Genomic DNA, 113,158 nt, shown 5'->3' on the forward strand with positions numbered 1-113,158 from the left:
CTGGCGATGTCGAGTGCCGCCGTGGGCCTGTGCAGCTACTTCCTGCTCGAACATCCGCTGGCGGCGCTGGCAGCCCCCGCCCCGATCCTGCTGATTGCGTTCCTGATCGCCATCTTCGCGACCGTCATCCCATCCTACATGATCAATTTCGCCCTGGGACGCATCGGCGCCGACGGTACCGCCGTCGTCGGCAATGCCGGCCCCCTCTTCACCATCGCAATGAGCGCACTGATACTCGGCGAGCCCTTCGGCCCACTGGAAGCAGCCGGCGCCACCCTCGTCATCGCCGGAATGGTCATGTTCTCCCGCCGCTGATTGTAATTAAGGATTAAATACCTTATCATATTCCCGGAGGTTTTCCAAGCGCCCTGACGTGCCGGCAGGGGCGATCCGGTGCGTGAAGGGCTTATTCGCTCACGGGTTCGGCGACGGCGTCGGCCCAGGGGTGGATGACTTCGGCCGTGCCGTAATGGTGGTTGTCGACCTTGTCATGCAGGACAGCGACCGGACAGGCGTAGGAATTGGGATAGACGCGGGCCTGAACGATACGGGTAGGGTGATGCGCGGCAAGCGTCTGCGGAATGGGATTCCACAGGTCCTGGCTGATCGTGACCATATCCTCGCCGCTCACATCGATGCGCGGCTGGGCGAACGCATCCTCCAGCGGCATGTGATAGTCGAAGACGAAGCTCATGATCTGGGTGACGGCCGGCAGGATCCGGCGCCCCCCTGATGCGCCGATGGCCAGCCGCACGTGGTCGTTCTCGGCAATCACCGGACACATGTTGGACAATGGCCGCTTGCCGGGCGCGATGGAGTTGGGGCGGCCGGGTTCGGGATCGAACCACATGACCCCGTTGTTCATCAGGATGCCGGTTTCCGGCAACACCACCCGGCTGCCGAAAAGCGACAGCAGCGTCTGGGTAAGGCAGACCATGTCGCCCTTGGCGTCGATCACGCACAGGTGGCTGGTGCAGGAAAGCCCCGGACCGTCACCGGTATCGCCCATCGTCGACAGGCGCTCGGCATAGGCCCGCTTCAGGGCGGTGACATAGGCGAGGAATGCGTTCTCGTCGGGCCAGTCGCCGGTGAAGACATGCTCGCCCATCAGCGACAGCGTGCGCTGCAGTGTCAATCCCGCGTAGAGCCCCGGCATGGCACAGACATTGGCCGTGCCATAGGGGAAGAGCATGGGTTCGACCGCCCGTGCACGATAGCGCCGCAGATCCCCGGCATCGATCGGCGAACCCACCCCCGCCAGGTCGCGCGCCAGCATCTCGGCGAGCGTGCCCTCATAGAGACTGCGCGGCCCCTCGGCGGCGATGACCTGCAGGGTATCCGGCAGACGGTCGAGGCCGATGAACGCCGTCTCCCCCGAGGGTGCCGGCACCGGCGGCAGGCCGTCGGGCAAAAAACGGGCAGCACTGGAGGGAAAGCGGCGCAGATCGCGGGCAGCACTGGTCGTCAGCAGCGAGGAGAACCAGTCGATCTCCAGCCCCTGCACGGCAAGGGCGATGGCCGGACGCACGAGGCTCGCGAAGGGCATGCTGCCCAGCCGGTCGGAGGCCAGCGCCAGACCGTCGAGATAGCCGGGAACGGCCATCGACAGCGGCCCCACGATGTTCCGGTCATCCTTGACCGCCGCCCATGGGAAAAGGTCGTTCGCCCGGCCTCCCACCACCGGATAGGCCGCGGGATCGAGCCCGCGGGCAGCGACCATGCCGAAATCGAACGCACTGGCGCGGCCACTCTCGTTGTCGAGATGCAGCATGACCCCGCCACCGCCCAGGCCACTCATCCACGGTTCGCACACGCCCAGCGCCAGCGAGGTGGCGATGGCCGCGTCGACGGCATTGCCGCCATCGGCCAGCACATCGGCCCCGATGGTCGCGGCCTTGTGGTTCTGTGCCGAGACCACGCCCCGCTTGGTGCAGATGGCATGCTTGGTCAGGCGCTGATTGACGGCGAATGCGCCGGACATGGGTGGTCCTCCCGTCTCATTGGTTTTCGACGATTCGATAATTTTTCCCGTGTCAGGCCATCGTGCCGCGATCGCGCGCGCATGCGCGGACCGCAGGCCCGGATCATGATGCGGCGACCTTCCGCGCAGCCGAGCCCATCTGCGTCCATGCGAGAACCAGACAGGCGAGCAACAGCGGAATGGCCAGCATGTTCATCACGCTCCAGCCGACGGTATCATGCAGTGCACCCGAGGCGCTGGCCGACATCGCCACCATCGAGAACAGCAGGAGGTCGTTCATCCCCTGCGCCTTGGCCTTCTCCGATGGCTCATAGCAGCGGGTCAGCAGCGTGGTGCCGCCGATGAACATGAAGTTCCAGCCGATGCCGAGCAGCCCCAGGGCGAGGGTGAAATGGATCAGGTGGACGCCGCTCAGGTTGACCGCCACCGCGACCAGCAGCAGCAGGGCGCCGGCCGCGATCATGCGATATTCGCCGAAGCGCCCGATCAGCGAGCCGGTGAAGAAGCTCGGCACGAACATGCCCAGCACATGCCACTGGATGACGAACGCGGTATTGTCGAACAGGTGCCCCTCGGCCTGCATCGCCAGCGGGGTGGCCGTCATGATGAGGTTCATGGTCACATAGGAGACGATCGCCGAGACCACCGCGGTGATGGCCATCGGCTGGCGGAAGATCTCCAGGGCCGAACGTGCCGGACGCTCGCTGCGCGCTTCGCTCATGCGCGGCAGGTCGAGGGCCAGCAGGCCGACGGCCGAGAGCAGCGCCAGTCCGGCGATGGTGAAATAGCACCCGGCGAACAGGCTGCCGGCCACCAGTTCCTTGGTCAGCTTGGCGGTCTCGGGGCCGAGCACGGCAGCGACCACACCTCCGGCCAGCACCAGACTGATGGCCCGTGGCCGGGCCTTGCCACTCGGGTCCGAGCGATCGGCAGCATCGGAGGCGGTGAAGCGGTAGAACTGGCAGAAGGCCGAGAACATGCCGTAAAGGGCACTCGCTCCGATGAAGAGCAGGAAGCTTTCGAGCATCACGGCCGATGCCGCGCAGATCCCCGCGGCGAAGCCGAAAAGGCAGCCGAAGGCCAGGCCGTGGCGACGGCCGACCGCGCGCATGAGATAGGATGCGGGCAATGCGGTCACCATCGCACCGAGGAACTGGAAGCCCAGCGGCAGCGTGGCCATGGCGTGCATCGGCGCCAGACTGAGCCCGACCAGCGGCGAGGTGCTGATGAGCATGGTGTTGGCCATGAAGAACATGGCCTGACAGACCGCCAGGATCGAGACATTACGGATGAGCGGGGGTGACCACATGGGCTGACCTTAGCAGCGTGTTGACGAAATGGCGACCGGCGTCAGGCGATCAGGCCGCCTTCCACTTGATCGAGCAGCCCATGGACGGGATCTGCTCGCGCGGTCCCTGCCCCGTCCGCGCCACCTCCTTCATGGCGAGGAAGAGGTCGCGCCGGGCATCGGGCACGAGGCTGGTCTTCGATTCATCCAGACGCCCCCGATACTGCAGTTCGAGTGCTGCATTGTAGCCGAAGAAATCCGGCGTGCAGACGGCACCGAACCGGCGGGCCACCTCCTGGCTCCCGTCATGCAGGTAGGGAAAGGGAAAGGACTTTTCCCGCGCCCACGCTTGCATCGCCTCGAAGCCGTCCTGGGGGTAATTGTCGGAATCGTTTGCGCAGATCGCTGCGACGCCCACGCCCAGTTCCTGCAATTCGCGGGCATCGCGGACGAGCCGGTCGATGATCGAGCGGACATAGGGGCAGTGATTGCACATGAAGACCAGCAGGAGTCCGTTCTGCCCGGCAACATCGGCGAGCCGCCATATGCGCCCGTCGGTCCCCGGCAGAGCGAAATCGTGCGCCTTCTCGCCAAAATTGCACACCGGCGGCTGCGCTGCCATGACATCTCTCCCCGTTTACGATCATGTCCGGCCGGATGGCCGATACACTCCCGTCACCATAGCAGCCTCCCGCGGGATTGCCGACATGGTTGCAGCATGCGGCCCCGCACCGTCCCGGCCGCCTCCCTCACCCCATGTCCGGCAGGGCGGCGAGGCTGGCCTGCAGGTCTTCCTCGGCGTAGGTCCGGTCGGTCAGCTTGCCGGCGAAGTAGTCGTCATAGGCCTGCATGTCGAAATGACCGTGGCCGCAGAGGTTGAAGAGGATGACCTTGGCCTCGCCGCTGCGTTTGCATTCGAGCGCCGCATCAATGGCACCCTTCACGACATGGGTAGCTTCCGGAGCTGGCAATATTCCTTCCGTGCGGCCAAAAGTGACGCCCGCCTCGAAACAGGCGAGCTGGTCGAAGGCATAGGCGTCGATCAGGCCCAGTTCCCTGATATGGCTCACCAGCGGCGCCATGCCGTGATAACGCAGCCCGCCGGCGTGAAATCCGGGCGGCATGAAGTTGGCACCAAGAGTGTGCATTTTGACAAGCGGTGTCATTCCCGCCGTGTCACCAAAATCGTAAGCGAAACGACCGCGGGTCAGCGACGGGCAGGCCGCCGGCTCGCAGGCCCGGATCTCGACCTTGCGACCACCGCGCAACTGCTCACCGAGGAACGGAAACGCGATCCCGGCAAAATTGGACCCTCCGCCGGTGCAACCCAGCACGATGTCGGGATAATCCCCGGCCATTTCCAGTTGCCTGAGCGCCTCAAGACCGATCACGGTCTGGTGCAGCAGGACATGGTTGAGCACCGAGCCCAGCGCATATTTGGTATCGTCGCGCTCGACCGCCTTTTCCACGGCTTCCGAAATGGCAATGCCGAGCGACCCGCGACTGTCCGGGTCCCTGGCGAGAATGGCCCTGCCCGCTGCGGTCTCCTCGGACGGGCTGGCGACGCAACGCGCGCCATACGCCTCCATCAGCGCCTTGCGATAGGGCTTCTGCTGGAAGCTGACCTTGACCATGTAGACGTCGATCTCGAGGTCGAACAGTGCCCCGGAGAAGGCGAGCGAACTGCCCCATTGTCCCGCACCGGTCTCGGTGACCAGCCGTTTCACACCTTCGACCTTGTTGTAATAGGCCTGCGCCACGGCGGTATTCGGCTTGTGCGACCCTGCCGGGCTCACGCCTTCGTACTTGTAGTAGATCCGTGCCGGTGTATCGAGATGACGCTCCAGCCGCCTTGCCCGGTGCAGCGGCGTGACCCGCCACTGGCGGTAGATGTCCCGCACCGCTTCGGGAATCTCGATCCAGCGTTCGGCCGATACCTCCTGCTCGATCAGCGCCTGCGGGAACAGGGGTGCGAGCATCTCAGGGCCGATCGGCTCGTGCGTACCGGGATGCAATGGTGGCGCCGGCGGAATATCGAGATCGGCGACGATGTTGTACCAGCGGTCGGGAATTTCGCTCTCGTCGAGCATATAGCGAATGGTGTTGTCCGGCATGACTGGCGCTCCCTCATCCTGACCGGTCCCCGCAGGCCGTCACGTTAGCAACGCGCGAGATCGCCGGCAATCCAGCCGCTCGACGGCCTCTGGCGCAACCGCGCTTCAAGGCGGCTTCTCGCCGCCGACAACCGGCCGCTGCGCAACTGTGCCTCGATCAGGGTCAGGGGCAGCAGGTCGCGCTGGGCATGGCTTCCGGTCATGCCGGCCTCATGCGTCATGGCCGCACCGAGCAGGTCGGCTGCAGCCCCGGCCCGCCCCTCCTCCAGCGCGGCCGCCGCCTGGATGGCCGGAATGCCGAGGTCCCGGAGCATGTCGCCATGACCCGTGCCACTTCCGGCCAGTGCGCCCAGCCGGGCCACATAGTCGCCCAGTCGGTCCCGCTCGCCGGCCGCGGCAAGGCAGAAGCCGGCATGGACGTCGATGAAGACATGGGACGGCCGTTCGACATGGGGCTCGAACAGTCCGGCCAGCACCTCCCAGCGGTTGCCGGTGTCGATGCCATGCAGGCGCAGGCGCCACAACAATGCCGCCGCATCGCACAGGTTGAGCGAAATGCTGCGCTCGTCCGGCGCAATTCCCCCGTCATAGACGGCAAGGGCAGCCGCGTGCTCGCCGAGATCGAGATGGTAGAGCGCCTTGTGCCACCAGTTGTGAACCGAGAAAAAGCAATCCTCGGACCATTGCGGCCCGGTCGAGTCGTACCATGCGATCCCCTCCTCGACCCGCCCCAGCATCTCCAGCACATGGCCGCGCGCGTGGATGGCCCAGGCGTCGAGCGGATTGCCGTCAAGCGCCTCGAACGCCAGTTCTTCGGCCGGGCCATAGAGCCCCGCCTCCTCGCACGCGAAGGCGCGCATCCCGCAGAGGTAGCCGAAGCCCGACAGGTCGGGGCTCCAGGAGGCGACGGCGGCATCGAGTCGTGGCAACATGGAGGATGTTTGCGCAGCGAAGAAATCAGCCTGATGGCTGAAGAACAGGGCCATGAGGTCGCGCGGCCAGTGCTGGAGGATCCGCGCGAGCCGGTCGGCCGCCTGTTGCGGTTCCCCACGGAGCCACGCCTCGATCGCGTCCCGGTGCAGGGCCTCGTGCTCGCTCAGCGGAACCGGTGGATCCGCCAGCGGGGCGAGAGCCTTCAGGGCCGCCGCACGGAAGGGGGCATGGAGCGACAGGGCGAAGACATGCCCCTGTAGCAGGCGGGCGGCATGCAGGGTGGGGTCGAGCTCCAGCGCACGGCGGGTCAGTCCCAGCGGATCGCCATGGAAGCTCGCGGTCGCATCGATGGCCCGGTCGAACAATGCCATCGCCTCGGCACTGCAACCGGACCATGACACTTCGCGGATATCTCGTTGCACGGCATTTCTCCCATAAAGCGACAATCGCCTGTAAAATGAACAACCCCGACAGCCTGTCAGGATAGGCCCCGAACGCCCCCAAATCAGCCTCAAACACCGTATCCGGAGATATTGGAGGTCTTTTTTTTCCGGTCCGGCACTCTCGCGGAGGAGCAGAACGATACCGCCGGCCCGTTGCGCGGATCCTCGACAAGTTTACAGGTTTTTCACTTTTCCCACGCGATTCCAATGGGTTGAACATCACTCAAGGAATCAACCCTTGCGCTATCGGACTATATTCACCTTATGGTTTTGCCGTCACAGTGGTCGTTTCTTCGTTTTCAACCACAAAAGCTCGATTTTTCAGCTGTTTGCAACCGCAAACATTCATGATATGGGCGATCTGTCTTAATAGTGGAACAGGAGTTCTTTGATGACACTCGACGAGCTGAACGCGGCTGTTGCTGCGGCAACAGAGACCTCCAAGGCGACAGCGGCGAAATCCGTGCAAGCCGTGCTCACGAGCATCCAGGATGCACTGGGCAAGGGTGAAAAGGTCTCGATCGCCGGTTTCGGCATCTTTGAGGTCTCGCATCGCCCGGCCCGTACCGGCCGCAACCCGCAGACCGGCAAGAGCATCGAGATTGCAGCATCCAACGCCGTGAAGTTCAAGCCCGGCAAGGCCCTGCGCGACTCGGTCAACGAGTAGTTCGAACCTGGCAGCTCCGCAGGGGCAAGATTTTCATCCTGTCCACTGCAGTCCATGTGTTCACGGAGCGAGCGGTACCGGCAGGGGTGCGGTGCCGTTCGCTCGAACATTTTCCCTACTTCATGCCACTGACGGCCTGATTGCAGCGATGTGACTTGAGAACGATGAGCAAGCCATTTGCGACACTCAGGGAGGGGGATGCCCCCGTCGTCACGGCTCCGGACGGCTCCGAGGTCACCATCCTGCCGTCGCTTGCGGGTGGCAGCATGGCCCGGTTCCGGCTCCGTCCGGCGGCCGTCGCCCGTGCCATCGTCCATCGCACGGTCGAGGAAATCTGGGTCATCACCGCCGGATCCGGGCAAATGTGGCGCAAGCTCGGTGACATCGAGGAATTGACCGGGCTCGCTCCCGGGATCAGCCTCACCATTCCCGCCGGGTGCCGCTTCCAGTTCCGCTGCGATGGCGATGTTCCGCTCGAAGCCGTGGCGGTCACCATGCCGCCTTGGCCGGGCGAAGACGAGGCCGTGTTCGTCGAGGGGCCATGGACCGCGACCGTGGAAACGGGCCGTCCCGCCTGATTTCGCAACCCGGCGACCGGGAAGCTCTCCACGGACGATCCTTGACTCGGCGCCGGTACGCCCGACATTCCCTGTTGTCGGGACGGCAGAGCGGAAGATTGGCGCAGGACACCCCGAGCGCCGCCGATGGTCCCCGGGAGAGACGATCTTGAGACGATCATCACTGAAGGCCGCAGCCGTCATGCTGCTGGCCGTCACGGCGGCCAGGCCGTCTTTCGCCGAAGAGATCGGCGAGGTTTCCACCAAGTTCAATCTGCTCACGCCCAACCACAAGATCGTCATCGAAGCCTTCGACGATCCCAAGATCGAGGGCATAAGCTGCTATCTGAGCCGGGCCAAGACCGGTGGATTCAAGGGAATGATCGGCATCGCCGAGGACACGTCGGACGCCTCGATCACCTGTCGCCAGACGGGCCCGATCAGGGTCACCGATGAACTCGACGAGGGCGAGGAAGTCTTCAAGCAACGAACTTCCCTGATTTTCAAAACCATGCAGGTGGTTCGCTTCCTCGATCCGAAGAGAAAGACATTTGCCTATCTCGTCTATTCCGACAAGATCGTCGAAGGCAGCCCGAAAAACTCGATCTCGGCGGTCCCGGCGATGCCATGGAACGGACAGCAACCCGACCTGGACAAGGCCGGCGACTGACATTCACCTCCAGCAGGCAGGAGAACCGGTCATGGGTTTTCGCCTCGGCATCAATACCAATTTCGCCATCAACCGCATCGTCGAACCCGAGGAACTGGTGGCGACGGTCGCCGAGGAGGTCGGGCTGCGCTACATCCAGCTCACGCCGGAGATCCTCAGCCCGGATTGGCCCGCCAGCACCATCGGCCGCCACGTGAAGGCCTACAACCGCGCCTGCGAGCGGCATCGCGTCAGGATCAGCCACACCTTCACCGGTGCCTACACGCGGCTCAACCACCTCGCCCACCCCGACGCGGAGGTGCGTGCGCACTGGGTCGAATGGTTCATGCGCTGGGTCGACATGGCGGTGGACCTTGGCGCACACGGCACCGGCAGCCAGATCGGCATCCTCACCTACAGGGACGACCGCGACCCGCAGCGGCGTCGCGACCGCCTGGAGCAGGCCCGCGATTGCTGGCGGAAGATTGCCGAACATGCAAAGTCCCGAGGTCTTGAATATCTCATGTGGGAGCCGATGTCGGTACGTCGCGAACTCGGCCACACCATCGAGGTCTGCCGCCGGCAGCATCGCTGGCTCAACGAGGACATGCCGCTGCCGATCCACCTCAACTCCGACATCGACCATGGCGATGTCTCCTCGCCCGATCCTGACGATACCGATCCCTATGCCTGGGCCGAAGCCTTCGCCGCCGACAGCCCGGTGATCCACATCAAGCAGAGCTCCATGAACAAGGGCGGGCACTGGCCGTTTACCGCAAAGCACAACGAAAACGGCCGCATCCAGCCGCAACGCCTGCTCGATGCCATCCGCAGGGGCGGAGGCGGCGACAACGAACTCGTGTTCGAGTTCAGCTTTCGCGAACGCGAGCCCGATGACAGCATCGCCGTCGATGCCCTGCGCGAATCGGTCGAGTTCTGGCGGCCCTACATCGAGGATTGACACATGGCGTTCTGGGTCGGCACCGGCTGGAAGATGAACAAGACCCGCGGCGAGGCGGCAGCCTATGTCCATACCCTGCGCATGGCGGCGGACATCGGTTCGCTCGGCGCACGACTGTTCGTCCTGCCGCCCTTCACCGCCCTTGCCGAAACCGCCGCCGGCCTCGGCGGCAGCGGCGTGCTCGCGGGCGCGCAGAACATGCACTGGGCACGGGACGGGGCCTGGACCGGCGAGATTTCGGCAGCAATGATCTCTGATTGCAGAGCATCCATCGTCGAGCTCGGGCACAGCGAGCGGCGCACGCATTTCAACGAGACCGACGCCGCGATCAACGCCAAGACGAGGGCAGCACTCGCCGCCGGGCTCATGCCGCTCGTCTGCGTCGGCGAAACCGCCGAAGAACGCAGTCTGGATGCGGCGGCAACGACCGTGCAGCGGCAGACACGCATGGCCCTGAGCGGCGTTGCCCCGGACGACGCCGACCGCCTGCTGCTGGCCTACGAGCCGGTATGGGCCATCGGCGAGGGCGGTACGCCGGCCACGCCGGAACAGGCCAGGGAGATCCACGAGGCAATAGCCGAGGCGGCCTCCGACCTGCTGGGCCAGCGCCCGGCGATCCTCTATGGCGGCAGCGTCAACCGTGGCAATTGCGAGGCCCTCGCGCGGGTCGGGGCCATCGACGGGCTGTTCATCGGCCGCTCGGCATGGCAGGCCGAGGGCCTGCTCGACATCGCCCGCGCGGCCGTGGCGGCCCGGCGCAAGGCTGGCCTCATGCCATAGTCACATGCCGACACGGCAAGACGATCCCTCACGCTGGATCATCGTCGCGTCGGGCATAGATATCGCCTGAGAAATCCTCCCCGCGGCGACTTTCCAGCCAGCTGCGGACATCTGCGGATGTGCGCCACTCGGGCCATAGCATGGCCAGGCTCTCGCCCTGCGATAGGTTGAAACGTGCCCGGCCCAGACGGTCGATGCGCTCAAGGCATTCCAGCGCCCCATCAATGCGCCCGGCAAGGAACTCGAAGGACAGGAGTGGCGGCAGGCGACTTAGCCCCAGCAATGCGTCAATCTCCATGCCCTCGATGTCGATCTTGACGAAATCGGGCATGCCGTAACGCTCGATCAGGCCGTCCACCGTCGTCTGCGGTACGATGATACTGCGATTCCAGCGGACGATGTCGAACGAACGGATTGCGCCGGTATCGGCAATGAAGCGTTGCGAACCACTGGTCACCGTCGGCGTCGCCTCGCTTAGATGCAGTTCCAGTTCGCCAGGCTCGCGCCCCACCGCCTCGGCCAGCAGCGTGACCCGCTCCCGGTCGCCGGCCGGGCGCCATGTCAGCAGGAAACGCAGCAGCCGCTGGAAGTCCGGTTGCGGTTCAAGGGCGACGACCCGCGCGCCAAGGCGCAGGAAGCACAGGGTGCGATTGCCGGCATGCGCGCCGATGTCGAAACACAGGTCATCCCTGCCGATCAATCCACCATAGAAGCCGTCCATCCGCCGGTTCGACCCGGGCGGCCAGTAATACATGTGCAGCGAGCGCAGCAGTCCGCGCCCCCGCAGGATGATGGAACGCAGTCGGGCAATCACGGCTGGCGTATGGCCTCGATCTCGAAGCGCAACTGCACGTCGTCGCCGACCAGATTGCCTTCTACACCATAGGTGCTGCCAAAATCGCTGCGCTTCAGATGGGCGCCCGCCGATATGCCGATGACATAATTCTCACCCCAGGGATAAGGGCCGATCCTGTTCAGTGTCACGTCGACATCCACCGGCAGCGTGACGCCGCGCAGGGTCAGGTCACCATGGATCGTGCCATGACGATCGTCGATCGCATCGGCCGACGTCATGACGAACCGTATGCCGGGATGCGCTTTTGCATCGAGGAAATCCTTGCTGCGGACATGATTGTCGCGCGCGTCATGGTCGGTGAACACCGATGCGGCGTCGATGTCGACGACAAGATCGGCGAGTTCGCCGCTGTCCTCGTCATAGGTGAAGTGCCCTCCACCATCGAGGAAAAGCCCCGTCTGATGCTGATATCCGATATGTTCCACGGAAAAGACGATGGAGAAATGCTCGGGATCGATGGTGTAGCGGCGCGGTTCGGCAAGGGCCGACATGCCCGCCATGGCCACTGGCAGCGCCAGAAGTAACGCCTTGCGGCCGGTTCGAAACGTCATGATTTCCTCCCATGCCATCGGCTGGCCGGAACACAGCATGCACCGCCGGTCACAGGTATCACGTCACGAAACCGTGAGGTCGTCGAGCGACGCATTGCCGCCACAGACCACCACGGCCACCGGATGGGACGGATCGAGATCCACCCCACCGCCCATGAGCCCGGCCAGGGCGGTTGCACCGCCCGGCTCGACGACGATCCGCAACTGCTCGAACAGCCAGCGCTGGGCGCGACGGATGGCGTCATCGGCCACCAGCACCACCGGCGTGCGGTGACGGCTGGCGAGCCCGAAGCCAATCCTGCCGATGCGCCGCGCACCGAGCGAATCGGCAGCGATACCCGAAACCTCGACATCCACAGGTTCGCCCGCATCGAGGGCGGCCGCAAGGGCCTTCGAGGTAGTCGGCTCGACCGCGACGATCGTCTGCCGCCCGCCCATCCAGGCCAGCGCTCCGCCGATGAGCCCGCCGCCGCCCACGGCGAAGAACGCAGCCTGCATGTCCGGGCACTGGCGCTCCAGCTCGCGGGCCAGCGTCCCCTGCCCCGCCACCGTGCCGGGCTGGTCGTAGGCGTGGACGTCCAGCGCTCCGGTCTGCGCCTGGCGGTCGCGCATGGCGGCGAAGGCCTCGGCGTAATTGTCCCCGGCCCGGTGGACCACCGCCCCCAGCCGGCGCAGGCGGGCGACCTTGACCGGCGAGGAGATGACGGGAACGAAGATCTCTGCCGCGAGCCCCAGTTCGCGGGCAACGTGGGCGACGGCGATGCCATGGTTTCCACCCGAGGCAGCGATCACGCCTGCGGGAAGGTCGCCAGCCTGCAACACCGTGTTGAAGGCCCCGCGTGGCTTGAACGAGCCCGCATGCTGCAGGCTTTCGAGCTTCAGGATGACGGGCGAGGCGCAAAGCTCGCCCGGCTCGATGCGGATGACCGGCGTCTCGCGTACCCGGTCGCGGATGCGGTCCGCTGCCGCCTCGATATCCCCGGCGGTCACGCTCATGCCCGGGCCTCCGCACGCAGGGCGGCGATGGCCGCGGCGTAGTCGGGCCGGCCGAAGACCGCGGAACCCGCCACCAGCACGTCCGCTCCGGCCTCCACGGCACGGATGGCGGTATCTCCGTCGATGCCGCCGTCGACTTCCAGCAGGATCCCGCGCTCGCGGGTCATGGATGCGATCCGCCGCAGCTTGTCCAGCGCGGAGGGGATGAGTTTCTGCCCGCCGAATCCCGGATTGACGGTCATCACAAGGACCAGGTCGAGACGGTCGAGCACGGGTTCGACGACGCAGGCGGGCGTCGCCGGATTGAGGGCGAGGCCGACCCTGGCCCCGAGATCGGCCACCTGCTGGAGCGTACGGTCGAGGTGACGGCAGGCTTCAGCATGCACCGTGATGCCCTGCGCACCGGCGGCCACGAAGGCGTCGAGACAGGAACCGGGCTCCTCCACCATCAGATGGCAGTCGAAGAAACGGTCGGTGACGCCCCGCACCGAACGGATGACGTCAGCACCGAAACTGATGTTGGGCACGAACCGGCCGTCCATCACGTCGAGATGGATCCAGTCGGCACCGGCGTCGGCAACGGCACGGATCTCCTCGCCGAGACGGGAGAAATCGCTGGCGAGGATGGATGGGGCGATCAGCGGCATCTGTGGACAATTTTCCATGGGCATCGTTGGCGGGGAGGCAACGCCCTTCTAGCAGCCGGACATGGAAATGCCGAGAGCATAGCGGTATCGGCCGGCGCATCCGCTCGCCAGCGGGTCGAAAGGGCTGTCCCGGGCCGGCATGACCGCGGCAGCACGGGCCGCCAGCGCCCCGATACGGCAGCGAAAAACCGTACAGGACAGGCAACTTGTCAAATAACCAATTGATTATATTGAGTAATATCAATCAACACGGAATCGGCCGTAAAAGCCGGCCGCGGCTGCTTCATTGCAACGCAACACGTCAAGCAAAAGGAGATCTTGTCAAACAAGCAATCAATTCTTGCGTGACTTGTGCAACGGTGGAGGCTGCGGAAACGAACCGTTCTCAACCCGTTTCCCCCTTGACGCCGGTCGCGGTCCGGCGGGTCCGCCGCAACGGTTTTCCACAGGTCGGGGGATGGTCTTGTGAAACCGGCTGTGGATGAAATGTCACGTCCGCGTCATTTTTCCATCACAACAATCTCCTACGCTCCGGTACCGATTTTAACACCGAAATTTTGTTTATTGCCCTTCACCGGCTATTCCATGCCGAAATTCTTCAAACGATATCAACCAATGGTCAATATCACATCGAAAAAGAGACATTACCGGATATTACGGGAATTCGGTGCCGCATGACGCCGGCATGTCATGACGGACACAGGAAAAGGTCGGCCGAAGTCACGGCATGAAGAACTGCCGTGCCCCGAAGTCTCGGGTCACGTTCCGCAACAATGCCAGCCCCGGTCATCGCCCCTTCGTCATTGTTCTCCTTCCCTCTTCTTCATCATACGGTTCCACCACCTCCTCCCCTTTCCGGACGACGATGATAACCGGTGGGAATTAACCCCAGGTTAACGAATCGGTGGCAACCGTGGCACGCGTCGGTTTCACTGCCGCAAGGAGTTCCCCGAAACGGACCGCCTGCGGCAAGGTGCGGGGTTTTCATCCCGGTTTGTTGACGCGAGCATGACGTGTTGACTATGACGCAGGCGGCGCCCGGGTCCGACCCGGCAGCGCGCCGCGTTCGCCAGAGGCGTGAGTGGATGAACTACGAGAGCTACTTCGAGCAGGCCGTCGGCAAGGTTCGAAGTGAGGGACGGTACCGCGTCTTCGCGGACCTCGCCCGCAAGGTCGGGGATTTCCCCCGTGCCGACCACCGATGCGACCGGGGCCGCCGGGAAGTCGCGGTCTGGTGCTCCAACGACTACCTGGGCATGGGCCAGCATCCCGATGTCCTCGCGGCGGCCGAGCAGGCAGTGCGCGACTATGGCGCGGGTGCGGGCGGAACGCGCAACATTTCCGGCACCACCCACCTGCATGTCAGGCTCGAACACGAACTCGCCGACCTGCACCAAAAGCCCGCGGCACTGGTGATGACGTCGGGATATGTCGCCAACGAGGCGGCCATCTCGACCATCGCCCAGCTTCTGCCCGACTGCATCATCCTGTCGGACGAGCTCAACCATGCCTCGATGATCGCCGGCGTGCGCTCCAGCCGCTGCGAGAAGGCGGTATTCCGCCACAGCGACCTGGATCACCTCGAAAGCCTGCTGGCGGCCCAGCCGCGCGAGCGCGCGAAGCTGGTGATCTTCGAGAGCGTCTACTCGATGGACGGCGATTTCGGCCCGATCCATGCCGTGTGCGACCTCGCCGACAAGTACAACGCGATGACCTATCTCGACGAGGTCCACGCCGTCGGCATGTACGGGCCGCGAGGTGCCGGGGTGGCCGAGCGCGACGGTGCCATGGACCGGGTCGATGTCATCCAGGGAACGCTGGCCAAGGCATTCGGCTGCATGGGCGGCTACATCGCCGGATCGGGGGCGCTGGTCGATGCCGTGCGCTCGTTTGCCGCCGGCTTCATCTTCACAACGTCGCTGGCACCGGCCGTGGTCGGCGGCGCCATCGCCTCGGTACGCCACCTCAAGACCAGCGGTGTCGAACGGGACTCCCAGCAGGAACGGGCGGCGGCGCTCAAGGCGCGGCTGGCGGCAGCCGGCCTGCCGGTGATGGCCTCGCCCTCGCATGTCGTCCCGATCCTCGTCGGCGATCCGGTGCGCTGCAAGGCCGCCACCGACATGCTGATGGACGAGTTCGACATCTACATCCAGCCGATCAACTACCCGACCGTGCCGAAGGGAACGGAAAGGCTGCGCCTGACCCCCGGCCCGCTGCATGACGACGCCCTGATGGACGAACTGGTGGCTGCCCTCGTCGAGGTCTGGAACCGGCTCGCCATCAAGAAAGCTGCATGACGACGGCCCGGGCCTACTGGTCGACGGCACCGTTTGAAGGCGAGATACGCGAACAGGAACTGCCGCCGCCGGGCGAGGGCGAGGTGCGGGTGGAAGCCCTGTTCAGCGCCCTGAGCCAGGGGACCGAGAAACTCGTCGCCGCGGGCCTGGTGCCGGACAGCGAGCACCGGCGCATGCGCTGCCCGTTCCAGGAAGGCGATTTCCCCTTCCCGGTGAAATATGGCTATTGCAATGTCGGTCGCGTGACCGAAGGTCCGTCCGAACTCGTGGGCCGCACGGTCTTCTCGCTGTACCCGCACCAGGATCGCTTCAACATCCCGGCCGCGATGGTGACCGTGCTGCCGGACGACCTGCCGCCGCGCCGCGCCGTGCTCACCGCCAACATGGAAACCGCGCTCAACGCCATCTGGGATTCGCGCATCACCGCCGGCGACCGGGTGCAGGTGGTGGGAGCGGGAGTCATCGGCCTGCTCACCGCCAGCCTCGCCGCGCGCTTCCCCGGCACGGAAGCGCGGATCCACGACATCGATGCCGGACGGATGGCGGCAGCGGCAGCACTGGGGCTCGAATGCGGCATCGTCGAGGATGCCGACATCGTGTTCCACTGCAGCGGCAGCGAGGCCGGGCTCGTCCGTTCGCTCGAACTGGCCGGGTTCGAGGGCACCATCGTCGAGATGAGCTGGCACGGCGCACGCACGATCGGCCTTCCGCTCGGTGCGGCCTTCCACAGCCGCAGGCTGAAGCTGGTGAGCTCGCAAGTCGGCCACATACCGCTTCATCAAACCGCGAAGTGGACTCACGCAAGGAGAATCGCGAATGCGGCAAAACTCTTGCGCGATACTCCCATTGATGTGACACATTTCAGCGACTGTCTTCTGGACGATCTTCCGCAGATGGTGAAAATCTTATCCGGCAAAGACTTGAGCTTTATTGGTAGTATCGTACGTTATGCATGACGCCGCCGGTGCGAACCGGCGCATGCCAAGATAAAGGGTCCACGCAAAAAAGGACCTGACGACCGTGAGGATATGGAGGAGCGCTGATGTTCACCGTACGGGTACGCGATCACGTGATGATCGCCCACAGCTTCAGGGGCGACCTGTTCGGCCCGGCACAGAAGCTTCATGGCGCGACCTATGTGGTCGACGTGGAATTCCGTCGCGAGGCGATGAACGAGGACCACGTGGTCGTCGACATCGGCCGGGCCATTGACGAGCTCAAGGCCATCCTGGGCGAACTCAACTACCGCAATCTCGACGAACTCGACATCTTCGAGGGTCAGAACACGACCACCGAGTTCCTCTCCCGCCACATCTTCGACCGCATGGTCGCGGCGATACGGGCGGGCAGGCTCGGCCCGGGCAGCGAGGCCCTGCACTCCCTCAAGGTGGAGCTCGGCGAAAGCCATGTAGCCTGGGCGGGCTTCGAAGGACGCCTTTGAGCCCCCGGCACCCGGTCAGCGACCCGGAGCCGGACGACCGTCCATGAGGCGCAGCCAGCCACGGATTGTCCGCCAGGCGATGTAGGCCCATGCCAGGGCGAGAAGGACATAGCCGATCAGGATGATGGACAGGATGGAACCCGCAATGACCATCAACAGGCTCCACCAGAACGTGGAAGTACCGTAATGCAGATGTCCCCTGTAGGGCTCCACGGCCCCACCCCGACAGACATAGGCAATCACCGCAGCCGCGAGGATCGGCACGGCAGTGAACAGCGACAGGGCATAACAACCGTACATCAGATGGGCCGCGCCGCGGCCGCCGAGATCATCCGCCATGCCCTGTTCCCCTCTCCTGCCCCTGACCATCCCGCGACGGGAGGCTAGCACACATGAACAGGAAGGAAACGGGTCCGGCCGTTCTGGCCTTTCCGGGAGACCTGTCGATCCGCACCGGCGGCTACATCTACGACCGGCGGGTACTGGACGAACTGCGCAACCAGGACGTGGCCATCGAGACGCTGCCGCTTGGCGACGGTTTCCCGCTGCCGACCGCGCAGGCCATGCACGTGGCCGAAGCCCGCCTGATGTCGCTGCCGTCCGACACCTCGGTCATCATCGACGGGCTGGCCTATGGTGCCATGGGTGCTATCGCTCAAAAGCTGGCCGCCCACCTGGACATCATCGCCCTCGTCCATCATCCGCTGGCGCTCGAAACCGGCATTCCCACCGTCGATGCGGAAAATCTCCGGCTGAGCGAGACCATGGCGCTCGCCCATGCGAGACGGGTCGTGACCACCTCGCCCACCACCGCGCGAATGCTGGCCGAGCATTTCGCGGTCGATGCCGACAGGATCACGGTGGCACCGCCGGGAACCGACGAGAAGCCCCTGGCCCATGGTTCGAACGACCGCCAGGTGCGGCTGCTCAGCGTCGGCAGCGTCGTTCCGCGCAAGGACTTCGTCACGCTCGCCCGCGCCCTGTCGGGCCTGTACGACCTGCCATGGCACCTCGACATCGCGGGTTCGCTGGACCGGTCGTCCGCCGCGGTGCGGCAGTTGCGCGATGTCATCATCACCGGCGGCATCGAGGAGCGGATCTCGCTGCTGGGTGAACTCGACGACAAGAAGCTCGACAGGCTCTATGCCCGGGCCGACCTGTACGTGTCCAGTTCGCTCTATGAGGGCTACGGCATGGCGCTGATGGATGCGATCGCCTGGGGCCTGCCGGTCGTGGCCGCGCGCGGCGGGGCCGTTTCCGACATCCTGCCCAGCGATGCCGCCTTCCTTGTCACACCGGGCAACGCCACCTCGATGGCATCCGCCCTGCGGCGGCTGATCGAGAACGACGCCCTGCGCCACCGCCTGCATGGCGGGGCGCTGGAAGCCCGCGAAAGGCTTCCACGCTGGCCCGCCACGGCCGGGATCATCCGCGATGTCCTGTTTCGATGAGCGGTTTTTCGTCCGACTGGCTCGGCCTGCGCGAACCCTTCGACCACGCGGCGCGCTCGGACCGGCTGACCGGCATGCTGACCCGGTGGGCGGATGGCCGCGAGGGGCTGGTCATCGCCGACATGGGCAGCGGCACCGGGTCGAACTTCCGGGCCATCGAACCGGTGCTGCCGCCGGGACAGCACTGGTACCTGCTCGAAAACGACCCGGCGCTCATCGAGGCGGGGCGCTCCACCCTGCCGGCGACGGGCCGTTCCAGCTGCCTCTATGTGGCGGCCGATCTCTCGTCGAGTCTTGAGGATATCGTTCCCGCATCCGTCGATATCGTCACCTGCTCCGCGCTGCTCGATCTCGTCAGCATGACCTGGCTCGAAAGACTGGTCAGGTTGGTGATCGGGCGCAAGGCGGCCCTGCTCGCCGTCCTGACCTATGACGACCGCATCCGCTGGCGGCCCGGCGATCTCCACGACACGGCGATGCGGGACCTGTTCAACCGCCATCAGCGCACTGACAAGGGATTCGGTCCTGCACTCGGCGGCAGTGCCGCCGGCGAACTCGAAACCATGCTGAAGGGCAAGGGGCAGTTGTCGACCGAGCCGAGCCCATGGGTGTTCCGGCCCGGCGACCGGTCCATCCAGCAGGCCCTGCTCGACGGCTTCGTCGCGGCGGCGCGGGAGCTGGACGATTGCGACAAGGAAGAGGCCCTCGCATGGCGGAACCAGCGCCGCACGCAGATCGACCGGGGACGTTCACACCTGACAGTCGGTCACATTGATCTTCTTTTCCTACCGGATTCACGATAGGAATAATCATCGCTTAAGGCATCGGGATAATATGAATTCCGAATTCTAGTGACAAAATCCCTCTGTCCGGTCAGATCAAGCCGTATTTCGGCGGATGGACGAGAGGGCAACGATATGGGAGGCAGAAATGGTCGGGCATACGATGCTGAAAGAATCGGCGCTCGCCAGCAGGTTCCTCAAATCGATTGCGAACGAGCATAGGCTTCAGATCCTTTGCACCCTGAGCCAGGGGGAACGGTCGGTCGGCGAGATCAGGGAAACCGTCGAACTGCGGCAGTCGAACCTCTCGCAGCAGCTTGGCCGGCTGCGGCAGGACAAGCTGGTCAAGACCCGGCGCGAAGGCAAGATGATCTATTACAGCCTCTCGAACGACAAGGTCATCCGGGTCCTCGACCTGCTCTACGAGCTTTTCTGCAAGGACGAACCGGACCCGCAGCAGGGCCGCGCCTGACAGGCGCTCCCTTTCTCCGGTGATTTTCGTAAAATTTGACGAATTGGTCCCGAAAGGGCCTTTCAGGTCCGGACGTCCCGGAGATTGTCCCCTCCTGTCACCGTGGAACCGGCGGCCGGTGCCGGCGATGCGCTCCTCGACGCGGCCGTCCGGGAGGGACCTTGCAGTGCCGACGCGTCCGGCGGCGGTTCGTCCGCCCGTGCCGGCAGCGCCCTTCCCGCATCGATCAGCTTCGCCCTTCCCGCATCGATCAGCTTTCCGGCGATGAGATCTGCGAGGCGACGCACGAGACGGCGCCGGCCGCGGCTGCGCGACAGCGCCTGCTGGTGGTACGGATCCTGCTGCAAGTCCCGCTTGCATCGGTCCCGTTCCGCAGCGCCTGGGGGGGTCGCCGCCGGAGCCGGTTCGCGAGAGCCTGGCGTCGTGCTCCCTGTGCGCTCCGGACGGTCCATATGCCGCAGCACGCTGCGCAGCAGGGCATCCAGCGGCCGATAGAAGCTCCGCGAAATTGCCCAGCGGAGCCATTCGGTCTCGTCGGGATTCTCCTGTTCGGGCCAGTGGAAATGCCGCGAACACAGGTCACGGAACCACCCCTGCACCCATGGCCGGATTGTCCTATCCAGGCAACGGCGATCCGTGCCCCCCAGGCCGGACAGGGCTGCGACCAGCGCTTTCGCGCGTTCCGGCAGTTCCGGACGACCCGCATCCGCCAGCACCTGACGTCCTGTCGCCCGCAGCCAGCAGAAGCGCAACAGCCTTGCGCACCCCCACCGCGCCATCCGCCCGGCCAGCGTGTTCCGGCGTGGGTGTGGCGCAGTTGAAGTGGCGGAAGTGACAGGAGGGCAACAGGTAACCATGCCACGCATATGCCACAACCGCGGTCACAGTTCAAGGAATTTATTCTTTTATTCGTTCAGGCTGCCCGTCCAAGGACTTCAAGGCTCAGATTGCGGTTTTCGGTGATTTGCCGGCGGACATTGTCGGGCAGGCCATCGAGTTGCAGGAGGCGGTTGTTGAGGGCGACGGCACGGGCATGATCGCCCGTCCAGTAGGCTGCAACCGCCAGCATCATGCGGCAGCGCCAGTCATAGAGCGACTGGTCGACGAAGAGGAGGTCGCTGGCCGGGAATGGAATTTCGGCAGCGCGGGAAAGATAGAGCAACGCCTCCGCATAGGCCTCCCGGTCGAGACAGAACTGCCCGAGCCAGTAGAGCGGTTCGGCGCGATGGGGAGCGAAGGCATGGGCATCGATGAGCGCTTCGGCGACATCGGCCGGGCGGTCGCCGCGGGATTGCAGGAGCAACCCGATCTGCAGCTTCGACTGGAAGACCTCCTCATACCATCCGCCCATGGCCACACGCCGGCGATAGGCGTCAATGGCCCGATCGGTATCATCGCAATCTCGATAACTCTGCCCAAGGTAGAACATATAGCGGGCGTTGTCCGGCTCGTCGATCAGCGCCTGCTCGAACACGAGGGCATCGCGACGGTACTTGTGGGGATCGCTGGAGCGGGCTCCCTCGCTGACCGCATGGATCCAGACGCCGTCGATGCGGTCCTGACGCAGCGGCATGCCGGCTTCGAGATATTCGTGCAGCACGCCCTTCCACTTCCAGCCGCATGCCGCGCGGACGAGACGCGGGTAGCGAAAGGAGAAGGTCTCCATCCTGATTTCGATTTCATAGGCATCGGCCGTGAGTTCCGGCAATCGGGCACCATCGGCGGATTTCATGGTTTCATCGGCGTCGATGAACAGGATGTAGTCGCTCCTGCCCTCGATGAGCGCCAGCGCCTCGCCGCGATTGTGGCCGAAATCGACCCATGGGCGCTCATGCAGCTCGCCGGGAATGTCCGCAAGGATCTCGCGAATGCGGTCCTGCGTGCCATCGGTGGAGCCGGTATCGACGATGACCCAGTAATCGATGCTGTCCATCACCGAGCGCAGGCAGCGTTCGATGACATGGGCCTCGTTCCTGACGATCATGTTGAGGCCGACGGTGGCCCGCCCCTTTTCCGCTACCGGCCGGGACGCGCGGGACGGTGATGGCGGCATGTGCCGTCCGGTCACGGCGTCGGTTTCGCCGGCACGCCGGGCAAAGGCCGCGAGTTCCGGATGGAGGCCCTCGACCATCGCATCGGGCAGGATCGATTGCGGGAAGGTCGCCGCTCCACCCGACGGATCGCCGGACATGCGCAGGTGGAGTCCGTCCCGGTCGTCGAACAGCAGCAACTCTCTGCGGGCAGCGAGGCCGCGCAGGAAGGCGGCGAGCGACCGGTCGCCACCTGAGGACCGGCGATGTTCCCGCCATGCGGCGCGGTCGATGACGAGACCGCCGGTCTCGCCCGAAATACCCGTCGCGACACGGCGGCGAAAGGCGTCATCGGCCTCCACCCAGCGCATCGTGGCACCGGCCCAGTCGACATGCGGACCAGCGGTGATGCGCTGGTCCCAGTGGCCGAAGCGGCGATGGCGCCTGCTATAGGCGAGGAAGGCGACAAGCCTTGCGGCGGGCTGCCCGGACCGGTCGAGCGCATCGACCATCCGGCGCAGATATCCACGGCCGTAGAAATCCCCCTCATCGAAAATGGCGATGCGCTCGCCACCGGCGGCATCGAGCAGCGCTTCCATGCCGGCCTCATCCGAAGCCGGATCGTCGACGCGGCGGTAGTCGACAGGCAGGGACAGCGACGACAGCCTGTCCCGCACATCCTGCGGACCGGCATCGAGGATGCGCCACTCGACCGGGGCCATGTCCTGCGCCGCCACGCCGGCCGCAAGCAGGTCCAGCCGATGGCCGCAGGAACGAAGCCGGGTGACGACGGAGACCGACGACATCATGCGACCTTCATCACCTCGTCCTGCAGGTTCTGCACGCCGGAGTTGCGCTCGATGACGTCGGCGAGCGTGGTACGCTCCAGTTCGCGGAGAGCCGCACCGGAATACTGGTTCTGGTACCAGTAGCGGTCGCCGTCGCGGGTCCGGGTGAACTGGTCGACGAGAATGGCGCGGAAGGTCTCGCCGACCAATCCACCTCCGGCAGCTTTCTCGGACAGGCCACCGACCCACAGATCGACATCGTCGACGGATGAGTAGACCTCGGCGAGTTTCGCCCCTGCACCGTCCCGCAGCGACGGATCGTCGAAACTCTCGATGCGGGGAAGGCCCAGCGCCTCGCGCGCATCGTTCCACGACGGAATGCCGTGATCGCGGCCGCGCTGGATGTTGAGGGCGGCAAGGTCCAGGCCGCCGGCACCGGGTGCGCCGAACAGCATGTTGCGCAGCGGGTCGATGATCTGCTCGTCGAGTTCCTGCGCCTCGTGCGACGCGAGCCCCCGCAGGTAGGGGTCGATACCGTCCTGCGAAATCGGCGTGGAATTGAAGAAGGCGTCCTTGATCTCCAGCGGGCCGCCGGCAAGCGACTGGCCGTTCGCATCGAGGCGCCGGATTTCCGGCGACACCATGCTGTGGCCGAACCGGAAGGCTGCGGAAGCGAAGCTCGACGAGATTCGCGGATCGACACTGGCATCGTAGCCGGAATATTGCGGCAGCGCGTCCGATCCGAGCAGGATGGGGAGAAACTCCTGATAGGTGATGACCTCGATCTCGGCGATGACCTTCTCGCGGGCCGCCTGGTAGAGCTGCTCGTCGCCCCATTGCGGGTTCTTCGCAGCCAGCTCGTCGGCGATGCGGTTGTGCTCGCGCATGAACACGGTGTGCATGGCGGTGAGGCCGGGCTGTTCCGCGGCGCGTTCGTCGCCACCGACGAACAGGCCGGTATCGGCGGATACGGGCAGCAGGTCGCCGGTGCTGGTGCGCAGGTGCCCGCCCTCGAACGAACGCAGCGCATTTGCCGCCTCGGTCGTCGAGCCATAGACCTGCGAGCCGTCGAGGAACGCGGTGATCGAGTTGACCTGCTGTTGCTGTCCCGTGCTGTCGGCCTCGCTGGTGGAGCGGGTGAACGGCATCCATTGGTCGGCGGGACCGGACGGGTTGTACATCAGGTCGCCCACCGGGATGGAGATGTCCATGTTTTCCGGGGACGTCGTGTGGTTGAGGGTCAGGTCATGGTCGATGAACTGCCCCCATTGCCAGAACATGTCGCTGGCATCGGCGACATTGCCGGTGAGCTCGCCCTGGGCGACCACCGCGTTGCTGATCTCGCGGGCACCGGGGCGATCGGCGCCGGCCGGAGACCCCGTGCCATCGGCATATTCGGCCGGCATCATCCGCATCGACGCGGTGTCGACAGCTCCCAGACCGGGTTGCGCCACATTGTTGCCCGTACCGTCGATGCTGCGCGGGTTGCTGCCGTCATAGGGCTCGCCCTGCAATTCGAGGATGATCTTGTCGATCACCTCGATCAACGACTGGATCAGCTGGACCAGTTGATCCCGGTTCGCGCCGTTGCCATTGCCATTGCCGCACTGCTGGCGGCCGAGAAGGCCCGAGAGAGCGTTGATGCCGCCCTGAATGACGTTCGGCGAAGACGATCCGGCGGATCCCGACGAACCACCGCCCGCCGTTCGCTGGCCGGAACCTCGCCCCGGGAACAGGGCTGGCGATCGCTGAAATGATCCCTCGTACTGGGCAATCGTGGCCATGGAGGCTTCTCCGTGTCGTCTCTGTCTCGTTAAGGGGAAAGCCGGCAATTCGACATCGCTGACGGCCTTCCTGTTTTCCAGGGAAGATTACTCCATACCCCCTGAACAGTCCTTCAGAGTTTTCAAGGTTCGATTTTTCAGCGTATTATAATATATATTCTTTTACACTCATTATTCGTTCTTAGAATCCATGCCATACGAATCTATTTTCATTTATTTTACTATGCATTTTGAAGGGGAATATTTTTCAATAATGATACATCTTCAAAGCGAAATCTTCCATCACTCTCCTCCACCAAGTCCCGACAACGCGGTGACGGCGGCGATCGCCTGCGCGACTTCGCTGAACAGCTCCGGAGGCACGGCCTGGCCGATCGTGCCCTGTTCGGCCAGTTTCTGGGTGAGTGCGGCCCTCTCGACCCGGGGGATCGTCCGCTCGGCCGTCTGTTCGAGAAAGCGCTCCGCCCCCGCACCGACTGCGATATTGATGATCATGGGTGCGGCACCCTCGCTGGGCACGTAGCGCAGCCCCACCGCCAGCGAAAACCCGTCATTGAGGACAACGGTGGTCTCGCTGATGCTGTCGTCGGGCAGCACGGAAACGAGATCGCGGGCCAGCGAGCGGCGGTGGCTCTTGATCAGCGGATCGCCTTCCTGATCCTTGTGCTGCCGCTTCACCTCGGTCTTCGACATCCTCATCTCGCGGCGGAACAGCCATATCTGCAGGAAGTGGTCGAAGAAGGCGAAGAGCAGGAACAGCAGGGCAATGGACACCAGCAGCATGAACGACGTCCAGTGCGTGACTTCGAACATGCATTCGGGACCGCAGGTCGGAGCGAGAAGCAGGTCGTGCAGGTAACCGCGCAGCACCAGCCACGTGATGAGGCCGATGAAGAAGATCTTGATCGCCGACTTGAGCGCCTCGATCAGCTGCTTCAATCCGAAGAGCCGTTCCAGCCCCTTGGCCGGATTGATCTTGTCGAACTTCGGCGCCAGGGGCTCGACGGCAAACAGGATGCCCTGATTGACGATGATGCTGGTGACGATGACCACCAGCACGATCAGGATCACCGCCGGCGCGACAATGGCGATACCGACCAGCATCACTTCGCGCAGGGCCTCGCCGATGACCGCGCGCAGCGGCTCCTCGGAAAGACGCCCCATCGTGACGAACAATCCGCTCAGGCGATCCGATATCAACCCGCTGGAAAACCAGAGATAAGCGGAAATGGTCACCGTCAGCGTGACCGTGACGATATCCCTGCTCTGGGCGATCTGCCCCTTCTTGCGTGCATCGTCGAGCTTGCGCTTTGTCGGCGGCTCGGTCTTTTCCTCGCTGTCGTCGCTCATGGGCCACCTGCCGCCATGCCTGCCAGGAATGTTCGCATTTGCGGGATGATCCCCGCAATGACACTGACCAGATTGCCGGCCTGCGAGCCGAGCGTGCTCATGTAGAGCGGGATGATGAGGAAGAGGACGAGGCTCTTCACGCCCAGTCCGAGGACGAAGACATTCAGGCTCGGGGCGAAGCGGGTGGTGATCGCGAGCGAGATCTCGGTGAGCACCATGGCGATCATCATGGGCGCGGCGATGAGAACAGCCGCCAGCATCAGCCGATCGAGGAGGAGGAAGACCTGCCCCCCCGAGGCCGAGGAGAATTCGGGCAGCGCGGAAAGCGGCGGCCAGATCACCAGGCTTTCGACATAACCGTCGAGTATGGCGAGGAAGGCACCCGAGACCAGCATGTAGGCCATGATAAGCATCGACAGAAAGGCACCCATGAGCGAGGCCTCGTTGCCGGATTCGCTGGCATCGATGGCCATGGTCGCACCGCGTTCGGCATCGAGGACGTCGCCGGCCATCTGCATGGCAAAGATCGGGAAGGAGACGACAAGGCCGATGAGCAGGCCGATGAACCCCTCCTTGAGCAGTAGCCCCATGAGGGCAAGGCCGCCGGGGAGGCCATGAATCCCGATGTCGGCATAGACCATCGGCACGACCGGCAGGCTCATCGCGACCACGACGCCGTTGCGCACGAACCCCTGCAGGCCGCTGCGCCCCATCAGCGGGAGGATCGACATCATCGCCGTCATGCGCGCCGCGGCAAGCGCCACCGCCCACAGCAGGGCGGCGAGGTCGAAGCCGGCGAATGCGTCGGTGAGCAGCCGCGACATTGCCCGCCTACCTCGTGAGGATGGGGAAGTCGGTGAAGATCTGCAGGCCGAAAGCGTAAAGCTGGCTGCCGAGCCACGAGGCGGAAATGACAAGCGTGACGATGACGCCGACCAGCTTGAGCGCAAAGGAGAGGGTCTGGTCCTGGATCTGGGTGAGCGCCTGCAGCACCCCCACCAGCAGGCCGATAATCGTGGCAGCTCCGAGCGGCGGCAGGGAAAGTACCATGACGAGATAGAGTGTCACGGTGGCATGGTAGAGGATGGAGCTCTCGTTCACCTGGATCCCTTCCTCAACTGTAGGTAAGTACCAGCCCGTGCATCAGCTTCGACCACCCATCCAGTGCGACGAACAGGAGAAGCTTGATGGGCAGGGAAATCATCATGGGCGAGACCATCATCATTCCGAGTGCGAGCAGCACATTGGAGACGACAAGGTCGATGGCGACGAATGGCAGGTAGAGAAGGAAGCCGATCTCGAATGCCCGTGTGAGTTCGCTGACGACAAAGGACGGAACGAGAATGAGCAGATCATTGTCGCTTGCCGCCGCATGCATGTCGGGCGGCCACAGCCGCTCCGTGGCATCCACGAAGAACGCGGTCTCCTCCGGCTGGGTGAACCGGGACAAAAACGCCTTGACCGGCACGACCGCGCGGGCGGCGGCGGTCTGCAGGCCGACAGCCGTATCGATCGAGATATCCGGCGAAGTGAGAATGTCTGAAATCTGATAAAAGATCGGCGCGACCACATAGCCGGTGAAGACGACGGCAATGCCATAAAGCACCAGATTGGGCGGCGTCTGCTGGACCCCGAGGGCATTGCGCAACAGGAAGAGGACGACGACCACCTTCACGAACGCCGTCATCATGACCACGGCAAAGGGCACGAGCCCCATCAGCAGAAGGACGACGATCAGCGTGAAGGGATCGGGCAGGTTGAGCATGGCTCAGCTTTCCGGGTCGTGGCGCTCGCCACTCAGCGAGACGATCCGAACACCCAGACGGTCGTGGATCATGACAAGTTCGCCACGTCCGATCCGCCGCCCCTTGACCCGGATATCGACGGCCTCGTTCAATGCCCGATCGAGTTCCAGCACATGGCCGGCCTCCATCGATTGCAGTTCGCCCAGCGGCAATCGCAGCCGCTGCAACTCAAACACCAAGTCGACGGGGACATCGCCCCAGGCCTGGTCCTGATCGGTTTCATCGGTCATCAGATCCTCGATCATGCTTTGCCAGGGGAGAGGAAGGTTACGGAGGGCTACAGGTCGCGATGCCGCCACCAGTCGTTTGCCGTCGACGCGCAACGGCACGGCCAGCGCCGGCTCGACCACGCCGAGGAGGAATCCCCGCTCGGGTGGCGCGGCATCGCCGAAAACGACGTCGCCGGTATCGAGATCGCCAATCTGACGGCCATCGAGTCGGGTGCGCATGATTCTCGCGCCGAGATCGAGCGGCACGTGATCCACCGGTCGACGGACGACCGGCTGCCTTTGCCAGACCAGGTCAAATCGCTTCAACAGGCTGTGAGGCGCCAGCAACGACAGTGCCCAGCTCCGTTCGCCCGGAATCTCAAGGCTGAAGTCGCGACGGCCGGCAAAGGCGTTGCCCACGTGCCGAACCCCCAGCGCCACCGCACCGAAACGCCGCTCGACGGCGGGCAGGACATCCTCGAAGAGACGCTCGAACACCAGCCCCTCGACCTCAGGACCGAGGCTCAGCATCGGCAGGTCATCGCGGGCCAGCGTGAGCAGCCTGTGCCGCAGGGCACGGTCGAGGACCAGCCGCGCAGGCACACCGCCGACCAGCAGGTCGAGCACATGGCCATCGCTCAGCCGCAGCTCCATTTCCGGTCGCAGACGCAACACGGTCGAACCGAGCCGCATTTCATAGGCCTTGCGGCGGCGGCACACCAGACGTCGCCGATGCGCCTCCTCTCCCGTGACCAGGCGCGGAATGAAGCGTTCGAAGCCACTTCCCGTCTCGGGATCGATCACCCGTGCCGACATCATTGGCGGCCTCCGGCGGCGAAGGATGGCAGCGATGGCGAAAGGTCGTCGAGCACGGATTCCTCGCGGCGCCGATGCGCACGGCCTTGCTCACGTCGGGCAAGGCCGACGAGGTGATCCAGCCGCTCGGTGTCGCGGCGGCGGGACTGCCAGGCGTTCCGCGCCTCCGCCAGCGCGGCACTGGCGGAGGCCACCCGGTTTTTCAGGTCTTCGACACGGCTGGCCAGCAACTCGCCCTTCACCTGCATCGAATCAAGCTGGAGCTGGAACAACTCGATGGTGAGCGTTTTCACCTTCCTGCCCTCCACCTCCTTGCGGAAGCGTGTCTCGTAGTCGAGGCGGTCGAGGCGATGTTGTTCGCATTCGGCCAGGGCCGCTCCGAGATCGTTGCGGCAATCGTTCAGGTTTCGATGACAGGCGGCGAGGTCCTGCTGCGCCCGCCGTTCGCGGTGATGACGCAATTGCAGAAGGGGATCGAGCGACGATTGCATCACGCCTCCATCTCTTGCCGTGAATGGTTCTCCCCGTCACCCGCATCCTCGTCGCCCGGATCGTCGTCACCCGGATCGTCCGGCCGGACATCGCCAACCGACGGTGCTGCCAGCGCGAACAGACGATCGAGCATGGTTCCGAAATCGCCACTGTCGCGCAGGAAGGCCTGGATATCGTCGAACTTGTCGACGGCCTCATCGAGGAGAGCATCAGCACCCGGCTGATATTCTCCCAGCCGGATGAGAATCTCGTTGTCGTTGTAGGCCGACAGCAGCTGGCGGATGAAACGTGCCGCTCCGTCGTGATCCTCGCTGACAATGCGGCGCATCACGCGACTCGTGCTCTGCAGCACGTCTATGGCGGGATATTGCCCCTGGGAGGCGAGCTTGCGCGACAGGATGAGATGTCCATCGAGCAGGGAACGTACCTCTTCGGCAATCGGATCGGCGGTCTCGTCATCCTCTACCAGAACGGTGTAGAATGCCGTGATCGAGCCGCGCTCGCTGCAACCCGCCCGTTCGAACAATGCCGGCAGGCTGGCAAAGACCGATGGAGGATAGCCCTGCCGGGCCGGCGGCTCGCCGCGCGCCAGGCCGATCTCGCGCAATGCCCGGGCATAGCGGGTGACGCTGTCGAACAGCAGCAGCACCTTCTGTCCACGGTCGCGAAAGTGCTCTGCTATGGTTGTGGCCGTATGGCCGGCCTTCACCCGTTCCAGTGGCGAGCGCTCCGACGTCGCGCAGACCAGCACCGACCGTTCGATGCCGGCCGCACCCAGTTGCAGTTCGACGAATTCGCGTACCTCGCGGCCACGTTCGCCGATCAGCGCCACGACCACGACATCAGCCTCGCTTTGCTTGACGATCGCGGCGAGAAGGGACGACTTGCCCGTTCCGGCACTGCCGAATATTCCCACTCGCTGACCTTCTCCACATGTGAGAAAGGCATCGATGGCGTGCAGGCCGATGGCGAGTGGCTGATCGATCATCCGCCTCGACATCAGGTCCGGCGCGGCGTGGCGCAACGGAGCACTCTCGCCCGGCTCCAGCGGCCGCCCGTCGACCGGCCTCCCCAGCGCATCGAGCACGCGCCCGATTACCCGCTCGCCTACCGGAACGGGGATCCCGCCGGCACGGCGCGCCACTTCGGTCGCGGTCGACAGCCCATCGACGTCGCCGATGGCCGACAGCAGGGCGTGCGGCCCGTCGATGCCGATGATCTCGGCCATGACCGGATCGGTATCGTCGGGTCCGCTGCGCAGCGCGCACAGCTCGCCGATGCGGGCATCCGGGAGGCTCGCGCGGATGAGTGGCCCCGAAATTCTCGCGATGCGCCCGGTGTGGTCGTGAATGCGGCCGTGGATGATGGCCTGCTCCATCGTCCCGAGAAGGGTCGAAAATCGTTGGCCGATCGACGCCGGATCCAGTGTCACCTGCAGGCGCTGCCCCTCCCCGGTCATGACAGGGCCTGCCTGTCGCTGGCGATACGCTCGCGGATCTCCCGTTCGAGCCCATCAATCAGGGCCTCGACCGAGAGCTGCAGGAAGCCGCCTTCGGTGACGATCCGGCAATCCGGAACGGCGAGGTTTTCGTCGCCGCGGACCACCACCTCCGCCTCCGGCAGGCGTTTCTGTACGAGGCGCCGCAGGGGCTGGTTCAGCCTTTGAGCGAAACCTGCGGGAACGAGAATCGTCAGTTCGCGATACCCGCGCAGATCCGCGAGCCCCAGGGCCACCATGCGGGCCATGACTTCGGCGTGATCGAGCGTGCCGACAACCCGGCGCGTGGCCTCGATCACCAGCCCGACGGCCCGTTCCTCAAGTTCGGCCAGCATCCGCCCGGTTGCGTCCTGCTGGGCGAGCAGCAGTTGCAGCATGACCTGCCGTCCCTCGGCCAGGCCGGCCTCATATCCCTCCCGCTGCCGTTCCTCGCGCAGGCCTTCCGCCTGGGCGATAATCTCCCGAGCACGACCATCGACAACTTCAGCATAGCGGTCGATGGAACTCAGGTGCTCGATCGCCGGCGCCTTGAGGACCTTCTCCTGACTCCTGATCCGCGGCCACTGGCCATCGCCGGGAACCTGCTCAGTCATCGGCCTGGACCTCGCGTTCGACGAGAGCCGCAGCGCGCCGCGCCACATCATCCTCGATCCCGTCAAGATCCGGGTTTTCCGGCGGCAGGCGCAACAACAGCTGACGGATTCCATCCTGGTCGTTACGAGCCGCCCATAACCGCAGGCAGAAAATTCCGTCCTCGCACATGCGTTCCAGCGCGACAGCACCGTCTTCGTGGTCGGGCGCCGGCCTGCCCCAGACGGCATACCCGCCGACCGACCGCCGATAGGCCGCCTCCCCCACCGACTCGACCGCGTGCCGTACCACCGTGCGATCGATCTCGCGCGCCATCAGCGCACCGTTCCAGCCCAGGCCGATCCGCTTGAGGATTCGCTCGAAATCCCCGCCGTCCATGGCCAGCAGCCGACCGAGCGTGGATCGGGCATCGACCGGCGCCAGCCTTATCGACAGCCGTTCGAGCAACTGCCCGAACAGTCGCGCCCGACAACGCGACCCGGCACGCAGCCAATCCAGCATGGATACGCCACCCACCACCTCCGACAGGCCGTCACGCCACCAGTCCTCGTGGACGCCATCGGCGTCGATCATCACGAAAGGAGCGCGTCGGGCGTGGTCGACACCCGATGATGCCGTCGACATCTCCGTCATCGCAATTGCCTGATTTCTTCAATGAGATCGAGTTCACCTGGACGACGACGCCAGATGAGGAACATCACCGATGCGGCTGCGGCGAATACCAGGGTCAGGGCGAGGAGGCCGAGGATCAGCACCGCGGCGAGGTTGTAGCTCGACGGATCCAGGCGAATGCCGGCGAAATTTGCCAGATGCCGCTGTTCCCCCTTTGGAGCTTCGATCTTCGCCGGGAACAAGGCCACCGAGACATTGTCATAGACGACCCCCTCGATACCGTTCGCCACCAGCGTCTTGATCTCGGGCACCAGCATGCCGAGATCGACGCTGTCCAGATGGCGGATGAACACCGAGGCCGACGACGGCATCGCCGCCTGCCGGAACGGATTGTTGTCCGGCAGGACGATATGGACCCGCGCCGACAGCACACCATCGATCCGCGACAGGGTATCGGACAGTTCCTGGCTCAAGGCGAAGATGAACCGCGCGCGTTCCTCGACGGGAGAGGAAATCAGACCATCGCGACCAAAGATCGTGCCCATGTCCATGAACGACTCGCGCGGATAGCCCGCATCGGTCAGCAATCGCACCGATGAGGCGAAATCCGATTTTTCGACGAACAGGGTGATGGTGCCGTCCTTGGCGATCTCACGGTCGACATCGATCCCGTTGTCCAGCAGGATCGCTGCCATTTCGTTCGCATCGCGCTCGCTCAGATTGCCGTAGAGATCCGTCTTGCAGCCGGCCAGCACCAGCAGCGTCAACAGGGAGAGCGCGAGTCTGAGCGCGCGTGCGCCAGGGATGGCCGTGTGCATGACCTACTGACCGCGCAACAGGGTGTCGAGGCTGCGATTGCCGCGCCCGGCCGTGCTCGACATCAGCTGTTCATGGACCATCAGGCGCCCCATATCGAGCTGCATGGCCAGCATCCCGCGAATCTCGTCGATTGCCGTCGCATGAGGATCGATCGCCTGCGATGTGGCCACCTCATGCGAGATCACATTCTCCGACGAGGCCGTCAGCGCCCCTTCGGCCGGCCCCGGTTTCAGCATGTTCTGGGCATCGCCGACCATCCGCTGATAGTCCTCGCGCATGCCCTGCACCGAAGCGAGGATGCGGTCACCCAGCGTCGCCGGATCGAATGAAACGCCCCGGTTCCCCGCAGGCCCGGCCATGGCGGAATGTCGTTCCACAAGCTCATTCCAGCTTATGACCGTCCCACGGCCGATGTCGCCTGCGGAGCCGATGGAACCGGCCGTGCCGGTGGCCGCCGGCATCGTCACGGTCAGTGCCGCCACGGGTGCAATGGACTGGGTCATCGCTTCCTTCCCTTCATCGGTGTCGAATTCAACAAGGGTTGAGATCCTTCATGTTCATTCGTCAGACCGCGATGGTCGCCACGGGTTGAACGGTGATCTCCGGCGTCAGTTCCTGGTATGACAACACTGCCATCTCCAGACCGCTCGTCTCGAACAGCGAATGCACGAAACGGCGGACGTCGAAGGCCGTCACCACCACCGGACGCTTCGCCAACCCGCTCATGTCCCCCACTTCCTCGCGAATACGATCGACGAGGCGCTGCGACGTATCCTGGTCGAGAGTCAGATAACTTCCCACGGAGGTGTGACGGACGGCCTTGCGGACGGTCTCCTCGACCTGGGAGTCGAGCATCAGCACCGGCATCAGCCGCTGCGCGTCGACATGACGGAAACAGATCTGCCGCTTGAGGGCGCCACGGACATATTCGGACAACAGGGCCACGTCCTGCTCGCGCTGCCCCCAGTCGACAAGTGCTTCGAGAACCGGCCGCATGTTGCGGATCGAGACGCCCTCGGCGACGAGGCGGCGCAGGATCTCCGCGATCTTCCGCAACGGCACGACGCGTTGCGCCTCCTTGACCAGTTCACCGTGAAACGGTTCGAGCGAAGCGAGGATGTTGCGGGTCTCGTGAATGCCGATGAACTCGCTGGCATAGCGCATCATCGCCCTTGCGAGCAGCCAGACGATGGTCGATGTCGGCGCCATGTAGGCGATGCCGAGTTCATCCAGCTGCCCCTGCCACTGCCGTTCCACCAGCAGGACCGCCTGCCCGGGAACGATCCCGCGTTCCCGGTCAAAGGGGATGTCGGCTATGGCCAGGTGATCCTCCTCGTCGCGGATCCACAATTTGTCCGGATCCAGATCGCCCTCGCCGATGGGCACGCTCTCCATCACCACCGACCATCCACGCTCCGGCAGGCGGCGATCGAATTCGAGCGTCGCCGATGGCAGGACGATGCCGAGGTCCTCGAACACCGCATGGCGGATCTGTTCGAGATCCGCATCGAAGCGTGCCGGATCGACAATATCGCGAAGATCGCCGCCGACATGCATCGACACGGCGATCGACGGCGGCCGCAGGACGGTCTCGGCGGGCCGTGGCGCGTCTTGCGGAGCGCTGATGAGATGCGCGGTGAGGTTTGCCTCGGCCCTGGTCTTTCGCAGATCCCGCCAGTAGAATAGCAATCCGGTTCCGCCCAGCAGCGCACCGAGGAACAGGAAGATGGCGGCCGGAAAGCCCGGCACGAAGGCGAACAGCGCCATGACCAGGCCGGCGAGCCGCAGTGTCTTCGGCTCGGCGATCATCTGCGAGGAGATGTCGATACCGAGATTGCGGCTGTCCTCGCTGACCACGCGGGTGACAATGGTCCCCGAAGTGATCGAGACGAACAGGGCCGGGATCTGGGCGATCAGGCCGTCACCAACGGTCAGCAGGGCATAGACATGCAGGGCGTCCGACACCGCCATGCCGTTCTGCAGGGTGCCCACAGCGACACCGCCTATGAGATTGACGGCAATGATGATCAGTCCCGCGATGGCATCGCCCTTGACGAATTTCATCGCCCCGTCCATCGCGCCGTAGAGCTGGCTTTCCTTCTGCAGGTGGTTGCGCCGCCGACGGGCCTCGGCAACATCCACCATGCCGCTGCGCAGGTCGCTGTCGATGCTCATCTGCTTGCCGGGCAGGGCATCGAGGGAAAACCGCGCGCTCACCTCGGCGATGCGTTCCGCGCCCTTGGTGATCACGACGAACTGGACGATGGTGATGATGAGGAAGACGACGAGCCCCACCACCAGGTTCCCCGCAACGACGAAATTGCCGAAGGTCTCGACGATCCTGCCCGCATCGGCCTGGACGAGGATGAGCCGGGTGGTGGTGATCGACAGGGAGAGCCGGAAGACGGTCAGCAGCAGGATCACCGAGGGCAGCGTCGAGAAGCTCAGCGGATCGCGCAGATAGACCGAGACCATCAGCATCATGATGGTCATGCCCAGATTGACCGCGATCAGGACGTCGACGAGGACCGTCGGCAGGGGCAGGATCATCATGAAGATGGCAAGCACGAGGAGTGCCACCAGCAACAGGTCCTGACGTTCCGCCACCAGTCCCAGAATGCGCATCACGGCCTTGCGGTCGACATTCATGACGCAATGCCCAAAAGCGGCTTCTGGTTGCGTCGCGCCCGTGTGAAGCGCTGGAATACCGCCCGTGACCGTTCCTTGCGGCCCAGCGCCCACAAGATGCGCGCGTGCAGCAGGTGAACCGGGTCGGAGGCGGAGATCGTCGCATCGACCGCGAGGAAGCGCTGAAGGACAGCCAGCGCTTCGTTCGGCTTCTCGTTGAGGAACAGGACGTGCGCGAGACTGAGCTGCACGCCGGCATCGTCCGGATCGAGTTCGCGCGCAACCAGAAGCAGGATGAGAGCCCGCCCGGCATAGCCGTTGACGCGATACATGTGCGCGAGGCTGTTGATCACCTCGACCTGCTCGCTCCGGTTGCGTTCAGCCTTCAACGAGCTCTCCGATCCTGGCCTGGAGCCTGGCGCTTCGCTCGACCTCGCGGCGGATGACATTCCTTGCGACGTCGGAAAGACGACTCGACTCACCGCCCACCACAGCCTGCTCCAGTCCCTCGCCGATGCTCCGCAGGATGGTCGTGAAGCGGGCGCGCTCCAGCACCGACGGATCGCGCAGGCGCGGCAGCAGCCGGTCATCGAGCGCCCTGGCGAGCCCGGCCACGGGCATGACCGTCTCCGTCCATGACGGATCCTCGTCACCCCGCAGCGAAGGCTGGAACCGCTGCAGGTGAGCGCGGTCCGCAGGACTCGTCCGGGCTCCGGTCAACAACTGGTCGATCGCGTGATCGAGCCGTTGACCGACAATGGTGCGATTATCGATCTTGCCGGTGGTCATTCCGTCTCTTTTTCTTGCCGGGGATGTCAGTCAGCGGCGGGGTGGTCGAACGGTCGGTTCAAAACGTGATCGTGCGGACTTCTCCGTTTCGGGTGATGACGATCAGATCCTTGTCGATCCTCTCGAGAGTCCAGCCATGGTCAATCATGCGGCCCGGCCTGACGCGGCGGTTGCCGCTCAGGATCAGTTGCGGATCGGATCCGAGGACGACGGCCTGCAGGCTGTCGAGCGGATCGTTGGCACCGGTGCTGTTCACGGAAATCGAGAGGTCGTAGAATGCTCCGTATCGCCGATCGAACCAGCGCCGCAGGTCGTCGATGCGGCCTTGCCGTTCCTCGTCGATGCGGCCCGCGACTGCGAGGCTCGCGCCCCGGTGTTCGACATGCACGCTGTCATCGACCTCAAGCTCGATCAGCTTGAGCGAGATAGCGTCGGCGATTTCGTCAAGTGTCGTCAGCCGGTTCTCGACACCGGTCACGCCGGGTACAACCTGCGAAAGCCTGTGAGCGAAGCGGTCACGGGCATGATTGTCGACAACGACGCCCTCGATCCGGACATTGCCGCGGTCGAGCAATGTGCCGTAAGTTCGCCCGACCTGTTGAAGCGACAGCTCATTCAACGCGGTCTGGATTTCCCCTGCCGAGGAAATCTTCAGCTCCGCATCGACATTGGCAAAGGCCCTGGTAACGGTCCGCATCTGCGGCTCGTTGGCAAGAACGCCGCGAACCCGGACGTGTCCGTCCGGCGCCGTGTCGACGATCAGCCGGTTGCCGAGCTGCAGTCCGTCGACACTCTCGCGCGCACGCTCCAGTGGCGAGGGGTCCGAGCCGAAACTGGTCGATCCTATGGCGGCGATCGCGAAGACCGCGACCATCGCCGCAAGGCCGCCACCGAGCAGGCTCGGCCGCAGCCACGGACGCTTCACGGGCGCGCGCGTACTGTCCAGTTCCTCAAGGCTGGCCGTGAAAACGAGGCAGGACGCGCCCACATGGGCGACGGCCGGCGTAAGGAAACTCTGTGCCTGCCCGGCCTTGATCACGGCAGGACGCACGGTATGACGCGTCTGCAGCCGCACCTCGTCGGCCGCGACCACGATACGCGTCCTGTCCGGCTGGATCTCGATCGTGAAGGCATGGCCGGCAATGCCGGGATCCGCGAGCACGACATCGCATTCGAGATCCGTACCGACCCGGTAGGACCCTTCGTCGAGTTCGCACCGCGCACCGGAATTCCGACCTGTTGCGACAATGACGCTCAACACGTCCGCACCGCGCTTTCTGGCCTGCTGGCGTTTCATTCTGGCCCGCGCCAGGGATTTCTCGATGCGCGGTGCCACCCCTAGGATCCGGAGAGGCGGGTGCCCGCGCCTTGCGCCGCCGGCACCCGCATTCCGGCAATTTAATCAGGCTTGACGATCAGCCGGCGCGGACGTTTCGCGCAACGCCGTTCAAAGCCTGAACGAGATTGCTGATCATGCCGCTTTGCGCCTGGACCTGGGCGAGCTGCAAGCCTTGCTGCCACTGCAGGTCCAAAAGCGAATTGATGTCGTTGACGCCGGTAGCGGTCGCCTGGGCCGCTCCGACGCTGCCACCTACGGCCTGGGTTGGAATATCGAACATGGTCCTAACATCTCCTGACAGGATGGAAAAACGATCCCCTCTCGCACAACCACAACACTACCGTTGCTGAGCTTCGCGCAGACGCGGCAACAGTCGGATGCCGGCCTCGAATGCTTCCAGAACCGTCGAGAAGCGCTGGTGATCAACCGCTGCCACCCCCGCATCCATACGATCCCTCAGTCGAAGCCGCCCTTCCGCGAGCACCCCCAGAAGCCGACGCAGTTCCTCACCATTGTGATCTTCAGCGAATTGATGATCGAGCTGCATCATCTTGAGGGATGCCTGTGACATCGAAAAGGCTCCAAGCTGTTCCTGTAACCCTTCGCGACATCTCGATAAACTGGATCCGTTTGCTTCGCGGCAATGCTTTCATACCGCAGATTGTCAAAAGGTCCGGATCACCGAGAGGACACGAACAGGTCGCGATCTCCGCGATGGACTGTGGTTTCGCGCTTCGCCGGTCGATCGGCAAGACCCATCTCCTACGCTACACAATATGGTACTTCTTATCAGGAGTATAACGCATGGATCTCTTTTCGAGATGAAAGAAAGAATTTTGCTGTGTCGGTTTTTTTTACACTATTCCATCCATTCATATCGTATATCGAGGTTAATCCCCTTGATGAATATTTCCTTATCAGATGAATTACGATCTCATTATTGCACCATGGTACTTCGAATCGTTCTGAATAGTGGATATTGGCGTATTCGATCTTTCGATGATGGGTTTCTCAGGGTCATTCTACCCACGTCGAAACGCTCTCGATGATGCGATGACGAAGTCGCTACCGCTGAGAAGATGTTCGACACTGTGAGCGGAGTTGCATGTTGTCTGGCAGCGTTCCGACGCTGTCGAGAGTCCCGACGAGCAGGAAGTAGTGGAGCGATGGCAATCATCAGAAGTGCAAGGACAGGGAGGCCGCCGGAGAGCGGGCGCAACGGCGCCGCGACGGCCGGAGCCGCCGCGAACGTCGCGCGTCCGATCCCTCTGCGCGTTGCCCTGGTCGCGATGCTCGCATCGGTCGTCATCGCGACGCTGTCGACAGACGGCAACGCCTCGGCCGCGGAACGTTCCTTCGCCGATTGGCCGCAGTCGCCCCTTCCGCTGCGCATCCTCCGCCGTCCGGTTCGCGACGTGTTTGCCGACATCGCCGAACAGCTCGACCTGACCCTCGACCTGTCGCCCGGAGTGGATGGCATCGTCGTCTCTCCACCGAAGGATCTGTCCGCCGGAAGGCTTGTCGTCTGGCTGCAGAACGAGTTCGACCTCGTCTGCTTCTATGACGGGGTGGCGCTGCATGTGTCGACGAAGGCCGAAAGTGCGGCGGCCCTGATCGACCTCAAGGGCGTGGGCCGGCAAAGGCTGATCGAGACGCTCGATGAAATGGAGCTGAACGACGGTCGCTTCATCGCGGCCGACGGGCCCGATGCCGGCATGTTGATGATCGGCGGGCCGCCAGCCTACCGGCTCGCGGTGGAACGTATCGTTGAAATGCTCGCTTCCCGTCAGGCACGCACGCCCGTCGTCTACCGGGGATCTTCGCAGGAATGAGAAGAATGGCACCTGGCGTCGCCAGCAGGCGCCGTTCGAAGACAAGGAGAAATGATGTCCGCCCGCTTCAGACCGCGCATCCTCAAACGCCGCCCCTCCACGCCACGGAATGCCGCCGGCTCGACAAGGTCGGGCACGGCCGGATCCCCGGCTACCGACGAGGAACTGCAGCTGCTGACACAGATCGGCTATTCGGCCGTGATCAGGGGATTGATCGAGGAGTCCAGGCCCATTTTCGAAGCCCTGAAGATCTGCGCTCCGAACAATGCCGCCGCGGCCATCGGCCTCGCGCTGGGAGCGTTGATCCAGGGCGATCTCGACCAGGCGATCGCCATCCTCAAGCGGGACGGCATCAGCAAGCCGAAAAGCGGCAACGAAGCCAAGGCGGTGCTGATGATCGCGTTGCAGCTCGCCGGTCGACAGAACGAAGCCGACATCCTCAAGCGCGACATGGCCCAGGTCGGCGGACCTGCGAGCCAGCTCGCCAACATGCTGCGTGGCTGACCATGTCACAGGCCGACAAGGCTGCCTGCAACACGTCCGCATGGCCTGCATGCAGCAGAGCGGACACTCCGTTTCACGCGCCGGCTGGTGCCGGAAGCGTGTCACCCCACATCCCGGCCAGCGATTTCGGGGACCTGGTCCCTTCCGTCGTTGCCGTGATGTCAGTCGGGCGATGGACATCATCGCCCATTCATCAACCTCAGACTGGAGAATAGGATGGTTTCGTCCATTACAAATGGCCTGAGCCACATCAATTCCCTGGCTACGACCGCCTCGACGACCTCGGCGGCCAAGACGGGTTCGACCGGGCAGGGGAGCAGCAATGCCAACCTCACCCAACTGATGGAGCAGCTCGTGCAGTTGCTGCAGCAGAAGCTCGGCGGCGGTACCAACACGGGTGGCAGCACCAGTGGTGGCAGCGGCAGCGGATCCGTCAACGGCGGTTCCGGGTCCGGATATGGCGGCGGTTCCGGTTCGACCGGCGGAACGGGTTCGACCGGCGGCACCGGCTCGACCGGTGGCACCGGCTCGACCGGAGGTACCGGTTCGACCGGTTCGACCGGTTCGACCGGGAACAATGTTCAGGATCTTCTGAACGATTTCGCCAACCTTCTGTCGAACCTGCTGAACCTGATCAGCAATCAGGTCGGCAATGGTCAGGGTACCGGGGGTACGGGCGGCGCTGCCAACGGAAATGGTAGCGGCACCGGCATCGGTGGCCATGGTCAGAACGGATCAGGTACCGGCGGACTCAACGGTGGTTCCAATTCAGGCAACGGCCCGAATGGCAACTTCGGTTACGGAAACCATGGCGGCGGCGGTGGCAGTGGCTGTTGCTCTGGTGCTACCGGGGCAACGGGTGCTCAGGGTGCTACCGGCGCTCAGGGTGCCACGGGCGCTACCGGGGCAACGGGTGCTCAGGGTGCTACCGGTGCTCAGGGTGCCACTGGCGCTACCGGGGCAACGGGTGCTCAGGGCGCTACCGGCGCTCAGGGTGCAACTGGCGCTACCGGGGCAACGGGTGCCCAGGGCGCTACCGGCGCTCAGGGTGCAACTGGCGCTACCGGGGCAACGGGTGCTCAGGGTGCCACCGGGGCTCAGGGCGCTACCGGTCCCAAGGGCGACAAGGGTGACACGGGTGCTACCGGCGCTCAGGGTGCTACCGGCCCCAAGGGCGACAAGGGTGACACGGGTGCCACCGGCGCTCAGGGTGCCACCGGCGCTCAGGGTGCCACCGGTCCTCAGGGCGCTACCGGTCCTCAGGGCGCTACCGGTCCTCAGGGCGCTACCGGTCCTCAGGGCGCTACCGGGGCTTCCGGCAACAACGGCCAGAGCTTCTTCGACTGGTTCTCGCAGAATGTCGGCGATGTGAATGGTGATTCCACCATCAACTCCTCCGACGTTCAGGACTGGTTGCGTGGTCCCCAGGGTGCCACGGGCGCTACCGGGGCAACGGGTGCTCAAGGTGCCACCGGGGCTCAGGGCGCTACCGGTGCAACGGGTGCTCAGGGCGCTACCGGCGCTACCGGGGCAACGGGTGCTCAGGGCGCTACCGGCGCTCAGGGTGCCACCGGCGCTACCGGGGCAACGGGTGCCCAGGGTGCTACCGGCGCTCAGGGTGCTACCGGGGCAACGGGCGCTACCGGGGCCACCGGCGCTACGGGTGCCACCGGTTCCAAGGGCGACAAGGGTGCCACGGGCGCTACCGGAGCCACTGGTCCGAAGGGCGACAAGGGTGCCACGGGCGCTACCGGAGCCACTGGTCCGAAGGGCATGACGGGTGCTACGGGTCCGACCGGCCCGGGAATGCCCGGCATGGTTCAGCCGAATGTCAACTACAGGGTCATGGACCCCATGTACGGCAACGGCACCTTCATCTGGAACGGCAAGGATGCCTGGCTGAAGTTCGACAAGGGTGGTCAGATCGACTTCCCCAACGTCGTCAAGAATGCCGATGGCACATTGACGGCCAAGACCAGCTATACGCCGGCGTCCAACCGTATCAACGGCTGGTATGGCGCGACCACGGACGTCAATGGCGATGGCAAGGCCCTCGTCATCAGCACCCAGAATGGCAACGGTTCGTTCTCCATTCAGGCTGATATCGCCAAGGGCAAGCAGGTTCAGGGCAAACTCACCGCCTGATCCGGGGCTTGGCTGCGAGCCCGGAATGCCGGTCATGACCGGCCGAAGGGCTCGCATTCCCGAATGAACACTATCGCTTGCATGCCCGGCTGGGATCAACCGCCCCGGCCGGGCATTTTTTCGTCCTGCGCTCCCCCGTCGCGGACATCGCTACCCCGGCTTCAGTAGCCGGATCCGCGTCAATAAGGCTCATCTGCAATTTGAATTACATCTTGCTCCGGCATCCGGTGTATTATAAGTGTCTTCCTGACATTCCAGAATATGAATGTTTGAAGCTTTCAAGACAATGTCACCAGGACAACGCCACGAGGAGATGTTTCATGATCAAGACTGCCAATGTGGGTCCCGTCGACCGCATGTTCCGGCTCATTGCCGGCATCATCCTCCTGCTCCTGCCCTTCATCGTCGATCTCGGTGGATCCTGGCTCGGCTGGGCCGCGCCAATCGTCGGCATCATCCTGATGCTGACAGGTTTCCTGCGCTTCTGCCCCGCCTATACCCTGCTGGGCATCAAGACCTGCCAGACCTGAACAACGAACGGGATCAAACGATGGATTCGATCGCTACCGACATTTCGGTCAGACCGGACGTCAAGGCGTTCTTCGACCCGGCAACCAACACGATCAGCTACGTCGTGAAGGATCCGGGCAGCAATGCGTGTGCGGTCATCGATTCGGTGATGGACATCGACTACTCGGCCGGCCGGCTCAGCTACGTTCATGCCGACGAGATCATTGCCGACATCGGGGCGCGCGGACTGAAGCTCGAATGGCTGATCGAGACCCATGTCCACGCCGATCACCTCTCCGCCGCTCCCTACATCCAAAAGAGGCTCGGCGGGAGGATCGGCATCGGTTCGAACATCACCGTCGTCCAGGACGTGTTCGGCAAGGTCTTCAACGAAGGCACGGAATTCCAGCGCGATGGCAGCCAGTTCGACCGGCTGTTCGACGATGGCGACACCTACATGATCGGCGGACTGGCTGCCGCGGCCTATCATACGCCGGGACATACGCCGGCCTGCATGACCCACGTGATGGGGGATGCCGCATTCGTCGGCGATACCCTGTTCATGCCCGACGGCGGAACCGCCCGCGCGGATTTCCCCGGCGGCGACGCCCGGGCCCTGTTCCGGTCGATCAAACGCGTGTTGAGCCTGCCCGCCGAGACGCGGCTGTTCATGTGCCACGACTACGGCCCCAACGGCCGGCAGATCCAGTGGGAAACGACGGTCGGCGATGAGCGGACGCACAACATCCATGTTCGCGACGGCGTGGACGAGAACGAGTTCGTGCGCATGCGTACCGAGCGCGATGCCACGCTCGACATGCCCAGGCTCATCATTCCCAGCATTCAGGTCAACATGCGCGCCGGACGGATGCCGCCGGAGGACAGCGATGGCCAGACCTATCTCAAGGTCCCCGTGAACAGGCTCTGAACATCGTCCTGCCCGCGAGGGCACCATCCCGGTCAGAATGCAGGCTTAGTCTTGCAAAGGGATGTAATTCCTAATATACTCTCAAGAGATGCGCGGAATCAATGATGCAGCTCAAACAGATCGACGACAGGATTTCCGTCTCGGCCCAGATCATGGAACGCGACCTGGCCGAATTGGCCGATCGGGGCTTCCGCTCGGTCATCTGCAACCGCCCGGATGGCGAGACCGGTGACCAGCCGAATTTCGACGAGATCGCACGGGCCGCGAAGGAGGCCGGTGTCGAGGCCCGGTATCTGCCGGTCGTGTCGGGCAAGGTCAGCGACGAGGATGCCCGCTCGTTCGGCAGGCTGATGTCGGAACTTCCGGGGCCGATCCTTGCCTACTGCCGTACGGGCACCCGCTCGGCGACCTTGTGGTCGTTGTCGCAGGCGGGAAAGTTGCCCATGTCGGACATTCTCTCGAAAACGGCTGCTGCCGGCTACGACATGAAGGGCGTTGTCCGCCGGATCGCCAACAATGGCCGCACCCCGACCGATACGGCCGATGTCCGCCACCAGGTGGTGATCGTCGGCGGCGGAGCCGGCGGCATCGCCGTCGCCTCCAGCCTGCTTGCCCGCGATCCGGGGCTCGATATCGCCATCGTCGATCCCGTCGACATCCATTACTACCAGCCCGGCTGGACACTCGTGGGAGCCGGGGTGTTCGAGCCGCAGTCCACCGTGCGGACGATGGCTTCGCTGATCCCGCGGGGCGTGCGCTGGATCAAGACGGCCGTGGCAGCTTTCGAGCCGGAAAACGACACCGTCATCCTCGAAGGGTGCCGGGTCTTGCGCTACGATCGTCTTGTCGTGTGTGCCGGCATCAAGCTCGACTGGAATGCCGTCGAGGGGCTGACCGATACGCTGGGCAAGAACGGGGTCACGTCCAACTACCGGTTCGACCTTGCCTCCTACACCTGGGAGCTGGTCAAGGACCTCAGATCGGGGCGGGCCTTGTTCACGCAACCGCCCATGCCCATCAAATGCGCCGGGGCGCCACAGAAGGCCATGTACCTGTCGGCCGACCACTGGTTCCGTCAGGGCACATTGAAGAATATCGACGTCCAGTTCTACAATGCAGGTGGCGTTCTCTTCGGTGTGAAGGAATATGTCCCGGCGTTGATGAACTATGTCGAGCGCTACCATGCGGGCCTGAATTTCATGCACAATCTGGTGGCCATCGACGGCCCGTCCAGGACGGCATGGTTCAAGCAGCCGGACAGGGACGAGCGCATCGAGGTCCGGTTCGACATGATCCATGTCTGTCCGCCCCAGGCCGCACCGGACTTCATCCGTGTCAGCCCGATTGCCGACGCCGCCGGCTGGGTCGATGTCGACCAGGCGACCCTGCGCCACAAGACCTACGAGAATATCTGGGCGCTCGGCGATTGCATGAACGCGCCCAATGCCAAGACCGCGGCGGCGGCCCGCAAGCAGGCTCCCGTGGTGGCCGAGAACCTCGTCGCCAGCCTCCGGAACCGTTCGGCGATCGCGCATTATGACGGCTATGGTTCGTGCCCGCTGACGGTCGAGCGGGGCAAGATCGTGCTGGCCGAGTTCGGCTATGGCGGCAAGATGCTGCCAAGCTTTCCGCCATGGCTGATCGACGGCACGAAACCCTCCAGGCTCGCCTGGATGCTCAAGGAGCAGATCCTTCCGCCGATCTACTGGAAGGCCATGCTGCGCGGCCGCGAGTGGCTGGCCAGGCCCGAAATGACCGGCTGACGGCCTCACGGCTTCCGGACGGCCCTTTCCGGCAAGAAGAACCCGTCGGCCGCCTGCAACCTCCCCGCGCAGGTGGCCGCCGGGCCCATGACGACGGACTTGCAAGCCCATGCTGAGCCGCTACCTGCCCATTCTCGACTGGGGTCGCACCTATGGCCGGGACAGTCTGACCAGCGACCTGATCGCCGCGGTGATCGTCACCATCATGCTCATCCCGCAGAGCCTCGCCTACGCCCTGCTCGCCGGCCTGCCTGCGGAGATGGGTCTCTATGCGAGCATTCTGCCACTGGTCGCCTATGCCATCTTCGGTACGAGCCGCGCGCTGGCCGTCGGCCCCGTCGCCGTCGTCTCGCTGATGACGGCCGCCGCGGTCGGCGAGATCGCGCAGTCGGGGACCATGGGATATGCCACCGCGGCAATCACGCTCGCCTTCCTCTCGGGCCTGATCCTGCTGGCGCTGGGCTTCTTCCGCCTGGGTTTCCTCGCCAATTTCCTCAGCCATCCGGTGATCGCGGGGTTCATCAGCGCGTCCGGCATCCTCATCGCCACCAGCCAGCTCAAGCACCTGTTCGGCATCAGGGCGGACGGACACAATCTGCCCGAACTCGTCCGGTCGCTCGCAACCCATCTGCCGGATACCAATTTTATCACACTGTTGATCGGTGCCAGTTGCACAGCTTTCCTGTTCTGGGTCCGCAAGCGGCTCAAGCCCCTGCTCGCCTCTCGCGGCTGGAAGCCCGCGCTGGCCGATATCGCCGCCAAGGCGGGGCCGGTTGCAGCCGTCGCCGTGACCATCCTCGCCACCTGGCTGTTCGGCCTGAATGACCGCGGCGTGGCGATCGTCGGGGAGGTGCCGCAGGGCCTTCCGCCCCTCACCCTGCCCGCCTTCGATCTCGACCTATGGAGCACGCTTGCAGGACCCGCGCTGCTCATCAGCGTCATCGGCTTTGTCGAATCGGTTTCCGTCGCGCAGACGCTCGCTGCAAAGCGCCGGCAGCGGATCGTGCCCGATCAGGAGCTGATCGGCCTGGGTGCTGCCAACATCGCTTCGGCGGTGTCGGGGGGCTATCCGGTTACCGGCGGCTTCGCCCGCTCCGTCGTCAATTTCGATGCCGGTGCGGAAACTCCGGCGGCAGGGGCGTTCACCGCACTGGGCATCGGCGTCGCCACGCTCGCCCTGACACCCCTGCTGTTCTTCCTGCCCAAGGCCACACTCGCGGCGACCATCATCGTTGCCGTGCTGTCACTGGTCGACTTTTCCGTGCTGAGGAAGACCTGGACCTACAGCAAGGCCGATTTCGCCGCTGTTGCCGCCACCATCGCGACCACGCTGGCCGTCGGCGTCGAAATCGGCGTCTCCGCCGGTGTGGGCATCTCCATCCTGCTCTTTCTCTTCAAGACCAGCCGCCCGCACATGGCGGTGGTGGGCCTCGTCGAGGGGACAGAGCACTTCCGCAACGTCCTTCGTCACGACGTGCGTACGAGCCCGCATGTGCTGGCCATCCGCGTCGACGAAAGCCTCTACTTTGCCAATGGCCGCTTTCTCGAAGACCGGATCTACAGCGAAGTGACGGCAAATCCGCAGATCCGCCACGTCGTGCTGTTGTGTTCGGCAGTCAACGAGATCGATGCGTCGGCGCTCGAATCGCTGGAGGCGATCTGCCAGCGCCTCGATGCTGCCGACGTCAGGCTGCATTTTTCGGAGATCAAGGGGCCGGTCATGGACCGCCTCCGGCGCACCGACTTCCTCGACCATCTGACGGGGCGCGTCTTCCTCACCCACTACCAGGCCGCGACCACCCTCGATCCGGCACTGGGGCGATCTTCGCCGCCAGTCGGCGGTAAAACGGCTGAGCCTGAGGCCTGATAGCCTGTGGCCTGATGTCCGGTCTTCGGATCGTCACCAGTACAGCGGTGCGACGAGCGGAGCGAGCAGGTTGTATGACGGAAGCCCGGGACCGGATGGCGTGGCCTCGACGATCCGCGCGATGGTCCAGAACTGGCCGATGGCGACGAGCGAGACGAGATAGACCAGCATCAAGAGCACCATCATGGGCCGGCTGCAGGGCGAGCGCAGCAGGGCGACGATAGGTCCGGCATAGGCGACGAGGCACCAGACCGTGCCGCCCAGAACCTGCATGGCCAGCCCGATGCGGCCGAGCAGCACGCTGCTGGCGGCGTCCGGCAGGACCTCCCCGCTGATCGCATCCAGATAGGGACCGAAATAGCCGATCACGGTCTGGCTCAGGGCCAGATACATGAGCAGGTCGCCGGCGAGGAGGCAGTAGGGCTCGCAAAGTCCATTCTCGTCGATAATTGCCGAAGCGAGAAATACAGCCATAGCCGCCAGCGACAGCGCTGCCGCGCAGACGAGAACCGTGCCGGTACCCAGGTGGATGACATCGCGGAACCCGGACAGCTTGATGCCGCCCTGGAACAGCTTCGCCTGACTGTTCTGGAAGGTGATGATGGCGAGGTTGAAGCCGAGCATGGTCAGCCTCGCCCGCATCACGTTGACCGCAACACGCACCTTGCGCCCCGATCCGGCCATTCTCATCCCGTCCCGACCCGTTGCCGATGCGAACGACGGCCCCGCCGGCCGGCAAGCCGGAAGGAGCCGTCGCGGAATCGTCTCCGGATGTCTATGAAATCACCATGGCGATATACCCGCCCAGCAGGGCAAGGACGGTCGTGATCGCATAGGTGATCGGATAGGGCACCGCCGCGACGTTGCTTCCCGATTCCTCGCAGATCGCGTTCAGGCCCGGCGTGCTGTTGCGTGCGCCGGTTGCCGCACCATCGGCGATCACCGAGTTCAGCTTGAACATCCGGTGCCCCACATAGAAGCCGGCGAACGGCGGCAGCAGGGCCCCGATCGTGCCGATGAGCGCTATCCAGATGACCGTCGGCCCCTGGAACGACTGGATGATCTTCGGACCGACATTGGCCGCCAGCACCGCCACGAACATGTTCAGCCCGATATCCTGCAGGAAGGCGCGGGCCCCCTCGTCCACCGGCCCCCCCAGCTCGGGATTGCGGCTGCGGAAGTAGGAGACGAAGATGCCGGCGAGCAGGCAGCCTGCCGAGGTGCCGAGTGCGATCGGTATGCCGCCGAGCGTGATGCTGGCGATGCCGACCAGATAGCCCACCGCCATCGCACCGGCCATGTAGGACACCTCGGTCAGCGTGGTACTGAGCAGCGGCTTGCCATGGACGTAATGCCCCGCGCGCTCGATGCACCACTTCGGCCCGACGATCCGGGCGACGTCGCCGAAATGCAGCACCGTGTCCGGCCCGGCGGGGATCTCGTTGCCCTGGCGGAACAGCGCCTTCAGACGCAGGCCGTAGCCTGCCTTCTGTCCCAGTTCGGCCACCGTCCTGCCGGTGAGATCCTTGCGCCCGATACGCAGGTCCGCCACCTCGATGTCGATGTCCCGCGCCGCCGGATCGTCGACCTCGGGTCCGATGGTGGACTCCCCGCCGAAGATCAGCTTGTCGACATCGCTGCGCACGGTGACGACGTCCCCGTGCTCGATACGCAGGTTCTCGGCGAGTTCGAGCACCTTGCCATCACGGATCACCCTCAGGATCGGCGCCTGCGGATATTGGGCGAACAGCTCCGCCAGCGTCTTGCCGACGATGGTTTCATGCTCGACCCGGTAGGCACGCATGTCCGCGGGCGAGAACCCCAGCTTGAGGCTGCCCGACGATCCCGGAACGGGATCGCCGCCACCGCTCATCGACGTTTCCGCTTCCTTCGCATCGGCCTTCGGGTCGCGGCCGAACATCGACGGCAGGTAGCGGATCAGCAGGATGATGCCGATGCTGGAAAGGACATAGCTCACCGCATAGCCGGCCGCGATGTTCGCGCCGACCTGTTCGGTGGACATCCCCTGCGGCGGGACGTAGGCGCCGCTCTGCATCGCCGAGGTGGCGACGCCGATGATCGCGGTGATCGTGTAGCTCCCCGACATGATGCCGGCGGCGAAACCGGGTTCCATGCCGACCAGCTTCGTGCCGCCGACGCAGATGATCCAGTTGAGCGACCAGACGACGAGCCCGATGCAGATGAAGGCGAAACCGCCCCGCAGGCCGGCAAAGAACTGCGGCCCGACCTTCAGTCCCAGCGCGTACATGAACATCAGCAGGAAGATGGTCGAGACGAGGCCGGGCATCGAATAGGTGATATCGAACGCGACCTGGGCCGTCAGGGCCAGGGCGACGCCAACCACCAGTGTTCCCGCCGTCGATCCGAGCGAGATGCCGTGGACCTTCACCCGGCCGAGCGGATAGCCGATGGCGAGCGCCAGCAGCAGAAACACGAAAGGCTGCTTGTCCAGCAGCTCGAAGAAGCCGTGCAGGCCGGACGCCACCACGGGCGCGAAGATTTCGAGCGCCGCACCGCCGGCCTTCTCGGCCTTGTCCGCCGCATCGGCGGCCTGCTGCTGGGCAAAGGCACCTGCCGAGGCCAGCCACACGGGCAATCCGGCCAGGATCGCGGCTCCTGCGCGTTGACAACGCATGTTATTGCCTCCTGTTGGTTCCTGAAACACCGGTGCCACCCGCCCTGATGGCGGGTGGCAGGCGATGGTGACGGGCCGGAACCCGGGGGGAACCGGCACCGGAGGTTCTGCTTTCAGCCGTCGGTCAGCACTTGGGCGATGCCTTGGCGTGCGAATGCAGCTTGGGCGGCGCGACATTGCCGCCATGCTGTTCGAGGAACTTGCAGGCCGAGATGATGTCGCTGGCGAGATTGTTGATCACGTCGCCGTTCAGGTGCGGGCGCACCACCACCCGCAGCGACGTCACGGTCTCGGCATTGGGCGGCATGGTGTAGGCGGAGAGCACCCAGCCCCGCTCGCGCACCTTCGCCGAAACGTCGAACTCGTTGAAGTTCGTGAACTTCTTGTTCAACGTCAGGGCAACGACCGGAATCCTCTGCGTCTCGTTCATGATCTCGAAATAGCCGCTCTCCAGCAGCAGCTCGCGCAGCCGCTTGGCGTTTTCGAGGGTCAGTTGCATGATGCGGGTGTAGCCGTCATGCCCCAGACGCAGGAACTGGTAGGCCTGACCGATGATCTGCATCGCATTGCGGCTGAAATTCAGCGTCGCCGTCGGCGACTCGCCACCCAGATAGTTGACGTAGAACACCAGATCCTCGTTGAACACCTCGCGGTCGCGGAAGACCACCCAGCCGAGACCCGGATAGACGAGCCCGTACTTGTGGCCCGACGCGTTGATCGACTGCACGCGGGGCAGGCGGAAATCCCACTTGTAGTCCGGGTAGAGGAACGGATTGACGAAACCGCCCGATGCGCCGTCGATATGCATCGGGATGGAGACACCGGTCCGCTTCTCGTAGGCGTCGAGCCAGTCGTGGATTCCCTGGAAGTCGTCATCCTCGCCGGTGAAGGTCTGGCCGGCAATCGCCACCACGCAAATCGTGTTCTCGTCGACATACTTGTCGAGATGCTCGGCGGTCAGGCGATACTGGCCCGGCTCCAGCGGCACGATGCGCGGCTCGACATCGAAATAGCGCAGGAACTTCTTCCACACGATCTGGACATTGCCGCCCGTGACCATGTTCGGCTTCGTGGCGTCCTTGCCCGCCTTTTCGCGCGCCTGCCGCCAGTTCCACTTGTGCGCCAGTCCGGCCAGCATGCAGGCTTCCGAACTGCCGACGGTGGCCGTGCCATAGGGCGTCGCATCCTTGGGACCGTTCCACAGATGATGGAGCATCTGCACCATGCGGTGCTCCATGTCGAAGGTCTTGGGATACATGTCATGGTCGATATAGTTCACATGCGCATGCCGCCCCATAAGCTGCTGGCATTCCGGCTCCATGTAGGTCGTCACGAAGCTGGAAAGATTGAGCATGGGATTGGCATCGGTCCACATGTGCGCATCGACGCAGGCCGTGGCGGCGCGCGCCGAAATGCCATGTGCCGGAAACTCGTCCAGCGGGATCTGGCGCTGGAACTGCTCGTAGATTGTCGCCTCCTCGCGATCCGTTTCCGTACTCATTGCTGAAATCCCCCGATTATGGATCTGTCTTTTAACCAGAGCATGATGGGAAATTTGAACATTGATCTGGATCAATCGCGTTCTGATGCAAAGATCCGGCAGATTGAATATATCTGAATGTATAATGTCGATTTCAAATTATGATTCCCATCTTGTCGTTATGACTCAAGGGATAATCATTGTATAAAAATCCTATAAATAGGATGATATATATAAATTAAGATTATACTCTTTTCAAGACAACTCACCGATGAATTGATTTCTGCATTTTTATTGCAACTTTTGTGTTTTTCAATTGTCTTTTGTCAATTCCGGTCCCCTGTTAATTGTAATTTGGTCCGGAATTTCTCCAGGTTTCCGGCAGAATTTTTTTTTCGCCTGAAATGTCGACGATCCTGAAGCATGGCAGGACGCAGGCAGGAACAGTTATCCTGTATAAGAATTTTTTCCTTGATTTTATATCCCGCCTGTCGCATGATGGAAGCATGAAGGAATTCTTCGAACATGGCGCGGGCCTGCGGGTGCGAGGCTTGTTGCAGCAGTCATGGAAACTGCTGCGGCGGTGCCGCATCCTCGCGGGCGATACCGGCAGATCACAGCGGCGCGGACGCCGTACGGCGACGGACGGCCTGTCCGCGACGGCGATTGGCGTGTTCCGGCTGATGGCCGCCCGCGTGCGGGCCGTGGCCGGCGCCGGCTCCCGTGGCCGGGCCTCGCTGCGGCGGTTCGCGCCGGTGCTCGACGCGTTCATCGCGGCACATTCGGCACAACTGGCGCTGACCGGCGAGGAGGCATGGCTGTTGCGCCGCGCCTGGCTCGAACATCTCGAAGGCGGCGACGCGACGGAATCCGCGCGGCTGCTGCTGGCATCGTTCCGGCAGCGGCGGAGCAGCGGGAATGCGACGGGGCCGGCCGATCCGGCCGATGATGATCCGCGGGCCGATTCGATCTGGCATGCACGGCTGGAGGCCCTCGTGCTCGACGAGATGGCGCTAGCACCGGGTGTTGTTCCGGTACGGCCGGAGCGCGTCCGGCACCCGTCCACGGCCCTTCCGGCGGCTCCGGTCACTGCCGGCGCACGCCCGCTCGCGCAAGGCCGCGACCCGCCCCGGCTTTCCCATGCCCGACCTGCAAGCCAGCCTGGTGACGGATGTCACCGGGCCATCGGCGCTGGCATGGCGGCGTGATGGCCTATTCGAACGCGGCGGGGATCTCCTCTTCGCGTCTGGCGATATAGGCGGTGATGGCTTCGTCGATGCCGGAGTCGAGCGGGGGCAGCTCATACGCGGCAAGGGCCCTTTCCGCCGCCTCGAAGCCGCGCCGGGCCATATCCTTGCTGCCGTCGATCTCCCACTGCTCGCAACTGTTGTTGTCGGCCAGTTCGGACATGAAGAAGGCGTCCTGGAAGTGGTTCTGGGTGTGGGACGTCCCGAAGAAGTGGCCGGCGGGGCCGACTTCGCGGATGGCGTCCATCGCCTCGTCGAAATCGTCGAAGGACGGCCCCTGGCCCATCTTGTGCAGCATCTCCATCTGCTCGGCATCGAGCATGAACTTGGAGAGGTTGGCGGTGAGCCCGGCTTCGGTCCAGCCCGCCGTGTGCATGACGTAATTGGCCCCGGCGAGGAGAATCGGCATCATGTTGAAGGCGCTCTCGTAGGCCGCCTGCGCGTCCATGATCTTCGATCCGGTGATCATGCCCGAGGACCGCCACGGGACATTGTACTTGCGGGCGAGTTGGCCGATCATGAAGTTCATGAGCGCGCATTCGGAATTGCCGGTCATCGGCGCGCCGGTCTTCATCGAGACGGTGGAGAGGAAGTTGCCGTAGAGGACGCGCGCGCCGGGCTTCACCGCCTGGGCGAAGGCGATGGCCGCCAGCGCCTCGGCGTTGAGCGAGGCCACCGTGGCGACCGTCGAGGCGGGGGTGTTCGCTCCGGCCAGCGTGAAGGGGGCGAGGATCGAGGCCTGTCCGCCGCGGGCGTAGACCTTGAGCGCGCCCAGCATGGTCTCGTCCCACACCAGCGGGCTGTTGCAGTTGAGGATGGACACCATGACGGCATTGTCGCGCACGAAGTCCTCGCCCATGACGATGCCCGCCATGTTGATGGCGTCCTGCGCCCGCTCCGGTGCCGTGACGGGGCCCATGAACGGCTTGTCGCTGTGGCGGATGGCCGAGGCGGTGATGTGCAGGTGGCGGCGGGAGACCGGCGAATCGGTGGGCTCGCAGGTGACGGCACCGGTGTTGTGCAGGGCCGGCGCCATGTGCGCCAGCTTGTGGAAGACCGCGAGGTCGTCGAGGGTACCGTAGCGCCGCTGGTTGTCGGACATCCGCACGAACGGCGAGCCGTAGGTCGGGCCGAAGGTCATGCTGTCGCCGCCGACGAGCGTGCTGCGCTCGGGATTGCGGGCATTCATGGTGAAGCTGGAGGGGGCCTTCGCGGCGAGGTCCATGAGCAGCTCGCGGGGGATGTGCACCCGCTCGCCCTGCACGTCCGCCCCGGCCTCGCGCCAGATGGCCAGGCTTTCCTCGTCGCGGAAATCGATGCCGATCTCCTCAAGGATGCGCAGCGATGCATCATGGATCATCTCCAGGCCCTCGCTGTTGAGGACCTCATAGACCGGAATCCGGCGCACCAGCGCCGGCAGCGACCGGATTGCACTGCTGGTGCGAACCGCACGCCGGGCGCTGCGCCCGCCTCGACGACCTTCAGCCGACATCGCTCTACTCCCTCGCCGCCTGACATGACCGATATGCCGATCACCTGACTTAGGCAGAAGCGCGCGTCCGCTCGCGAGCGTGGACGACGCCTTTTGTCGCTTTTCGACAAAGCATCGGCTTGCAAGGCTCCGGCAATGCGTCGATGCTGCAGGCCGCACGCGCGCGAGACCGCGGTTCCGTGGCCGCGCGGCGCCATTCATTTTGGGGAGGAACATGGAGCCATGGCAGGCCTGGCCGATATCTACGAGATCCATCATCCGTCATTCCGCCACCTGATCAACGGCAACGCCCGCCTGCACCAGTTGTGGACGGGCGCCGCATGGGCCGAGGGGCCGGTCTACTTCCGTGATGGCGACTTCCTGCTCTTCAGCGACATTCCCAACAATCGCATCATGCGCTTCGTTCCTGACGCCTATGCCCTCACCGGCACGACGAGTGTCTTCCGGGCACCGGCCGGCAACACCAACGGCCATACGCGCGACATGCAGGGCCGGCTGATCTCGTGCAGCCACGGTGACCGCTGCGTGACCCGTACCGGGCATGACGGCAGGATCGCCGTCATCGCCGACAGCTACGAGGGCAAGCGGCTGAACTCGCCCAACGACGTCGTCGTGAAATCCGACGGCACGATCTGGTTCACCGATCCGTCCTATGGCATCCTCTCCAACCTCGAGGGCTGGAAGGCCGAGCCCGAATATGGCGGCTGCTACGTCTTCCGCATCGATCCGGACGGAACGCTGACCGCAGTGGCCACCGACTTCGTCAAGCCCAATGGCCTCGCCTTCTCGCCCGACGAGAGCAGGCTCTACATCGCCGACACCGGCGCCAGCCACATGGAGAACGGCCCGAAGCACATCCGCGTGTTCGATGTTGCCGGCGACAACACGCTCTCGGGCGGCGACGTGCTGATGACCTGCGACAACGGCATGTTCGACGGCTTCCGCATCGATACCGACGGCCGGATCTGGTCGAGTGCCGCCGACGGCGTCCATTGCTTCACGCCGCAAGGCGAACTGCTGGGCAGGATCCTCGTTCCCGAGGTCGTCGCCAATGTCTGCTTCGGCGGCGTGAAGAGGAACCGCCTCTACATCTGCGGCACGACCTCGCTCTACGCCGTGCTGACCTGCGTCGAGGGCGCCCAGATCCCCTGAGTGGCGGGCACGGCGGGAAAAAATGTCGTCGCGGAAGGCGGCGTTCACGATTTGTTAAGACTTTCCATGCGAGCATGAGGGAACGTCCTCACCTCAAGAGGAGACACCCTCATGCCTTGTCTTCGCGAAAACGGAAATCCGCTTCGCCCCCGACTCATGACATCCGTTGCGGCCCTGGCCCTGGCCGGAGTGATCGTCGCCCTGCCCCTGTCCCTGTCCGATCCGCTCACGGGCGATCTGTCCGTCAGGGCATGGGCCGACGATGACGGCGGCGACGACCACGACGGTGGCGGCAGTGATGACCACGACAGTGGTGGCAGTGACGACCACGGCGACGACGATCACGATAGCGGTGACAGCGGCAGCGACGACCATGACGGCGGCGGCAGCGACGACCATGATGGCGGTTTCGACGACGGGAATGACGATCGCGGCAGCCATGATGACGGGAATGACGATGATTACGATGGCGGCGGGGACTACGATGATGACCATGGCGGAAACGATCGCCAGGATGACATGAACGAGGCCGCCGGCTTCGACAATGATGCACACGAGACCGGCGACGATGGTCAGGCTGACGACGGCGTCGAGGCCGGCCAGAGCGGGAGCGGATCGACGGAGTCCGGCATCGTTGGCAGCGACGACCTCATGCTCGGCGATGGGACTGTCGAGCTTGACGCGCAGGACGAGGCTTCGGCCCTGCAGGGTGGCTGGTAATGGGTCGCCGGACCTGCCCGGCCCTCGCGCTGGCGGCAGCCATCCTCGCGACGGCCGGATGCAGTGGCGACACGCCGCGGATGGCGGCCACGGTGTCCGGCGCGATGGACACGGCGGTGCTCGCAACCCTGCCGCAGCCAGCCAGCGGTGATCGGCTGGTCTTCACGACGGGACAGCCCGCCGAGGTCGTGTCTTCCGATGCCCGTTCGGTTCATTGGAAAGTCGGCTCGACCACCGCCATGACCAGGCCGCGCAATCCGTTCCTTCCCTATACGGAATTCGAGAACACGAAGGTACGCATCGTCTCGCAGGTAGACGCTCCACCGGATGCCCTGTTTCCACTTGAAGTCGGCAAGACCGCATCATTCACCGAAACGCGGCAGATCACCTACAAGTCCGGCGCACCCGCCCGGACGCAGCAAAGACGTTGGAATTGCAGCGTCGATGACGAAGAGATGGTCAAGGTCCGTGCCGGACGCTTCGATACCTTCAGGGTCCGGTGCGAGAATCCCTCGAACCGCGCATTCTTCAGGACGCTTGTGGCGCATGAATGGAATTTCGCGCCGTCCATCAACCAGGTCGTCAGGGAGCGCTACGAGCGGTACAGGAACACACCGCGCGAACGGGAACTCGTGCGCATGGCGACAACCCGGCCGGTCGCCCGCGGCCCGGTCTTCGAAAGAACCGTGCAATCGGTGTTCGAGACCCGCGCTTCCGGCACACCGGTGGCCTGGTCCGACCCGGTCAGCGGCCAGAACGGCGAGATCGAGATCCGCCGGACGTTCAGACTGGCCGATGGCACCTATTGCAGGGATGCGGATATCGCCCTGCACACGGCGGGAAAGCCGATCGATCAGGCATTTCGCGCCTGTCGCGACGAGAAGGGACTGTGGGTGCCACGACTGCATTGAGACAGGTGGAATCAGAGCTGGCCCGCGAGCCACAGGACCACGACGTAGCGTGCGACCTTGCCGATGGTGACGAGGATGAGGAACGGCAGGAACGGAGTGCGCAGCATTCCCGCCGCTACCGTGAGCGGATCGCCGATGACCGGCACCCAGGCGAACAGCAGGCTCCACAGGCCATGCCGCCGGAAGGTGGCTTGGGCGCGTTCCAGCGCCTGCGGGCTGACGGGGAACAGGCGGTGATGGCGGAAGCGCTCGATGAACCGGCCCAGCAGCCAGTTGATGACGGAACCGGTAACATTGCCGCAACTGGCAACTATCAACAAGGTGATACGATCGACATCGCCGACTGCCGCCATCGTTCCGAGCACCACCTCCGAGGAGAAGGGGAGGATCGTCGCCGCGAGGAACGCCTGCAGGAAGAGCGCGGCGAGATCCATCCGGCGTCAGGTGGCGGGGGCGCCGGTGAGGTCGGCTGCCGTCGTCGGATCGCCCACGGTCACACCTTCGGGGAGAGGAGCGAAGGCGTCGAGACGATGATCGGCGGTGACCGCTTCCACCCGCCAGCGACCGTTTTCGCGCCTGAAGACCATCGGCAGGGCATTGGTATAGGCCCATGTCTGCAAGGGTGCCGCAAGGGCCGCGGCGATCACCCGCAGGACCCCGCCATGCGCTGCCACGAGGACATGGTCGTCCACGAGCCTTGCCTGCAGGCAGTCGCAGATCCGGTCGACGAAATCCTCGATGGACTCCACTCCTTCGTCGGTTGCATCCCAGTGGTCCACGCGGATGGGTTGGCCCTGCCGCGGGCCGAAGCCGCGTTCGCGCAGGGCCGGCGTCGTTTCGTGGGCGACAGGCGACCGGGCGAGGATTGGTGCGATGGTCATCCGGACCCGCCGCAGGTCGCTGGCGATCGCCCGTTTCACCGGGAACGACGCCACGACCGGTGCCGCCCGCCCGGCCTGGGCGATGCCGTCGTCGTTGAGCGGCACGTCGTTGTTGCCCTGACAGATGCGCGCCCGGTTTTCGGCCGTTTCTCCATGACGCAGAAAGTAGAATATGTTCGCGCGAGGATCGAGTTGCCGCGACAAGGCGCGGGCTTCGAGCCGTTCCATCCAGCCCATGAAAACTCCCGGTCGTTCAGGTGAAATCCGTTCCCATGAAGTAGGCGCCGCAGCCTGCCTTGTCGACCGGGACTCTCACCGCTGGCGGTACATGCAGGCATCCGCCGGCGCATCGAGTAGTTCGATGAGTTCGCCGTCGAGTTGCATGAGCGTGACCGACAATCCGGCCATTTCCAACGATGTGACATATTCCCCGACATGGGTCTTGTGCACCGCAACGCCCCGATCGGCGAGGCGCCGGTGGACCCGGCGGGCGGCGACGTATTGTTCGATGGTGGAGGTCGCTCCGAGTCCGTTGACGAGGACAGCGCAGCAATCCCCGCGGCCCAGCGGCAGCTCGCCCAGGATCCTGTCGAGCATGGCATCGACGATCGCATCGGCCGGCTCCAGCGGACCGCGGCGCACGCCCGCCTCGCCATGGATGCCCATGCCGATTTCCATGTCGTCGTCGCCGAGCTCGAAACCGGGGGTGAGGACGGCGGGAAGCGAGCACGCGCCCAGCGCCACACCCATGCTGCGCATCGCCGCCACAGCCTTGCGGGTCAGGGCCTCCACCCGGTCCAGATCGTCACCGCGACCGGCAGCGGCACCGGCGCACTTGAACAGGAAGAAGCCGCCGGCGATGCCGCGGCGGTTCCCGGGCTCGCGGGCAGAGGCGATATCGTCGATGCCGAGCACCGTGCGGACCTCGATGCCCTCACCCTGTGCCATTTCGGCAGCCATATCGAAGTTGAGACAATCTCCAGCATAGTTATTGTAGAGATATAGAACACCATTCCCACTGTGTATGGCTTGGGTGGCCAGCAGGATCGGCTCGGGCGTGGGCGACGTGAACACCTCGCCCAACGCCGCCGCATGCGCCATGCCTCGCCCGACATAGCCGGCAAACGCCGGCTCGTGCCCCGATCCACCGCCGATCAGGACGCCGACTTGTCCCTCTTTTGGAAGATGTCTCGATAGCAGGACATACTCGTTTTCGGGATGGACCATCACATGCCGAGGATAGGCCGCGCAGATGCCCTCGACCATTTCCGGCACGATCCGCGCAGGATCGTTCATGATCTTCTTGGTTTTCGAAGTCATTCATTCCTCCCCTTGCGAAAGTCATCGAAATGATGGTTCCGACAACCGGAGAACCTTGCAGGCAGTCTGCATGCTGGCGTTTGGGAAAGAATGCGGGAAGGGACATTCCCATCCGGCATGGAAGAATGTGATCCGGAGGTCAGCGCCCGAAGCTGACCAGACGACTCCAGTAGCGCTCGATCCCGGTGAGGATGCGATTGAGCTCCTTCATCTGGTCGAGGCTCGCCAGCCCCTTGATGATCTCCTCGGCGTTGCGCTCGTAGAGATCGTCGATCTTGGCCGTGAGATCGAGCCCCTTCTCCGCCAGGCGCACCCGTGTCATGCGCTTGTCATGGTTGGAACGTTCCTGAATCAGGTAGCCGTTTTCCACCAGCTTCTTGACATTGTAGGAAACGTTCGACCCAAGATAGTATCCCCGTGCGGTGAGTTCGCCGACAGTCAGCTGCTCCTCTCCGATATTGGAGAGGATCAGGGTCTGCACATTGTTGATGTCCTCGATCCCGAGACGATCAAGCTCTGCCTTGATGACGTCGAGGAACCTGCGGTGCAGACGCTCAATCAAGCGTATCGTCAGCAGATATTGATCTTTCACTGCCGCCTCATCAGCTGATTCCACAAAACTCTACCACACGTGTCGAAAGAACCGGTCCGGTCACTGCATGCCACGGATCATCCGGACAATTCCAGAAAAATCCATCCTTTCGTTCCCCTGACGCGCGAATAGTTCATACATGCGGCAAGCCTCCGCTCCGAGTGGAGCCGCCGAATCCGCCGCTTGAGCCGCTTCGCAGGCCAACTTCAGGTCCTTGAGCATCATAGCAGCCGTAAAACCAGGGCGATAGTCCCTGTTGGCTGGCGAGCTCGGGACAGGCCCCGGAACGGGGCAATAAGCGGTCATGGACCAACACTGTCCCGAAGATTGCGAACTGATCTCGAACAACTTGTCGGCAGACAGGCCCAGGTTTTCAGCCAGAACGAACGCTTCGCTCACAGCGATCATGGAAATGCCGAGAATCATGTTGTTGCAGATCTTGGCCGCCTGGCCGTTGCCCTCTGCTCCGGCATGGATCACCGCCTTGCCCATGACGTCGAGAATGTCGCGGGCACGGGCAAAGGCCTCGTCCGATCCGCCGACCATGAAGGTCAGCGTCCCGGCTTCGGCACCGCCGACACCGCCCGAGACCGGTGCATCCAGGATCGGCAGCCCGCGCTCGGACGCACGCGCGGCGACATCGCGAGCCGTCTCGACATCGATGGTCGAGCAATCGATCAGCTGGGGCTTTCCGGTGACACGGTCAAGGATACCGTCCGTGCCGAGATAGACGGCGCGAACGTGCTGCCCCGCCGGCAGCATGGTGATGACGAATTCGGCATTCTCCACCGCCGCGCCGATGCCGGACGCAGCCTCGATGCCTCCCACGGTCGCCCGCTCCATGCTGTCGGCCGACATGTCGAAGCCGCGGACCGCGTGCCCGGCCCTGGCGAGGTTGACCGCCATCGGCAAGCCCATGTTACCCAACCCGATGAACGCGACCCTGCTCATGCCATGTTCCCTGATCGTTGATTGTCGTACCGAGATAACATTACCGATTATTGTGACAGATTTACAACTTCCAGTCGAATGTCAACCGGTCACCCTGCCACGGTTCGAAGAAGCGCCCGACGGCCTCGTCCGTTACCTCGTCGAGGCTTGAAAGCTGCCAATTCGGATTCTTGTCCTTGTCGATGATCAGCGCCCGCACACCCTCGTGAAAATCCCCGTGCGTCATCACGTGGCGGACAAGGCGATATTCCAGACGCAGACATTCGGCAAAGTCGAGTTCGCGACCCAGCCGCATCTCGCGAAAGGCTATTCCCACAGAAATTGGAGACTTTCCCTTTAAGGTAGTCAGCTCCTTTCTGGCAAATTCCTCGTCGCTGGAACGCATTCGTGCCACGACCCGGCCAAGGTCGTCGCCGGCATACAGGCGGTCGATCGCCTCGCGATGCCCGACGATGGCGGAGTTTCCCACCCCTTCGTCGAACCGGCCGAGCACCTCGTCGAAGGGGTTGCCACCGATGAGCGCATCGGCGAGTTCGTCGATGCGCCCCGAATCGACGTAATGCGTGCCGATGCCGATGGCACGGCAATCCCGACCGTCGAGACGCGCTCCGGTCAGGGCAAGACGGGTTCCGATCTCTCCGGGAAGACGCGGCATGAAGGCGCTGCCGCCCACATCGGGAATCATGCCGATGCCGGTTTCCGGCATGGCCAGCACGGTGTTGGCGGTCACCACCCGATAACGGCCATGTACCGATATGCCGACACCGCCGCCCATGGCGATGCCGTCCATCAGCGCGATGTAGGGCTTGGGAAAGTGCCTGATGCGCCAGTTCATCCGGTATTCGTCGCGAAAGAACGGCAACACCGCATCGGGCCCGTCGGTTGCGGCCAGTTCGGTGACCGCGCGGATATCGCCACCGGCGCAGAAGGCCCGCCCCGGTGCTGCCCGCACCAGCACGGCGCTGATATCGTCGCGTTCGCGCCATTCGACGAGCCTGGCGGACAGGGCGTTGACCATGGGGTGGGTCAGCGCATTCAGCGCCTTCTGCCGGTCGAGGGTGACAATGCCGATGCCACCTTTTTCCTCAAAGCGGATATCGTCAGTTGTCATCGTCAGCTCTGCGCCAGCAGCTGACGGGCGATGATCATACGCATGATCTCGTTGGTTCCTTCCAGAATGCGATGAACCCGGGCATCGCGCAGATGCCGCTCGATTTCGTAGTCGCGGATATAGCCATAGCCACCGTGCAACTGCAGCGCTTCGTCGATGATCTCGAAGCACAGGTCGGTGGCGAGGCGCTTGGCCATCGCCGCCGCCTGCGTCTTGCCGGCCGCATCGCGGTCAAGCTTGAACGCCGCCTGCAGGGTGATGAGTCGCGCAGCTTCCAGCTTGGTCGCCATGTCGGCGAGCTTGAACCGGGTCACCTGGAAGTCGGCAATCGCCTGGTTGAACTGCCGCCGTTCCTTCACATGGGCGAGCGATTTCTCCAGAGCGGCACGGGCGGTCCCGAGCGAGCAGGCGGCGATGTTCACCCGGCCGCCGTCGAGCCCCGTCATCGCCAGCCGGAACCCCTCGCCTTCATCGCCGAGACGGTTGGCGACCGGCACGCGGCAGTCATCGAAATTCACCACGGCGGTGGGTTGCGAATTCCAGCCCATCTTGTGTTCCGGGGCGCCGAAGGACAGTCCTGCCCTGTCCTTTTCCACCAGAACGGCACTGATCCCGCCGGCTCCGTCGCCGCCGGTCCGGCACATCACCAGATAGAGGTCCGAATGGCCGCCCCCGGAGATGAAGGCCTTGGAACCGTTGAGAACATAGTCGTCGCCATCCGGGATCGCGCTGGTCCGCAGGCTGGCGGCATCCGACCCCGATCCGGGCTCGGTCAGGCAATAGCTGGAGAAATGCCGCATGGTCAGCAGACCGGGCAGGAAGCGCTGGCGCTGGGCTGCGCTGCCGAAGCGGTCGATCATCCATGCCACCATGTTGTGGATCGACAGATAGGCCGCCGTCGAGGTGCATCCCGCCGAAAGCTCCTCGAACAGCATCGCCGCATCCAGCCGTCCCAGTCCGCTGCCGCCATGCGCCTCGTCGACATAGATGCCGGCCAGCCCCAGAGCGGCGGCCTTGCGCAGGGTCTCGACGGGAAAGTGCCGTTCCTCGTCCCACCGGCGGGCATGGGGCGCGAGTTCGCTTCGGGCGAAGTTCCTCGCCATTTCCACAAGCGCCTCCTGATCCTCGCTTCTTTCAAAATCCATGGCCGCTCACCATTGTCGCCCGCCCGCCCGGCACATATAGATGTTTGAACGCTGTCAAGGAACCGACGAGATTCGCGATGTCCCAGCACCTGCCACCGCTCGCACGTTTTCCACAGGCCCGGCCGCGCCGCTTGCGGCGCATGCCATGGAGTCGGGCCCTGGTCGCGGAGAACAGCCTGCAACCGTCCGACCTGATCCAGCCCATGTTCGTCGTCGAGGGCAAGAGGAAACGCGAGCCCGTGGCCTCGCTGCCGGGGATAGAGCGACTGTCCATCGACCAGCTCCTGCCCGAGGCCGAGCGTTGCCTCGATCTCGGCATTCCGGCCGTGGCCCTGTTCCCGGTGACGCCGGCCGACCGCAAGTGCGAGGAAGGCAGGGAGGCGTTCAACCCCGAGAACCTCGTTTGCCGCGCATTTCGTACACTCAGGGAAAATTTCCCCGAACTGGGACTTGTGGGTGATGTGGCCCTCGATCCCTACACCAGCCACGGCCAGGACGGGCTCATCCGCAATGGCGTGATCGTCAATGATGAAACGCTCGATGTGCTGTGCCGGCAGGCCGTTTGCCAGGCCGATGCCGGGTGCGACGTGATCGCCCCGTCCGACATGATGGATGGCCGCATCGGCGCCATCCGCGCCGCACTCGACGACAGGGGACACACGCAGACGCTGATCCTTGCCTACAGCGCGAAATACGCTTCGGCATTCTACGGTCCCTTCCGCGATGCCGTCGGCTCGTCGGGCACGCTCGGCAAGGCGGACAAGAAGACCTACCAGATGGACCCGGCCAATTCGGACGAGGCGCTGCGCGAGGTCGCCCTCGACATCGCCGAGGGTGCGGACATGGTCATGATCAAGCCGGGACTTCCCTATCTCGACATCATCCGCCGCGTGAAGGATGCCTTCAGCCTGCCGACCTTCGCCTACCACGTCTCCGGCGAGTACGCGATGATCAAGGCTGCCGGCGAGAAGGGCTGGCTGGATGCCGACGCCTGCATGATGGAAAGCCTCGTGGCCTTCAAGCGCGCGGGTGCCGACGCGATCCTGACCTATGCCGCCATCGACATTGCCGGGCGGCTGTGAACCGCAGGTGCTTCAACCTTCAGTTCGAGCAGAAATCGTAGGACGGCCAGTCGAACTTCGCCCGGAGCTGGTCGGAAACCCGCTGATAGACCTTTTTGGGCATTCCGTCGACGAAATGGCCGATCGTGGTGTCGTGCTTCACCCAGCCTTTCGCCCAGAACCGGCCGAGAATCCTGAACCCTGTCGCCTTTTCGAGGCTTGAACACGGCTGGTCCAGATCGAAATCGATATTCCGGGCACGATAGGTCGTCGCCATGATCGTTCCTTCGCAAGGATCATAGGCAAGAGGCCGGATGTCGCAGACCGCCATCGCCGCACCGAAGAAGGCCTGATCGCCGATACCGTCGGCACGGCGGGCCCGGATTTCGGTGAATTCGCCCTGCTTGTCATGGTAGAGGTGGCGGGCGGTCTCGAAAACCCGCTTCGACTTCTTCGACCTGCGGAAGAAAAACGCGCCGGAGTTCATGTCGACGACATAGCCGACGCCTGCGGCCTCCATCATCCGCTTCACATCCAGGCTGGATATGAAACCGTCGGTGCGCATTTCCCCGGCCATCATGAAGTCATCTTCCGCATGCTTGCGCCAGTGACGATCCATGTCCTTCTTCAGGATGATGCAATCGGAATCCACGTAGAAGACCTCGTCATACGGCGCGATCCGGTCGATCGTGAGCTTGATGGCGGTTCCGGCGTAGTGGTCATTCGCGGGGAAGGCGACCACATCGTCAAATATATCAGAAACCCCTCCGGGGACCGTCTCGGCCCCCTTGTGCATCAGGCATATCGGCCGGCCCGGATCGTTGAGCTTGACCGACAGCGCAAGATTGACCGCCATCTCGAAAAATTTCCGCGCGCCATATGCTATGGTGACATAGCCCTGATTCTTGCAGGCATTCACATGATTACTATTCATTTCGCAAAATTCATCATGTGTAAATTTTTCCGACTCAATCGACCGAGCCATGTTGCCCCCGTTCTCAAATAATCGTCCAACTTATGATAACATTGACCATAGTAGATACTTTTCGTCCAGCAACGAATCGGAAGGGCATTGCATCATGTTACACACGATGGCATATGGCATCCGGCGCGCATCCGCCTGATGCGGAACCGACAACATTCCGGAGCGGACATCAGCATGCGGATGAAGCGACCGAAGCGGTTGCACCGCCGCCATGCCCCGCAGCCATTCCTCCCTTCGGGAAAACACTTCCTTTTCAGCAGCGACCAACTTCTCCATCATGAAAGACAGACAGGCGTTCGGGGTCGGCAGTGCCATGGCAGCCGACACCGTCGTCGATTGGAAACGGCTTCGAAACGGGGAGGAAAGCGATGGGTCTGCAACATCCGTGGAGGGGGATTTTCCCGATCGCTCCGGCGGTCTTTCATGACGATGGCACACTCGACGATGACGGCAACGCCCGTGCACTGGAGTGCATGATCGACCAGGGGGTCGACGGAATCTGCATCCTGGCCAACTACAGCGAGCAGTTTCTGCTCAGCGACGGCGAGCGCGACCGGATGCTGGAGATTTCCGCAAAGACGATTGACGGCCGGGTACCGATGATCGTCACAATCAGTCATTTCAGTACCGATGTCGCCATCGAACGGGCGAGGCGGGCAAAGGCATGCGGAGCCGAGATGCTGATGCTCATGCCCCCCTATCATGGGGCCCTGCTGCGCGCCGACGAGCAGGGAACCTTCGAGCATTTCGAGCGCATCGGCTCGGCCGTCGACCTGCCGCTGATGGTGCAGGACGCACCGCTGAGCGGAGTGAACCTGTCCGTCCCCCTGCTCGCCCGCATGGCCCGCGAAATCCCGCAAGTGAGTTATCTCAAGGTCGAGATGCCGGGTACCGCCAACAAGTTGCGGGCGCTGATCGCCGCCTGTGGCGACAGCATCGACGGGCCGTTCGATGGCGAGGAAGCCATCACCCTGATGGCCGATCTCGATGCCGGTGCCACCGGCACGATGACCAGCGCGCTGCTGCCGGACCTTATCCGCCCGATCGTGTTTCACCATCTCGATGGCCGGCGGGAGGAGGCGCGCGCACTGTATGCCCGGCTGCTGCCGCTGATCAATTTCGAGAACCGTCAATGCGGCCTGCGGGCAGCCAAGGCGGTGATGAAGGAAGGTGGCGTCATCCGCAGCGACCACGTCCGCCATCCGTCGCAGCCGCTGCCCGACGCCACCCGCAGGGAGCTGCTCGAACTCGCCGGCGAGGCCAGGCCGCTGGCGCTGCGCTGGGGCAAGTGACATCCGGGATATCCGCCGCGACATGGAACGGCGGTTCCAACATATGCAACCTTTTAATCTTAATTAAGTTGTAGAAAGCATCCGACTGTCTATGGAGTCCTTCGGGATATTGACAATGGAAGGAAACATTCCTCATGAGTTCGCTATCAGGACGCCACGCAATCGTCACCGGTTCGACCAGTGGCATCGGCCACGGCATCGCCGAAGTGCTGGCTGCGCATGGATGCGACATCACGCTCAACGGTCTGGGTGACGCGGCCGACATCGAGAAACTTCGCTCGGGAATGGCCAGCAAGCACGGTGTGAATGTTCGCTACAGCAACGCCGACATGACCAAGCCCGACCAGATCAGGGCGATGGTGGCGGACGCCGAGAAGGAAGCCGGCCACGTCGACATCCTCGTCAACAATGCCGGCATCCAGTACACGGCCCCGGTCGAGGAATTTCCCTCGGCCAAATGGGATGCGATCATCGCCATCAACCTTTCCGCCAGCTTTCATTCGATCGCCGCCGCAGTCCCGGGCATGCGCAAGCGCGGTTTCGGCCGGATCATCAACATCGCCTCGGCCCACGGCCTGGTCGCATCGATCCACAAGGCCGCCTATGTCTCCGCCAAGCACGGCCTTGTCGGGCTGACCAAGGTCGTGGCACTCGAAACGGCCCGGGACCCGATCACGTGCAACGCCATCTGCCCGGGCTGGGTCCTGACCCCGCTCGTGCAAAAGCAGATCGAAGATCGTGCGGCGGAGGAGGGCAAGAGCATCGAGGACACATCCAACGAGCTCCTCGCCGAAAAGCAGCCGAGCATGCAATTCGTCACGCCCGAGCAACTGGGCGGGTTTGCCGTGTTCCTGTCCAGCGACAGCGCCGCACAGCTGACCGGTCAGGCACTGGCGATGGATGGCGGCTGGACCGCCCAGTGAGCTCCGCTGCCGATAAAAAGGGAAAAAGCGAGCCCCGGCGCATCAATCTCGCCCTTCAGGGCGGAGGATCGCACGGGGCGTTCACCTGGGGCGTCCTCGACCGGCTGCTTGAGATCGAGGATCTCGAGATCGTCGGGCTCTCGGGGACCAGCGCCGGGGCCATGAATGCCGTCGTCACGGCCAATGGCATCGCTCGCGGCGGCCGAAAGGCCGCCCGCGAGGACCTTGCCCGTTTCTGGCACATGACCATGGAAGCGGCAGCCTGGAGCCCCGCACATCCGACACCCATCGACAAGCTGGTCAGTCCGGGCAACATGGACTACTCGCCCGGCTGGCTTCTGCTCGACGCCTCCACCCGCCTGATGTCCCCCTATCAGCTCAACCCATCGGGATGGAACCCGCTACGGGACATTCTCAACGAGATGATCGATTTCGACGTCCTGCGCGAAACGGGGGTCGTCGAACTGTTCGTCTGCGCCACCAATGTCAAGACCGGCCGCGCCAAGGTATTCAGTCGCAACGAGATCACGACCGAGGCCGTGCTCGGGTCGGCCTGCCTGCCGCACATGTTCCAGGCCATCGAGGTCGAGGGGCAATATTACTGGGATGGCGGTTTCATGGGCAATCCGCCCATCTTTCCGCTCATCTACGGGACCGGTTGCGAAGACGTGATGATCGTGCAGATCAATCCGATCAACATCGACTATGTCCCGCAGACCCCTGCCGAAATCCGCGACCGCGAGAATGCGCTGTCCTTCAATTCGAGCCTGATGCTCGAACTGCGGGCGATTCACTTCGTCCGCCGGATGATCGACGAGGGACGCCTCGAACGCGGCCGCTACAAGCGGCTGAACCTGCATATGGTCGATGCGGAAGCCACGATGAGCCGGCTGACCTATTCGAGCAAACTCAATGCCGATGCGGATTTTCTCGACATGCTGTTCAAGCTGGGACGGGAAAAGACCGAAAACTGGCTCAAGGAGAACTACAGCAAGATCGGCGTCGAAGGCACGCTCGACCCTGCCCGCACCTATCTTTGACGCGCTGCAACATCAGATCCCGGATCGAATTCCTCATTCACAAAAAGCAAGACGGGCTGCCTGGAGTTCCACGACACCAGACAGCCCGCCTGCATCTCTTTTTTCCGCATTGGCAACCGTCGCCAGTGCGGGAAGACCCATGCCGCAATCAACTGGCAGCGGGAACTCCGACACCGCCACCCATCGGCTTCTTGTCCGAAGACGGCTTGAACAGGCTGCGGAACCATGCGGCCACCATGCGGCCACGCATGATACGGGCCTCCATCATGATCCGCTCGATCTCCTCGCGGCTGGGGGGATTTAGAATGAGATTGTCCTCGGTGCGCTCGCTCATCGTCATTCCTCTAACGCAGGTCATTGAACTCATGGACATCATATGCTTGTTGCACTGCAAAAATGTACCCTGACCTTCGCATGCCTGCCATGCACCGATGGGCATGACGTTCCAATTGATCCATGATGCCCCAAGCCTCGCTCATCGCGATGATTTGCATGGGATTCATCACGAATATCAGCGAAGGATCAACAGGCATCAGCGCAATCCTCCATCCGGAGCCATTCCCGATTTTGGTCATTTATTGCAATGCAGCATGCGCTGGAATGCTGTCGCCATCACAGAAACCCGTTGGCACGCCGGCCCGATGCCGGTAGCCAATACCCCTTCCCGGCACGCATACGGACCGGGTCGACATGATGGCACGAGCGCCCGGAAAAGGCCGCGGACGGAGCAGGACATGAACATCGCGGTCATCGGAAACGGAAGCTGGGGTACGGCACTGGCAATGGCGGCAGTGCGCGCCGGACACCGCCCCCGGCTTTGGGGCCGGGATCGCGAGGCCCTGAGAATAGCGGCCGAGACCCGCATGAATGCACGTTACCTCCCGGGGATACGTCTCGATCCGGCCATCACGTTCGAACCCGATATCGAGGCGCTTGCCGATGCCGACCTGCTGCTGGCCGTCGTTCCGGCCCAGAACCTGCGCCGCGTCCTCCAACCTTTGAAGAATTTCTCTGGAAGGCTGATAAGCTGCGCGAAGGGAATCGAACGCGGCTCGGGTCAGCGCATGAGCGAGATCGTTGCCGAGGTGATGCCGCGCGCGACCTGCGGCGTGCTGTCCGGCCCGTCATTCGCTGGCGAAGTGGCTGCAGGCAAGCCTACAGCACTCGTCTGCGGCGCCTGCGAAGCCGACATCGCCCGCGACAACGCCGCCGCCCTTTCCTCGTCCGGCCTGCGGCTCTACCCCTCCACCGATCTTGTTGGCATCGAGATCGGCGGCGCGCTCAAGAATGTCATTGCCATTGCCGCCGGTGCGGTCATGGGCCGCGACCTCGGCGAGAATGCGCGCGCCGCCGTCATCACCCGCGGCCTCGCGGAACTGACCCGCCTCGCCCTGTGCCTCGGCGCCCGTCCCGAAACGATGGCCGGCCTGTCGGGCCTTGGAGACCTGGTCCTCACCGCATCCAGCCTGCAATCGCGCAACACCAGTTTCGGTCATGATCTGGGACGTGGAGTTCCGGTCGGGACATTGCGCGGCACCGGCGGCAAGCTCAGCGAGGGAGCATGGACGGCAGAGGCAGCGCTCGAACTCGCCCGCCGCCATGGCGTCGAACTGCCGATCACCGAAGCCGTCGCCCACGTTCTCGAAGGCCGTCATTCGCTGGAAGACGCGATAGCCTTCCTGACCAGCCGCCCTCTCGCATCGCGAGAGTGACAAGGGCACACCGCCGGCCTCCGCCAACGTGAAATGAAACGGGCCGTGCGCCCCGGACCGTCAGGGGCTCTCGCGCCCCCGCATGAACCGCCGGGCCTGCCCCACCCAGTCCTCGCGCTGGATGCGCCCCTTGAAATCGAGCACGTCGTCGATCCGGGCGATATCGTCATCGGTGAACGCCGCCAGCTGCGCGAAACTGCGAACACCCAGACCGTGCAGGGTACGTTCCAGCTTGGGACCAATGCCCTTGATCCGCTTGAGATCGTCGGGCCTGACCTCCGGCTGCGAGAAAACCGGAACGCCGGGCTGTCGCCCGCCATCGTCGGCAGAGACAGCCTTTCCCGCTGCGGGTCGCACGTCATCCGCCGCTTTGGCGACGTCGTCCGCCCTTGCCTTTCTCCCGCCCTCCAGCAACGCAGTCCGATCGTCTTCGAGCTTGCGCCGTGCATCCGATCCGGCCGGAAGCTGGGCGATCTTCGCGTCGAGCGCATGCAGGCCGCGACGTTGCTGCAGGGCCTCGGGCGACGCAGCCGGAGCATTGTCTTCCACATGTGGCGATGATTGCCCGGAAAAGCTCATCGCCGTTTCATGCAGGGCCAGCGACGGCGACGGCATGTCGATCAAGGGCTTCCAGTCGACCGGGCGGGCCAGCCTGCCGTTCGAGGCGTCGATCAGCGCGCGGCGCTCGGCCTCAAGCTTGCGGCGTGCATCCGATCCGGCCGGAAGCTGGGCGATCTTCTGGTCCAGCTTGCGCAGGGCGCGGCGACCATGGGCCATGATATCGGTCGCCGTCTCCACCGGCTCCCTGCCGGCGGTTTTTTCTCGGGCAGCCTTGTCGTCATCGCGGTTCTCCGCCGGCGGACCGACTGCCGCCCCCGACCCGCTCCGCGACCACCCGATGGCGGCCGCATGATCATCGTCACCATCGGCCGGCTTCGCGGCGGGCGCCGATGCCGACACATGTTCAGCCTGCGCCGAAACCATCGAGCCCACGCCGCTCGCCGAGTCGGGCTTGCCGCTCCCGGTGGCCTTGGGATCATCCCCGGCTGCTCGCGGCGCATGCTTGAAGTCCCCGGGCTCCTCGTGCAGCGCCCGCGACGGGGACGGGCGATCCATGAGACTGGCCTTCATGGAAGCCGCAACGCTCGCATGGGCGCCATCCTCCGCACCCGAATGGTGCGCCGCCTGTTCCAACCTTGCGAGATGTCCACGAACCTCGTCGAGGCGGGCACGTTCGAAGGCCAGCGCATTGCGTGCCCGATCCAGCTCGCGCTCAAGCTCCACCCGTGCGGCGACCGCCTCGTCCTTCTGCGCCCTCGCCTCCCCGAGTTTACGCTCGCCTTCGTCCCGCGCCTCCAGGGCATCGCGGATGGCCGCCTCGCGCGCCAGGTGCTCGTCCTGCAGGGCAAGGAAACGTTCCTTGATTTCCAGATTGTCTTCGTTGGCGCTGCGCAACTCCTGGTTGGCATCATTGATGCGCTTGTGCCAGTGGCGCTCGCTTTCCTCGAAATGCTCCGTCCGCGACCGGCCGACATAGTACCAGCCCAGCAGGAAGCCCAGGATGATACCGATCATGAGCATCAGCAGGTCATACAGAATGTCGGTCCCGAACACGTCGTCGATCTCCTTGAAACTTCTTGCCTGCGAGGTCCGTCGACAGGGCCTTGGAGACACCGGCAAGCGCCTGACACGATCAACGGGCCCGGTTATCGAATCTTATACGGTTTCACGGCACTCGCAACCAAGCATCATTCAAACATCGGCTTGAGCACTACCTGAACGCGCCGACAGCCGATGGCCGGGAACCACCCGCCACGAACGGACCGGTCGCCAGCCTCCCGGACTCCTGCGCGAAACTGTGTCCATCGCGCCACGATACCGGCGCAATGACATGACACCCGACCGGCCGAAGGGCCTCGTCCGCGCCTTCGGCAACTGCGGGAATCACGAGTATTTTACCGGCGCCATCAGGTAAATCGCCGGCGAACGGGCAACGTCTTCAATTTACAGGACAATATATGCGAAACAACGAAAATGATACCCATAGGCTTGCAAATAAAAGAATTTACACCGACAAGGTGAGCGCCGGCGGGAAACCCGGCCCGGCACCTCGCCCCCGGAGGAACAACAGCGCGGCCCGGCACGCATCCGGTACCGTGATCCGCAGCGGGAGCGAGCCCGAAGCGAGCCGTTCAATCAATCGCCCAGAAGTCGAAGCCTCAAAAACACGCTCATACTTTTATTCTGTGGCGCCCGGAGGCAGGTTACAAACATCTAACAATCACCCCTGAACTGACGCCGAGAGGACCTGGTTATTTCTCGCTTCCGTACGTCCGCGCCCATGCCGATATTGCGTATCAGCGGTACATCGTCGCGAATACGCATAGCATTGCGGGCCTGTCGCATTTCCAATACGGCGCAACTGATCGCGGCGACCCGGTCGACGGAGTCGCTGCGCGCCCTGGCCGGGCGATGCGGTGTCGAAGTCGAGCAGCTCAGTCGCCTCGTCGACCGGGCCCGGCTGCGGCAGGTGCAGGGAGTCGGCCATACCTATGCCAACATGCTCGAAATGCTCGACATCGACACACCCGAACGACTGGCGCAAAGCCATGCGGCCGACCTTGCTCATCAGCTCAGCGAGCTCAACAAGCGCGAGATCCTCGTCCGCCGCACCCCGGGCGAGGCGGAAGTCGACCGCTGGATCGAAGGTGCACGCTACCTCGTCGGACGCTGATACGGTCGGTCAGACCACCCGTACCGGCTGTCCCTCCATGAACGCCTCCAGCGCTTCGATGGTCTGGTTCCACAACCCCTGCTGCGCCTCTTCGCTGGCCCAGGCGACGTGCGGCGTCACGATGACGTTCGGCCGATCGAGAATCGCGAGCAGCGGATTGTCGGGGGCTGGCGGCTCGCTGGTGAGGACATCGAAACCGGCACCGGAGATCAACCCCTCGTCGAGCGCACGAACCAGTGCCGACTCGTCGACCAGCCCGCCGCGGGCGCAGTTGATGACCAGGGGCTTTCGTTTCATTCTGCGGAACTCCTCCATGCCTAGCATGTTCCGGGTCGAGGATGTCAGGGGAGCGTGGATGGAAATGATGTCGGCACATTCGAGGGCATCGTTCCACGGCGTGTAGAGCGGTCCCAGCCCGTCGACCCCCTTGTGGGCGACGAACAGCGGAACCATGCCGAACGCACGGGCAATGGCTGCCACCGACTGGCCGATGGACCCCTCGCCCATGATCGCGATGGTCGAACCGGCAAGATCCCGGATGGGGTAGTCGAAATAGCAGAACGTGCCCGCCTCCTGCCAGCGGCCGGCAATGACGGAGGCGCGATAGGGCACGATCGAACGGCGCAGGGCGAGAATCAGCGCAAAGGCGTGTTCCGGCACGGTGTTGACCGCGTACCCCCGGACATTGGAGACGGTGATGCCACGCTCGCGACACGCGTCGATGTCGATGATGTCATAGCCGGTTGCCGCCACCGAGATCATTTTCAGCCGACGGGCTCCGGCAAGTGCTTCGGCGCGCACGGGCGCCTTGTTCGAAATGACCAGATCGGCATCGGCTACACGCGAGGCAACCTCATCCGGCGAAGATCGCTCATACTCGATCCACTCATGATTGAAACGCGGACGGACGACCTCCACGCCCGGCCCGAGTGTCAGACGGTCGAGAAAAACGACCCTGCATGTCATGATATCCGCTCCTCCCCGGATCGATCCGCTTGAAGGCGAGCAGCCCGGACAAAATGGCCCGTTCTCATCCAGCTGGTGGAAAAGGGGCTTGCTAAGGCGCTTGTGGCTGCTCACCATCAGCTAGCAATATCGGGAATTCGAGGGGAGGCAAGAAGCGAATGCTGTATGAATTGCGTGTCTACGACTGCTGTCCGGGCCGTCTGCCGGCGTTGCTCAAGCGTTTCGAAACGGTGACGCTCGACATCTGGAAGCGCCACGGAATCCGGCAGGCCGGGTTCTGGACGACCGTCATCGGCCCGAATAATCACCGGCTCACCTATCTTCTCCAGTGGGAGAATCTTGCTGAACGTGAAAGCAAATGGGGCGCTTTCATGGCCGATCCGGAATGGCAGGAGAAACGCGCCGCAAGTGAGGCGGAAAAGCCGATCGTCGCCAATGTTTCGAGCGAGATCCTGACACCGACGGCGTTCTCAAGCGTGAAATAGTACGGCAGCGTCATTCCGACAGCAGCCAATTCGGGGTCGCACGTCGATTTCGTCGCGGAATGATTGCCAGTCCGGGCAGGAACGTGCGATCCTTCAGGGCAAATGGCAAGGGCCGGCCAATCCATAGATTCAACAGTGTCCTGAAGGGATTTGGGCAATGAATCCACTGATCGGAGCTCTCGCGACTGGCCTTGTCGTTGGTGTTGCATGCGTCCCGCTGCAGGATGCGGCCGCCCAGACGAAAGTCAACTTCGCCATTGACTGGAAGTTCGAGGGTCCGGCCGCGCCTTTCACCGTGGCCCTCGACAAGGGCTACTACGCCGATGAGGGACTCGACGTCTCGATCGACAGTGGCTCGGGGTCGTCCCAGACAATTCCACGCATCGCCACCGGCAATTACGATCTGGGTTCGGGAGACCTGTCAGCCCTTGTCAAATTCAAGGACCAGAATCCCGATGCTGCGGTGCAGTCGGTCATGGTGCTCTACGATGCCCCCGCCTATTCGATCGTCTCGCTCGCGGGCAGTGGCATCGATCCCTCGGACCCAAAAAGTCTCGAAGGACACAGGCTCGGCGCTCCTCCGCCTGATTCGGCATTCGCCCAGTGGCCGGGATTCGTGAGGATCAATGATATCGACGAGAGCGCGGTAACCATCGAGAGCATCGGGTTTCCCGTGCGGGAACCCATGCTGGCGGCCGGCGAGGTCGACGGCATCTTCGGGTTCTCGTTCTCGTCATTCCTGAACCTCAAGTCCAAGGGCGTTCCGGCCGGCGATATCAGGGTCATGCTGATGTCCGATCACGGATTGGCCCTCTACGGCAACATGGTGATCGCCAATACGGACTTTGCCAGGGAACATCCCGAAGCGGTGAAGGGCTTCATTCGGGCAACGATTCGCGGCCTGAAGGAAACCATCGCCGATCCGCAGGCGGCTATTGCCTCGATCACCAGCCGCAATGACGTCGCCCGGGAAGAGGTCGAGGTCGAGCGACTGGAGATGGCGCTGCACGACAACATCGTTACCGAACGGGTGAAGGAAAACGGCTTTGGCGCGGCGAAAATCGACCGCCTCGAAACCAGTCTCGACCAGATCGGCATCGGCTACGATTACGTCAACCGCCCTGCCGTCGCCGATATCTACACATCCGATTATCTGCCGGATGTGTCGACGCGGATGCTGAGATAGCGGTCGCATGGCGTTCGTCGAACTGAATGGGGCCTCGCTCGCCTACAGGACGCGCGATGGCGAGGTCCTTGCACTCGACCGTGCCGATATCTCGGTAGCGGAAGGGGAATTCACCGCCGTGGTCGGCCCGTCCGGCTGCGGCAAGTCCACCTTGATGAAACTCGTCACCGGACTGCGACCGCCCACGCACGGATCCGTCAGCGTCAACGGCTCGCCCGTCAGGGGACCGCTCAAGATCGCCGGCATGGCGTTCCAGAACGCCACCCTGCTCCCGTGGCGCAACGTCCGCGAGAACGTTCTCCTTCCGCTGGAAATCGTCAAACCGCACCGTTCCCGCATCCGCAAGGATCGCAGGATGTATGAGGAACGCGCAGACGCCATTCTCGACACGGTCGGGCTCAAGGGTTTCGGCGACCGCTTCCCCTGGGAACTGTCCGGTGGCATGCAGCAGCGTGTTTCCCTATGCCGCGCCCTGGTCCACGAGCCGAAGCTGCTCATGCTCGACGAACCGTTCGCCGCGCTCGACGCCTTCACCCGCGAGGAGCTGTGGTGCGTCCTTCGCGACCTGTGGCAGCAGCAGCGCTTCACCTGCATCCTGGTCACCCACGACCTGCGGGAGGCCGTTTTCCTGGCCGATACCATCCACGTCATGAGCGCCCGTCCGGGCAGGATCCTCCATCGCCACGTCGTCGACATTCCCCGTCCGCGTTCGCTTGAGGTACTCTACGAACCGGCCTGCGTCGACATCGTCCACACGCTGCGTCTCCAGATCGCCGGTGTACGCGAGCCATGACCGCCGAACGCCTGGCTCCCCTGTTCATCACCATCGGCCTGTTCGTCGTCTGGGAGGTCGCCTGCGTCGCCTTCGACATGCCGTCCTATGTCCTGCCGCGGCCATCGGAAGTCTTCGCCGAAATGTGGCACTTCAAGGGTGCGATCTTCTTCAACTCGCTGCAAACCCTGTGGACGACGCTGGCGGGCTTCGTCATTGCCATCGGCTTCGGGCTTGCCCTCGGCGTCTTCATCGGCTGGTCGCGCACCATCTACAACGGCCTCTATCCCGTAATGGTCGGCTTCAACTCGATCCCCAAGGTCGCGATCGTCCCGATCCTCGTTCTCTGGTTCGGCGTCGGCGCCGTTCCGGCCATTCTCACGGCCTTCCTCATCAGTTTCTTTCCCATCGTCGTCAATGTCGCCACCGGCCTCGCGACGCTTGAGCCGGAGATGGAGGATGTGCTGCGGGCACTTGGCGCCAGCAAGCTGGAAATCATGACGAAGGTCGGCATTCCCCGCTCGATGCCGTATTTCTTCGGCTCGCTCAAGATCGCCATCACCCTGGCCTTCGTCGGGGCAATCATCAGCGAAACCATTGCCGCCAACTCCGGTCTCGGCCACCTCATGCTCCAGGCCCAGGCCAATTTCGAGGTTCCGCTGGTTTTCGGCTGCCTCATCGCCCTGGCAATCCTGGGCATCGCCATGTACGCCATCTTCGCCCTTCTCGAACAGCACATGACCGGATGGGCGTTCCGCAGCGGCATCAACGCGGGATAGGTCTTTCCGTCGTCCCGGAAACCCCCGAATATGCATGGGCAGACTTGAGCGATTGCTGATCTTCGCGAAAAGTTGATATTTTACGCATCAATAACAACTTAAAATTGAAAAATTTAACAATTGTTAACCATCCCGGCCGATAAATCGGATGCGAATGCAATATTGTTCGGGGAAAGCGATGGTAGCGGCCGGAATCAATGTCAGGGCGAGGGACGAAACCCTCAAGGATCAGTTGCAGAACGGGAGTTCCGGATCACAGGTAACCGGGAGCAGCCAGGGCCAGTTCGGGCTTGCCCACGCCCTCAATCTTGCGAGCAGGAAAAGCGACCGGAGCGTTTTCGACCTGGCGGCCGAGTTTTTCCAGTTGAGCCGTGGTCGTGGTCATCTGTCAATTCAGGAATATCTCCAGTACGGAGTCTATGATCGCACCCGCCACGATCGCGACTCGCGGCAGCGCTTCCTCACCAATCGCCTGCACTGGCCGATCACACGGGCCGTATGCGACATGACCTGGCAGGCGAGCACCGAGGACAAATGGCTCTGTTCGCATATCCTGTCGAGAAGTGCGATCGAGATCCCCGAGACGCTGGCCATCATCGACCGGGGCCATCGCAACTATCCCGATACCCGGACCATCAGGACGGCCGATCAATTCCGGGAGTTCACGAAAACCGACGGCCAACTGCCGTTCTTCGGCAAGGAAAACCGGGGAATTTGCAGTCTGGGCGCCTTTCTCGTCACGGCAGTCGATACCGACAGGGTCCAGATCTATGGCGAGGGCTGGCTCGACCACGAGACATTCTTCAACGAATATATCGGCGGTACCAGCTATATCCTGCAGCGCCAGGAAACCAATCATGACGCTCTGGCCCAATATACCGGGCATCTCGCCACCATACGACTGTGTATTCTCGCCGGAGAACAGGACGTCGACATTCCCTTTGCCGTCCTCAAATTGCCCGGCGGCAGCAATTTCACCGACTCGTTCTGGCGTTCCGGCAACCTTGCCTGCGGCCTCGATCCGCTGAACGGCACAATCCAGACCCTATGCGAAAAGGATGGCTGTTTCGTCCAGGAGCACGATCGACATCCGCGCACCGGCGTCGCGCTCAAGGGTGAGCGTGTCCCGATGTGGGATCGCGTGGTCGAACTCGCCCGGTGCTGCGCGTCGATTTTCCAGCCTGTACGTTACCAGTCCATGGATATCGCCGTCACGCCATCCGGCCCCAGGCTGATCGAGGTCAACACGGGCGGCGGCTTCGACCTGCCGCAACTGGCGACACGGACCGGCTTTCTCACCGATGGCGTGATCGCCCATTTCCGTCGCTTCGGTTACACGGGACTTTGAAGGTGAAATCCATGATTCAGGACACTCCAGCCGTACCCGATGTCTATTCCGCAGAGCCGATCCCCGGGGCCGCACAGGACGAGATCAACGCACTTTTGCACAGTGGCGATCTGTTTCGCTATACTTCCGGCCTGAATTCGCCAGTCGCCCGACTGGAAAAGGAATTCGCCGAACTGCTGGACATGCCCCATGCCCTGGCGGTCAGTTCCTGTTCGGCCGCGCTCTTCCTCGCCATCAAGGCCCTGGACCTGCCGCGGGGGAGCCGCATCATCATGCCGGCCTTCACCTTTGCCGCGGTCCCCTCGGCCGTGGTGCACGCCGATTGTACACCAGTTCTGGTGGAATGCGGTCATGACTACCGCATCGATCCGGAGGATTTCTCACGCAAGATCGACACCAACATCGCCGCGGTGCTCATCAGCCACATGCGCGGGCATACCTCGGACATGGATGTCATCCTCGAAAGCTGCGAGCAGCGCGGCATTCCTGTGATCGAGGATGCGGCCCACTCGCTCGGAACCCGCTGGCACGGGCGGGCGATCGGGACCTTCGGTGCAATCGGGTGTTTTTCCTTTCAGTCATACAAGATGCTCAATGCCGGCGAAGGCGGCATCCTCGTGACGGCCGATCCCGACCTCATGGCACGCGCCGCCATCATGTCGGGTGCTTATGAAACCAACTGGAAGAAGCATCCGGGTATCGGCGATCGTGGCGGTCACTGGCAGAACCGCCTGCCCCTCTACAACATGCGCATGAACAATCTCGCGGCAGCGGTGCTGCGACCCCAACTGATCGAATTGGGCGGGCGCATCGCCGCCGGTCGCAGGAACCATGACCATGTGGCCGGACAGCTCAACCGCTCTCCCTGGCTCAATGTACCCGAGCCCCTGCCAGGCGAGGAGCGTGCACCCGATTCGATCCAGTTCAATCTTTCGGGTTTCGCGACGGACGACGAGGCACGGACCTTCGTGAAACTGGCCGCCATGAATGGAGTGGACGTGCAGGTCTTCGGGCTTGCGGAAGGCAATGCGCGCGCATTCTGGAACTGGCAGTTCATCGACCGTCAGGAATCGCTAGAGCGGACCCGCGCGATGTTGATGCGCGCCTGCGATGTACGCCTGCCCGTGCACCTGCTCCGGCACCAGCTCGACCAGATCGCCCAGGCCATCGTCGACGCCGCCGAAACGGTCAGGGGCAAGGACAGGCGCAGCCAAGGCACCTCCACGCGCGGATACGCGACGATCGCGGAGATGACACCCGGCCCATGATGGCACTCGACCGCTGTCCGATCGGCAACCTCAGCCCGTCAGATACATTCCTCGAAGAGACGTTTCAGTGATGCCGCATCGAGCGGAACGGGGTTGCCACCGCAACTCGGGTCTTCGGCAGCCATGGCGGCCATCTCGTCGATGCAGTCACGCCCGACCCCCAGTTCGCCGAGCCTGTCGGGGACACCGAGGCTGGAGCGCATGGCCATGATGTGGTCGTAGAATGCATCGAAGGAATCGCCGACGCCCATATAGCGGGCGGCATCGGCCAGACGGTCTTCGACAGCGGGGCGGTTGAAGCGCAGGACCGGCGGCATGACCACGGCATTGGTCAGGCCATGGTGGGTATTGTAGATCGCGCCGACCGGGTGCGAGAGGGAATGGATCGCCCCCAGCCCCTTCTGGAAGGCCGTGGCCCCCATCGCCGCCGCGCTCATCATGTTGGCCCGGGCGTCGAGGTCCGCTCCATTGGCGACAGCCCTGGGGAGATTGTCGCTGACCAGCTTCATGCCTTCCAGAGCGATCCCCTGGCTCATCGGGTGGTAATGCGGCGAGCAGAAGGCTTCGAGGCAATGGGCAAGGGCGTCCATGCCGGTGCCCACGGTGATCATCCTCGGCATGCCGACAGTCAACTCGGGATCGCAAATGACCACTGAAGGCAGAATTTTCGGATGGAAGATGATCTTCTTTACGTGGGTAGCGGAATTGGTCAGCACGCTGGCCCGCCCCACCTCGGAGCCTGTACCGGCAGTGGTGGGAACGGCAACGTTGGGATGGATGGCCGAGGCATCCGCGCGGGTCCACCAGTCACCGATATCCTCGAAATCCCATACCGGCCGGGTCTGTCCGACCATGAAGGCGACGAGCTTGCCCAGATCGAGCCCCGAGCCGCCACCGAACGCGACCACGCCGTCATGACCGCCATCGCGGAACTGCCTGATACCCGCTTCGAGATTGTTCTCGTTGGGATTGGGGTCCACATCGGCGAAGATTGCCCGACCGAGACCGGCTCCATCAAGCACATCCAGGGCGCGGGCAGTAATCTCCATCGAGGCCAGGCCCCGGTCTGTCACCAGCAGCGGACGGGAGATCTTCGCCGTCTTGCAGGCATCGGCCAGCTCCCGGATGCGCCCGGCACCGAAGCGGATGGCAGTAGGATAGCTCCAGTTGGCGACGGGACTCATGTCAGGGCTTTCCTCAGATGGTAGGATTTGGGCCTGGTCAGATTCTGGTAACCGATGGGTGATAGCGCCCCGCCGCGCCCGGTATCCTTGCATCCGGTCCAGCACAGCGCCGGGTCGAGATAATCGCAGCGATTCATGAAGACCGTACCGGTCTCGATGGCAGCACCGATCCGTGCGGCCCGTTCGACGTCCCGCGTCCACAGCGAGGCCGTCAGGCCGAAGGCACTGTCATTCATCAGCGCCAGCGCCTCGTCGTCGTCGCGCACGGGCATGATACCGACCACGGGACCGAAGCTCTCGTCACGCATCACCTGCATCGAATGATCGACTCCGACGAGGATCTGCGGGGCCAGATAGGCACCTCCATCGTCCTGCGGGAATCGTGCCGGATCGATCAGCGCACGCGCTCCCCCGGCAAGGGCTTCACCGGTCTGGCTGCGCACCTCGGCGGCAAATCGCACATTGGCCATCGGTCCCAATGTGGTTTCCTGATCGAGGGGATTGCCCAGCCGGTAGCCGTTGACGATGGAAACCGCCTTCTCGACGAAGCGGTCGAACAACGCCTGCGCCACGTAGATCCGCTCGATGCCGCAACAGCACTGGCCGGAATTGAACATTGCCCCGTCGATCAGCGTGTCGGCCGCGGCCTCGACATCGGCATCCTCCATAACGTACCCCGGATCCTTGCCGCCGAGTTCGAGACCGAGCCCGGCAAACGTGCCGGCTGCCGCCTTCTCCATGGCTCGCCCACCCGCTACCGAGCCGGTGAAGTTGATGAAATCGAATGCCCGCTCACCGATGAGGGCGGCTGTCGTCCCATGATCGAGGAAGATGTTGGCGAAGACCTCGCGCGGCACACCTGCCTCGTGGAACGCGCGCGCCATGCGTTCACCCACCAGCAGGGTCTGGGTGGAGTGCTTGAGAATGACCGCATTGCCGGCGATGAGAGCCGGTACCACCGTGTTGATGGCTGTCATGTAGGGATAATTCCAGGGCGCAATGACCAGCACCACGCCCTGCGGTTCGCGCAGGATGCGCCGCTCGAAACGCGCTGAGTCCTCGATCACCACCGGCGCCAGCGCGGCGGCGGCGATATCGGCCATCCAGGACGCGCGCTCGTCGACACCACGGAACTCGCCGCCATAGCGTACCGGCCGCCCCATCATCCACGCCAGTTCGGGCACCACCTCGTCATTCATCTCCCCCAGCCGGGCGACACCGGCACGCACCAGTGCGATCCGCTCCTCCAGCGGGCGCGCCGCCCATGACGGGCAGGCCCTGCGGGCCCCGGCGACACATGCACGGGCGTCGTCCAGCGAGACGACCGGCCGGCTGGCAAAGACGGAGCCGTCGATGGGGGAGATGCAGCGCAGTTCGGACGTCATCCGGTCAGGTCCTTTCAAAGCCGCGGGCGATCTCCCAATCGGTGACCACCCGGTCGTATTCGTGCTGTTCCCAGCGCGCGGCATGGAGATAGTGGTCGACCACATCGCTTCCGATGGCTCCGCGCAACATGTCCGACGCCTCGGCCGCGTCGATGGCGTGGCGCAGGGTCTTCGGCACCTCGCGCCCCTCACCCTTGTAGGCATCGCCGCTGAAGGCTTCCTCGAGTTCCATCTCGCGATCCATGCCATCCATGCCCGCCGCGAGCAGGGCGGCCATGGCGAGGTAGGGGTTGAGGTCCGAGCCTCCGACACGGCACTCGACACGCACCGCCCTGCTGTCCGCACCGCACACGCGATAGCCCGCCGTGCGGTTGTCCATCGACCAGACGGTCTTCGTCGGGGCGAAAGTGCCCTCGGCGAACCGCTTGTAGGAGTTGATGTAGGGGGCAAGGAACAGGGTCACGGCCGGGGCATGATGCAGCTGCCCGGCCAGGAAATGGCGCATCAGCTTCGACATGCCATGTTCGGCCTGCGGATCGTGAAACAGGGGCCTGCCGTCGAGGCTCCACAGGGACTGGTGCACATGACTTGAACTTCCCGCCTTGTGGGTATTGGGCTTTGCGAGAAAGGTCACCGCCCTGCCCTTCGCCCACGCGATCTCCTTGACCGCGTTCTTCACGATCGAGTGGTTGTCGGCCATCGTCAGGGCATCGGCATAGCGGACGTTGATCTCCCCCTGCCCGGAGTCCGCCTCGCCCTTGGAGTTCTCCACCGGCACGCCCGCCCCCTGGAGGCCGTTGCGGATGGCCCGCATGACATCCTCCTCCTTGGCGGTCTGGAAGATGTGGTAATCCTCATTGTACGGGCTGATCGGCGTGAGCTTGCGATAGCCGCTGTCATGCGCCTCCTCGAAACTTTCCCGATAGAGGAAAAATTCCAGTTCGGTCGCCATCATCGCCTTCATGTCCCGTTCCGCGAGGCGGGCGAGCTGGCGCCGGAGCACGGCGCGCGGCGAGTGGGGAACATCCTTGTGGGAATGATGGTCGAGCACGTCACACAGGACCATGGCGGTACCTTCCGCCCATGGCACACGACGCAGGGTGTCGAGATCCGGCTTCATGACATAATCGCCATAACCGGCGGCCCATGAGGTCGCCTTGTATCCCTCGACGGTGATCATCTCCAGATCGGTTGCCTGAAGGTAGTTGCAGCTGTGGGTCTCCTCCCACGCGCTGTCAATGAAGAATTCCGCCTGGAACCGCTTGCCCATCAACCGACCCTGCATGTCGACCTGAGCCGCGATGACGGTATCGATTTCGCCAACCTGAACAGCCTCGCGCAGCCAGTCCAGTGTCAGTTTCTCGCTCATCGTTGGTTAACCTCCAGGTCGACGCGGCCCGATTGCGGAGGAATGCGGGCCGCTCTTGTCCGAAGCCGGAAACGTCCATGCCGGTTGCCCGACGCGCGCCTGCCTGCCCCACCTGAATAATCCATTGCCATGACGTGGCAAGGGCGCTGATCCATCGCCCCGCCAGCAATGACCGGCAGCCCTCCCCGGATCAGGCGATCGAGACGGCGGGACCGGCAATCTCGTCGCGGACCCTGGTGAAACGCCGGATCACCTCGTCGATCTGCCCGGGCGTGTGCGCAGCCGAAACGCTGCAACGCAACAGGCAGACGCCACCGGGCGTTCCGGGCGGAACCGCCAGATTGACATAGACGCCTTCTCGAATGAGGCGGTTCCATGCGTGGACCACCGACCGCTCGTCCGGCATCCGCACCGCGATCACCGGGCTCAGAGCGGAGCACAGTTCGAACCCCGCATCGCGGAGGCCCGCATAAAGCTGTTCGGCATTGCGCCAGATCTGCCGGCGAAGCTCGGGACGGGATTCGATCTGGCGCAACGCTTCGGCAACCGAGGCCATGCTCGATGGCGTTGGCGAAGCGGCAAACATGTAGGGTCTGGCGGTGAGCCGCAGCAGTTCGAAGTCGGGATGGTTGGAGACCGCGAAACCGCCGGTCCCGGCAAGACTCTTGGAGAAGGTGCCGGCGATGAAGTCGACGCCTTCCTCGACGCCCTGCGCCTCGGCAACGCCACGTCCATTCTCGCCATAGACGCCGACGGAATGCGCCTCGTCGACCCAGAGCCAGGCGCCGTGCCTTTCCTTGACCTCGACGAATTCCCGGATCGGGGCCGTGTCGCCCAGCATCGAATAGAGCCCCTCGACGACGATCAGCTTGCACTCCCCCTTGCCTTCGAGACGCGACAACCGCTTGTCGAGGTGGTCGGGGTCGTTGTGGCGGAACATCACCGTCTCGGCCTGCGACAGGCGGCAGCCGTCCCAGATGCTTGCATGATTGTCGCTATCGGAAAGGATGTAGTCCTTCGGACCGGCCAGCGCCGACAGCGTCGCGAGATTGGCCTGGTAGCCGGTCGTGAAGACGATCGCGTGCTTCCTGTCGAAGAAGCGCTTGAATCCCTCCTCCAGCTCCCTGTGCCTGGCATAGGTCCCATTGGCGATGCGTGAACCCGTCGTTCCCGTACCGAGTTCGAGCGCCGCATCGGCGGCGGCCTTGCGGCAGGCCGGATCGAAGGACAGTCCCAGATAGTTGTTGGTGCCGACCATGATCGTGCGGCGGCCGGCGATGATCGCTTCGGTCGCCGAAACGATCTCGTCGATCTCCTGTCCGAAGGGATCCGTGCCCGCACTGACGACGGCGTCGTGACGAGCGCGGGTCGCGCCATATTTGGAGAATATATCCATCAGCCCTGTCTCGCTTCGACCGTCTCGCGCACCAGCGAGACAAGGTCGCCCACAGTCTGCAGTTCGGAAACCTTGTTCATCGGGATGTCGATCTCGAAATGGTCCTCGATCTCCATGATGAGGTCCATTGCGGCGACCGAATCGATGTTGAGGCCGGCACCGAGCTCGGTCGCATCCTCGACGGGCTTCCGTTCCGGATTGTAACGATCGAGCAGTTCGAGGATCCGATCACGCAACGTATCGGTCATGGGGACGTCTCCACCTGCTGTTTGTCACCGGCTTCAGATCCAGCCGGCCTGCCGGTACCATTGCAAGGTTTCCCGTGCACCTTCGACAAAATCCACCTGCGGCCGCCAGCCGGACGGGCGGTCACCTCGACCGACCCATCGGGGATGGCAGAGCTCGCCGAGCTTGTCGCGAGACAGAGGCAATACAGCATTGGTGAAGCTCGATAAACCATCACACATCGCGGCGGCCACGGAGAAGACCCACCGCGGCAACCGTGCCACGCGCACGGGGCGTCCGGCAACGACCTTGCCGATATCGGCAAGGTCTTCCCACCGGTAGCCTCCCGCCTTGCCATCATCCGGCTCGACGACATCCTGCTCCTGCGGAGATAAGATCAATGTCGAGATCAATGCCACGAGATCGTGTACGTGCAACAGTGCGAAACTCGACATCCCGCCTCGCGGCACCAGGAGAACGCCCGAGGCCATCTGCTTGAAGATCGCGAGCGTCATCCGGTCCCCCGGACCATAGATTGCCGGCGGCCGCAGGATTTCCAACGAGCAGGACCGAAGTTCGCTTCGCGCTGCCTTTTCGCCTTCCGCCTTGCTCCATGCATAATTCGATGCCTGGGGAACTGTGGCAGCCAGGGAAGAAACCAGCATGAAGCGCCGTGCACCGCCCTGCTCAGCCAGACGTGCAAGCCTCGCAGTCGCCTCCACATTGTCGCGCTCGAAATCAGCACGGGCCCGTGCCTGGATCGAACCCGCCATGTGCACCACGACATCGGCACCATCGACCAGCCGCCGCAAGGCCGTTTCGTCCTCCATCGAACCGCGGACGGGCCGAATGTGGGGGCGCTCCTCGACATCGCGACGATGGAGCAGGCGAACAGTGGATAATCCACTGGACCCGCCGGACAACAGGGGTTGTCCAAGCAGATGCCGGCCAATGAAACCCGTCCCGCCGGTCAGTGCGAGTGTCAGCCCCATTTCATCGACGCTCGGTCAGACCGGCAACCTCAACCCGAAGCTGCGAGGCGCAGATCGACAGCGGCCTCATGCGTGGGAGCCATCACCGCCTGCACATCGCGAATGGCACCATCGAGGAAGTTCTGTCGCGCCGCTGCCCGCGACAACTTTCCCGAGGTGGTGAAAGTCAACGAACGCGGCGGAGCGAGCACCACGTCGCTTTCGACACCGGCCACCCGGCTGACCGTGGCCTGCACCTTGTCGCGCAATCCGGCTATGGCCTCGTCACCCTGCACGCGGCACTCGACAACGACCACCACCCGCTCGCGATCAAGGGAATCACTGGCAGCGAACGCCGCCACATCACCCGCACGGACCTCCGGCAGCTGTTCGATCGCCCATTCGAGATCCTGCGGCCAGATGTTGCGACCGCCGATGATGATGAGATCCTTGGTCCGCCCGGTGACGACCAGTTCGCCATCGACCATGTACCCCATGTCACCGCTGTCGAGCCAGCCGTCCCGGGTAATGACGGCATTGGTGGCCTCCGGGTTGCGGAAATAGCCGCCCATGAGGCTCGGCCCCTTGATGCAGATACGGCCGACCTGGCGCTCATGCATCGGGCGGTTGCGCTTGTCGCGGATCTGGATCTCGTAACCGGGCATGGGCTTGCCGCAACGGGCAAAAGAGCGGGCTTCGCTGTCATCGACCTCCGAGTGCGCCGGAACGGCAATGCGCTGCTGCTCAAGGGGAGCACCGCGCAGGATGCGATCCACGGCAACACCTGTTCCCACCTTCGGGAAGGTCACCGCCAGAGTGGCCTCGGCCATGCCGTAACTCGGCAGGAAGGCACCCGCGTCGAAGCCGCTGGCGGCAAAGGTCGACGCAAAGGTATCCAGTGCATCGGGGCGGATCATCTCGCCACCGATGCCAGCCACACGCCACGACGACAGGTCGAGGTCGGGAGCGGCGCGATTGGCGACCCGGCGGGCGCAGAGCTCGAACCCGAAGGTCGGGCTGAAGGCGATGGTTCCGCGGTTGCGCGAGATGAGTTCGAGCCAGACCAGGGGGCGGCGGGCAAAGGACGAAGTGGCCAGATAGTCGACCGAAACCTGCCCCAGGACCGGCGTCAGGCAGCAACCGACCAGGCCCATGTCATGGTAGAGCGGAAGCCATGAAACGCAGCGATCGCCCTGCCGCAGGCAGACACCATCGACGGCGATCGAACGGGCATTGGCCGTTATCGCCTGTTGAGTGACCAGAACACCACGCGGAAAACTGGTGCTGCCGGAGGAATACTGGATGTAGCAGGCTTCATGCGCCGCGAGCGGTTCAAGGGCCGCCTTGACGCGATCGAGCCCCGCCAGATCCGAAGCCGTGCCGACATAGCGCACCGCGGTCGGGCGCGCTGCCTCCTGCAGGACATCGATCAGGTCCGAAGGGCCGATGGCCGCACGCGCGCCCGCTGCCTGGAGCATGCCGCGCAGGCGCTCGGCATAGGCCGCGCGACCGCCGAAATTGACGGCAAGCGGCAGCGGAACGGGTACCATGCCGGCATACTGGCAGGCAAAGAACACCCGCAGGAAGTCCGGCGTGGTCTCGGCGATGATGCCGACGCGGTCGCCGCGGCGAAGGCGGGTCGAGGGAAGGCGGCTGGCCGTGTCGATGGCCTCTGCGCGCAACTGGCGATAGGGCACGACAGTCTGCAACTCGCCACGCGGCGAGTAGAAGTTCATCCCCGTCTCTCCGCGTGCGGCGTAATCGAGCCCCTCGCTGAGCGTCGAAAAGCCCTCCAAACGGAACGACAGCCCTTCGTTGATCGTCGGAGTAGGCATGGACATCGAGACTTCACCTTACACGCCAGCAACGACCGGACCGCCCGGCGCTGCCATTGTTACCTCGTCCCTGCAATCGCGGATCGCCGCGACCTGTCGGATGAACGGACGGCTGGGGCATTCCGCCCCCGTCCACCGTCAACCTTTCGTTTTCGAAAACGGCTCGCCGAACTCGAAAGGCACGGTCCGGAACGTCTTCCGACACCGGGAATGGGCGGAACCTAGAGCCCGCATCCGGATCCCACCACTCACGTTGTGTTGCAGTTTATTGCATCAATTGACCCAACAAATCTCTGAGGTTTGTATATTAAGTAATTGAAATTAATATATATTATCATGTATTTCGCATTTGCGAAATGCCATATTGCATTGCAGGATGACAGGCTTCGAATCCCGCTTGCAATGAAGCTGTCGCCTTCGCGCAACAGGTGAAGCCGCCCATTGACGGGAGGCTTCCCTTCATGCATCCGAGGATCACCGACGGGGTGCCGCTCCGGTGACGCCCGGGCTCAAGACATAGGGATGATCAGCGCATGAGTTGGAAAAAACTGGCTGCTTTCGCCATTTTCGGCATCTGTGCCATGACCGGACTGGCCAATGCCGCCGAGGTGGATGCCGAAGCGAAGCGCCTTTTCGCTCTCAACATGTATCACGAGGCCCGATCCGAGGGACGTGAGGGCATGGTCGCGATCGGCTGGGTCGTCCTCAACCGTGTGGCGGACCCGAAATATCCCGATACGATCACTGGCGTCATCACCCAGAAGCGGGGCCGGCACTGTGAGTGGGGATGGTGGTGCGATGGCAAGTCCGACAAGCCGACCGAGCCGAAGATGTGGGAGATGGCCCAGAGCCTGACCGATGAAATGCTCGGCGCCAATCCTCCGGCCGACCCGACGGGTGGCGCATTGTGGTTCCAGGAGAGCTTCCGCAAGCGGCCCGGCTGGATGGGCAGCGACGTCCGCGAGACCACGACGATCGGCCGGCACAACTTCTTCGGCCGCAACTGACTTCTTGCGGGTGCCGCCGGGTGGAACCATCCATCTCGCGAGAATGACACGCGAAATCGGGAAGCTGGAGCGATCGGCCGATCTCCCTTGGTCGGAACGCGCTCCAGCAAGAAGGGTGTTGTGTCGCCGAAGCCCGGCCGGCGCGACGATCGAATGATCGCATCGCACCTGCGCCTCCCAGGTCGGGACTGTCTCAAAAATATCACAGTTGAGCCGGCATATTACCCTATGCGCGATAAGCGGCATTGATTTATTCACTGGCAGTGTTGCTGCACCGCAACAACGCCGGTGATCGCCCTTTCGTTCACGAACACCGTAGCGCTCGCCGGAAATTCCGGAATAACAGCGTCCGTGGAGCGAAAGACGCCGGAATATCGGCAGGTTTTTCGACATTAACATCATGTTCATCGAAGCATGCGATTCTGTGGCGACAGTCACGAAAGCAGGGAATGCCCCATGATCCGCGCCATCGGTGTCGTCCTTGCCTTGCTGGTGTCGTGTTCCCCACCCGATACCCACGCGGGAGACCTCACCCAATGGCTCGGCATTACCGGCGATGACGATCGTGACGCCCCCCGTTTCAACAGTGGCTGGCCATGGGTTGCCGTGGGCAGGCTGGATCGTGAAGACGGCGCCCATTGCAGCGCCACCCTTGTCAGGCGCGACGTCGTCCTGACCGCCGCCCACTGTGTCATCGATGACCGCGGCAGCGTCGTCCGGCCGGAATCTGCCAGGTTCTCCGCCGGCTTCACCAATGGCGAAGCCCGTGCCACCGCATACGGACGACGGATCACGGTCGCCGAGGATCTCGAACTCGATGCGGACGAAAGGCCGAAGCGGCTCCAGCAGGACTGGGCGTTCATCGAGCTCGACCACCAGCTCTACGACGGCGGATGGCTCCGGCCGGTGCCGATGGCACCTGCGGCCATGGCCATCAAGGCCGGGGCGGACCGCTGGCGGCTGTCGCAGGCCGGATACAGCGGCGACCAGCTCGACAGGCTCACACGCAACCGCTCCTGCAATGTGGTGGGCCTGTCCGCCGGAGGCCACCTGCTCCTTCACGACTGCGATGCCACGTTCGGCGATTCAGGTTCGCCGATCCTCATCGACACCGACGGCGAATTCAGCATTGTCGCCGTCCATTCGGCAATCGCCCGGCATGATGGCAGGGTCGTCGGTGTCGCCGTCGTCCCACCGGATGACGTTCACCCCTGAACCGGATTCGACAGGATTGGGGTCACTGTATGCCATTGGCAGCCTGGACCTCACGCACATAGGCGATCACGCTCGCGATCTCGTCGGCAGTTATCCCTGCGACAGGAGGCATGTCACCGAAGTTCCAGTGATGGGCGCGTACACCGCGGGTTGCCGCCATCACGAAGGCCTGATCCCCATGATGTCCGGGTTCGTAGTATTTGTGGATCAGGGGCGGCCCCTGGTCCGTTCCGACCGCGTCCTGACCATGGCAGGATGCGCAACGTTCATCGAATACGACCTCTCCGGCACGTGCCGGCGAAGTGAGTTCGGGTATGACGGGCTCGATTGCGGCACTTCCGTGCCGCCCGTCCACGCCCTGGCTCCGGTTCCAGTAGAACAGGCCTGCGCCAAGTACCGCCACGACGGACGTCGCGATCATCATCTGCCTTGGTGTCATCATGGCTCATGTCCGATAGTTTCCGACCGACGGCACGACCATTCCGGCTCTTCGTCGAAAGGTCGCGCAAATAACAGGCAGGCTCCTACACATTCAACCTGCGGGAAGGTCAAGCGCCGATCTTTGCCGCCATTTCCCGAATCACATCCCATGCCTCGACGACATGGGATCGCCGGGTCGCATGAGCGCCGATGCTGACGCGAATGACCATGCGACCGTCGATGCGATTGGGCGTGAGGTAGATGCGGCCGTCATCATTGATGGCGTTGACGAGGAGGTCGTTGAGACGGTCGATTTCGGCACCTTCATCGACACCCTGCGGCAACCAGCGGAACGACAGCAGCGCCAGTCTCGCAGGCGAGGTCAGCTCGAAACCGGGCTCCTCGTCGATCCAGCCGGCAAGCTCCCGCGCCCATGCGATATGATCCCGCAACATCTGCTGCAATCCCCCGACACCGTAGGCCCGCAGCACGAACCACAGCTTCAGTGCGCGGAATCGACGGCCAAGCGGAATGCCCCAGTCGCGATAGTCGATGACATTGCCGGTCTCCCGTCCCTGCAGATATGGGGGAAGGATCGAGAGGGTCCGCACGAGGTCAGCCGGATTGCGGACGAAGTGGGCCGAGCAATCGAACTGGACGCCGAGCCATTTGTGCGGATTGAAGCACAGGCTGTCGATGGTCTCGCAACCGTCGAGCATCCAGCGATATTCCGGCAGGATCAGAGCACTGCCGGCCCAGGCGGCATCCACATGCAGAAAGACACCATGCCGCTGGCACACTTCCCCGATCGGGTGAAGCTGGTCGATGGCGCCAATGCCGGTACTGCCCAGGGTGGCGATCGCGATGGCCGGCTTGCAGCCATTCGCAAGGTCCGCGCGGATCCCTGCATCAAGAGCTTCCGGATCCATCCGGCGTTCGTCGTCGAGCGCGACTGCCCGCAGGCTGTTGCGTCCGAGTCCCGCGATCTTCACCGCCTTTTCGACCGAGGAATGAGTCTCGGTCGAGGCGTAGGCGGTGAGACGCGGGCCCGCGGCCAACCCCATCTCGTTGCCCTGCCAGCCGGTTGCCCGTTCGCGGGCGGTCAGAATGGCGCAGAGGACGGCACTCGATGCCGAATCCTGAATCACACCGGAGAAACCATCGGGCAGGCCGATCATCTGCCGCAGCCAGTCGAGCAGCCTCGTTTCCATCTCGGTCGCCGCCGGCGAGGTCTGCCACAACATGCACTGAGCACCCAGTGCAGCCGTTATCATTTCGGCAAGGATCGACGGTGGCGTGGCATTGGCCGGAAAATAGGCGAAGAAGCGCGGATGCTGCCAGTGGGTCATGCCCGGCATGACGATCCTGTCGAGGTCGTTCATGATATCGGCAAAGGGCTCGCCGTCCTGCGGCGCCGAGGCTGGCAGGGCGGATGCAATCGAACCGGGCTCGACGCCGGAGCGCACCGGCCGGCGTTCGATTCCTTCGAGATAGTCGGCCATCCAGTCGACAATCTCGTGCGCATGCCGGCGAAACGTTGCATGGTCCATGACGTCCATCCTCCCAGATGGCGAACATCTCCGTTCGCCGACTTTCTGCCATCGCATCCTGACGGGATGCTAAAAGGACATCGGGGCCACGTTGCAAGATGAAAACAATCAGGAACGGTAAGTCAAAAGGGCTGGCTCTCCCGGCCCTCCCCTCTTCGATATCGATGAATTTCTCGGATCATCGATCTTGTCCAAAAGCAATATACAGCCGTCAGCCAGACTGCTTGCACAAAACAAAATGCCCGACGAAGAGATCATCTCCATCGGGCATTCCGTCACAAGCCAAACATCACCGGACTCGCATCGTCCCGGACTACCGGCAAAAAAGCCGGACGAACGATCAGAACTTGCGGGCAATCATGTCAATTTCACCGCGCTCCAGGCCGATATCACGCAACTCGTGATCGGAAAGGCCACTCAGCTCGGTGTAGGTCCGGCGATAACGCCGGTAGCTGTCGATCTTCTCGACGAAACGGAAGATCAGACGTGCCAGCGCGCTTTCGCTGGAAGACGACATGGCACCATAGGCGGGAAGCGTCAGATTCGTATTCATGGCAGGCCCTTCGACGCGTCATGATCCACGTTCGCATCCTGTCACGAAGCGGTCGACGCAGTTTTTCTGAGGATCCTCTTACTTCTTCCGCACAGAAACAACCAATGCAATTTTTGCATTGCAGCATCGCGAAAAATGCAGAGATGCCCGACGCGTCATATCATGTCGCGATCACGGAATTCTCAACGGAAGTCGATTGCCTCGCGATGGCCGATTGGACATCCTTCCTTTCATGGTCAACGAGCCCGATTCCCGTGCCGACATCCCCGGCTCCAGCCTGCGACGGTTGAAAGAAGCCATCTTCGGCCCGCCGCTGCCGGAGGACCTGCCGCCGCGGATCGTCGGGATCATCCATCGCGAACAGGAGCGAAGCGAGATCCTGATCAGTCTCGTGCAGATCTGCGCGATAGTCTTCTTCTTCGCGTTCTACGCGCTCACGCCCAAGGCCTTTCCGCCGAGCGTCCCGTTCGAACCCATCCCGTGGGCGCTCGCCCTTTACGCGGTCTTCACAGGATACCGGACGTGGCTCGCCATGCGCCATGAGCTGGGCCGCGTGCTTTTGACGGTTTCGGTGGTCGTCGACATCACCTTGCTCATGGTGACGATCTGGAGCTTCCACCTGCAATACAATCTACCGCCGGAGATGTATCTCAAGGCGCCGACACTGATGTATGTGTTCATCCTGATTGCGCTCCGGACACTGCGTTTCGAACCGGGGTTCGTCATCATCGCCGGCCTTGCCGCCGCAGGTGGCTGGATCATCCTGGTACTCTACGCGGTCCATGTCGGTGACGACTCGATGATCACCCACAGCTTTGCCACCTATGTCACCTCGTATTCGGTGCTGATCGGTGCCGAGGTCGACAAGATGGTCTCGATCCTCATCGTCACGCTCATCCTCGCCATCAGCCTGTCGCGTTCCCGCAAACTGCTCTATCGCGCCGCCATGGACCGGCAGGCTGCAGTCGATCTGTCGAAATTCTTCGCACCGGAAGTTGCCGGCCGGATACGCGAACAGAAACGCGATCTCGTGCCGGGTACCGCCGAGTTGCGCCACGCGGCGATCCTGTTCATCGACCTGCGGGGCTTCACCCGCCTCGGAACGGCAATGTCACCCGCCGATGTCATGCACCTGCTCTCGGATTACCAGTCGTTGATGGTGGCACTGGTGCGCCGGCATGGCGGCAGCATCGACAAGTACATGGGCGACGGCATTCTCGCGAGCTTCGGCGCGACGCGGATATCGGACAGCTTTGCCGCCGATGCGGCACGATGCCTGGAGGCGATCGTCGAGGACGGCAAGGGATGGACGGCAAGACGGAGGGCTGGCGGCAACCCGGCACCGGAGATTGCGGCGGCCATGACATGCGGCACGGTCATGTTCGGCACCGTCGGCGATCGCGACCGGCTCGAATATACCGTTCTGGGAGAACCGGTGAACCTTGCCGCCAAGCTCGAGAAGCATTGCAAGGTCGAGGGTGTCCGGGGCATCGTGACCCGAACGGCGTGGCAGTTCGCTGTCAGCCAGGGTTTTGCGGCACATTGTGCGTGGAACGAGCGGCCGCAAGCGGCGGTCGAGGGAATCGACCTGCCGGTCGATCTCATGACACATGAGGGGCCATGATGTTGTTTGCCGGGTTCGAGACCCATAGGGTCGAGGGAGAGGGAGCGACGATACACCTTCGCAGGGGCGGCAACGGTCCACCCCTGCTGCTTTTGCACGGATATCCGCAGACCGGCGCCATGTGGCATGCCATGGCCGCAGACCTCGCCCGCGATTATACGCTGATCATCCCGGACCTGCGCGGCTATGGCGACAGCGACAGGCCGGCGACCGATCCGGCTCACCGCACCTATTCGAAGAGGGCGGTGGCAGCCGACATGGTGACGGTCATGCGCCGTCTGGGATACGACCGGTTCATGGCTGCCGGCCATGACCGGGGCGGTCGCGTGCTGCACCGCATGTGTCTCGATCACCCGCAGGCCGTCACCCATGCCGCCGTACTCGACATCGTCCCCACCGCCACCGTGTTCGAGGCGACCAATCAGACGCTGGCAACCGGGTATTTCCACTGGTTCTTCCTGATCCAGCCGGGCGGGCTGCCGGAGCGCATGATCGGCCATGAGCCGAGCCTGTTCCTGCGCTCCTGTCTGGCCGGCTGGTCGCGCGGACGGCTGGACTTTTTCGACGAACGGGCGCTGGCGGAATACGAGCGCTGCTTTGCCGATCCGCAGGTCATTCACGCCACTTGCGAAGACTATCGCGCGGGCGCGACCATCGACCTCGTTGATGACCGCGAAGACGGGCTGTCCCGAATAACATGCCCCCTGCTGGTATTGTGGGGACGTCATGGGTTGATGCATCGGCATTTCGACGTGCTGCAATGCTGGCGGGACAAGGTATCGGGAACGGTCAGCGGCTCGCCGGTCGATGCCGGGCATTTCCTGTGCGAGGAAGCACCCGAGACCGCCGTGGACAGGTTCCGCGCCTTTTTCCCATCGGCCTGACACCGGCCCGCCGCAGGTTCTCGGAACCCGGTTCAGCCCGGGTCCCTCGACATCCTTTCGACGATGGCTTCGCGGAGGCTCCCATCCTTGGCGATCAGGTTGTGAAAGTCTCCCGCGCGCAATTCGAGCAGCCGGCACGAATTGAGCGTCACCACGGTAATCGTGCGGACATGTCCGTCGAGCAGCGCCCGCTCGCCGAAGAAATCTCCGGGTCCGAGGACCCTGCGCATCGTCGCATTGCGCAGTACCACCTTGCCCTCGTCGATGAAGTACATGGCATCGGCGTGCTCGCCGGCATGTATGATTGTGTAGCGCGACGGTAGACGGCGAATATTCAACATTGCGGCAAGTTCAGCGATCTGCCCTGGTGACAGATCCGAGAAAATCTCTGCACGAGCAACAATCGCCACAATGGTCGAGAACTTGTATTTCTGCAGTTCCTCCATGAACCCGGCACCGAGAATGGCGGTCGGCAGGGCGAACATGCCGATCCCCAGCAGCGAGACCACCCCCGCCAGTGCCTTGCCGGCGACCGTGACCGGCGTGACATCGCCATAGCCCACGGTCGACATGGTCACGGCCGCCCACCACATGGCCGCCGGAATCGATCCGAACGCTTCCGGCTGGGCCTGATGTTCGGCGAAATACATCAATCCCGAACTGATGATGAGAAGCACGGCGACCACGCTGAGCGCGGCCAACAGGGGTTGCCGCTGGTTGAGCAGCACGACCTCGATGACACGCAGGGCCGGCGAATACCGGGCGAGCTTGAGAACCCGCATCAGGCGGAAGAGCCGCAGCAGTCGCAGTTCATCGGGAAGCAGGAAATAGAGATAGAATGGCAGGATCGCCATCAGGTCGGCGATAGCCAGCGGAGTGACCGCGTAGCGCATCCGCCCCAGGACCGGGCGGTTGTAGCGGCCGTCGCGATCCTCCACACATACCCACAATCTCACAATGTACTCGATCGTGAACGCGAGCGTCGAAACGACGTCGATGCTGCGAATGAGTGCGTACCACTCCTCGTGAATGCTCTTCACCGTCCCGAGGATATCCGCACCCACACTGAGGACGATCAGGGTGACGAGAACGCCATCGACAGCCTGACGTGTCGGTCCCTGCCCATCCTCGTCCTCGATCAGGGCATAGACGTACGCCCTCAGGCTGTCACCGAGTCCTGGCACCATCGTCCGTCGGTACTCCTTCCGGTTTGACCGGCCCGAAAGGTAGCGGCAGCAAGGGACCAGCGGCAATGCCCGCACCATCCGCTACCGCCGCCCGCAGGTCGTGGTCCTGACAGGCGGGCGGCGGGTGACCTCGTGGCCTACTCCCAGGGAGGGGGCGGAGGAGGAGGCGGTGGTGGCGGTGGCGCTGGCGGTGGTGGCGGCGGTGGTGGTCCCGGTGGTGGTGGCGGCGGGGGCGGTGGTGCCGGCGGCGGGGGCGGTGGGGGCGGTGGTGCCGGCGGCGGGGCGGCGGCGAAGGCGGCCCCTGGAGGTCCGGGCGGCGTCGGCGGTCCCGGCGGCGGGGGCGGCGGGGGCGGCGGGGCGGTGGCGGGGGCGCTGGCGGGGGCGGCGGTCCTGGCGGCGAAGGCGGTGGCGGTGGCCCCACGGGTGGCGGAGGAGGAGGCGGTGGCGGCGGGGGCGGTGGCGGCGGAGGAGGCGGCGGCGGCGGTGGCGGAGGCGGTGGTGGCGGTGCCGGCGGCAAGGTCGGGGTGCTGCTGTCGAGCGACGCAACAATGCGCGGCCGCATCACCATCAGATCGCTGATGGTCGGGTGCATCGGGAAGAGGCTGTAGACGATCGGCTGATAGTTGACGGTGACCCTGGCGACCATCACCGTATCGCCGGTCACGTTGAGTTCACTGGTCGCTTCGGTGAGTTCGGTCACGGAAAACGGGTTTGTGCCGGCAACATCGAGCTGCCAGCTCCCGTCGGCGGTATCGGGCAGCGGCACCCCGTCATCGTCGATGACGACGCTGGCGATGACGCTGCTGAAACTTTCATAGGGTTGCATCATCAGGCGGGCTGCGGTCTGCAACTCGTTGAGCTCGCCTCCGCCGATGACGGCATAGCGGGCCGACATGTCGACCAGCGCCTGGGTGGTCAGCGAGACCTTGCGCTCGATGGCCATGATATTGGCCGTCTCGACGCTGGCGCCGAGCAGCAGCAGCAGCACGGGCACCACGAGTGCGAATTCGACCGCCGTGGCGGCCGCTTCATCATCCAGGAGCGAAAGGTCCGCAGCTTCGCCACGTTGAGGCTGTTCGAACGCCCGGTTGAGAGCGGTCGAACCTAGGATACGGGATCGGGATGATTTGCTCATGGCAACGGGAACGGCTCGTTCTTGATCACGACATGGGCGATGATGGGTACGGTCGAACCACTGCCATCGGGTACGAGGAGGCGCGCGCCGAACGGGCTGACGAACTTGTGGGTGTAGGCGGCCGTCACCACGACCGTATCGCTGGGACCACCAAGATTGAAACTGACATCGGCGAGATGGCCATCCTCGTCGAGCGTCGTCTCGAGGGTCGAGGACGGCAGGTGGGAGTAGGCCTTGACCGAATAGGAAATGTCGGTGCACCGGATCAGGACGAGGCCGCCGCACAGCGCCTGCTGGAACAACGCCTGATTGGTCCGGACACCATCGACATAGCCGATCCGGGCCACTCGCGCGCCGCGCTGGACGGCATGGTCGATGATGGCACGGTCACCGAAGAACAACCCGAGCTCCATGATTGCCACGATGAGCGAGATGAAGACCGGACCGAGCAGGGCAAATTCGACCGCGGACACGCCACTGCAATTGTCGCGCAGGAGACGCAGGTCACCCGCCATTGCAATCATGGATCGGCGAAGGAGGCTGGACTGGACGATCACGATGATCCCTATCTGATGATACGGGTCGAGAGAATGTCGTAGGCGATCTCGCTGAACGCCGATTCGAGCGAGATTGCGGTCGGTGCATGGAAGTAGTTCGAGGGCGACGACGCACAGTTCTTGATGTCGGCAAGATCGGAAGACGAGATTCCGTCTCCGAAGGTGATGCTGTAGACATTGATCGCGGCGGCACCGTTCGGTCGCTGCGTGTTCTTGATGTTGTAGCAGACCGTCGCCAGCCGGCTTTCGATGGCCGCCACGGTATCGTCATAGGTTCCCTGGGTGCCCAGCGAGATGGAGCTGACCGGGTAGCCATAGGCCGTCCACTGCTCCAGCGGCCCGCTGCCGAGCGTATTGCCCCAGTAGCCGTTCACGGCCGGATCGAGCGACCAGGCGTCGCCGTTGACGTAGGCCGCTGCGGTGCAGCTTCCGCCGGTGTCGGATTGCTGGCTGCTGAGATTCTGCCGGCCATCGGTCATGATGATGATGTATTTCTGCCAGTACAGGTCCTCGTAGCCGGCCCCTTCGGTAAAGGGAGCATCCTGCGACAGGGTCCGCCAGCCCCAGGCTGCACCCAGCGAGGACATGGTGGCCGAGCGGGAGAATACCTGGAGATTGCTGATCTTGCTCTCGATCAGCTCCCGGTCCGAGGTCAACGGCAGGATCGGGTCGGGGCAGCTCCGGTTGGGGCCGAAGGTCAGTCCCGGATAGTCGATCGTCGTGTTGAACGCGTCGATGATCGACTTGTAGGGCGAGGAGATGCCGGCAGGATTGACGCAACCGATATGTTCCGCTCCGCCCGCGGTCGACTGGTTGGGCTCGGCGGGCCAGCGATAGGCCGCCCATTCGCCGCCCGCACCGGACGCCGCACCGGGATAGTAGGCATCGACACCGTCGAACCCGTTGCCGCGGGCCATGACGCAACCTCCCCAGCTGGTGCCGGGAAAGTTGGCGGCGTCCGTGCCCGTGACATAGGCGGCATTACCGGTGCCGATATTCACCGTGCCATTGTACGGAATGATTGAGATCTTCACGAGATTGGTGTTGGGCGAGTTGTCGAACAGGATCCCCACGAGGTCGAGCGCTGCGTTGCGCAGGGCCGTGATCCGCGGCGTGCCGCTGGTCGACGTCGCCATCGAGTGGGTGACATCGACCACCAGCGCAACCTCGATACCCGTGGGCTCGCTTATCGTGTCCGTCGAGGCATGGATCGGCAGCGTCGAAAAGCCGAAGAGGCTCATGATCGATGTCTTGAAGGTCGCCGTCGCCTCGACATGCATCACGTTGTCGTTGACGGTGATGATCGGCGTCGTTGGCGGAACCCAACCCCTGCTTTCATAATTGCGGTTGAAGAAACTCGTGCCGATAGCCTGAATTTCGGTATCCGACTTTCCATAGGCGGTGGAAGCTGCCAGTGCGGCAGCATCTATGGATGCCTGAAGATGTGTCTTGGCAATGAAGGCACGGGTGAGATCAATGCTGAAAGCGGCAATTCCAAAAAGTGGAATCATCGCTAACGCGAAAATGATCGCGACCTGCCCACGTCGATCCGGTACCAACGAAGGAATCACTCGAAGAAACATCGATCGGCCTCACGCCGCTTGCTGAATTCTGCGAGGATCCTAGATGACTAATGTGGATAAACTCTTAACAACACCCTCTTCGTCTTAAGCTGATTATCTTCAAAATATGATATTTGTCTTATGTTGAGGAAAATTTGACTGCACTTGCTCCGGCTGTACCCGGCAGGTCCGCCACCGGGTACGGTCTCCTACAGGTCCTGATCTCGAAACGGGAGCCAATGCCCCTCAGCGATCGATGCTGAAGAACTTCGTTGGCACCATGATCTTGTTCTCCTGGCGGACGAGGTTGCCCGCGGCAGCACTTCTCTTCTTGTATTCCTGCCACTGCGGATCGGCTTCCATCGCCGCGCGACGCCTTTCACGATCGCCGGCATTCTCGTAGGCCCAGATGTGAACGAAGCTGTTGACGTCACCGGTCTCCGTGGTGGCGTAGAATATGGGCTCGCCGAGGTGACGTTTTTGCGCCTCGATACCGTACTCTTCATACAGGGCCAGCTGGGCGGCAATCGTGCCGGGCCGGCAGTAATAGGTGCGGTGGTCGAAAATCACAGGACTCATTCCTCCCCTGTTCCATGGAATCGCGTGCAGGACAATGCAGTTCGCCGGCATTCGCGACGGTTGCAGGATCCTGACTACCATTGCAATTGCCCGCGATCGAGCCCGATATTCACCTCGGCCTCGACCGGACATGTCATTTCTGGAATGTGAAATGATCGTACCCACTTGGGGAACGTCCCCGCCGCCGAAAGGGTTTGATCATCGGCGCAACCGTGCCAGCATTTCCCGGTCAGATCTTGTGGAAGTAAGATGTGAACAAGGCACACCGACTGCAGGAAGCGTTCAAGATCGCTCTGGCGATGGTGATCGCCGTAGGGTTGAGTTTGTCCTTGGGTTGGGAAAATCCCAAATGGGCGATGTTGGCGGTAGCCACGTGCACACTCTCCACCGGCGGAGAATCCCTCCACAAGGGGCTGATGCGGATCGCCGGCACGATCATCGCCATCATCGTGACGCTGGGCCTTCTGGCGCTGTTCATTCAGGAGCGATGGGCCTACGCCCTGATGGTCATGACATGGATTGGCATCTGCGCCTGGAACATCCAGGAATCGAGGGTCTGGTACATCTGGTTGCTCAGCGGCTTCTGCGTGCCACTGCTGACCTTCTATTCCGACCTTGAATCGCAACATGCCTTCGAGATCATGGTGCTGCGCCTGCAGCAGACCTGCCTTGGCATCGTCACCTACACGCTGGTCGCCAGCTTCATCTTTCCCGCCTATACCCGTGATGTCTTCACGAACGACATCCTGTCGCATGTCGGCCACCTGCGGACGGCCTGGAAACATCTGGTCCGGGGTTTCCTTGCCGGACCGGATGGCAGGCTCGCAGCCGACGAGGCTGAAAAGCTCAAAAGGGCCATCTTGCAGCTTCAGGAAAGCATCAAGTCGAAGCTGGATGCCGCTGCTATCGAGAATTTCGATATATTGGAATCAGGTCGGGCATGGGAACGCCTCACTTCGGAAATGTTTGCATTTACCGAGGCTGTTGAACGTTGGCGCCTGGGGTTCAACGAACTGCATGAAGACGGAAGCCAGGCCGGAATTTCCGGCACAGGCCCGTTTTTCGATGAAATCACACGACGGCTGGAGGAAACCGAGGGCCTGCTTACGGGCGGAAACAACTTTACCGAGCCGCGGGACGTCGCGCTTGCAGTGTCGGATAAAGATGACACCCGCTCCGGCCGTTCCATTTTCTCTTCGGGTGCCCTGGCCCTCACCCTCATTCACCTGAAGGAAATCGACCGCGCATCTGCCGCCCTGCTGATGACAGCTGCCGAGATCCGGAAGCTGACCACCGGGCACCTGCAGGATGAACTCGATCCACCATCGCTTCCATCCACGGTCATACCCGACCCGGAGCGGGTTGCGGCAACCGTCCGCTCCATGTCGACTTTCGCGCTGGCCTTCATAAGCTTCGTCCTCTTTCCGGAGCTGCCGTCAGCATCCATGCTGCTCATTCTCGGTACCGTCATCAGCCTCTTTCTTGCACCCAAGCCATGGCTTCCGTTGAAGGAACAACTGATCGCGCAGTTGGTCACGGCAATCTTCGGCGGGTCCCTGCACATCTTCATCATGCCGCACCTGTGGAGCTATCTGGGTCTTGGCACCATGCTCTTCATCGTGACATTCCTGATCCACTGGCTGTTCCCCAAACCTACACAGAACCTTCCCAGATTTGTCGGACTGGCCAACATGTCGCTGATGATCCAGCTCAATAACCAACAAAGTTATGACTTTCTCTACATAGCCAATTTCTCCATTGCCCTTTGCCTGCCTTTCATCGTCCTGGCCATCACCACATCGATACCTGTGTCCTTTCATCCCGAAGATGCGTTCAACCGCCTGCTGCATCGCTTCTTCGGTTCGACGCTGAAGCTTCTTGAAAGCCTGAAATTCGAACATCGCAATCGACAGGGCTGGTGGCAGCGTCAGGTCCATGCCTACCATCTCCGCCAGGTGAACAGCATTCCACAAAAGCTGGAAGCATGGGTAGCAGCACTACCGCCTGGCGCCGTCGGACCCAACGGCCGCGAGGACTTCAGACATCTGGCCGATGCCATTGCCATCGTGTCGAGGCGACTTCTGGATCTCATGGCCCTGCGCGATGCGGAACTCGATTCCCGCGTCGTCGAGCGCATACTCCCCGTCATTCGCCAGTGGCGCCTCGGCGTCCAGCAGGTCTGCGTCGACCTCGTCCAGTCGCCCGGATCCCTCGACGGCGACGACCTTGCCGGACGTCTTTCACGACGCTTGAACGAAGTACACGATATCGCCCGACAGGCCCTGGAGGACATCGCGGACGACCCGGATTTCGAGCGAAGCGAACACAACGTGGTCAGGGAGCTGGGTGCGTTCCGAGGGATATCCGAAGCGATTGTCGTCACAGCGGGATCCGCCACCCGCATCGACTGGCAACGATTGAATGAGACGAGACTGTGAAACTTACCGGCGACAAGGACCGAAGGCATGAAGATGTCGCGATGGGAATATCAACGCCGTCGTCGCATCAATACCCTGTCATGCTGTCATGGAGACGCGGATGATCCCCCGTGAAATCGATATCAACGGTGTCTATGTGCCACCCTTGCTGCTGGTCCTGCTCATTTCGCTGGCCGCTGCATGGGTCACCGCACGGCTGCTGAACCGCTGGCGCATTTCCCGGTACTTCGTGATGCCGCGACTGGTCTATCTGTCCATCATCGCCATCTACGCTGTGCTGTTCGGTACATTCCTCATCAGGGTATGACACCATGAAGAAGTTCGTCCCCTATATGGTCACCATGGTCGTCGTGCTGGTCGCCATGCTCGCCGTCGCGTTCCGCTACTACGACTACCTGGTCAACCCCTGGACCCGCGACGGTCAGGTCATGGCCAACATCATCCGGGTGGCACCGCGCATATCGGGACCCATTGTCGAACTGCCCATCAGGGACAATCAACCGATCAAGGCCGGTGAATTGCTGTTCCGGGTCGATCCGCGCACGTTTCTCGCGGACCTGCGGCAAGCCGAGGCCAATTATGACCAGACCGTGCAGGACATCGACGTCCTCAGGAAAAAGATCGTGGCCGCCGAAGCCGGCGTGACGCAAAAGAAGGCCAGTGTGCGCGAGGCCGAGAGCGAGGTGGTTGCCGCCGCATCGACCGTGCGCGAGGCCAAGGGCGAGCTCGACAGGAATGCCGCCCTTGTCCAGAAGCGCGACGTCTCCAGGGCACGATTCGATCAGGTCCAGCGCGATTACGATGTCGACGTCGCATCCAAGCAGAAGGCCGATGCAGCGCTGGCGGCCGCCGAAAGCGCCCTCGCCCAGTCTGAAGCCCAGCTTGCCGAGGCCAGGGCCGAACTCGGTGCCGACGGCGACGGCAATTCGCGCATCCGGGCTGCCGCCGCCACTGTCGAGACGGCCAGGCTCAATCTCAGCTTCACCGACGTCAAGGCATCGGTCGATGGCTACATCACCAATCTCGAATTGCGCATCGGAAGCCAGGCCGTTGCCAACCAGCCGATGCTCGCCCTGATCGATCGGCAAAGTTACTGGATCGACGCATTTTTTCGCGAAACCATCGTCGCCGATATCGCGATCGGCAACAAGGCTGTCGTCACATTGATGGGCTATTCGGACAAGCCGCTGAAAGGCGTGGTCGACAGCATCGGCTGGGGTATCGCGAAGAGCGACGGCAGCACGAGTTCCGATCTGCTGCCGGAGGTCAGCCCGACCTTCCAGTGGATCCGCCTTGCCCAACGGATCCCCGTACGCATCCATCTTACCGAGATCCCGGCGGATATTCAGCTGCGCGTCGGCCAGACGGCGTCCGTGCTCGTCATGACAGGAACGGGCTCACCCGATCGCGACATCCCGGCCGCACCCCCGGCGTTGCAATGAGGCCGCCGCCGTTTGCCGCCGATCTGGCGGAACCCATGGGAAACATGCCCGTGACTTCCCCGATCGGGTTTCCGGGTACCTTCAGGCCGACATTCGCCCGAAGACCTCGAACGAGGGATGGATCCGGGTCGCCTCGGCCCGCAGATAGACCAGCAGGGCCCTGCCGTTGGGCGTCAGGATCCCGTTGCAGGGAAGGTGACGCTCCAGCCAGTTCACCTCGGCCGGATCGATGCATTCGGGAGACGCCCCGGCGAACAGCAGGTACATGGCCTCCGCCTTGACGAAAAGCTGCCGCCAGCCCGGATGATGGACCGCGTCATGCGTGGCGTGGTCGATGCTCATGAGCCACAGGGCTTCATCCTCGGAAACCTGCAGGCCGTCACTGCCGCCGCGGCCATAGACCAGCCGGCGCAGAGCCTGCACATCCTGTTCGTCCACGCTTCCGGCGGTGCGCCCGCCCTCGCCGAAGATGGCGACGGAGCTCGTCTTGATGCTGTGGAGCAGGGCCTCGCGGGTAAAGTCGATCAGCGGGGCGGGACAGGACTTTGCATGGAAGACGAGATTGAGGAGGAGACGAAGCTCGGTCGGATCGGCAGGCTTGCCGTTCTCCATGATCCCGGCCTTGAGAAAGGCGAGTTCATCATCGCCAAGAATCAACTCGTCCCTGTTCTGCATGAAATAGTCGGTCAGCGCCTCGACATAGAACTCATCCCATGACGGATGGCGCTTCCTGATCGCATGTTCGAGCGTCAGCAGGGCCTGGGCCTCGATCCGGTTGATGAACCCGTCCGAATAGAGGTCGCGGCGCATCTTCTGGACATCCCGTGGCGTCACCTGCCCGCGTTCAGCGACGCGCAAAGCCACGCTCGCAAGCGGCTCGTCTTCGGTCTTGAGCATGTCTGGCCCCGGTTGAACGTTCCAAGGGTGCATATTCGGGGATCGGAATTACCAAATCCTTAACGATGCGCTGATGAAATGCCGGGACCGTCACATCGCGGAAGATGGTTGTTCCATTTTCCCGGTCACATGGTCCGTGCTCAGGAAACCGGACATGGGGCCAACGGCGAGAGACGGGTGACGTGGCCCATCTTGCGCCCTGGGCGGATCGCAGCCTTGCCGTAGATATGCAGGACAGCGTCCGGTTCTTCGAGAATACCGGGCCAGGCCAGCAGGTCGTCACCGATGAGGTTGTCCATCACGACGACGTGGGTTGCGGACGTTCCACCCAGCGGCAGGTCGCATATGGCGCGGACCAGCTGCTCGAACTGGCTGGTCTGACAGGCATCGATGGTCCAGTGACCGGAATTGTGCGGGCGCGGGGCAAGCTCGTTGACCGCCAGTGCACCTCCCTCCATGAGGAACATCTCTACAGCGACAAGTCCTTCAAGCTGGAGACCTTCGGCGATACGTTCCGCGAGCTCGACCGCACGGCGCGCCACCCCGGCCTCGAAACCGCCCGGCACGCGGGTCTGGCGCAGGATCTGGTCGCGGTGGATGTTGAGAACAGGCGGGAACGAGGCGATCTGCCCGGACGGCGAACGGGCGGTGATGACCGACAACTCGTGAACAAACGGCATGCAGGCTTCGAGAATAGCCGGACTGCCGCCAATGGCATTCCATGCCGCCTCCGCGGTCATTCCCTCGATGCGGACCTGTCCCTTTCCGTCATAACCCAGGCGGCGGGTCTTCAGGATGCCCTTCTCGCCCAGCCGCACACGCGCCGCTTCGAGATCCGCGGGGCCGTCAACCGCCAGGAAGGGAGCCACGGGCACGCCGAACCTGTCGATGGTGCGCTTTTCCACGAGGCGATCCTGTGTAACCTCCAGCACGGTCGCTGCCGGACGGGTCGGCACCCGCTCGGCGAGAAACAGCAGGGCATCCGCGGGAACGTTCTCGAATTCGATGGTAATCACATCGACGCGGCGGGCAAACCGGGCCAGCGCGTCGCGATCGCCATAGCTCGCATTCGTCCAGTCGTCGGCGACGGCAGCCGCGATGCAATCCTCGTCGGGTGCGAAGATGTGACAGCGATAGCCCAGCCGGGCAGCGGCCATGGCCGTCATGCGCCCGAGCTGGCCGCCACCGAGAATGCCGATGGTCGCCCCGGGTTCGATCATCGCACCGACGATCCGTCCGTCGGCCGCTCCGGCACCCGGTCACGCTGGGCCGCTCGCCATGCATCGAGCCTCGCGGCGAGCTCCGCATCGTCCGCAGCAAGGATGGCAGCCGCGAGCAGCCCGGCATTGGTCGCGCCGGCACGGCCGATGGCGAGCGTGCCCACCGGAATTCCGGCCGGCATCTGGACAATCGAAAGCAGGCTGTCCCAACCGCTGAGCGCCTTGCTTTCCACCGGCACGCCCAGCACCGGAAGGCTGGTCATCGACGCGATCATGCCCGGCAGGTGTGCCGCACCGCCGGCGCCGGCAATGATGACGCGAAAGCCATCGTCGCGTGCATGCCGGGCAAACCCGAACATCCGTTCGGGCGTCCGGTGGGCGGAAACCACGCGATCGTCATGGGCAATGCCGAGTTCGTCGAGCACCCTTGCTGCATGTTCCATCGTGGGCCAGTCGGACTGGCTGCCCATGACGATGGCCACAGGTGCCGTCGGGAATGGCCGCGCGCTCATTCGCCGTTGTTCAACCGTGTCCCGACCGGCGCGGCCGCCTCCCCGCCGGGCTCGTCGAGCAGGTCGAGGCCGGCCGCCGCCTCCTCGTTCTGTTGCTTGACCTGCTGGAATATCTCCTCGCGGAGCACGGTGGCATTGGGCGGAAAAACGAAGCCGAGCTTGACCGTCTTGCCTTTCAGCTCGACGACCCGCACCTCGATCGAATTGTTGATGATGACGGCTTCTCCGGCACGCCGGGTGAGATAGAGCATGGTCGCCCCCTGCGTCCGCCGCCCGAAACGGACCTTTCAAGGCCGGACGATTTTCGCGGGTCAAGAACCGCGGATGTGAACACGCTGTTAAGAGACTGTTAACCGTAACCTCCTATTTTCGCAACCAGTAGGTCACCCGCCGGGATCCCCGCGACATGCGGGTAGCGGGCCGGATCCTCCCGGGTGGCGGACAACCGATGTTAGGACGATCGTCGTGCAAGGTTCATTGCTCCAGTCACTTCTCTCCGGTCGCAGCGCCTGGCTCCAGGCACGGCATGCCGTTCTGGCGCAGAACATCGCCAACGCGGACACTCCGGACTATCAGCCCCGCGACCTCAAGCCCGAGAACTTCGAGCAGCTCGTCGCCCGCGCCGGGCGCCGGGACACGGACATCCATCTCGTGCGCACCGACAGCCGCCACATCGATGCCGCCGGCTCGCGCAAGCCTGATGGAGCGGGACAGGCGATCACCGGTTTCGAAACCGCGCCGGGCGGCAATTCCGTGATCCTTGAAGAGCAGGCCGACATGATGCAGCAGACCCAGCTCGATTATCAGCTCACGACCAACATCTACGCCAAGGTTGTCAGGCTGATGAAGACGGCCATCGGTTCGGGAGCCTCCTGATGCGGAGCATTTGTCGTGTTTCCGGTCTTGTTGATGGAGCATGGGGACGATGAGCGACCTCGAAACCTCGATGCGGATCGCCGCCGCCGGCATGAAGGTCCAGTCCGCCCGCCTGCGCGTCTCTTCGGAGAATCTCGCCAACGCCCAGTCGACGGCAATCGAACCGGGCGGCGAGGCCTATCGGCGCAAGACCATCGAGTTCGGGAACCAGCTCGACAGGGAGCTCGGTGTCGAACTGGTCGAGGTTGCCGCCTATGGTGTCGATTCCTCCGAGCAGCCCAAGGAATTCGATCCGGACAACCGCGCAGCCGATGCCGACGGCTATGTCGCCCTGCCCAATGTCAACCCGCTTACCGAACTCATGGACATGCGCGAGGCGCAGCGCAGCTATGAAGCCAATCTGGGCGCAATGAAGCAGGCGCGTTCAATGTTGATGAAGATGATCGACATTCTGAGAGGATAACAACGATGGGTGATCCGTCATGAGCAATCCCATATCTATGCAGGCCGTCGGCGCATACCGGGCGGCAATGAGGCGACTCGAAGCGGCTGGCCAGACCCCTGCACGGCAGCCAACGGCTCCGACAAGCTTCGAGAGCCTGCTGAAAACCGAGATCGCAAACGGCATCGACAAGCTCAAGGGTAGCGAAGAGGTTTCGATTGCGGCTCTGACGGGCAGTGCCTCCACCCAGCAGGTCGTCGAGGCCCTGACCGCTGCGGAGCTGAGCCTGCAGAAGGTCACGGCGATCCGCGACCGTGTCATCTCGGCCTACCAGGAAATCATCCGCATGCCGATCTGACGGTACCGCCACCATCCGATCGAAGACCGGGGTGAGGCATGCAATCCGTGAGAAAAACACAGAATGCTGAATGAAAACGTCGTCATGGAGATTGGCCAGCAGGCCATCTGGGTCATCATCGAAACGGCCGCCCCGGCCATGCTCGTGGCACTTGTCGTCGGGCTTGCCATCTCGTTGCTGCAGGCCCTGACCCAGATTCAGGAAATGACGCTCACCTTCGTGCCCAAGATTCTCACCATGTTCATGGCGCTTGTCATTGCCATGCCGTTCATGCTCGCCACGCTGGCGGGTTTCACCGAGGAGCTTTATGCGCGGATAGCGGGGCTCGGTCCCGGCCTGTGAGCATGAACGGTGGCGAGGGCGCATGGGCATGAACCTTGGCGCCCTTCTCCAGGGCGAGATGTTTGCCGTCTTCCTCACCTTCTGTCGGGTGGGATCAGCCCTGATGGTCGTTCCGGGATTCGGCGAGCCCTATGTCATGTCGCGCCTTCGCCTTTGCCTGGCGCTTGGCACAAGCCTGATCATCGGGTTCGTCCATCAGCCCGAACTGCCTTCCGTCCCGGACGAAGCCGCAACATTCGTTGCACTGGTCGCCATCGAGGTGGTGCTTGGCCTGTTCATCGGCGCGACGGTACGCCTCGTGCTGGTGGCGGCACATATGGCCGGCGGCGTGATCGCCATGCAGTCCGGCCTCGCATCGGCCGCCTTCTTCGATCCCAGCGGCGGGACCCAGGGCAGCGGCATCGGCAACTATCTCACCATGCTCACCCTGACCCTGATCTTCGTCACCAATGGCCATCTCCTGATCCTCGAAGGCCTCGACCGCAGCTATGACATGCTGCCTGTCGGCAAGCTGATGCCGGATGACATGGCCCTGACGTTTTCCCGCCTGTCGGCCGACGCCATCGCCATGGCTACCCGGATTGCAGCCCCGATGCTGCTGGTGGGCATCATCAGCAATCTTCTCATGGGCATCCTCAACCGGCTGATGCCGTCGTTCCAGGTCATGTTCGTGATCATGCCGTTGCAGATCATGCTGGCGTTCGCGATCGTCGCCCTGTCGCTGGGCGTCACGGCTACCCTTTCCCTGCAATTGTTCGAAACCAGCCTGACCTGGCTGGACGGCCCCGGCGGTTAGGGGCGGGACATGGCGGAAGATCAGGACGACTCGCAAAAGTCCGAAGAACCGACGCAAAAACGGCTGGATGACGCGCGGGACAAGGGTCAGGTTTCGAACTCGCGCGAAGTCAACAATTTCATGATCATGGCGACAGCCACGCTGTTGCTGGCAACCTTTGCCCCCTATGGCATGCAACGCCTCGCCCGCGTCCTTGAGGTCTACCTGGCGCAAGCGGCCGTCATGCCCCTCGACGGGCCGTCCCTCGGCACGGAACTGATCACGTTGCTGGGTCAGGTTGGGATCGTCATGGCGGCACCGTTTGCGGCTTTCGTTGTCGCGGCCATCGCCTCGTCGGCCATGCAGAACGGCATCGTCTGGACGTCGCAACCCCTCCACCCGAAGTTCGACAAGATCTCGCCGATGGCCGGCCTCAAGCGGCTGTTCTCGACCAAGTCCATCGTCGAGTTCGTGAAGAATGTCGTCAAGATGACCCTGATCGGCGCGCTGGGTCTTGCGGTGATCTGGCCGGATCGGATGAGGCTGATGGTCACCGGCAGGCTCGAAACGGGTGTCGCCATGGGCTATCTGGACGGGATCGTGCTCTCTCTCCTGATGGCCATGAGTGCGGCCATGGCCATTCTGGCCGGTCTTGACTTCACCTATCAGCGCTTCGAATTCATGAAGCAGATGCGGATGTCCAGGCGTGACATCCAGGACGAGCACAAGCAGTCCGAAGGCGATCCTGTCATCAAGCAGCGGTTGCGGGCATTGCGCATGCAGCGTGCACGTCAGCGGATGATGGCCGAAGTTCCGGACAGCACGGTGGTGGTCACCAACCCGACCCATGTTTCGGTGGCCCTGCGCTACGAGCGGGAACGCGACGCGGCGCCAGTGGTGATCGCCAAGGGCGTCGAGCTGGTCGCGTTGAAGATCAGGGAGGTTGCCAAGGAGCATGGTGTGCCCATTGTCGAAAGTCCTCCTTTGGCGCGCGCATTGTACAAGCAGGTCGAACTTGGCCAGATGATCCCGCCCGACCACTTCCAGGCCGTTGCCGAGATCATCGGATATGTCCTTCGCCTGCGTGCGTCGCGGAGCTGACAGTCGGCCTTTTGAGGTACCATGGTCCGCCTGCACTGCCGAAAGGCCCATCGGGTCAACTCTTTGTTCACCAATCTCTGCGCATGGTATCGGTCACATCGGCAGCAAGGCCGGTGACAGCCGATACCAGGAGAACGGACATGGTCAGGCCGGCGGTCGTGGCACTGCTCTTGATCACACTGGCGCCGCCGTGGGCATGGGCACTCACTCCCGTTCCATTGTTCGGGACGCAGGAGTTCCGTGCGAACTCGCTCGCGGCACTGCCCCAATGGGAGCATGTGCTGAAAGAGATCGGCGAGGAATCACGGGTGTATGCCGCATGTGCGCAAGATTCGGATGCCTGCCCGGATCGCGCGGCCCTTGCCTGGGATGCCCATCTCAAGTCGCTTGTCGGGCTGGATGAGGCCGATCAGATCCGACGGGTCAACCGGTTCATCAATCACTGGCGTCCGGCATGGGCGGATGCGGTGGCGTGCGACATGAACGGCAACTGGTCTCCGCCGCTCCGTTTCCTTCGCAGCGAGGGGAGCTGTGCCGATGCCGCCATAGCCAAGTATGTCTCCCTGCGGCGGCTCGGGTTTCCCGCCGGACGTCTGCGGCTGGTGGTCGTTCACGACCGGTTGCGTGATGTCCGTCGTACCGTGCTGGCAGTCTGGACGGAGGACGATGTGCTGGTCCTCGACAGCCTCAATGATGCCACGCTCTCACAGCAGAGAATCTCCCAATATACACCCTATTACTCGGTCAATGAGAACAGCCGCTGGACCCATGCGCCAGCGAGGATCGAACAGTTGTCGTTCTCGTCGGACCTGCCGTTCGACACCGGACAACCATGACCCTTCCGTCTAGGTGCGAGCGCAGCAATGAACCATATTATTGATATTCCTACTTCCGAGAATGTCTCCACTTCGCCGTCCGTCTGGCGATTCCTCGGGGCCGCGGCACTTTGTGTCGCGATCGGCCTCGCGGCTGCCCGGTTCAGCGTCGACACCATCGTCGCCGAACGTCGGACGGCCATGGAGAATCAGCTCGGGCAGCGCCTGTTGGCCGAAGCTGGCGGGAGGTCGGAGCTGATTTCCACCTGGATCGATGGACTTTCGGGTTACGGCAACCGGCTCCTGCGCTCCGATCTCGTACGCCTGTTCGTCACCGAGACCGGGCTGGGCCAGAACGATGCCGAGTTGCGCACGGCGCTGCAGGAGCAGGAACCGTATATGGTGCAGGTGCTCGACGACCTCGCGCGCGAGCACGACCTGCGCGGCGTCTATCTCCTCGGTGTGGACGGCCGCTCCCTGTTGAGCGATGGCGATGCGCCGGTGGTCACGGGGGAACAGGTCCGGCATGCGGCCAGGCTCGTCGAAACGGGTGAGGAACGGCATGTCAGCCCGCCCGCCCGTCATGGCGACCGCTACTTCATGGACCTGATGCAGGCCATCGCTCCAGCCCAGTCCTACAGCGATGACGCAAGGCCCGTTGGCGTACTGCTGATGACCTTCGACGTCACCGCCATGCTGGAGAAGCTGCTGTCCATCCGGCCGCTGATCGATGCCGGCAGTTCGGTGCGGCTGGATGTCGGCGACGCCGGCGGATGGCGGCGCATCGCCCTGGAGGATGGCAGACTGGTCGAGATCGATGGCGAACCGGCAGTCGCCATCCCGGTGGCTTCCATGCAGCGCGACGGTGAACTCTACCGGCTGACACTGCCCGTCGAAGGCATGGACTGGCGCGTCGAGCAGCGCATGGATGCCGCCACCGCACTGGCCACCATTCACCAGTTCGAGAAGAACGCCTATGTGTTCGCGACCGCCGCGGCCCTCATCCTCGCCCTGCTGTTCGCCAGCTTCTTCTGGCGCCTGCAGAGCCGCCACCACGCGGCCATGGCCCGGCAGTACATGAGCCTTGCCGAGCAGATCCGTGCACGGAACGAACTGCTGCGGACCGTGACCGACCATACGCTCGACTTCATCGCCCTCAAGGGCACCGATGGCCGGTACGAACTGGTCAGCCAGAGTTTCGCGAAAGGCTTCGGCCGTACGGCCGACGCGCTGACGGGCCTGAGCGACAGCGACCTGTTCGATCCTCACACCTGCGCGCGGATCGCCGACGGCGAACGCGAGGCTTTTGCCGTCGGCGTCAGCCAGTGCGACGACATTCTCATCGGCACCGGCGACGACCAGCGTCACATGCACGTCGTCCAGGTTCCGGTGGGCGAGGACGAGGATACCCGCCGCATCCTCATGGTTGCCCGCGACATCACCGAACTGGTGCGCGCCCGCGCCGATCGGGAACGCCTTTCCAGGCAGACCGTCGATGCCTTCATTCGCGCGGTCGAACTGGTCGATCCCTATCTCGAAGGCCATACCAAGCGCCTGTGCGCCCTCACCTCCCGGCTCGCCGAACATCTCGGCCTCGACGCAACCCGGTGCCAGACCGTCCAGCTTGCCGCCGGCCTCTCGCAGATCGGCAAGATGTTCGTACCCCGCGACATCGTCGCCAAGCCCGATCGTCACACACGCGAGGAAGCGCGGGTCATGCGCACCCATATCGACCATGCCCGCCGCGTGCTCGACAGCATCCAGTTCGGCCTGCCCGTCGCCGAGGCCGTCTCCCAGATGCACGAACGCCTCGACGGCTCGGGCTACCCGCAGAAGCTGGCGGGTGACCGGATCGGCATGGCCGGCCGCATCCTCGCCGTCGCCGATGTCTACTGCGCGCGCACCAGCCCCCGCTCCTACCGCGAACACCTCGACCCGGCAGATGTGATCCACCACCTGCGCAACGCCACGGGACGATACGATACCGAGGTCATCGACGCCCTTGAAACCCTTGTCCGCGAAATCCCCGACGAGGACGATCCGCAACGCCCCCGAGGCCGAACGGAGTTGTCTCCGGCGTGAGGGACGGCATGCCTGCCGCCACCGCGCCCTTCAGTTGAATTAACTT

Annotated in this window: 116 protein-coding genes (1 of these 116 running past the window's edge); 50 read left to right on the plus strand and 66 right to left on the minus strand. The window is 63.3% G+C overall.

Going from position 1 to position 113,158, the window contains the following annotated elements:
• Positions 1 to 315, plus strand: partial view of a DMT family transporter gene (locus H6851_01300; protein MCB9942245.1) — the end only. The gene continues 603 nt to the left of window position 1, outside the view; only the last 315 of its 918 coding nucleotides appear in the window; the start codon falls outside the window, past its left edge; the stop codon is at positions 313 to 315.
• Positions 316 to 406: 91 nt separating this feature from the next.
• Here H6851_01300 and H6851_01305 read toward each other — a convergent pair whose 3' ends face one another.
• The 5 genes from H6851_01305 to H6851_01325 form a co-directional block, all read right to left on the minus strand.
• Complete coding sequence (locus H6851_01305; GenBank protein MCB9942246.1) at positions 407 to 1,981, minus strand: gamma-glutamyltransferase; 1,575 nt, start codon at positions 1,979 to 1,981, stop codon at positions 407 to 409.
• Between the two features lie 103 nt (positions 1,982 to 2,084).
• Positions 2,085 to 3,290, minus strand: a complete 1,206-nt coding sequence (locus H6851_01310) for an MFS transporter (protein ID MCB9942247.1) — start codon at positions 3,288 to 3,290, stop codon at positions 2,085 to 2,087.
• Between the two features lie 49 nt (positions 3,291 to 3,339).
• A complete protein-coding gene (locus tag H6851_01315; GenBank protein ID MCB9942248.1) occupies positions 3,340 to 3,891 on the minus strand; it encodes a thioredoxin family protein in 552 nt (183 codons plus the stop codon).
• Positions 3,892 to 4,018: 127 nt separating this feature from the next.
• Positions 4,019 to 5,383, minus strand: a complete 1,365-nt coding sequence (locus tag H6851_01320) for a TrpB-like pyridoxal phosphate-dependent enzyme (protein MCB9942249.1) — start codon at positions 5,381 to 5,383, stop codon at positions 4,019 to 4,021.
• A gap of 44 nt (positions 5,384 to 5,427) precedes the next feature.
• Positions 5,428 to 6,738: a tetratricopeptide repeat protein gene (locus tag H6851_01325; GenBank protein MCB9942250.1), complete on the minus strand. Its 1,311-nt coding sequence runs from the start codon at positions 6,736 to 6,738 to the stop codon at positions 5,428 to 5,430.
• Between the two features lie 412 nt (positions 6,739 to 7,150).
• Here H6851_01325 and H6851_01330 point away from each other — a divergent pair, with 412 nt between their 5' ends.
• From H6851_01330 to H6851_01350, 5 genes are all read left to right on the plus strand, one after another.
• The gene (locus tag H6851_01330; protein MCB9942251.1) at positions 7,151 to 7,426 is read left to right on the plus strand and encodes an HU family DNA-binding protein; all 276 of its coding nucleotides are present in this window, start codon (positions 7,151 to 7,153) and stop codon (positions 7,424 to 7,426) included.
• 164 nt (positions 7,427 to 7,590) lie between these two features.
• Positions 7,591 to 8,004 (plus strand): cupin domain-containing protein, encoded by a 414-nt coding sequence (locus H6851_01335; protein ID MCB9942252.1) that lies wholly within the window; start codon positions 7,591 to 7,593, stop codon positions 8,002 to 8,004.
• A gap of 181 nt (positions 8,005 to 8,185) precedes the next feature.
• Positions 8,186 to 8,653 carry a CreA family protein gene (locus tag H6851_01340; protein MCB9942253.1) on the plus strand — a complete coding sequence of 156 codons (468 nt, stop codon included), beginning with the start codon at positions 8,186 to 8,188 and terminating at the stop codon, positions 8,651 to 8,653.
• A gap of 31 nt (positions 8,654 to 8,684) precedes the next feature.
• Positions 8,685 to 9,593, plus strand: a complete 909-nt coding sequence (locus tag H6851_01345; GenBank protein ID MCB9942254.1) for a TIM barrel protein — start codon at positions 8,685 to 8,687, stop codon at positions 9,591 to 9,593.
• 3 nt (positions 9,594 to 9,596) lie between these two features.
• Complete coding sequence (locus H6851_01350) at positions 9,597 to 10,373, plus strand: triose-phosphate isomerase (protein ID MCB9942255.1); 777 nt, start codon at positions 9,597 to 9,599, stop codon at positions 10,371 to 10,373.
• A 28-nt stretch (positions 10,374 to 10,401) separates the two neighbouring features.
• On the opposite strand, the gene H6851_01355 is transcribed toward H6851_01350, so the two are convergent.
• From H6851_01355 to H6851_01370, 4 genes are all read right to left on the minus strand, one after another.
• On the minus strand, positions 10,402 to 11,187 hold the full coding sequence (locus tag H6851_01355) for an FkbM family methyltransferase (GenBank protein ID MCB9942256.1): 786 nt from the start codon (positions 11,185 to 11,187) through the stop codon (positions 10,402 to 10,404).
• Positions 11,184 to 11,780, minus strand: coding sequence for a polyisoprenoid-binding protein (locus H6851_01360; protein ID MCB9942257.1), 597 nt, complete (start codon positions 11,778 to 11,780; stop codon positions 11,184 to 11,186). The genes H6851_01355 and H6851_01360 overlap by 4 nt, the downstream gene beginning before the upstream one ends.
• 63 nt (positions 11,781 to 11,843) lie before the next feature.
• Positions 11,844 to 12,776 (minus strand): threonine/serine dehydratase, encoded by a 933-nt coding sequence (locus tag H6851_01365; protein MCB9942258.1) that lies wholly within the window; start codon positions 12,774 to 12,776, stop codon positions 11,844 to 11,846.
• Entirely contained in the window at positions 12,773 to 13,423 is a 651-nt protein-coding gene (locus tag H6851_01370; protein ID MCB9942259.1) for a ribulose-phosphate 3-epimerase, read from the minus strand. Before H6851_01370 ends, H6851_01365 begins: the two co-directional genes overlap by 4 nt.
• 1,085 nt (positions 13,424 to 14,508) lie before the next feature.
• Here H6851_01370 and hemA point away from each other — a divergent pair.
• From hemA to H6851_01385, 3 genes are all read left to right on the plus strand, one after another.
• Positions 14,509 to 15,720, plus strand: a complete 1,212-nt coding sequence (gene hemA, locus H6851_01375; protein MCB9942260.1) for a 5-aminolevulinate synthase — start codon at positions 14,509 to 14,511, stop codon at positions 15,718 to 15,720.
• Positions 15,717 to 16,676, plus strand: coding sequence for a dehydrogenase (locus tag H6851_01380; protein ID MCB9942261.1), 960 nt, complete (start codon positions 15,717 to 15,719; stop codon positions 16,674 to 16,676). Before hemA ends, H6851_01380 begins: the two co-directional genes overlap by 4 nt.
• An 86-nt stretch (positions 16,677 to 16,762) precedes the next feature.
• The gene (locus H6851_01385; protein ID MCB9942262.1) at positions 16,763 to 17,161 is read left to right on the plus strand and encodes a 6-carboxytetrahydropterin synthase; all 399 of its coding nucleotides are present in this window, start codon (positions 16,763 to 16,765) and stop codon (positions 17,159 to 17,161) included.
• 15 nt (positions 17,162 to 17,176) lie between these two features.
• Here the strand turns inward: H6851_01385 and H6851_01390 are convergent, their stop codons facing one another.
• On the minus strand, positions 17,177 to 17,500 hold the full coding sequence (locus H6851_01390) for a hypothetical protein (GenBank protein ID MCB9942263.1): 324 nt from the start codon (positions 17,498 to 17,500) through the stop codon (positions 17,177 to 17,179).
• Between the two features lie 53 nt (positions 17,501 to 17,553).
• Here H6851_01390 and H6851_01395 point away from each other — a divergent pair, with 53 nt between their 5' ends.
• The 3 genes from H6851_01395 (at position 17,554) to H6851_01405 (ending at position 19,866) form a co-directional block, all read left to right on the plus strand.
• Positions 17,554 to 18,612, plus strand: coding sequence for a glycosyltransferase family 4 protein (locus H6851_01395; protein MCB9942264.1), 1,059 nt, complete (start codon positions 17,554 to 17,556; stop codon positions 18,610 to 18,612).
• Positions 18,609 to 19,415 (plus strand): class I SAM-dependent methyltransferase, encoded by an 807-nt coding sequence (locus H6851_01400; GenBank protein ID MCB9942265.1) that lies wholly within the window; start codon positions 18,609 to 18,611, stop codon positions 19,413 to 19,415. Before H6851_01395 ends, H6851_01400 begins: the two co-directional genes overlap by 4 nt.
• A 127-nt stretch (positions 19,416 to 19,542) precedes the next feature.
• Entirely contained in the window at positions 19,543 to 19,866 is a 324-nt protein-coding gene (locus H6851_01405) for a winged helix-turn-helix transcriptional regulator (protein MCB9942266.1), read from the plus strand.
• Between the two features lie 62 nt (positions 19,867 to 19,928).
• On the opposite strand, the gene H6851_01410 is transcribed toward H6851_01405, so the two are convergent.
• From H6851_01410 to H6851_01505, 20 genes are all read right to left on the minus strand, one after another.
• A complete protein-coding gene (locus H6851_01410) occupies positions 19,929 to 20,645 on the minus strand; it encodes a hypothetical protein (GenBank protein ID MCB9942267.1) in 717 nt (238 codons plus the stop codon).
• Positions 20,646 to 20,779: 134 nt separating this feature from the next.
• On the minus strand, positions 20,780 to 22,705 hold the full coding sequence (locus H6851_01415; protein MCB9942268.1) for a glycosyltransferase: 1,926 nt from the start codon (positions 22,703 to 22,705) through the stop codon (positions 20,780 to 20,782).
• Entirely contained in the window at positions 22,702 to 24,468 is a 1,767-nt protein-coding gene (locus H6851_01420; protein ID MCB9942269.1) for a peroxidase family protein, read from the minus strand. The genes H6851_01415 and H6851_01420 overlap by 4 nt, the downstream gene beginning before the upstream one ends.
• A 282-nt stretch (positions 24,469 to 24,750) precedes the next feature.
• Positions 24,751 to 25,818 (minus strand): EscU/YscU/HrcU family type III secretion system export apparatus switch protein, encoded by a 1,068-nt coding sequence (locus tag H6851_01425; protein ID MCB9942270.1) that lies wholly within the window; start codon positions 25,816 to 25,818, stop codon positions 24,751 to 24,753.
• On the minus strand, positions 25,815 to 26,642 hold the full coding sequence (gene sctT / locus H6851_01430; GenBank protein ID MCB9942271.1) for a type III secretion system export apparatus subunit SctT: 828 nt from the start codon (positions 26,640 to 26,642) through the stop codon (positions 25,815 to 25,817). The genes H6851_01425 and sctT overlap by 4 nt, the downstream gene beginning before the upstream one ends.
• Before the next feature lie 7 nt (positions 26,643 to 26,649).
• The gene (sctS, locus tag H6851_01435) at positions 26,650 to 26,919 is read right to left on the minus strand and encodes a type III secretion system export apparatus subunit SctS (GenBank protein MCB9942272.1); all 270 of its coding nucleotides are present in this window, start codon (positions 26,917 to 26,919) and stop codon (positions 26,650 to 26,652) included.
• Positions 26,920 to 26,932: 13 nt separating this feature from the next.
• Positions 26,933 to 27,583 (minus strand): type III secretion system export apparatus subunit SctR, encoded by a 651-nt coding sequence (sctR, locus tag H6851_01440; protein MCB9942273.1) that lies wholly within the window; start codon positions 27,581 to 27,583, stop codon positions 26,933 to 26,935.
• A gap of 3 nt (positions 27,584 to 27,586) precedes the next feature.
• Positions 27,587 to 28,651 (minus strand): FliM/FliN family flagellar motor switch protein, encoded by a 1,065-nt coding sequence (locus H6851_01445; GenBank protein MCB9942274.1) that lies wholly within the window; start codon positions 28,649 to 28,651, stop codon positions 27,587 to 27,589.
• On the minus strand, positions 28,648 to 29,139 hold the full coding sequence (locus tag H6851_01450) for a YscO family type III secretion system apparatus protein (protein MCB9942275.1): 492 nt from the start codon (positions 29,137 to 29,139) through the stop codon (positions 28,648 to 28,650). The genes H6851_01445 and H6851_01450 overlap by 4 nt, the downstream gene beginning before the upstream one ends.
• A complete protein-coding gene (locus tag H6851_01455; protein MCB9942276.1) occupies positions 29,139 to 30,599 on the minus strand; it encodes a FliI/YscN family ATPase in 1,461 nt (486 codons plus the stop codon). The genes H6851_01450 and H6851_01455 overlap by 1 nt, the downstream gene beginning before the upstream one ends.
• On the minus strand, positions 30,596 to 31,231 hold the full coding sequence (locus H6851_01460) for a hypothetical protein (protein MCB9942277.1): 636 nt from the start codon (positions 31,229 to 31,231) through the stop codon (positions 30,596 to 30,598). Before H6851_01460 ends, H6851_01455 begins: the two co-directional genes overlap by 4 nt.
• On the minus strand, positions 31,224 to 31,853 hold the full coding sequence (locus H6851_01465) for a hypothetical protein (protein ID MCB9942278.1): 630 nt from the start codon (positions 31,851 to 31,853) through the stop codon (positions 31,224 to 31,226). Before H6851_01465 ends, H6851_01460 begins: the two co-directional genes overlap by 8 nt.
• Before the next feature lie 5 nt (positions 31,854 to 31,858).
• Positions 31,859 to 32,659: a type III secretion inner membrane ring lipoprotein SctJ gene (sctJ, locus tag H6851_01470; GenBank protein ID MCB9942279.1), complete on the minus strand. Its 801-nt coding sequence runs from the start codon at positions 32,657 to 32,659 to the stop codon at positions 31,859 to 31,861.
• A gap of 3 nt (positions 32,660 to 32,662) precedes the next feature.
• Positions 32,663 to 33,163 carry a hypothetical protein gene (locus H6851_01475; GenBank protein ID MCB9942280.1) on the minus strand — a complete coding sequence of 167 codons (501 nt, stop codon included), beginning with the start codon at positions 33,161 to 33,163 and terminating at the stop codon, positions 32,663 to 32,665.
• A 61-nt stretch (positions 33,164 to 33,224) separates the two neighbouring features.
• A complete protein-coding gene (sctV, locus tag H6851_01480; protein ID MCB9942281.1) occupies positions 33,225 to 35,309 on the minus strand; it encodes a type III secretion system export apparatus subunit SctV in 2,085 nt (694 codons plus the stop codon).
• On the minus strand, positions 35,306 to 35,677 hold the full coding sequence (locus tag H6851_01485) for a hypothetical protein (protein MCB9942282.1): 372 nt from the start codon (positions 35,675 to 35,677) through the stop codon (positions 35,306 to 35,308). Before H6851_01485 ends, sctV begins: the two co-directional genes overlap by 4 nt.
• Entirely contained in the window at positions 35,667 to 36,077 is a 411-nt protein-coding gene (locus tag H6851_01490) for a hypothetical protein (protein MCB9942283.1), read from the minus strand. The genes H6851_01485 and H6851_01490 overlap by 11 nt, the downstream gene beginning before the upstream one ends.
• A 58-nt stretch (positions 36,078 to 36,135) precedes the next feature.
• On the minus strand, positions 36,136 to 37,413 hold the full coding sequence (sctD, locus tag H6851_01495) for a type III secretion system inner membrane ring subunit SctD (GenBank protein ID MCB9942284.1): 1,278 nt from the start codon (positions 37,411 to 37,413) through the stop codon (positions 36,136 to 36,138).
• Between the two features lie 79 nt (positions 37,414 to 37,492).
• Positions 37,493 to 37,696 (minus strand): hypothetical protein, encoded by a 204-nt coding sequence (locus H6851_01500; GenBank protein MCB9942285.1) that lies wholly within the window; start codon positions 37,694 to 37,696, stop codon positions 37,493 to 37,495.
• Positions 37,697 to 37,753: 57 nt separating this feature from the next.
• Complete coding sequence (locus H6851_01505; GenBank protein ID MCB9942286.1) at positions 37,754 to 37,987, minus strand: hypothetical protein; 234 nt, start codon at positions 37,985 to 37,987, stop codon at positions 37,754 to 37,756.
• Between the two features lie 595 nt (positions 37,988 to 38,582).
• Here H6851_01505 and H6851_01510 point away from each other — a divergent pair.
• The 7 genes from H6851_01510 to sulP all read left to right on the plus strand — a co-directional run bounded on the left by H6851_01510 (position 38,583) and on the right by sulP (position 46,965).
• Positions 38,583 to 39,248, plus strand: a complete 666-nt coding sequence (locus H6851_01510) for a hypothetical protein (protein MCB9942287.1) — start codon at positions 38,583 to 38,585, stop codon at positions 39,246 to 39,248.
• Positions 39,249 to 39,299: 51 nt separating this feature from the next.
• Positions 39,300 to 39,752 (plus strand): hypothetical protein, encoded by a 453-nt coding sequence (locus H6851_01515; protein MCB9942288.1) that lies wholly within the window; start codon positions 39,300 to 39,302, stop codon positions 39,750 to 39,752.
• A gap of 342 nt (positions 39,753 to 40,094) precedes the next feature.
• The gene (locus H6851_01520; GenBank protein MCB9942289.1) at positions 40,095 to 41,897 is read left to right on the plus strand and encodes a collagen-like protein; all 1,803 of its coding nucleotides are present in this window, start codon (positions 40,095 to 40,097) and stop codon (positions 41,895 to 41,897) included.
• 320 nt (positions 41,898 to 42,217) lie between these two features.
• Positions 42,218 to 42,427: a DUF2892 domain-containing protein gene (locus H6851_01525; GenBank protein ID MCB9942290.1), complete on the plus strand. Its 210-nt coding sequence runs from the start codon at positions 42,218 to 42,220 to the stop codon at positions 42,425 to 42,427.
• 20 nt (positions 42,428 to 42,447) lie between these two features.
• A complete protein-coding gene (locus tag H6851_01530) occupies positions 42,448 to 43,335 on the plus strand; it encodes an MBL fold metallo-hydrolase (protein MCB9942291.1) in 888 nt (295 codons plus the stop codon).
• 104 nt (positions 43,336 to 43,439) lie between these two features.
• Entirely contained in the window at positions 43,440 to 45,098 is a 1,659-nt protein-coding gene (locus H6851_01535; protein ID MCB9942292.1) for a TIGR01244 family phosphatase, read from the plus strand.
• A 109-nt stretch (positions 45,099 to 45,207) separates the two neighbouring features.
• A complete protein-coding gene (gene sulP / locus H6851_01540; GenBank protein MCB9942293.1) occupies positions 45,208 to 46,965 on the plus strand; it encodes a sulfate permease in 1,758 nt (585 codons plus the stop codon).
• 33 nt (positions 46,966 to 46,998) lie between these two features.
• Here the strand turns inward: sulP and H6851_01545 are convergent, their stop codons facing one another.
• From H6851_01545 to H6851_01555, 3 genes are all read right to left on the minus strand, one after another.
• Entirely contained in the window at positions 46,999 to 47,649 is a 651-nt protein-coding gene (locus H6851_01545; protein MCB9942294.1) for a hypothetical protein, read from the minus strand.
• A gap of 91 nt (positions 47,650 to 47,740) precedes the next feature.
• Complete coding sequence (locus tag H6851_01550; protein ID MCB9942295.1) at positions 47,741 to 49,621, minus strand: transporter; 1,881 nt, start codon at positions 49,619 to 49,621, stop codon at positions 47,741 to 47,743.
• Positions 49,622 to 49,745: 124 nt separating this feature from the next.
• On the minus strand, positions 49,746 to 51,122 hold the full coding sequence (locus H6851_01555) for a glutamate decarboxylase (protein ID MCB9942296.1): 1,377 nt from the start codon (positions 51,120 to 51,122) through the stop codon (positions 49,746 to 49,748).
• A 485-nt stretch (positions 51,123 to 51,607) separates the two neighbouring features.
• Between H6851_01555 and H6851_01560 the strand changes: the two genes are divergently transcribed.
• Complete coding sequence (locus tag H6851_01560; protein ID MCB9942297.1) at positions 51,608 to 52,309, plus strand: hypothetical protein; 702 nt, start codon at positions 51,608 to 51,610, stop codon at positions 52,307 to 52,309.
• Positions 52,310 to 52,313: 4 nt separating this feature from the next.
• Here the strand turns inward: H6851_01560 and H6851_01565 are convergent, their stop codons facing one another.
• Entirely contained in the window at positions 52,314 to 53,840 is a 1,527-nt protein-coding gene (locus tag H6851_01565; protein ID MCB9942298.1) for a trimethylamine methyltransferase family protein, read from the minus strand.
• Between the two features lie 222 nt (positions 53,841 to 54,062).
• On the opposite strand from H6851_01565, the gene H6851_01570 reads away from it, so the two are divergent.
• The 3 genes from H6851_01570 (at position 54,063) to H6851_01580 (ending at position 56,623) form a co-directional block, all read left to right on the plus strand.
• Complete coding sequence (locus H6851_01570; GenBank protein ID MCB9942299.1) at positions 54,063 to 54,992, plus strand: SMP-30/gluconolactonase/LRE family protein; 930 nt, start codon at positions 54,063 to 54,065, stop codon at positions 54,990 to 54,992.
• 111 nt (positions 54,993 to 55,103) lie between these two features.
• The gene (locus H6851_01575) at positions 55,104 to 55,712 is read left to right on the plus strand and encodes a hypothetical protein (GenBank protein MCB9942300.1); all 609 of its coding nucleotides are present in this window, start codon (positions 55,104 to 55,106) and stop codon (positions 55,710 to 55,712) included.
• Positions 55,712 to 56,623, plus strand: coding sequence for a hypothetical protein (locus H6851_01580; protein MCB9942301.1), 912 nt, complete (start codon positions 55,712 to 55,714; stop codon positions 56,621 to 56,623). Before H6851_01575 ends, H6851_01580 begins: the two co-directional genes overlap by 1 nt.
• 11 nt (positions 56,624 to 56,634) lie before the next feature.
• On the opposite strand, the gene H6851_01585 is transcribed toward H6851_01580, so the two are convergent.
• The 7 genes from H6851_01585 to H6851_01615 all read right to left on the minus strand — a co-directional run bounded on the left by H6851_01585 (position 56,635) and on the right by H6851_01615 (position 62,623).
• Positions 56,635 to 57,057 (minus strand): DedA family protein, encoded by a 423-nt coding sequence (locus H6851_01585; protein MCB9942302.1) that lies wholly within the window; start codon positions 57,055 to 57,057, stop codon positions 56,635 to 56,637.
• A 6-nt stretch (positions 57,058 to 57,063) separates the two neighbouring features.
• Entirely contained in the window at positions 57,064 to 57,741 is a 678-nt protein-coding gene (locus H6851_01590) for a histidine phosphatase family protein (protein MCB9942303.1), read from the minus strand.
• 75 nt (positions 57,742 to 57,816) lie between these two features.
• Positions 57,817 to 58,824, minus strand: a complete 1,008-nt coding sequence (gene dhaK / locus H6851_01595; GenBank protein ID MCB9942304.1) for a dihydroxyacetone kinase subunit DhaK — start codon at positions 58,822 to 58,824, stop codon at positions 57,817 to 57,819.
• A gap of 139 nt (positions 58,825 to 58,963) precedes the next feature.
• Complete coding sequence (locus H6851_01600) at positions 58,964 to 59,416, minus strand: winged helix-turn-helix transcriptional regulator (protein MCB9942305.1); 453 nt, start codon at positions 59,414 to 59,416, stop codon at positions 58,964 to 58,966.
• Between the two features lie 60 nt (positions 59,417 to 59,476).
• A complete protein-coding gene (gene mmsB, locus H6851_01605; protein ID MCB9942306.1) occupies positions 59,477 to 60,367 on the minus strand; it encodes a 3-hydroxyisobutyrate dehydrogenase in 891 nt (296 codons plus the stop codon).
• 61 nt (positions 60,368 to 60,428) lie between these two features.
• Positions 60,429 to 61,478 (minus strand): enoyl-CoA hydratase/isomerase family protein, encoded by a 1,050-nt coding sequence (locus tag H6851_01610; GenBank protein MCB9942307.1) that lies wholly within the window; start codon positions 61,476 to 61,478, stop codon positions 60,429 to 60,431.
• 2 nt (positions 61,479 to 61,480) lie between these two features.
• Positions 61,481 to 62,623 carry an acyl-CoA dehydrogenase family protein gene (locus H6851_01615; GenBank protein ID MCB9942308.1) on the minus strand — a complete coding sequence of 381 codons (1,143 nt, stop codon included), beginning with the start codon at positions 62,621 to 62,623 and terminating at the stop codon, positions 61,481 to 61,483.
• A 77-nt stretch (positions 62,624 to 62,700) separates the two neighbouring features.
• On the opposite strand from H6851_01615, the gene hemB reads away from it, so the two are divergent.
• Positions 62,701 to 63,705: a porphobilinogen synthase gene (gene hemB, locus H6851_01620; protein MCB9942309.1), complete on the plus strand. Its 1,005-nt coding sequence runs from the start codon at positions 62,701 to 62,703 to the stop codon at positions 63,703 to 63,705.
• Between the two features lie 19 nt (positions 63,706 to 63,724).
• On the opposite strand, the gene H6851_01625 is transcribed toward hemB, so the two are convergent.
• The gene (locus H6851_01625) at positions 63,725 to 64,618 is read right to left on the minus strand and encodes a hypothetical protein (protein MCB9942310.1); all 894 of its coding nucleotides are present in this window, start codon (positions 64,616 to 64,618) and stop codon (positions 63,725 to 63,727) included.
• An 81-nt stretch (positions 64,619 to 64,699) separates the two neighbouring features.
• Entirely contained in the window at positions 64,700 to 64,984 is a 285-nt protein-coding gene (locus H6851_01630; GenBank protein ID MCB9942311.1) for a hypothetical protein, read from the minus strand.
• Between the two features lie 53 nt (positions 64,985 to 65,037).
• On the opposite strand from H6851_01630, the gene H6851_01635 reads away from it, so the two are divergent.
• From H6851_01635 to H6851_01645, 3 genes are all read left to right on the plus strand, one after another.
• A complete protein-coding gene (locus H6851_01635) occupies positions 65,038 to 65,961 on the plus strand; it encodes a dihydrodipicolinate synthase family protein (protein ID MCB9942312.1) in 924 nt (307 codons plus the stop codon).
• A 134-nt stretch (positions 65,962 to 66,095) separates the two neighbouring features.
• Positions 66,096 to 66,884 carry a 3-hydroxybutyrate dehydrogenase gene (locus H6851_01640; protein MCB9942313.1) on the plus strand — a complete coding sequence of 263 codons (789 nt, stop codon included), beginning with the start codon at positions 66,096 to 66,098 and terminating at the stop codon, positions 66,882 to 66,884.
• Positions 66,881 to 67,924 (plus strand): patatin-like phospholipase family protein, encoded by a 1,044-nt coding sequence (locus tag H6851_01645; protein ID MCB9942314.1) that lies wholly within the window; start codon positions 66,881 to 66,883, stop codon positions 67,922 to 67,924. Before H6851_01640 ends, H6851_01645 begins: the two co-directional genes overlap by 4 nt.
• A gap of 148 nt (positions 67,925 to 68,072) precedes the next feature.
• Here H6851_01645 and H6851_01650 read toward each other — a convergent pair whose 3' ends face one another.
• Positions 68,073 to 68,258: a hypothetical protein gene (locus H6851_01650; protein ID MCB9942315.1), complete on the minus strand. Its 186-nt coding sequence runs from the start codon at positions 68,256 to 68,258 to the stop codon at positions 68,073 to 68,075.
• Between the two features lie 10 nt (positions 68,259 to 68,268).
• Positions 68,269 to 68,499, minus strand: a complete 231-nt coding sequence (locus H6851_01655) for a hypothetical protein (GenBank protein MCB9942316.1) — start codon at positions 68,497 to 68,499, stop codon at positions 68,269 to 68,271.
• A 159-nt stretch (positions 68,500 to 68,658) separates the two neighbouring features.
• Between H6851_01655 and H6851_01660 the strand changes: the two genes are divergently transcribed.
• Complete coding sequence (locus tag H6851_01660) at positions 68,659 to 69,636, plus strand: NAD(P)-dependent glycerol-3-phosphate dehydrogenase (protein ID MCB9942317.1); 978 nt, start codon at positions 68,659 to 68,661, stop codon at positions 69,634 to 69,636.
• 60 nt (positions 69,637 to 69,696) lie between these two features.
• Here H6851_01660 and H6851_01665 read toward each other — a convergent pair whose 3' ends face one another.
• A complete protein-coding gene (locus H6851_01665; GenBank protein ID MCB9942318.1) occupies positions 69,697 to 71,250 on the minus strand; it encodes a hypothetical protein in 1,554 nt (517 codons plus the stop codon).
• A gap of 727 nt (positions 71,251 to 71,977) precedes the next feature.
• Between H6851_01665 and H6851_01670 the strand changes: the two genes are divergently transcribed.
• Positions 71,978 to 72,370: a DUF4332 domain-containing protein gene (locus H6851_01670; GenBank protein MCB9942319.1), complete on the plus strand. Its 393-nt coding sequence runs from the start codon at positions 71,978 to 71,980 to the stop codon at positions 72,368 to 72,370.
• Positions 72,371 to 72,379: 9 nt separating this feature from the next.
• On the opposite strand, the gene H6851_01675 is transcribed toward H6851_01670, so the two are convergent.
• Positions 72,380 to 73,336, minus strand: a complete 957-nt coding sequence (locus H6851_01675; GenBank protein ID MCB9942320.1) for a D-2-hydroxyacid dehydrogenase — start codon at positions 73,334 to 73,336, stop codon at positions 72,380 to 72,382.
• A 158-nt stretch (positions 73,337 to 73,494) separates the two neighbouring features.
• Here H6851_01675 and H6851_01680 point away from each other — a divergent pair, with 158 nt between their 5' ends.
• From H6851_01680 to H6851_01705, 6 genes are all read left to right on the plus strand, one after another.
• Positions 73,495 to 73,821, plus strand: a complete 327-nt coding sequence (locus tag H6851_01680) for an NIPSNAP family protein (protein MCB9942321.1) — start codon at positions 73,495 to 73,497, stop codon at positions 73,819 to 73,821.
• A gap of 157 nt (positions 73,822 to 73,978) precedes the next feature.
• Positions 73,979 to 75,007, plus strand: a complete 1,029-nt coding sequence (locus H6851_01685; GenBank protein ID MCB9942322.1) for an ABC transporter substrate-binding protein — start codon at positions 73,979 to 73,981, stop codon at positions 75,005 to 75,007.
• 7 nt (positions 75,008 to 75,014) lie between these two features.
• On the plus strand, positions 75,015 to 75,800 hold the full coding sequence (locus H6851_01690) for an ABC transporter ATP-binding protein (GenBank protein ID MCB9942323.1): 786 nt from the start codon (positions 75,015 to 75,017) through the stop codon (positions 75,798 to 75,800).
• Positions 75,797 to 76,558, plus strand: a complete 762-nt coding sequence (locus H6851_01695; protein MCB9942324.1) for an ABC transporter permease — start codon at positions 75,797 to 75,799, stop codon at positions 76,556 to 76,558. The genes H6851_01690 and H6851_01695 overlap by 4 nt, the downstream gene beginning before the upstream one ends.
• Before the next feature lie 178 nt (positions 76,559 to 76,736).
• Entirely contained in the window at positions 76,737 to 77,906 is a 1,170-nt protein-coding gene (locus H6851_01700; protein ID MCB9942325.1) for a hypothetical protein, read from the plus strand.
• Between the two features lie 11 nt (positions 77,907 to 77,917).
• A complete protein-coding gene (locus tag H6851_01705) occupies positions 77,918 to 79,174 on the plus strand; it encodes an aminotransferase class I/II-fold pyridoxal phosphate-dependent enzyme (GenBank protein MCB9942326.1) in 1,257 nt (418 codons plus the stop codon).
• Between the two features lie 38 nt (positions 79,175 to 79,212).
• On the opposite strand, the gene H6851_01710 is transcribed toward H6851_01705, so the two are convergent.
• The 7 genes from H6851_01710 to H6851_01740 form a co-directional block, all read right to left on the minus strand.
• Complete coding sequence (locus H6851_01710) at positions 79,213 to 80,358, minus strand: iron-containing alcohol dehydrogenase (protein ID MCB9942327.1); 1,146 nt, start codon at positions 80,356 to 80,358, stop codon at positions 79,213 to 79,215.
• Complete coding sequence (locus tag H6851_01715) at positions 80,355 to 81,743, minus strand: aldehyde dehydrogenase family protein (GenBank protein ID MCB9942328.1); 1,389 nt, start codon at positions 81,741 to 81,743, stop codon at positions 80,355 to 80,357. Before H6851_01715 ends, H6851_01710 begins: the two co-directional genes overlap by 4 nt.
• Before the next feature lie 4 nt (positions 81,744 to 81,747).
• Positions 81,748 to 83,112, minus strand: coding sequence for a glutamine synthetase (locus H6851_01720; GenBank protein ID MCB9942329.1), 1,365 nt, complete (start codon positions 83,110 to 83,112; stop codon positions 81,748 to 81,750).
• Positions 83,113 to 83,302: 190 nt separating this feature from the next.
• Positions 83,303 to 84,508, minus strand: a complete 1,206-nt coding sequence (locus tag H6851_01725) for an aminotransferase class I/II-fold pyridoxal phosphate-dependent enzyme (GenBank protein ID MCB9942330.1) — start codon at positions 84,506 to 84,508, stop codon at positions 83,303 to 83,305.
• Positions 84,508 to 84,756, minus strand: a complete 249-nt coding sequence (locus tag H6851_01730; protein MCB9942331.1) for an acyl carrier protein — start codon at positions 84,754 to 84,756, stop codon at positions 84,508 to 84,510. The genes H6851_01725 and H6851_01730 overlap by 1 nt, the downstream gene beginning before the upstream one ends.
• A gap of 33 nt (positions 84,757 to 84,789) precedes the next feature.
• Positions 84,790 to 85,725, minus strand: a complete 936-nt coding sequence (locus tag H6851_01735; GenBank protein MCB9942332.1) for an NAD-dependent epimerase/dehydratase family protein — start codon at positions 85,723 to 85,725, stop codon at positions 84,790 to 84,792.
• A 29-nt stretch (positions 85,726 to 85,754) separates the two neighbouring features.
• Complete coding sequence (locus H6851_01740; protein ID MCB9942333.1) at positions 85,755 to 87,545, minus strand: fatty acyl-AMP ligase; 1,791 nt, start codon at positions 87,543 to 87,545, stop codon at positions 85,755 to 85,757.
• 527 nt (positions 87,546 to 88,072) lie between these two features.
• On the opposite strand from H6851_01740, the gene H6851_01745 reads away from it, so the two are divergent.
• Positions 88,073 to 88,546: a cell wall hydrolase gene (locus tag H6851_01745; protein ID MCB9942334.1), complete on the plus strand. Its 474-nt coding sequence runs from the start codon at positions 88,073 to 88,075 to the stop codon at positions 88,544 to 88,546.
• Between the two features lie 456 nt (positions 88,547 to 89,002).
• On the plus strand, positions 89,003 to 89,761 hold the full coding sequence (locus H6851_01750; protein ID MCB9942335.1) for a trypsin-like peptidase domain-containing protein: 759 nt from the start codon (positions 89,003 to 89,005) through the stop codon (positions 89,759 to 89,761).
• 22 nt (positions 89,762 to 89,783) lie between these two features.
• Here H6851_01750 and H6851_01755 read toward each other — a convergent pair whose 3' ends face one another.
• The 3 genes from H6851_01755 to H6851_01765 form a co-directional block, all read right to left on the minus strand.
• Positions 89,784 to 90,185 (minus strand): cytochrome c, encoded by a 402-nt coding sequence (locus H6851_01755; protein ID MCB9942336.1) that lies wholly within the window; start codon positions 90,183 to 90,185, stop codon positions 89,784 to 89,786.
• A 124-nt stretch (positions 90,186 to 90,309) separates the two neighbouring features.
• Complete coding sequence (locus tag H6851_01760; GenBank protein ID MCB9942337.1) at positions 90,310 to 91,731, minus strand: aminotransferase class V-fold PLP-dependent enzyme; 1,422 nt, start codon at positions 91,729 to 91,731, stop codon at positions 90,310 to 90,312.
• Between the two features lie 340 nt (positions 91,732 to 92,071).
• Entirely contained in the window at positions 92,072 to 92,248 is a 177-nt protein-coding gene (locus tag H6851_01765) for a DUF1127 domain-containing protein (protein ID MCB9942338.1), read from the minus strand.
• A gap of 250 nt (positions 92,249 to 92,498) precedes the next feature.
• On the opposite strand from H6851_01765, the gene H6851_01770 reads away from it, so the two are divergent.
• Both H6851_01770 and H6851_01775 read left to right on the plus strand, forming a co-directional pair.
• On the plus strand, positions 92,499 to 93,908 hold the full coding sequence (locus tag H6851_01770; GenBank protein ID MCB9942339.1) for an adenylate/guanylate cyclase domain-containing protein: 1,410 nt from the start codon (positions 92,499 to 92,501) through the stop codon (positions 93,906 to 93,908).
• On the plus strand, positions 93,905 to 94,792 hold the full coding sequence (locus H6851_01775) for an alpha/beta hydrolase (protein ID MCB9942340.1): 888 nt from the start codon (positions 93,905 to 93,907) through the stop codon (positions 94,790 to 94,792). Before H6851_01770 ends, H6851_01775 begins: the two co-directional genes overlap by 4 nt.
• Before the next feature lie 32 nt (positions 94,793 to 94,824).
• On the opposite strand, the gene H6851_01780 is transcribed toward H6851_01775, so the two are convergent.
• From H6851_01780 to H6851_01800, 5 genes are all read right to left on the minus strand, one after another.
• Complete coding sequence (locus H6851_01780; protein ID MCB9942341.1) at positions 94,825 to 95,979, minus strand: ion transporter; 1,155 nt, start codon at positions 95,977 to 95,979, stop codon at positions 94,825 to 94,827.
• A complete protein-coding gene (locus tag H6851_01785) occupies positions 95,960 to 97,114 on the minus strand; it encodes a pilus assembly protein (protein MCB9942342.1) in 1,155 nt (384 codons plus the stop codon). Before H6851_01785 ends, H6851_01780 begins: the two co-directional genes overlap by 20 nt.
• A complete protein-coding gene (locus H6851_01790) occupies positions 97,111 to 97,671 on the minus strand; it encodes a pilus assembly protein (protein ID MCB9942343.1) in 561 nt (186 codons plus the stop codon). Before H6851_01790 ends, H6851_01785 begins: the two co-directional genes overlap by 4 nt.
• Before the next feature lie 8 nt (positions 97,672 to 97,679).
• A complete protein-coding gene (locus H6851_01795) occupies positions 97,680 to 99,182 on the minus strand; it encodes a VWA domain-containing protein (GenBank protein ID MCB9942344.1) in 1,503 nt (500 codons plus the stop codon).
• Positions 99,183 to 99,479: 297 nt separating this feature from the next.
• Positions 99,480 to 99,803, minus strand: a complete 324-nt coding sequence (locus H6851_01800; protein ID MCB9942345.1) for an NIPSNAP family protein — start codon at positions 99,801 to 99,803, stop codon at positions 99,480 to 99,482.
• 260 nt (positions 99,804 to 100,063) lie between these two features.
• On the opposite strand from H6851_01800, the gene H6851_01805 reads away from it, so the two are divergent.
• The 3 genes from H6851_01805 (at position 100,064) to H6851_01815 (ending at position 103,692) form a co-directional block, all read left to right on the plus strand.
• Positions 100,064 to 102,250 carry an FUSC family protein gene (locus H6851_01805; protein ID MCB9942346.1) on the plus strand — a complete coding sequence of 729 codons (2,187 nt, stop codon included), beginning with the start codon at positions 100,064 to 100,066 and terminating at the stop codon, positions 102,248 to 102,250.
• Positions 102,251 to 102,350: 100 nt separating this feature from the next.
• Positions 102,351 to 102,557, plus strand: coding sequence for a DUF1656 domain-containing protein (locus H6851_01810; GenBank protein MCB9942347.1), 207 nt, complete (start codon positions 102,351 to 102,353; stop codon positions 102,555 to 102,557).
• Between the two features lie 4 nt (positions 102,558 to 102,561).
• Entirely contained in the window at positions 102,562 to 103,692 is a 1,131-nt protein-coding gene (locus tag H6851_01815) for an HlyD family secretion protein (GenBank protein ID MCB9942348.1), read from the plus strand.
• Between the two features lie 81 nt (positions 103,693 to 103,773).
• On the opposite strand, the gene H6851_01820 is transcribed toward H6851_01815, so the two are convergent.
• The 4 genes from H6851_01820 to H6851_01835 all read right to left on the minus strand — a co-directional run bounded on the left by H6851_01820 (position 103,774) and on the right by H6851_01835 (position 106,572).
• Entirely contained in the window at positions 103,774 to 104,589 is an 816-nt protein-coding gene (locus tag H6851_01820) for a hypothetical protein (protein ID MCB9942349.1), read from the minus strand.
• Positions 104,590 to 104,729: 140 nt separating this feature from the next.
• A complete protein-coding gene (locus H6851_01825) occupies positions 104,730 to 105,809 on the minus strand; it encodes a 5-(carboxyamino)imidazole ribonucleotide synthase (GenBank protein MCB9942350.1) in 1,080 nt (359 codons plus the stop codon).
• Positions 105,806 to 106,321 (minus strand): 5-(carboxyamino)imidazole ribonucleotide mutase, encoded by a 516-nt coding sequence (gene purE, locus H6851_01830; GenBank protein MCB9942351.1) that lies wholly within the window; start codon positions 106,319 to 106,321, stop codon positions 105,806 to 105,808. Before purE ends, H6851_01825 begins: the two co-directional genes overlap by 4 nt.
• Positions 106,318 to 106,572 carry a carbon storage regulator gene (locus H6851_01835; GenBank protein ID MCB9942352.1) on the minus strand — a complete coding sequence of 85 codons (255 nt, stop codon included), beginning with the start codon at positions 106,570 to 106,572 and terminating at the stop codon, positions 106,318 to 106,320. Before H6851_01835 ends, purE begins: the two co-directional genes overlap by 4 nt.
• Before the next feature lie 214 nt (positions 106,573 to 106,786).
• Here H6851_01835 and flgB point away from each other — a divergent pair, with 214 nt between their 5' ends.
• From flgB to H6851_01875, 8 genes are all read left to right on the plus strand, one after another.
• On the plus strand, positions 106,787 to 107,197 hold the full coding sequence (gene flgB / locus H6851_01840; protein ID MCB9942353.1) for a flagellar basal body rod protein FlgB: 411 nt from the start codon (positions 106,787 to 106,789) through the stop codon (positions 107,195 to 107,197).
• A gap of 49 nt (positions 107,198 to 107,246) precedes the next feature.
• Positions 107,247 to 107,660 (plus strand): flagellar basal body rod protein FlgC, encoded by a 414-nt coding sequence (flgC, locus tag H6851_01845; GenBank protein ID MCB9942354.1) that lies wholly within the window; start codon positions 107,247 to 107,249, stop codon positions 107,658 to 107,660.
• A gap of 19 nt (positions 107,661 to 107,679) precedes the next feature.
• On the plus strand, positions 107,680 to 107,997 hold the full coding sequence (locus H6851_01850) for a flagellar hook-basal body complex protein FliE (protein ID MCB9942355.1): 318 nt from the start codon (positions 107,680 to 107,682) through the stop codon (positions 107,995 to 107,997).
• Between the two features lie 66 nt (positions 107,998 to 108,063).
• Complete coding sequence (gene fliQ / locus H6851_01855; protein MCB9942356.1) at positions 108,064 to 108,339, plus strand: flagellar biosynthesis protein FliQ; 276 nt, start codon at positions 108,064 to 108,066, stop codon at positions 108,337 to 108,339.
• Positions 108,340 to 108,367: 28 nt separating this feature from the next.
• Positions 108,368 to 109,135 carry a flagellar biosynthetic protein FliR gene (locus tag H6851_01860; GenBank protein ID MCB9942357.1) on the plus strand — a complete coding sequence of 256 codons (768 nt, stop codon included), beginning with the start codon at positions 108,368 to 108,370 and terminating at the stop codon, positions 109,133 to 109,135.
• 9 nt (positions 109,136 to 109,144) lie between these two features.
• Positions 109,145 to 110,215: a flagellar biosynthesis protein FlhB gene (gene flhB, locus H6851_01865; GenBank protein ID MCB9942358.1), complete on the plus strand. Its 1,071-nt coding sequence runs from the start codon at positions 109,145 to 109,147 to the stop codon at positions 110,213 to 110,215.
• 140 nt (positions 110,216 to 110,355) lie between these two features.
• Complete coding sequence (locus tag H6851_01870) at positions 110,356 to 111,051, plus strand: transglutaminase-like cysteine peptidase (protein ID MCB9942359.1); 696 nt, start codon at positions 110,356 to 110,358, stop codon at positions 111,049 to 111,051.
• 27 nt (positions 111,052 to 111,078) lie between these two features.
• Positions 111,079 to 113,112, plus strand: a complete 2,034-nt coding sequence (locus H6851_01875) for a PAS domain-containing protein (protein ID MCB9942360.1) — start codon at positions 111,079 to 111,081, stop codon at positions 113,110 to 113,112.
• Positions 113,113 to 113,158 lie beyond the last annotated feature (46 nt).

This window comes from Geminicoccaceae bacterium (assembly GCA_020638465.1).
GTDB lineage: Bacteria > Pseudomonadota > Alphaproteobacteria > Geminicoccales > Geminicoccaceae > JAGREO01.

What these genes read in the sequence shown, in the direction of transcription:
- H6851_01305 (MCB9942246.1), bottom strand. Translation starts at nt 1,981, where the DNA reads ATGTCCGGCGCATTCGCCGTCAATCAGCGCCTGACCAAGCATGCCATC.
- H6851_01310 (MCB9942247.1), bottom strand. Translation starts at nt 3,290, where the DNA reads ATGTGGTCACCCCCGCTCATCCGTAATGTCTCGATCCTGGCGGTCTGT.
- H6851_01315 (MCB9942248.1), bottom strand. Translation starts at nt 3,891, where the DNA reads ATGGCAGCGCAGCCGCCGGTGTGCAATTTTGGCGAGAAGGCGCACGAT.
- H6851_01320 (MCB9942249.1), bottom strand. Translation starts at nt 5,383, where the DNA reads ATGCCGGACAACACCATTCGCTATATGCTCGACGAGAGCGAAATTCCC.
- H6851_01330 (MCB9942251.1), top strand. Translation starts at nt 7,151, where the DNA reads ATGACACTCGACGAGCTGAACGCGGCTGTTGCTGCGGCAACAGAGACC.
- H6851_01335 (MCB9942252.1), top strand. Translation starts at nt 7,591, where the DNA reads ATGAGCAAGCCATTTGCGACACTCAGGGAGGGGGATGCCCCCGTCGTC.
- H6851_01340 (MCB9942253.1), top strand. Translation starts at nt 8,186, where the DNA reads ATGCTGCTGGCCGTCACGGCGGCCAGGCCGTCTTTCGCCGAAGAGATC.
- H6851_01345 (MCB9942254.1), top strand. Translation starts at nt 8,685, where the DNA reads ATGGGTTTTCGCCTCGGCATCAATACCAATTTCGCCATCAACCGCATC.
- H6851_01350 (MCB9942255.1), top strand. Translation starts at nt 9,597, where the DNA reads ATGGCGTTCTGGGTCGGCACCGGCTGGAAGATGAACAAGACCCGCGGC.
- H6851_01360 (MCB9942257.1), bottom strand. Translation starts at nt 11,780, where the DNA reads ATGACGTTTCGAACCGGCCGCAAGGCGTTACTTCTGGCGCTGCCAGTG.
- H6851_01365 (MCB9942258.1), bottom strand. Translation starts at nt 12,776, where the DNA reads ATGAGCGTGACCGCCGGGGATATCGAGGCGGCAGCGGACCGCATCCGC.
- H6851_01370 (MCB9942259.1), bottom strand. Translation starts at nt 13,423, where the DNA reads ATGCCGCTGATCGCCCCATCCATCCTCGCCAGCGATTTCTCCCGTCTC.
- hemA (MCB9942260.1), top strand. Translation starts at nt 14,509, where the DNA reads ATGAACTACGAGAGCTACTTCGAGCAGGCCGTCGGCAAGGTTCGAAGT.
- H6851_01380 (MCB9942261.1), top strand. Translation starts at nt 15,717, where the DNA reads ATGACGACGGCCCGGGCCTACTGGTCGACGGCACCGTTTGAAGGCGAG.
- H6851_01385 (MCB9942262.1), top strand. Translation starts at nt 16,763, where the DNA reads ATGTTCACCGTACGGGTACGCGATCACGTGATGATCGCCCACAGCTTC.
- H6851_01390 (MCB9942263.1), bottom strand. Translation starts at nt 17,500, where the DNA reads ATGGCGGATGATCTCGGCGGCCGCGGCGCGGCCCATCTGATGTACGGT.
- H6851_01395 (MCB9942264.1), top strand. Translation starts at nt 17,554, where the DNA reads ATGAACAGGAAGGAAACGGGTCCGGCCGTTCTGGCCTTTCCGGGAGAC.
- H6851_01400 (MCB9942265.1), top strand. Translation starts at nt 18,609, where the DNA reads ATGAGCGGTTTTTCGTCCGACTGGCTCGGCCTGCGCGAACCCTTCGAC.
- H6851_01405 (MCB9942266.1), top strand. Translation starts at nt 19,543, where the DNA reads ATGGTCGGGCATACGATGCTGAAAGAATCGGCGCTCGCCAGCAGGTTC.
- H6851_01410 (MCB9942267.1), bottom strand. Translation starts at nt 20,645, where the DNA reads ATGGCGCGGTGGGGGTGCGCAAGGCTGTTGCGCTTCTGCTGGCTGCGG.
- H6851_01415 (MCB9942268.1), bottom strand. Translation starts at nt 22,705, where the DNA reads ATGATGTCGTCGGTCTCCGTCGTCACCCGGCTTCGTTCCTGCGGCCAT.
- H6851_01420 (MCB9942269.1), bottom strand. Translation starts at nt 24,468, where the DNA reads ATGGCCACGATTGCCCAGTACGAGGGATCATTTCAGCGATCGCCAGCC.
- H6851_01425 (MCB9942270.1), bottom strand. Translation starts at nt 25,818, where the DNA reads ATGAGCGACGACAGCGAGGAAAAGACCGAGCCGCCGACAAAGCGCAAG.
- sctT (MCB9942271.1), bottom strand. Translation starts at nt 26,642, where the DNA reads ATGTCGCGGCTGCTCACCGACGCATTCGCCGGCTTCGACCTCGCCGCC.
- sctR (MCB9942273.1), bottom strand. Translation starts at nt 27,583, where the DNA reads ATGCTCAACCTGCCCGATCCCTTCACGCTGATCGTCGTCCTTCTGCTG.
- H6851_01445 (MCB9942274.1), bottom strand. Translation starts at nt 28,651, where the DNA reads ATGATGTCGGCACGGGTGATCGATCCCGAGACGGGAAGTGGCTTCGAA.
- H6851_01450 (MCB9942275.1), bottom strand. Translation starts at nt 29,139, where the DNA reads ATGCAATCGTCGCTCGATCCCCTTCTGCAATTGCGTCATCACCGCGAA.
- H6851_01455 (MCB9942276.1), bottom strand. Translation starts at nt 30,599, where the DNA reads ATGACCGGGGAGGGGCAGCGCCTGCAGGTGACACTGGATCCGGCGTCG.
- H6851_01460 (MCB9942277.1), bottom strand. Translation starts at nt 31,231, where the DNA reads ATGACTGAGCAGGTTCCCGGCGATGGCCAGTGGCCGCGGATCAGGAGT.
- H6851_01465 (MCB9942278.1), bottom strand. Translation starts at nt 31,853, where the DNA reads ATGTCGACGGCATCATCGGGTGTCGACCACGCCCGACGCGCTCCTTTC.
- sctJ (MCB9942279.1), bottom strand. Translation starts at nt 32,659, where the DNA reads ATGCACACGGCCATCCCTGGCGCACGCGCGCTCAGACTCGCGCTCTCC.
- H6851_01475 (MCB9942280.1), bottom strand. Translation starts at nt 33,163, where the DNA reads ATGACCCAGTCCATTGCACCCGTGGCGGCACTGACCGTGACGATGCCG.
- sctV (MCB9942281.1), bottom strand. Translation starts at nt 35,309, where the DNA reads ATGAATGTCGACCGCAAGGCCGTGATGCGCATTCTGGGACTGGTGGCG.
- H6851_01490 (MCB9942283.1), bottom strand. Translation starts at nt 36,077, where the DNA reads ATGACCACCGGCAAGATCGATAATCGCACCATTGTCGGTCAACGGCTC.
- H6851_01500 (MCB9942285.1), bottom strand. Translation starts at nt 37,696, where the DNA reads ATGTTCGATATTCCAACCCAGGCCGTAGGTGGCAGCGTCGGAGCGGCC.
- H6851_01505 (MCB9942286.1), bottom strand. Translation starts at nt 37,987, where the DNA reads ATGTCACAGGCATCCCTCAAGATGATGCAGCTCGATCATCAATTCGCT.
- H6851_01510 (MCB9942287.1), top strand. Translation starts at nt 38,583, where the DNA reads ATGGCAATCATCAGAAGTGCAAGGACAGGGAGGCCGCCGGAGAGCGGG.
- H6851_01515 (MCB9942288.1), top strand. Translation starts at nt 39,300, where the DNA reads ATGATGTCCGCCCGCTTCAGACCGCGCATCCTCAAACGCCGCCCCTCC.
- H6851_01520 (MCB9942289.1), top strand. Translation starts at nt 40,095, where the DNA reads ATGGAGCAGCTCGTGCAGTTGCTGCAGCAGAAGCTCGGCGGCGGTACC.
- H6851_01525 (MCB9942290.1), top strand. Translation starts at nt 42,218, where the DNA reads ATGATCAAGACTGCCAATGTGGGTCCCGTCGACCGCATGTTCCGGCTC.
- H6851_01530 (MCB9942291.1), top strand. Translation starts at nt 42,448, where the DNA reads ATGGATTCGATCGCTACCGACATTTCGGTCAGACCGGACGTCAAGGCG.
- H6851_01535 (MCB9942292.1), top strand. Translation starts at nt 43,440, where the DNA reads ATGCAGCTCAAACAGATCGACGACAGGATTTCCGTCTCGGCCCAGATC.
- sulP (MCB9942293.1), top strand. Translation starts at nt 45,208, where the DNA reads ATGCTGAGCCGCTACCTGCCCATTCTCGACTGGGGTCGCACCTATGGC.
- H6851_01545 (MCB9942294.1), bottom strand. Translation starts at nt 47,649, where the DNA reads ATGGCCGGATCGGGGCGCAAGGTGCGTGTTGCGGTCAACGTGATGCGG.
- H6851_01550 (MCB9942295.1), bottom strand. Translation starts at nt 49,621, where the DNA reads ATGCGTTGTCAACGCGCAGGAGCCGCGATCCTGGCCGGATTGCCCGTG.
- H6851_01555 (MCB9942296.1), bottom strand. Translation starts at nt 51,122, where the DNA reads ATGAGTACGGAAACGGATCGCGAGGAGGCGACAATCTACGAGCAGTTC.
- H6851_01560 (MCB9942297.1), top strand. Translation starts at nt 51,608, where the DNA reads ATGAAGGAATTCTTCGAACATGGCGCGGGCCTGCGGGTGCGAGGCTTG.
- H6851_01565 (MCB9942298.1), bottom strand. Translation starts at nt 53,840, where the DNA reads ATGTCGGCTGAAGGTCGTCGAGGCGGGCGCAGCGCCCGGCGTGCGGTT.
- H6851_01570 (MCB9942299.1), top strand. Translation starts at nt 54,063, where the DNA reads ATGGCAGGCCTGGCCGATATCTACGAGATCCATCATCCGTCATTCCGC.
- H6851_01575 (MCB9942300.1), top strand. Translation starts at nt 55,104, where the DNA reads ATGCCTTGTCTTCGCGAAAACGGAAATCCGCTTCGCCCCCGACTCATG.
- H6851_01580 (MCB9942301.1), top strand. Translation starts at nt 55,712, where the DNA reads ATGGGTCGCCGGACCTGCCCGGCCCTCGCGCTGGCGGCAGCCATCCTC.
- H6851_01585 (MCB9942302.1), bottom strand. Translation starts at nt 57,057, where the DNA reads ATGGATCTCGCCGCGCTCTTCCTGCAGGCGTTCCTCGCGGCGACGATC.
- H6851_01590 (MCB9942303.1), bottom strand. Translation starts at nt 57,741, where the DNA reads ATGGGCTGGATGGAACGGCTCGAAGCCCGCGCCTTGTCGCGGCAACTC.
- dhaK (MCB9942304.1), bottom strand. Translation starts at nt 58,824, where the DNA reads ATGACTTCGAAAACCAAGAAGATCATGAACGATCCTGCGCGGATCGTG.
- mmsB (MCB9942306.1), bottom strand. Translation starts at nt 60,367, where the DNA reads ATGAGCAGGGTCGCGTTCATCGGGTTGGGTAACATGGGCTTGCCGATG.
- H6851_01610 (MCB9942307.1), bottom strand. Translation starts at nt 61,478, where the DNA reads ATGACAACTGACGATATCCGCTTTGAGGAAAAAGGTGGCATCGGCATT.
- H6851_01615 (MCB9942308.1), bottom strand. Translation starts at nt 62,623, where the DNA reads ATGGATTTTGAAAGAAGCGAGGATCAGGAGGCGCTTGTGGAAATGGCG.
- hemB (MCB9942309.1), top strand. Translation starts at nt 62,701, where the DNA reads ATGTCCCAGCACCTGCCACCGCTCGCACGTTTTCCACAGGCCCGGCCG.
- H6851_01625 (MCB9942310.1), bottom strand. Translation starts at nt 64,618, where the DNA reads ATGAATAGTAATCATGTGAATGCCTGCAAGAATCAGGGCTATGTCACC.
- H6851_01630 (MCB9942311.1), bottom strand. Translation starts at nt 64,984, where the DNA reads ATGGCACTGCCGACCCCGAACGCCTGTCTGTCTTTCATGATGGAGAAG.
- H6851_01635 (MCB9942312.1), top strand. Translation starts at nt 65,038, where the DNA reads ATGGGTCTGCAACATCCGTGGAGGGGGATTTTCCCGATCGCTCCGGCG.
- H6851_01640 (MCB9942313.1), top strand. Translation starts at nt 66,096, where the DNA reads ATGAGTTCGCTATCAGGACGCCACGCAATCGTCACCGGTTCGACCAGT.
- H6851_01650 (MCB9942315.1), bottom strand. Translation starts at nt 68,258, where the DNA reads ATGAGCGAGCGCACCGAGGACAATCTCATTCTAAATCCCCCCAGCCGC.
- H6851_01655 (MCB9942316.1), bottom strand. Translation starts at nt 68,499, where the DNA reads ATGACCAAAATCGGGAATGGCTCCGGATGGAGGATTGCGCTGATGCCT.
- H6851_01660 (MCB9942317.1), top strand. Translation starts at nt 68,659, where the DNA reads ATGAACATCGCGGTCATCGGAAACGGAAGCTGGGGTACGGCACTGGCA.
- H6851_01670 (MCB9942319.1), top strand. Translation starts at nt 71,978, where the DNA reads ATGCCGATATTGCGTATCAGCGGTACATCGTCGCGAATACGCATAGCA.
- H6851_01675 (MCB9942320.1), bottom strand. Translation starts at nt 73,336, where the DNA reads ATGACATGCAGGGTCGTTTTTCTCGACCGTCTGACACTCGGGCCGGGC.
- H6851_01680 (MCB9942321.1), top strand. Translation starts at nt 73,495, where the DNA reads ATGCTGTATGAATTGCGTGTCTACGACTGCTGTCCGGGCCGTCTGCCG.
- H6851_01685 (MCB9942322.1), top strand. Translation starts at nt 73,979, where the DNA reads ATGAATCCACTGATCGGAGCTCTCGCGACTGGCCTTGTCGTTGGTGTT.
- H6851_01690 (MCB9942323.1), top strand. Translation starts at nt 75,015, where the DNA reads ATGGCGTTCGTCGAACTGAATGGGGCCTCGCTCGCCTACAGGACGCGC.
- H6851_01695 (MCB9942324.1), top strand. Translation starts at nt 75,797, where the DNA reads ATGACCGCCGAACGCCTGGCTCCCCTGTTCATCACCATCGGCCTGTTC.
- H6851_01700 (MCB9942325.1), top strand. Translation starts at nt 76,737, where the DNA reads ATGGTAGCGGCCGGAATCAATGTCAGGGCGAGGGACGAAACCCTCAAG.
- H6851_01705 (MCB9942326.1), top strand. Translation starts at nt 77,918, where the DNA reads ATGATTCAGGACACTCCAGCCGTACCCGATGTCTATTCCGCAGAGCCG.
- H6851_01710 (MCB9942327.1), bottom strand. Translation starts at nt 80,358, where the DNA reads ATGAGTCCCGTCGCCAACTGGAGCTATCCTACTGCCATCCGCTTCGGT.
- H6851_01715 (MCB9942328.1), bottom strand. Translation starts at nt 81,743, where the DNA reads ATGACGTCCGAACTGCGCTGCATCTCCCCCATCGACGGCTCCGTCTTT.
- H6851_01720 (MCB9942329.1), bottom strand. Translation starts at nt 83,112, where the DNA reads ATGAGCGAGAAACTGACACTGGACTGGCTGCGCGAGGCTGTTCAGGTT.
- H6851_01725 (MCB9942330.1), bottom strand. Translation starts at nt 84,508, where the DNA reads ATGGATATATTCTCCAAATATGGCGCGACCCGCGCTCGTCACGACGCC.
- H6851_01730 (MCB9942331.1), bottom strand. Translation starts at nt 84,756, where the DNA reads ATGACCGATACGTTGCGTGATCGGATCCTCGAACTGCTCGATCGTTAC.
- H6851_01735 (MCB9942332.1), bottom strand. Translation starts at nt 85,725, where the DNA reads ATGGGGCTGACACTCGCACTGACCGGCGGGACGGGTTTCATTGGCCGG.
- H6851_01740 (MCB9942333.1), bottom strand. Translation starts at nt 87,545, where the DNA reads ATGTCCATGCCTACTCCGACGATCAACGAAGGGCTGTCGTTCCGTTTG.
- H6851_01745 (MCB9942334.1), top strand. Translation starts at nt 88,073, where the DNA reads ATGAGTTGGAAAAAACTGGCTGCTTTCGCCATTTTCGGCATCTGTGCC.
- H6851_01750 (MCB9942335.1), top strand. Translation starts at nt 89,003, where the DNA reads ATGATCCGCGCCATCGGTGTCGTCCTTGCCTTGCTGGTGTCGTGTTCC.
- H6851_01755 (MCB9942336.1), bottom strand. Translation starts at nt 90,185, where the DNA reads ATGATGATCGCGACGTCCGTCGTGGCGGTACTTGGCGCAGGCCTGTTC.
- H6851_01760 (MCB9942337.1), bottom strand. Translation starts at nt 91,731, where the DNA reads ATGGACCATGCAACGTTTCGCCGGCATGCGCACGAGATTGTCGACTGG.
- H6851_01765 (MCB9942338.1), bottom strand. Translation starts at nt 92,248, where the DNA reads ATGTCGTCTTCCAGCGAAAGCGCGCTGGCACGTCTGATCTTCCGTTTC.
- H6851_01775 (MCB9942340.1), top strand. Translation starts at nt 93,905, where the DNA reads ATGATGTTGTTTGCCGGGTTCGAGACCCATAGGGTCGAGGGAGAGGGA.
- H6851_01780 (MCB9942341.1), bottom strand. Translation starts at nt 95,979, where the DNA reads ATGGTGCCAGGACTCGGTGACAGCCTGAGGGCGTACGTCTATGCCCTG.
- H6851_01785 (MCB9942342.1), bottom strand. Translation starts at nt 97,114, where the DNA reads ATGAGCAAATCATCCCGATCCCGTATCCTAGGTTCGACCGCTCTCAAC.
- H6851_01795 (MCB9942344.1), bottom strand. Translation starts at nt 99,182, where the DNA reads ATGATTCCACTTTTTGGAATTGCCGCTTTCAGCATTGATCTCACCCGT.
- H6851_01810 (MCB9942347.1), top strand. Translation starts at nt 102,351, where the DNA reads ATGATCCCCCGTGAAATCGATATCAACGGTGTCTATGTGCCACCCTTG.
- H6851_01815 (MCB9942348.1), top strand. Translation starts at nt 102,562, where the DNA reads ATGAAGAAGTTCGTCCCCTATATGGTCACCATGGTCGTCGTGCTGGTC.
- H6851_01820 (MCB9942349.1), bottom strand. Translation starts at nt 104,589, where the DNA reads ATGCTCAAGACCGAAGACGAGCCGCTTGCGAGCGTGGCTTTGCGCGTC.
- H6851_01825 (MCB9942350.1), bottom strand. Translation starts at nt 105,809, where the DNA reads ATGATCGAACCCGGGGCGACCATCGGCATTCTCGGTGGCGGCCAGCTC.
- purE (MCB9942351.1), bottom strand. Translation starts at nt 106,321, where the DNA reads ATGAGCGCGCGGCCATTCCCGACGGCACCTGTGGCCATCGTCATGGGC.
- H6851_01835 (MCB9942352.1), bottom strand. Translation starts at nt 106,572, where the DNA reads ATGCTCTATCTCACCCGGCGTGCCGGAGAAGCCGTCATCATCAACAAT.
- flgC (MCB9942354.1), top strand. Translation starts at nt 107,247, where the DNA reads ATGAGCGACCTCGAAACCTCGATGCGGATCGCCGCCGCCGGCATGAAG.
- H6851_01850 (MCB9942355.1), top strand. Translation starts at nt 107,680, where the DNA reads ATGAGCAATCCCATATCTATGCAGGCCGTCGGCGCATACCGGGCGGCA.
- H6851_01860 (MCB9942357.1), top strand. Translation starts at nt 108,368, where the DNA reads ATGAACCTTGGCGCCCTTCTCCAGGGCGAGATGTTTGCCGTCTTCCTC.
- flhB (MCB9942358.1), top strand. Translation starts at nt 109,145, where the DNA reads ATGGCGGAAGATCAGGACGACTCGCAAAAGTCCGAAGAACCGACGCAA.
- H6851_01870 (MCB9942359.1), top strand. Translation starts at nt 110,356, where the DNA reads ATGGTCAGGCCGGCGGTCGTGGCACTGCTCTTGATCACACTGGCGCCG.
- H6851_01875 (MCB9942360.1), top strand. Translation starts at nt 111,079, where the DNA reads ATGAACCATATTATTGATATTCCTACTTCCGAGAATGTCTCCACTTCG.